Raw genomic sequence first — 115,343 nt, forward strand, 5'->3', positions numbered from 1 at the left:
GCTGTCATTGCTGCTACGTTTGTATTTACATTCACTGCCATGATGAATTCTCCAATTGATTTTCCGATATTACGGTTTCCGACGTCTCGGAAAACCAAGTAGTTCTCTCAAAGTTACTTCTTTTAACGGCTCGGTTTGGAAATCCTTTAGGAAAAAAATGCGATTTTTTTGAAAAAAGTTTGTTTGAAGGGGGTTTCGTGATTAAAGCAGTAAAAAGTGTAAAAACATCAAAAATAGGACTAAAGATTTGAATGGTACTGTCGATAAGAGCGGTTCACTTTTTTCCAGCCCATTCCTGCTCACTTGCTCTCTTTTGTATCGCAAGCTCTGTGCCAGTCACTCCGGCGCTTATCCAAGCAAGGTCAACGCGAGATTCGGCCCTTTTTTCGCCTGCGCCAAAATGGAGGTACTGACTTGCTGTAGGATCTGTTGTTTGACCATGCGCGTGGTTTCCTTTGCATAGTCTGTATCTTGAATGCGACTGTTTGATGTCGCCAAGTTTTCGTGGATGTTGTCGAGGTTATTAATCGCATGGCTGAAGCGGTTTTGATATGCCCCAAGCTCAGCACGATGACTATCGACGTATTTCATCGCGGTATCAAGGACCGCCACTGCTTGTTGTGCGCCACCGACAGAAGTAATGTCGATATTATCCACTGCATCGTAACCTTTTAGTTGCAAACCTAGTTCACTGGCTAAGTCTCCTGAAAAAGATAACGTTCCTGAGGTTTCTTCGCCTGCCATAAACAACTGTAGCTGACCTTCTTCATTTACCGATGCCGTGACTTTGTCAGTCTGACCATTAATGTAGGTCGCAAGCTCTTCGATATCATCGCCGGCTTTCGCATTAATTTGGATCGTTTCCGTTTCACCAAAACGATTCGTGAATGACATGCTAAGCGCATTCGCCCCCTCTTTTACTTGCCAATCAGAATGGGCACGTCCGTTTGCAATGTAACTGAAGCCACCCATATCAATACCATCACTGCGCATCGACTTCAGTTGCACTTGTACCGCTTCACCTGACGCTGCCCCTATCTGAAAGGCAGCCGAGCCAAAGGAACCATTGAGCAATTTACGCCCACCGAACGAGGTGGTTTCTGCGATACGGTTCAACTCGTCATTTAACGCGGTCATTTCTTCTTGTAAGGCAATTCTTTCAGCATGGCTATTGGAACCATTGGCGGATTGCAATGAAAGATCACGCATCCTTTGGAGGATATTAGTGGTTTCATTCATTGCCCCTTCCGCAGTCTGCATAATGGAGATGCCATCATTGGCATTTCGCACCGCGATATCTAAACCACGCATTTGCGACTGAAGACGATTCGAAATTTGCAGCCCTGCCGCATCGTCTTTTGCACTATTAATACGCTTCCCTGAAGACAAACGCTCCAAGGATTGATTCAGCATGTCGGTTGCATTCGCCAGGTGTCGCTGAGCGACCAATGCAGAAACGTTGGTATTAACGGTGATGGCCATCTTTCCTCTCGATAAAGACGTTGCTTTGCCTTCTTTATCGACTAAAGATTGGATTGCTTTAGTTATTTAATGGAACAACAGTGAGGAAGTAGCAGAATGAGTGGAGTCAATTAAAAAGTGAGTTTTCAAGTCACGCCATCAACAAGTGAAGTGTTTTGGCGAGAAACAAAAATCCGAGTCGCTCAATGAACTCGGATTTCTTATAGTGTTGGCTAGCTTAATTCAAATGGCATGAGTAGAGAGCATAAGTGCTATCCACTCACATCAAGCGATGCGGTCTTTGTCCCACTGAGCCAATTTTTCCGCGCGCGCGGCTTCACGTGCTTCGCGTTTTTTACGCGCATCACAGGGCTCAGGGCAGTTACACACTTTTTCAATGCCAACAGCACCCAGACCGCCACAGCTTCCCTTCACCACCTTTTTCTGGAAGATGTAGCCTACTGCCATGGCGGCAATCACGGCGACAAACACACCAAAGGTAATTAGAAATGTACTCATATCAACAAACCTATATCACTTACTGATTCTTCAAATATGGCTTATACGCTTCAGAAGCGATTTCTGTAAAGCCATCATCTGTTTTCACGATCATTAGCACTGGGATGCTATTTTGATTAGCGATCTCAATGCCTTTTTCTTCACCCAACACCATTAGACCGGTTGCAAGACCATCTGCTGTCATCGAGGATTTGTCTAACACGGTGACAGAAACCACTCTATGGTTAATTGGCATGCCTGTTTCTGGGTTAATGATGTGAGAATAACGAATACCATCACGCTCAAAGTAGTTACGGTAATCACCGGAAGTCGCGATCGCCATATCACCCGGTTCGATAATATCTTGGATAGCGCGCTCTTCTACCGACGGCTTTTCAATCGCGATACGCCAAGGCACCCCTTCACGGTTAACCCCTTTTAAGCGAATTTCACCGCCGATTTCGACCATGTAGTTTTGTACGCCCTGAGATTGAATATAGTCTGCAACCACATCAACGCCCCAACCTTTCGCAATCGTCGACAGATCCACATAGAGGTTAGGCAAGGTTTTGATCAACGTGTTATCAACAACCGACAAATGCTCAATGCCGGTTTGCGCTTTACGTTCCGCTAAATCGTCAGCACTCGGCACAACATCACGACGCGCTTCAGGACCAAATCCCCACAAGTTAACCAAAGGTCCAACGGTGACATCCAATGCCCCCAAGGTCAAATGATTGAGACGAATCGCTTCCTTAACAACGGTGGCCGTTTGTTGAGAAACCGCAAACGGCGCAGAATCGCGAGACTGATTAAAACGGCTCAATTCAGAGGTTTTTCGGTACGTCGACATCTGATCGTTAACTTCTTCTAGCAAACGGTCGATCTCTTGCTGAAGTACGTCCGGCTTTGGTAAACCTTCTTGAGTGATGTATTTGATATTGTAAGTCGTGCCCATCGTTGGGCCGCTAAGATGTACCTGCTCTGCGGGCTTTTCGCAACCAGCAAGTACCAATAGAGAAGCGAAAGCAACAAGCCACTTTTTCACTTGTTAAACTCCTATTGTTATTAAATGGATATGGAAAATAGGTTCACGGTTAACGCACCGATTTTCTATGGCCATTTGGCGCACTATTCAAAAAAAGAAAAAAGAATAGCGAGGAAAAAAGAATGGCTGGCTCCTACGAGCCAGCCATAGTTTCAATGGGTTAGATGAAATTAACCACCGAAGTCATCCAGTAGGATGTTTTCATCTTCAACACCGAGATTTTTCAGCATGCCGATAACAGCCGCGTTCATCATCGGTGGACCACACATGTAGTATTCACAATCTTCTGGTGCATCGTGATCACGCAGATAGTTTTCGTAAAGCACATTGTGGATGAAGCCTGTGTAACCATCCCAGTTATCTTCTGGAAGCGGATCAGACAGTGCACAGTGCCATACGAAGTTATCATTCTCAGCCGCTAGGCCATCGAAGTCTTCTACGTAGAACATTTCACGCTTAGAACGCGCACCGTACCAGTAAGACATCTTACGCTTAGACTTCAAACGCTTCAGTTGGTCAAAGATATGAGAACGCATAGGAGCCATACCTGCACCACCACCGATGAAGACCATTTCTGCATCTGTATCTTTCGCGAAGAACTCACCAAATGGACCAGAAATCGTACACTTATCACCTTCTTTTAGTGACCAGATGTAAGAAGACATCTGACCCGGTGCTACGTCTGGGTTATTTGGCGGCGGAGTCGCGATACGTACGTTTAGCATGATGATGCCGAACTCTTCAGGGTAGTTCGCCATTGAGTATGCACGGATGATGTCTTCTTTTACGATAGACTCGTAACGGAACAGGTTAAACTTGTCCCAGTCACCGCGGTACTCTTCTGGTACGTCGAAATCTGCGTATTTCACGTGGTGAGCTGGTGCTTCAATCTGGATGTAACCACCAGCACGGAAAGGTACTGATTCGCCATCTGGAATTTGTAGCTTAAGCTCTTTAATGAATGTTGCTTTGTTATCGTTAGAGATAACCGTACATTCCCACTTTTTCACGCCGAAGATTTCTTCTGGTAGCTCGATGTCCATGTCTGTTTTCACAGCCACCTGACACGCTAGACGCTCACCTTCACGCGCTTCACCCTTAGTGATGTGATCCAACTCAGTTGGAAGGATATCACCACCACCGCTCTTCACTTTTACGCGACACTGACCACAAGAGCCACCGCCACCACAAGCAGAAGAAACGAATACACCTGAACCAGCTAACGCGCTTAGTAGCTTGCCACCTGGAGAAGTTACGATCGCCTTATCGGCGTCGCCGTTGATAGATATTGTAATGTCACCTGTTGGTACAAGCTTAGACTTAGCGAAAAGAATCACTAGTACTAGAGCCAGTATAATCAAGGTAAACATCACTACACCAAAAATAATAGTAGACATTAACTATTCCTTATTTGCTGCGGTTTACCCGACTTACAGTTGAACACCAGAGAAAGACATAAAGCCTAACGCCATCAAACCTACAGTGATAAAGGTAATGCCTAAACCACGTAGACCAGGAGGGACATCTGAGTACTTCATCTTCTCACGGATACCTGCAAGGGCAACAATCGCGAGCATCCAACCCACACCTGCACCGAAACCATAAACAACAGATTCAGCAAAGTTGTAGTCACGTTGTACCATGAAAGATACACCACCGAAGATCGCACAGTTTACTGTGATAAGCGGTAGGAAGATGCCTAGCGCGTTGTACAGAGGCGGAAAGAAACGGTCAAGAATCATCTCTAGAATCTGTACAAGTGCCGCAATTACACCGATAAAGGTGATGAAGTTTAGGAAGCTCAGATCCACGCCGTCGACGAGCGCGTTTTCCTTAAGTACTAAGTTGTAAACCAAGTTGTTCACTGGTACAGCAATAGTCAAAACAACCACTACTGCAACACCTAGACCGAAAGAGGTCTTCACTTTCTTAGATACCGCCAAGAAGGTACACATACCCAAGAAGAAAGACAGAGCCATGTTCTCGATGAAAATCGATTTAATTAACAGACTGATGTAATGTTCCATGTTGCCCTTACTCCTTCGCTTCTACTTGCTCTGGTTTGAACGTACGAATCGCCCAAATCATGAAGCCGATTAGGAAGAATGCAGATGGCGCTAGAAGCATCAGACCATTTGGCTGATACCAACCACCATTGTTTACTAGTGGTAGTACTTCCATACCAAACAACTTACCGCTACCGAATAGTTCACGGAAGAAGCCCACAGTAATAAGAACAAAACCATAGCCAAGACCGTTACCAATACCGTCGATCAGCGATGGAACTGGTGCAGATTTCATCGCGAACGCTTCTGCACGACCCATTACGATACAGTTAGTAATGATAAGACCTACGAATACCGATAGCTGTTTAGAGATATCGTACAAGTAAGCTTTCAAGATCTGGTCTACCACGATTACTAGAGATGCGATGATCGCCATTTGAACGATGATACGCACACTGTTAGGGATGTGGTTACGGATTACAGAAACAAAGAAGTTAGACAATGCAGTTACAAACGTTACCGCTAGTGTCATAACAAACGCTGTTTCTAGTTTGGTAGTTACTGCAAGCGCAGAACATACACCAAGAACTTGGAGCGCAATTGGGTTGTTATCCAATACTGGCGCAAGAATGCTCTTTTTAATGTTTTGTGCACTAGACATTAGTTCAGACCTCCATCACGCACTTTTGCTAGGAATGGACCAAAGCCCATATCTCCCAACCAGAAGTCGAATGTACCTTGAACACCATTACCCGTCAGTGTCGCACCTGATAGGCCATCGACACCGTGCTCAGAACCTACTGGCGCACCACCTTTCACTACCTTGATGGCTGGCTTGTGGTTTTCGTCAAACAGTTTCTTGCCTACGAACTGTGCACGCCAAGATGGGTTTTCAACTTCGCCACCTAATCCCGGAGTCTCACCCTGTTCATAGTAAGTAATGCCATTCACAGTGTTACCATCCGTTTGTACTGCAACAAATGCGTACATCATTGACCATAAACCAGTGCCATGTACTGGCAAAATCAACTGTTCGGTTTTACCTTCGTTCTTAACAAGGTAAACCACGCCAACATTTGCACGACGGATGATCTTAGCTTTGTCTTGTTCAGCGGTCAGCTTGATTGACTGAGCAGGATCTTTTGCTGCTGAACGCTGATCATATTTAGCTGCATTACCGTCAACGAAGTTGCCAGTATTGAGATCCACTAAACGTGGCTCAATGTACTCGCCGTAAAACTCTCTCACTTGAGCTGGCGTTGATGCTTCAATGCCGGCCACTTGAAGAATTTTTGTTTGCTTGTCTAGCACAGCGTTGTCTTGCTGCTTGCTACGCAAACCCACGGCTGCTGTTGATACTACGATTGAACAAACAAGGCTCAACCCGACAACAACACCCAGCGTCTTTTTAATGCTGTCATTACTTGCCATAGCGTGCTTGTCTCCGCTTGATGTTCTTCTCAACCACTAGATGGTCAAACAGTGGTGCAAACAGGTTCGCGAATAGAATCGCCAGCATCATACCTTCTGGGTATGCTGGGTTAACAACACGAATCATGACACACATTGCACCGATAAGAATGCCGTACCACCACTTACCTTTGTTGGTAAATGAAGCCGATACTGGGTCGGTTGCCATAAAGAACATACCGAATGCAAAACCACCTAAAACTAGGTGCCAGTGCCATGGCATGCTGAACATTGCGTTAGTATCAGAACCGATCACGTTGAACAATGTCGATACGACGATCATACCGATCATTACGCCGGCAATGATGCGCCAAGATGCGATTCGCATGTAAACGATCATTGCTGCACCGATCATCAATGCAAGCGTAGAAACTTCGCCGATTGAACCTGGGATGTTACCGATAAACGCGTCTAGCCACGTGATTGGCGCACCAGTCACTGTGTTTACTAGTGCACTGTTGCCGCCTTGAGCCCACTGGCTTAGCGCAGTTGCACCAGAGAAGCCGTCCGCTGCTGTCCACACTACGTCACCCGAGATTTGTGCTGGGTAAGCGAAGAATAGGAAAGCACGACCTGCTAACGCTGGGTTCAGGAAGTTACGACCAGTACCACCAAAGATCTCTTTAGCAACCACAACACCAAAGGTAATACCTAGCGCTGCTTGCCATAGAGGTAGCGTTGGAGGAACGATCAATGCGAAAAGGATCGAGGTTACGAAGAAACCTTCGTTAACTTCGTGCTTACGCACCATACAGAATAGCACTTCCCAGAAACCACCAACGAGGAATACCGTTGCGTAGATTGGTAGGAAGTAGGTTGCACCAAGCAACATCTTACTACCCCAGCTTGCGTCAGCAGAAATCGTTCCGCCCAGCATCTCGGTTAGCCAGTAGTGCCAGTTACCTGCAATGATTTGCGCCAGTTGATCACCAGCGTACATGTGGTTTAGAGCCGCGATCGCTTGGCCACCAGCGTTGTACATACCCCAGAACATTGCTGGGAACACTGCAAACCAAACCATGATCATGATGCGTTTTAGGTCAACGCTATCACGAACGTGTGAGCTCTTTTTCGTCACCAAACCTGGCGTGTAGAATAGCGTTGCCGCAGCTTCGTACAGAGCAAACCATTTTTCGTGTTTGCCGCCTGGTTCAAAGTGGTGTTCGATGTCTTCAAGAAACTTCTTAAGGCCCATGAAACTTACCCTTCCTTCTCAATTGTATTCAGGCAGTCACGCAGCAGTTGACCGTACTCGTATTTACCTGGGCATACAAAGGTACACAATGCTAGATCTTCTTCATCCAGTTCTAGCGCACCCAGTGCTTGAGCACTGTCAGTATCGCCTGCACATAGATCGCGAAGCAGCAGAGTCGGTTCCATATCAAGAGGCACTACACGCTCGTAGTTACCGATTGGAACCATTGCACGATCACTACCGTTTGTGGTGGTTGTCATATTGAACAACTGACCTTTAAACAGGTGACCAAGGAAAGAGCGGGTCACAGAGAACTTGTTCTTACCAGGCATTGCCCAACCAAACAAATCTTTGTCACGACCTTCACGCAGAACAGAAACCTGCAGGTGGTAACGACCCAAGTAAGCGTGAGGTCCCGTGGCATGAGTACCTGTTAGTACTGAACCAGAAATCACACGAACTTCACCTGGCATCATTTCACTGTCAGTTAACTCATCCAAGCTTGCACCCATAATGGTGCGAACTAGGCGTGGGTTATTCACAACAGGACCTGCCAGAGAAACAACACGGTCAGTGAATAGTTCACCGGTTAGGAACAACTGACCAAACGCGATCACGTCTTGGTAGTTAATGCTCCATGCCACGTTGTTTGCATTCACTGGGTAGAGGAAATGCATGTGGGTACCCGCTAGACCAGCAGGGTGTGGGCCGTCAAATACGTGCTCTTCCACATTAGATTGAGAAGAACGAGGTAAGCTCGTACCAGATTTACAAACGTAAACCTTCTCTTCTGTTAGGGCTGAAAGCACATCCAAACCAGCAACAAACGCTTCCGCTTGTTCATTGATGATCAACTCAGGCTTCGCTGCCAATGGATTGGTATCCATTGCGGTAACGAAAATCGCTTTAGTTGTCGATTCAATTGCTGGAACCTTGCTGAACGGACGAGTACGCAGAGCGGTCCAAAGGCCAGATTCAACCAACTGAGTTTTGATCACTTCGCGATCAAGACCTGCTAGTTGAGAGGCTTCAAACTTATCAAAGGTCACCTGCTCGTCGCCTGCCACTTCAATCACAACAGATTGAAGTACACGCTTCGCGCCACGATTCACTTCGATAACTTTACCACTCACTGGAGAAGTAAATTTCACGCCAAGGTTCTTTTTGTCTTCAAAAAGAACTTGGGCTTTCTTCACTTCATCACCAACGCGAACATGCATCGTAGGACGCATGCTAACGTACTCTTCGCCAAGCAAGGCGACTTTTGTGATGGATTTACCATCATTAATCACCTGGGAAGGAGCTCCTGCGATAGGAAGGTCCAAACCCTTCTTTATTGTAATCATACGCACTTGCACTACTTTTATCGGGAAAAAGATTCTTTATGATTGCGTAACTTTTAGACACGACATCAGTGTCCGGTTTTGGCGATGTTTTAAACGCCAAAATCGCAACATCCTATTAAAAATCACTTCACAGTTTAGTGAAGAGATTTATCAGGTGCGATAGTTTAGCATCTTTTCCAAACGCGATGCCATGACCAATAAACGCATTAGCCGTATTATTTGGAAAGAATTGATAGATATAGGCTAACTATTGTTCATAACTTTGACATGTCGCACAAATGGCCCAAAACCATCGTGCCAGATGAATAGGTGAAATTCATAGTTTGAAACATCCTATTCATTCCGTTCATTTGTTGAAACAGTGTTAACGCATTTCTTAACCAAATTTGTCACGCAATTTGTCGATTTTGTACACATAGAAAAAAAGATGGCTTGACCATCTTTTTGAATAGAACAACTGAAAATTTAACACTTCAGGTTATAAATCGCTCAATGACTGGTACCACCCATACACATAGGGCTATCTGGCGCGCCATCTCGCTGTAGTTTCCATTCCTGAACAGTATAGGTATGAATCGCCAAAGCGTGGATGTTATTTTCCAGTTCATTCGCTAAAGCTTGATTCACTAAACGATGTCTAGCGATCAATCTTTTACCTTCAAAAAGATCGCTCACCACAATCACTTTAAAGTGACTTTCCGAACCCGGTGGTACATTGTGCATGTAGCTTTCATTCACCACACTCAAGTGACTAGGTTCAAATGTATGGTGTAATTTTGTCTCTATGATTTCTTGAATCATATTCAAACCCTCTCTCTCACCAACTTAAAAAGTATAAGTCGAACTAATGCGAAATTTCATACATACACAAAAAACGAGCCTTCATTCTAACAATGTCTTAGGTGTTAGACGAAGATCCCTAAGTGTTTTTTGTTAGCTGTGCCTATCTTGTTTGCTATCCTTCTGCGAGAATATCGTTAAAACTCAATGAAAAAAATACCATTGCATGAAAACCGAACTCAATCTCTTTGACCGACAGCTTACCCTATTCAGATACCCAAACAACGCCAATGAAACCCTGCAAGCATGGGACGCAGGCGATGAATACTTGATCAATTATGTAGAAGAGTTGGCTTTAGACTCCCCACAGAATATTCTTATCCTGAACGATCACTTCGGTGCTCTTTCGTGCTGGTTTTCAGCTCAACACCAAGTCTCTATGATGAGCGATTCTTTTATTTCTCAACAAGGGACAAAAGAAAATTTACTACGAAATCAATGCCGTGAAGTAAAGCTACTGACCACACTAGACGCAATTCCAACAGAGACCAGTTTGGTGTTAATTCAGCTTCCCAAAAACAACCGTCATTTGACTTGGCAGTTAACTCAATTGCGGAAAACACTCTCACCAGACGTTCCAGTAGTCGCTGTTAATAAAGCCAAAGAAATTCATACCTCAACCCTCAAACTGCTTGAAAAGTATCTAGGGACCACAAAAACCTCCCTTGCTTGGAAAAAGCATCGTCTCGTTTTTTGCCAAGCAGACTGTGCGCAAATGAATGACATCAGCCCAGTGACTCGTTGGAATGTTGAAGAACACAAGATGACACTCAACAACTTGCCAAACGTCTATTCTGGTGAGAGTCTCGATTTGGGCGCGCGTTTTATGCTCGAGCACATCCCGCAAGATGATAACCTCAAGCACATTATCGATTTAGGCTGTGGTAACGGGGTGTTATCCGTCAAAGCCGCTCAGCTCAACCCGAAGGCGACATTAACCTTGGTGGATGAGAGCTATATGGCGGTTGAGTCCGCTCGCCTCAATTTACAAGAAAATGTCACAGCGCCATTGAATGCTGAGTACATTGCCAATAACTGCCTTGATGGATTTGAGCCAGATTGTGCCGATCTTGTGCTTTGCAATCCTCCGTTCCATCAACAGCAAGCCATAACGGATCATATTGCATGGCAAATGTTCTGCGATGCCAAGAAAGTACTGAGGAAACGGGGCAAGCTGCAGGTGATTGGTAATCGCCATTTGGGTTATGACGCCAAACTCAAACGCCTTTTTGGTGACAAGAATGTGAAATTAGTCGCTTCGAATAGTAAGTTTGTGATTTTACAGGCAACTAAATAGCCTGCTAGTTTTAATTAAAGACAATCTTCACTTTAATATACGTTTACGGTCAGCTTCTGCTGCTAGAAAAGGAATACACGATGAAAAAATTGGTTTTAGCTGCGTCTATCGCACTACTTTCTGCTTGTTCAGCCCCTCAACCAGAACAACTTAATCTTGCGCCAACCGCAACATTAAGCGCCAATCCTATGGTGCAGAACAAAACGTACAGCATGACCAGTAAAGATGTACGCGCAGCTCAATACGTCGCACTTATTGACAGTGGCCGTTCAAACATCCTGCCTTTGCATGCGAAGCAGAATATGCGAATCACATTAGAAACACTGCTACAGCAACAATTTGCCTCACAGGGCTACAAAGCCGATTTGAATAGCAACAATCTGATTAGCCTTGAAGTTCAGGAAGTGCTCGTCAATGTAAAACATTCTGTGATGGAAAACGAGATGGACGCGAAAGTGATTCTTGAAGTCACCGCAGAAACCCCGAAAGGCAAGCTAGTCAAAACCTATAACGGTGCAGCAAGCCGCAGCGGCATGTTAAGCGCCTCTGATCAAGAAGTTGAAAAGGTACTCAATGATGTGATCACTTTGGTGCTTGCTGAAATCGCCAATGATCAAGAATTGCAAGGTTACATGAAGGAACGTTTCTAATGATGAGAGTCATCTGCACAACATTAGTATTAACCAGCAGCCTCGCTATCGCGGGGCCTAAAGTCGAGTTTGAAACATCACTAGGCAATTTCACAGTCGAACTCAACGATGAAAAAGCGCCAATTACCGTCGAAAACTTCGTAAAATACGTAAAAGACGGCAGTTACGTTGGTTCGCAATTTCACCGTGTCATTCCAGGCTTTATGGCGCAAGGTGGTGGCTTTGACGAGAAAATGAATCGTTTACCGAGCTACGCACCAATCAAGAATGAAGCGAGTAATGGCCTAAAAAACGTGACGGGCTCTATCGCGATGGCAAGAACGCAAGATCCTAACTCTGCTACGCGCCAGTTTTTCATAAACTTCGCTGACAATGACTTCCTAGACTACAATCGCCAACCTCCGGGTTACGCGGTGTTCGGTCAAGTGACCAAGGGCTTCGAAGTCATCCAACAAATGGCGACAAAACCCACCAAAAGCCAAGGACAAATGAGAGATATTCCCGTGGAACCTATCGTAATCACTAAGGCCACACTGCTCCCATAAATATCCCCGCCCTTTGCAATACAAGGGGCGTATTCTACTAACTACAAGGATAGGTTATGTCTTCACCACAAACGCTTTCTTGGCGTGAAACGGTTCAGAGTTATCTTGATCGACGCTTGCTTTGGGTCTTTATGCTGGGCTGCTCCAGTGGTTTCCCTTGGGTACTGATCGGCTCTAATATGTCTGGTTGGCTCAAAGATGCCGGATTGACTCGTGCCGCCATCGGCTACTTTGGCAGTGTCTTTGCTGTGTACGCCATTAACTTTCTTTGGGCACCTTTGGTCGACCGAGTAAAGCTTCCTTTACTTCATCGCTCTTTGGGTCAACGCCGTAGTTGGATATTTCTCTGCCAATCCTTTGTACTGATTTGTACTTTGTTGATCGCGGGAGTCAATCCGGCCAACAATCTCATGCTGACGTCAGCACTTGCACTTGGCATCGCCATCGCTTCAGCAACACAGGATATCGCTATCGACGCTTTCCGTATCGATACCTTCCCGAAATCCGATTCATCCAAACTGCCACAAGCATCGGCGATGGCCGTTATTGGTTGGTGGACGGGTTACTCTTTACCGGGTTACCTCGCCTTTATCAACGCCGATTCAATCGGCTGGAACGGCGTGTATTACGGCATGGCTGCCATTGTGGCTTTGTTGATGATCTTTACGCTTCTCGTCGGTGAACCAACAACTCGACGCGAAGCATTGCAACAGGAAGCAGAAGCTCGCCACAATCAGCTCGTCGGATCTAAAGTTGTAGCCTGGTTAAGCGTCACCGTTATTGAGCCTTTCCTAGATTTCTTCAAGCGTAATGGCGTGCGTGTCGCATTGACCTTGTTGTTGTTTGTATTCCTATTTAAGATTGGCGAAGCGTTCTTAGGCCGAATGTCGATCACTTTCTATAAAGAAGTGGGCTTTAGCAATGAGCAAATTGGCTATTACTCTAAGTTGCTGGGTTGGGGTATCACCATCTTCTTTACGCTGGTCGGCAGCATGATCAACGTGAAATTTGGTATTGTCCGTGGTTTGATGATTGGTGGCATCGCTATGGCAGCCAGTAACTTGATGTTCGCTTGGATGGCGCAAGTCGGTCCGAATGAAAATCTGTTCTTGGCGACGCTGATTGTCGACAACTTTACTTCTGCATTTTCAACGGTTGCCTTTGTCTCATTCTTAACCATGGTGACCGGACAAGCCTTCTCGGCGACTCAGTACGCACTGCTGGCATCACTGGGTAACTTTGGACGCACAACCCTTGCTTCGTTCAGTGGCGAGCTGGTTGACTATTTGAACAATTGGTCTGTGTTCTTCGTCATCACCGCACTGATGGTTATCCCAAGCTTGATCATGCTCTATTCGCTGCGTCACTACTTCCATGATTTGCTTGAAAAAGCCAAGAAAGAATCGAGTGAAGAGCCTCAAGCGGCCGATGAAAGTGCCGATGTTCGCCAGAGTTAACGTGCCCCTTTAAGTCACAGGTAAACACTGAGTACGAAGCATAAAAAAGGCTTGCATATCGCAAGCCTTTCTATATTTGGCGTCCTAAACAGGAGTTACTCCATATCAACCCACTTCGTTAAGGATAGAGCCCCTTACCAAACAGGTTAAATATGCGCGCGACGCCTTGGGTAAAAATCATCGGTTCGGTCAACACTGTTAAACAAAGACAATCTTGGTTTTGCTCAGTGCGTGGGCTGTGTTTCACGCTGGCGTCCCTTTGCAAAAAGTCCCCCACACGATATTCACCATCTTCATCGCTAAAACAGCCATGTAAGACTAGCGTTGTCTCTATGCCTTTGTGTGTATGCTGAGGAATTTGCACACCTTCACAAATGTACATCAGGTTCACTCTCGCCTCTTCTCCAAAATCGAGCTGCGAGCTGAACACTTTTCCACCATAGCTACGCCACTCACTCATCAAATCAGCATAACGACATAGCGTCTGAGGCAGCATAAATCGCTTCCCTTTCACTTCGATGTAGCGCGGTTCATAAACATCATGAACGTCAGCTTTGCTCTCGCTTTGGATAATGTCATCAAACATGGCGTCGAATAGCGACAGCTCAAAAGATGACGCGCTAATCTCATCCGCACTCTGTGTCTCTGCCACGAACACGTCTGCATGCTGAGTTTCAAATCCAGCAACAAGATCACGGCAATTGGGGCAAACTTCTAAATGAGTGGCAATCGCCAAACCAGAAACTGCGTCAATATCGCCGCTGGCATAGGCTTGTAGTAATGCGTTATTTGGATGTGTACTCATAATTTGTCCGCCTGCATCGTGTGTCTAAGCTTTTCAACTGCCAATCTCAGTCTCGATTTCACTGTCCCCAACGGAATATCAAACATCTCCGCGACTTGCTGGTGAGGTAGATCTTCAATATAGACCGCTTGAAGAACCTCTCGCTGGGCTTTGGGAAGACAATCAAGAAAGCGCATCACCTGCTCTTTCAACATGTCCTGCTCTGGGGAATAGCGATCAACCATATCCAGTGGGTAGTAGTCGGAAGGCCAGATGTCATCAGCGTGGATGTGCAAATCTTTGCCTTTCTGCTTTCTCAGCAAATCGAAACACAAATTACGAATGATGGTATACACCCACGTCGACAACGCACTCTTTTCCCCATCAAAAAGATGCGCTTTATGCCAAACGGTCGTCATTGTCTCCTGAACCATCTCGAGCGCAACTTGTTCGTTACCGACGTGCTTATAGGCAAATTGCTTCAACTTCGGTGCAAAGTGTTTAAACACTGTCGCAAACGCCAGCTTGTCTTTTTGTTTGACCCGTTCCATGCAGTCTGTCCAATCTTGCTTGGACATCGAACTCGGACCATCAGGCATATCACTCTGCATACCCTTTCCTTTTAAAAAACGACCCTTTCTCACATCTACGTAAACAGTATCTAATCAGATCACTATTAGAAGAGATTTGTTACCTCACTCCAATCATTTCTAGTGCCCTTTTAGTTCAGTTTAGCCTTTTCATCACGCGCAGCATTCTCTACAACCTCTGATAAAAAGTGCATCGCTGTGTGGCAATTCTCTGTCCCCGCCAAATGATCGAACTGCTCAACTGAGAGTGGTAATATTTCTAACCAACGCCTTGCCACCCAATTAGCATCTTGATAGAAGCACTCATTGTAGAGTTCGCCAAGCTGCGGGAAAGAGTGATGCACCTCTTGCAGTTGCTCACCAACAAAACGTTGTGGTGCGGATAAACGCTCTTGAGGCCAATTTTCAAGAAAGTTTACTGTAGCAATACGTAACCCATCTTGCTCAATACGAATCGACTCGCTCATGAAACGCCGTAATCCGAGTACCGTGATACCGAGTAGGCCATCTGGCAAAGCATCAAAATCGACAATCTTCACTTCTGTACCCAAAGACGATAATTGACTCTTTCTTTGGCTGTTGTCGACAAGGCACATGCCGAAGCTCACATTGTGTTCACAACACCATTTGACCATCCGTTGATATCTAGGCTCAAAAATGCGTAATTTCATTTTTCCGTCCGGGAGCACCGTTGAGCTTAGAGGAAAAAGCATTAGCTCACTCATAATTCCTCCGTTCAAAATTCACGCTAGTTTGTACGCGCAAACCTTTACCTAGATCACAATAAACTCAAAGATTAACAATTCCCATACAACTCCCACTTTCAACAAAATCACAAATGCATCTAGATTTATAGCAAAAGAAAAGTTCCCGACTTTCGACCAAAAAGGAGATCTACATCACTCAAATTGATGAAAAATTGCACTCAAGTCACTTTTATTTGAGATTTAAATCGCTATGATGCGCGCAAATCGGAAAACATGTAGCGCAAGGATTAGCGTCTCAACCCGTTACAAATATAGAGAGTTCCCCTTATGCGTAAATCACTATTAGCTCTTGGTCTGTTAGCAGCAACTTCAGCACCAGTTATGGCCGCTGACTACTCAAATGGCGTTCGTGAGAATGATTACTCCTGGATGCAGTTCAATGTAATGCATACCATTGATGAGAAACCCGGTGATGCAAATCACACATACTTAGAAATGGAATTTGGCGGTCGCTCTGGCATTTTTGATTTGTATGGTTATGTTGACCTTTTCAATCCATCAAACAGCTCTAGTAGTGACAAGGATGGCGCAGATCGTCTGTTCCTTAAGTTTAACCCTCGCATGTCTTTAGATGCTGCAACGGGCAAAGATCTTTCTTTTGGTCCTATCCAAGAGCTATACATTGCTAGTGAAAACGTTGTAGATGGTGGTGACAATGGCTACAAAACAAAATGGGGTCTAGGCTCTGATGTAATGGTTCCATGGTTTGGCAAGATGCAGTTCAATTTGTATGCGCGCTATGATTTCCAAACGAAAGACTGGAATGGTTACCAAGTATCAACTAACTGGTTTAAACCATTTATGAACTTCGAAAATGGTTCGTTTATTTCTTACCAAGGTTATTTAGATTATGAATTTGGTATGGATGACAACAACGGAGCAAACTCGAGTGACGGTCTGGCTATGTTTAATGGCATCTACTGGCACGTAGATAACTTCGCTCTGGGCTACGGTCTAAAACTATACAGCGATGTATACGGAATTAAAGACTCATCAGCATTCCCTTCATCTGGTGTTGGTCACTACTTCGCAGCTACTTACAAGTTCTAATTGAACCAACTAAGTTCTTCAAAAATGGCGCCGATTGGCGCCATTTTTACATCTGGTATTGCTCAAAGTCTTGGAGTAATTGAGCATCCCTAGATAACTTATTTCACCGCTAATGCACTCAGCATTTCTTTCGATGGCGCGAAGAAATACGCACCGGTAACTGCTTTGGTGAAACGCAACAATTGGTCTGTTTTACCATCAGTGACACCATACATGCTCTCAAGCATCGCTTTGAAATTGTGCAATGTGTGGCAGTAGGCGATAAACAGCAAGCCATGCGAACCAGTCACACTGCCATACGGTAAGCTGTGACGAACAATCTTAAGCCCTTTGCCTTCTTCTTTAATGTCCACTCGACCAACGTGTGAAGCAGCAGGGACGTCGTCCAGCTCAATAGAATCTGGTTTGGTGCGGCCAATCACTTTCTCCTGAGCAGACACATTCAAACGATTCCAAGCAGGTAGGTTGTGCTCAAATCGCTGAACCATGACATAGCTGCCACCAGCAAACTCTCCGTCTGGGATCAACGCCACTTCCGCGCGCTTTTCTGCTTTCGGATTTTCAGTACCATCAACAAACATGGTCATATCGCGCGAATCAAGATAACGATACCCGTAGGTTTCATCGACGACAGTAATATCTTCTGCAACCTCTGACAGCAGTTTACGCAGCAAGTAGAAATGCAGGTCATGGCGTTTGGAATGACAATGCAGTAACACATCCACATCCGTTGAAGGCGCAACAATCTCCCCTTCACCCAATACAGGGAAATCGATCAGCTCCGCTGGCATCGCCATATCCAATTGCTGCCAAAACGACTTGCTAAACGCAATAGAAAGCGTCAACTCTGCATCAGGCTGAGATTGGTTGAGCTCTTCAACCAGTGCTGGCAGCGATTGTAATTGAGCCAATACCTTTGCTGGATTGTGGTTGATTTTAAGCAAAGTGTATAACGCGAATGGGCCCGCTTCTGGCAGAATCGCCGTTTGAGCAAGTGACATAATAAACTCCTCTTTTTTGCCCCCAGTGTAGGGCGAAACTGACGGATAATTATTGATGATCGTCAGTTAAGGTTGTCGTCTGTGGGTAAATTAGGGACATGAAAACAATCTTTTACCCACTGACTATTGAATACGTAAATACCAAACCAAAGTAGTATTAATAGGGTTAACCCATTGGTCCAGCTAAACTCGCCATGTTCCAAATAAACATGGTAGGTCGTCTGCACAATTTGCCCTAACACCAAACATAAGGTGAAACCCCGTCCATAGTTGGTAAGTTTATCAATCCATTGGCGGCCGGGCTTTCTCAATCCCATAATCCACATCAGCAAAACACTTGGAATGCCAATCAGAAGACCTAAATAGAGGGTATGGTTATCAGGGTAAACAATTTGCAAGATCTTGCCGCCACTCTCGCGGCTTGCCCCTGCACCAGCAAAGACGACCCAAGCTCGGGCTAAAAAAAACCAACCAAACCAAAGCAACAAAGGCGCTTTGAGATAACCTTGGTTGTCATAATGATCTATCGAATATCGCAAAATCTAAATCTTAATCAATGGGACTCGCGACACTTTAACGCAAATGATTCAATTAGTAACCCGCAAAGGTTAGACTATTACCATCTCTTTTACAGCAGACTTATGATGATGAAACACAACACAATCACACCGTCACCAGAATCTCAGCAAGAAGCACTCAAAATCGCTAGAGCAACACAAAAGCCTGGGCAAACCAAAGAACAAACCAAACTGATCGCACAAGGCATTGAGAAAGGCATCGCGCTTTATAAAAAGCAGCAAAAAGAGAAGCATCGTCAAGCGGACAAAATGCGTAAGAAGCAATTACGCGATAAAAGCAAAGAGCAACAGAGCTCGATTGAAGACGAAATATTCGACACTCAAGCAACGACCCCAACACCAAGCCAATTTGTACATATACTTCCTTGGGGGCTGCTAATTGTTAGCTGGTTGGGATTTATTGTTTACACCATGATGAGGAACTAATATGAAAAACATCGGCTCACTGTTACTTGCTAGCCTGTTTTTAGCGGGGTGTACCACCCCAACCCATCAGCCACTTTCCGGCTCACAAGCAATCGAAATCCGCATTGATGACCAGTTTAATCCTAAACAGTGTCAGTATCTTGGCACGGTGACAGGAAATGAAGGTCATTGGTATAGCTATCTCTTCTTTGCCAATGACACCATGATGCAGGGAGCGGTGAATGATTTGAAAAACAATGCCAAAGAATTAGATGCAGACACCATCTTCGTCATTGCGCCGCAGGCGTTTGTTACCTCTTTTAGCTTGCTTGGCACCGCTTATCGCTGCCAATAAAAAAAGCCAGCGAATGCTGGCTTACGCACGAAATCCAAGGCTGCTGGCGATATCTTTCTCACGTTCCATAACCCATTGGCTATCAAATGGTCCCCAGTCTGACAGTTGGTAATAACCATCATTATGACGTCGGCCATCTTGAACAAACATAAGTTCGATTCCAATCCCCGGCAGCGCCTTCAGTACATCTTGAATAGTACGACGAGGCCACCCCGTTTTTTCGATTAACTTAGGCACATTTGGCCTTTCAAGGTTCTCCACCAATAAGGCCAAATACAGCCGCCTTGCGAAAACAGGACTCAATTCCATTGACACCTCCTAAACTTGTGCTAACTCATTATTTCTTTTTTTCTCAGTCTTTTGTTGAGGTTGATCAATAACTCTCCAATCCCCTTAGCGAAAGTGTGAGTTTTTTTGAACTTCAAAATATTCCTGACGATATTTTGTGTGTTCTGTCGCTTCTTGATAGGATGCAAAACACAACAAAAAGAATTAGCCCAAAAGGAAAAACACATGACCATTACCATGTATGGCATTCCTAACTGCGACACCATTAAGAAAGCCAAAAAATGGCTAGAAGACGCAGGTGTTGCTTACGAATTTCATGATTATCGTAAGCAAGGTATTAACGCGGAACTTGTGAGTCAGTTTTGTCAGCAATTGACATGGGAGCAAGTGCTTAATAAGCGCGGCACCACCTTCCGTCAGTTGACTGACGAGCAAAAAGAGTCGCTCAATGAGACAACCGCCGTTGATTTGCTAGTCGCACACCCTGCGATGATCAAACGCCCAATTTTGCGAGTCAATGACCAGCTACACGTTGGCTTTAAAGCAGAACAGTATTCAAAAATTTTCAATTAATGAAGGATTATCAAGGATGACAGACAGCCCAGTACTGGCTCTAACCAAAGATCTCATCAGTCGCCAGTCGGTAACCCCCGAAGACGCCGGTTGCCAAGATGTCATGATAGCGCGCCTAGAGGCTCTTGGTTTTACCATTGAGCGCATGGTGTTTGAAGATACCACCAACTTTTGGGCTCGCCGTGGCACACAAGCGCCACTCTTCGCCTTTGCAGGCCACACTGATGTGGTGCCCGCTGGAAAATTAGAGCATTGGCACACACCGCCTTTTGAACCGACCGAAAAAGAAGGCTATTTGTATGGCCGCGGAGCAGCGGATATGAAAGGCTCATTGGCAGCAATGATCGTCGCGACGGAGCGTTTTATCGCAGAACATCCCGATCATCAGGGTTCTATCGGTTTCCTGATCACCTCAGATGAGGAAGGCCCGTTTATCAATGGCACGGTTCGCGTTGTGGAAACGTTGATGGCGCGCGATGAAAACATCGACATGTGTATTGTCGGCGAGCCATCAAGCACCGAAGTCGTTGGTGATGTGGTAAAAAATGGTCGTCGTGGTTCGATCACTGGCGACTTAACCGTCATAGGGACTCAAGGCCATGTGGCTTACCCTCATCTTGCGGACAACCCAGTGCACAAATCGCTTTTGGCAATCCACGCCCTAGCGACCACTGAGTGGGACAAGGGTAATGAATACTTCCCGCCAACCAGCTTCCAGATCCCGAACGTACAAGCGGGTACGGGTGCGTCCAATGTTATCCCAGGTGAGTTCCACGTTCAGTTCAATTTGCGCTTTAGTACCGAGCTTTGCAACGAGCGAATTGTAGAACGAGTGACTCAAACACTCGACCAACATGACCTCAGTTACGATCTCAAATGGACGTACAACGGCGACCCATTCCTAACTGATACGGGAGCACTTCTGGACGCGGTGGTGGATGCTGTCGATAGCGTCAACCAAACCAAACCCGCATTACTGACCACTGGCGGTACTTCAGACGGACGCTTCATCGCACGAATGGGCGGACAAGTGGTTGAGCTCGGACCGGTGAATGCCACCATTCATAAAGTGAACGAGTGTGTGAAAATCGATGACTTAGAAAAACTCACCGATATGTACCAGAAAACATTGGAAAACTTATTGGCATGAACACCATTGAGCAGCTGACTGGCAGCGAAACGTCTCATTTAGAACACGTTTTAGTGGGGGAAAAATGGTTTTGGCTCCACCCGGAGGTGAAAAATGATCTTTTCGCTCTGCTAGAAGCGGCTCAAACCGCTGGTTTTAAAATGGAAATTGCCAGCGGTTTTCGTGATTTTCAACGCCAGCGGGCTATTTGGAACGCAAAATTTTCTGGCACGACAGCGATTCTCGATCGCAACTCTCAACCAATTGATAAACAGTCTCTAACCGATGAAGAGAAAATGTGGGCGATTTTGCGTTGGTCTGCACTGCCAGGTGCCAGTCGACATCATTGGGGGTGTGATTTTGATGTCTTTGCACGCAATCTCCTGCCCGAAAACGAATCGCTCAAATTGGAACCTTGGGAATACCACTCTGGTCATCAAGCGCCCTTTTATCTTTGGTTGCAACAACACCTATCACAGTTCGGTTTTTTCTTTCCCTATGCGGAAGACTTAGGCGGTGTTGCCGCTGAACCATGGCACATCAGCCATGTCGCAACCTCTTGCGATTTTTTGCAAGCACTAACACTTACACAATTGAGACATCAACTGGAACAGCATCCCATTGATGGACAAAAACATGTACTCGCCAATCTCTCTCTGATCTACAATCAGTTTATCGCCAATATTTGCCCTGCGGAGGCAGTATGAAAGAACTTTTAACCAACCCTTGGGTCATCAGTTTCGTTGTTCTAAGCGTGATTGTCGGCAATATTGCAGCACTAAAATACACCGCCAAAATGAAATTCGGCCAAGTGGATAAACTGCGAGAGAAAAGTGATCTCGACAAACTGAACGAGTTGGATAAGAAAAACCAACAACGTAAAACGGATGACGAATAAGAGTAAAAGCTCTGTGTATCCACCATCAGAAATCACTAAACACGAAAAAGGGGCTTAACGCCCCTTTTTCATATCCATCAACGAATTTAGTCTAGCTTAACGACCGCAGCCAACACTGGCGCCATCGATTTCAAGAACGCTTCTTCAACGGGCTTACCTGACGCATCCGTCACGTTAATCGACGTACGGTTACCTAAATCCCCAAACAAGAAGGTGTAAGTCCCAGACTTCATCTCCATCGGCTTCACGCCAATCTTATTCCAAAACTCATCGTCTGGCGACGCGTACTTCGCCTTGATAGTACCTTGAGATTGATTGCGTTCCTCAATGGTAAAGCCCATCTTAGGTAGAATCGTCGGAAGTCGTTGCCACAACACGTTGTAAGGTGTACGAGCAATAATGACGGGGAAGCCGCTTCTATCGGTACCCATAGTGATAGGAATTTGCTTCACCAGTTCCTGAGCTCGACGCTGCGCTTCTTCACGCTTCGTTTGATCATATCGGGACGTGACTAAGTTGGTCATAAAGACGTTGTAGCGTTCTTTATTCACCAAAGTGACAGGTTTTGACTCCGTTCCCTCACGCCAATCGATCAAATTGATTTTAAAACCGTGTCGATTACTGGCTTCAAATCTGTCTATCGAATATCGACTGCCAATTTCAACATCTTCATCTTCAGAACGCCAGATAACCCAGCCAGTTTCGATGTGTGAATCTGACTGTGCTTCAATGGGGATTTGACGCTCCGCGATCAGGTCTTTAACCGTTTGCCAAACTTCATCTGCCTCTTCTTGCTTAATCAGCCACAAGGTCACTTCACCTTGGTTACGCTCATAACGAGCGCCAGGAATGAGTTCAAGAATTTGCTGAGGTGGACGAATATCCACTTGCTGACCAATACCTCCAGCAAACTCGCCCTGAGGGATGTTGTAATTGGGGTAAAACTGGGGAGTGGCCCCTTCAGGTAACTGCCACTGCTCTAGCGGTGGGGTTTCGAGGTAAGCAAAATCATCCTTTGCCTGACGACGCTGAGTCGGACTGCCAGAACAGGCAGACAAAACGAAAACAGCCAGCGAGCTAAGCACCAACTGACGAGAAAACTTCATTGAAACTCCTAAAGCGCCGGATTACTCCGGCGTGACAACATTCTTTTAGTAAATTCCTGCATCGGTCATTGCTTGCGCAACGATCGGGCGACACTTCTCAGACAATTCTGTCATCGGTAAACGCAGGTGGCCACATTCAATTAAACCCAGTTGCTGAGCAACCCATTTAACAGGAATTGGGCTCGACTCAATAAACAGGTTCTTATGTAATGGCATCAAACGCTGGTTGATCACTTCTGCTTCTTCAAAACGCCCTTCAAGCGCCAAACGGAACATATCCGCCATGTCTTTCGCTGCGATATTGTTGGTTACAGAAATCACACCTTGACCGCCCAAACGAACAAAATCGAGGCCTGTCGCGTCATCACCACTTAGTAAGATAAAATCTTCGCCACAAAGTTCACGGTGAAGTGCAACACGCTTCAAATCACCCGTCGCATCTTTTAATGCAACGATGTTATCGATCTCGGCCAAACGAGCGACGGTTTCTGGCAAAAGGTCAACCGCAGTACGCCCAGGCACGTTATAGAGAATTTGGGGAACATTACTCACTTCAGCAATCGCTTTGTAGTGCTGGAACAAACCTTCTTGCGTTGGCTTATTGTAGTATGGAGTAACACTCAGGCATGCATCGATACCTGAATCATTCAGCAGACGGCTGAAAGTCACCGACTCATGGGTAGCATTTGCTCCCGTGCCAGCGATAACTGGGATTCGACCATTAACAAATTCAACCGTTTTGTTGACTACTTTAACGTGCTCTTCAACTGTCAACGTTGAAGACTCTCCTGTGGTACCCACAGCCACGATACCGTTCGTACCGGCAGCGATGTGATATTCAACTAATTTTTGTAGACAATCAAAGTCCACTTCACCATCGGCTTTAAACGGCGTAAGTAACGCAACGATACTTCCTGATAACATGTCTTTCTCCCTCATATAATCCTTCCTGCATGGTACTGTAAGGCGATTCAAAAAAACAAGAGCGCAAACTCGCTTCCTGAATACTAGTGGATGAATATTTGCGTTTATTGGTGGTTTATAAGGCGCTCCCACTCGGAAAAGCGAGATTCACTCAACTATAATCAGACAATATCGATAGCGTGTCAGCGTCTGGTGAACAAAGCACTTTTCGCAACACGCTATTCTCTAACGTAAAAAACGGAAGCGACTCGACATTTTCCTTAAACTTCTGTGTTACCATCCGGAAAAAACAAAATGCACAATAAGAGCGAATCTATGACTCAACATCTGGTAATCACCGCAATGGGCACGGACCGGCCAGGCATCTGTAACCAGGTCGTACAATTAGTGACACGCGCTGGTTGTAATATTATTGACAGTCGAATCGCGATTTTCGGCAACGAATTTACCCTCATCATGTTGCTTTCTGGAAACGCCAATGGCATCACCAGAGTAGAGACTACCCTTCCATTACTTGGGCAAGAGCATGATCTCATCACCATTATGAAAAGAACCTCTACTCATCATCCTTCGAGCAACAGCTACACAATGGAAGTGTTTGTCGAATCGGATGACCGAGTAGGTTTAACGGAAAAATTCACTCATTTTTTCGCTGACAAACAAATTGGCCTTAGCGCCCTTAGTGCGCAAACCATCAACAAAGCAGCCGTACACAAGGAACAAGACCAGTTCCATATTGCGATTACGGCTCATGTTCAAAGCGAATGCAATCTAATGCAAATCCAAGAAGACTTTAATGATCTTTGCCGCTCGCTGAACGTACAAGGCACTTTGAACTTTATAAAAAACACCCTTTAAAAGGAATAACGACATGAATATGCTGCAAGCAGGCTCCCCTGCTCCAGAATTTTCTTTGCCTGATCAAAATGGAAATCTTGTCTCGCTCAAAGACCTCAAAGGAAAAAAAGTTCTCTTTTACTTCTACCCAAAAGCAATGACTCCCGGTTGTACCGTTCAGGCCCAAGGCCTACGTGACGTCCATAGCGAGCTCGCAAAGCATAATGTGGTTGTGCTGGGCGTAAGTATCGATCCCGTCAAACGTTTGGGTAAGTTTATTGAACGAGATTCGCTCAACTTCACTTTACTGTCAGATGAAGATCACGCCGTTGCTGAACAATTTGGTGTTTGGGGCGAGAAAAAGTTCATGGGCAAAGTGTACGACGGCCTTCACCGTATTAGTTTCCTCATCAACGAGGAAGGCGTTATTGAACACGTCTTTGATAAGTTCAAAACCAAAGACCACCATGAAGTGGTTCTTAATTATCTTGAGCAGAGTAAATAGGACGAGTTAAAGCATCTTTACTTATCCAGCAGACAATAATAAGCCCAGCGTGTTCGCTGGGCTTTCTTTTATGAGCAATAAATGAATGAATTGAGGCAATACCATCTTAGGACGGTTGTGCTTCGTGATCATCTTGACTTGGCAGTGCTTTCCACACCGCTTTCACTAAGGTCGCCAACGGGATAGCGAAGAACACGCCCCAAAATCCCCATAGGCCACCAAACACCAAAACCGCGACAATAATCGCGACGGGATGCAGATTGACCGCTTCAGAAAAGAGGACTGGCACAAGCACGTTACCATCGAGCGCTTGGATGATGCCATAAGCGATGAGCAACGTATAAAACTCGGTTGAGATACCCCACTGGAACAGTGCAACGATCGCAACAGGAACCGTTACCGCTGCGGCACCAATATACGGAATGAGTACTGAAAGGCCAACGGCTACTGCCAGTAGTGCCGAATATCTTAAATCCAAGATGGCGAAGGTGATATAACTCACTCCACCGACAATTAAGATTTCCAACACTTTGCCACGGATGTAGTTTGAAATCTGCTCATTCATTTCGCGCCAAACTTTGTTGGCCAGATTTCGGTTTTTGGGTAGCAGGCCACTGGCCATTCGCATCATTTCTTCTTTGTCTTTGAGTAAGAAGAACACCAACAGCGGCACCAAGATCAGATATACCGCCAAAGTGGCAATGCTAATCAAGGAAGCCAATGATCCTTTAACAACACTTTCTCCCATTCCCAACACTTTGTTTTTCGCGTTAGTGGCGATCGCTTCCACGATTTGCAGGTTAGCTAACTCTGGATAACGTTCCGGAAGTGAAGCGATAAACTGTTGTAATCCATTATACATGTTCGGAATGTCGTTGATTAAGTTGCCAATCTGCGTCCAAATGGTTGGAATCAATCCAAACAATGCAATCAACATTAAACCGATAAACAGTAAGATAACCGTAATAACACCAACTGTTCTAGGAACACCAAAACGACGAAGTTGTGCGACTGGCCATTCGAGCAGATATGCCAACACAATGGCGACCAAAAGAGGGGCAAGAAGATGACCAAAGAAATAGATCGTAACAAAGCCAAACAGCAAGATAGCCACTAAGCTGACGGCATGGGGATCTGAAAAACGACGCTTATACCAGCGACTGACCATTTCAAACATCGTACGATGATTCCTTATTGAGTGTGATATGCAGGAGATAGCAATCCTGTTCCATTTTTGTTTCAACAATAAACGAGCGTGACTGAAGGTAGCGGACGATATCTCGCATGGAGCCCTGGTCAGAAACCTGAATAACTAATTGACTTCCTTCCGATAACTCTGCACTGTGACGCTTCGCCAAAAGCAATGACATTGGGCAGCGCTGTTGCCTAAGATCGAGTCGCTTACGTTCCATCTTCTCGCCTAAAACTAAACATAGGGAGATATTGTAAAGTGTTTTTTTATGGGTGCCAGCATTTATCAAAGTTTGATTTGCAGTTTGGACCTTGCACTGGCATTTTCTTTTGTAACACTTTACGAAACCAATTAGCCATCGATGGGTCTTATCATTGCTGCTATATGGAGAATCAATCATTACTATGTTAAAACGCGCACGCACTATTGTTAGCCTTTCTGTCGCTTTGACATTGGCACTGCCAGCTCCCGTTTGGTCAAACTCTGTGGACCTACCCGACATAGGTACTGCCGCAGGAGCAACGCTCTCTATCGATCAAGAACTGATCTACGGAGATGCCTACATGCGCATGTTGCGCAGTAGCAAACCTATCGTTAACGATCCTGTGCTTAATGAGTACATCGACACGCTCGGTCATCGCTTAGTGGCCAATGCGAATGACGTAAAAACCCCTTTCCACTTTTTTATGATTCGCGATCGCAACATCAATGCGTTCGCTTTTTTTGGTGGGTATGTAGCATTGCATTCTGGGCTATTTTTGCATGCGCGATCGGAAAGTGAACTCGCGTCCGTTGTGGCACATGAAATTGCCCACGTTACACAGCGACACCTAGCTCGTAGCATGGAAGAGCAAGCGAGACGCTCACCCGCTACACTTGCTGCACTAGCCGGTGCTTTGTTGCTGGCCATTGCCGCACCAGAAGCAGGCATAGCGGCCATTACCGCCACCACCGCGGGGAATATGCAGAGCCAAATTAACTACACTCGCAGCAATGAAAAAGAAGCGGACCGTTTTGGTATTAATACCCTCGCCAAGGCAGGCTTTGATGCACAAGCGATGCCGACATTTTTCTCTCGCCTAGCTGACGAATATCGCTATGCCAGCACACCACCACCGATGTTACTCACCCACCCATTGCCTGAAGACCGTATTACCGATAGCCGAGCTAGAGCGCAAGCCTATCCTCCGATGCGCATCCAACCCTCATTGGATTATCATCTGACTCGTGCGCGCATTGTGGCGCGGTATGCTGGTATCGATTCGGATGCTGCAATGGATTGGTTTGAGCGCACGCAGAAGAAAGCAACGCCGGATCTTATCCCTGCCTTTGAGTATGGAAGAGCATTAGTTCACCTTGATAATAAACAGCTTACTGAAGCTTCAGAAATTCTGACGAAACTTAATAAAGCCGACCCAAATAACATTTTCTACTTGGATGCTATGTCGGATCTCTATATCGAGCAAAAGCAGCCAGAGAAAGCAATCACAATGTTAAAAAATGCGTTAGAACGCATTCCCAATAACAAGGTTCTAACGATAAACTACGCCAACGCTTTGCTCGAAGCGCAAAAAACTGAAGAAGCGATTCGCATACTGCAACGTTATACCCACGATAGTCCTGAAGATACCAACGGCTGGCACTTGCTCTCACGCGCCAACATTGCCGTAGGAAACAGTGGTGAAGACCTCGCAGCCCGAGCTGAAATTCTCGCTTTGCAAGCGAATTGGAACAAAGCCATACAGTACTACACTCAGGCAAGCCAATTAGCCGAATTGGGCAGCCTACAACAAGCAAGATACGACGCTAGAATCGATCAGTTGATGGTTCAGCGTGATCGCTTCCTCGCATTACAATAATGATATGGAGATACTTATGTCAGTCGTGATTTATCACAATCCTCGTTGCTCAAAGAGCCGCCAAACACTAGAACTGTTAGAGCAAAATGGTGTGACACCTGACGTGGTCAAATACCTAGAAACGCCATTGAATGTGGCGCAGTTGAAAGCCCTATTCGCACAGCTTGGTTTTTCGTCTGTGCGTGACATGATGCGCACCAAAGAAGAGCTCTACAAATCGCTAGCGTTAGGTGATGCAAACGTCTCGGACGAACAGCTTTTCCAAGCGATGGCAGACAACCCTTCATTGTTTGAACGTCCAGTCGTGGTTGCCAATGGCCAAGCACGCATCGGTCGCCCACCAGAGCAAGTACTTGAGATCCTTTAATTGCCTATGACTACTCAGCTTTTAGTGCTGTATTACAGTCGCCACGGCAAAACCAAATCGCTTGCTCGTCAAATCGCCCGGGGAATAGAGACCGTTCCCCACAGCGAAGCCATTTTACGTACCGTAGCAGAATTGAACACTGGCTCACAGCATGCGGCTGATCCGATTGTTACTCTGGACGAGTTGCGTCATTGCGATGGTTTGGCAATGGGCAGTCCCGTTTGGTTTGGTGCGATGGCAACGCCACTAAAGCACTTTTGGGATCAAACCTCACCGCTGTGGTTGAATGGATCTTTGATTGATAAACCAGCCTGTGTTTTTACTTCATCAAGTAGTATGCACGGGGGGCAAGAAACGACGCTACAGAATATGATGGTCCCACTGCTGCATCACGGCATGTTAATTCTGGGCATCCCCTATTCTGAGCCTGATTTACATCAAACCCAATCAGGAGGCACACCCTATGGTGCCAGCAGTGTTGGTCATGATGCTTCGTTGACAGCGGAAGAAATTCGCTTAGCGCAACAATTAGGAAAGCGCTTGGCACAAGTTGCCAAAAAGCAAAAGGAGTCGTAAATGTCTGATGTCGAAATGAGTCCAAAAACTCAGCAGTACCGTTATCTGGCCTTATTTGGCAACCTATCACTGTTGCTGTGGGTCATATTGTGGCAAATGGCACTCTCACCGCACCCACATTTGAGTTCCACTACACTGGCTGTTGCATGGTGTATTCCGCTGTTATTGCCTTTGCCGGGCATTTTAGCGGGAAAACCATATACCCATGCTTGGGCCAACTTTGTGTTGATGCTCTATTTCTTACACGCACTGACCATTTTGTACGTCGATGGTGGTGAAAGATGGCTTGCCCTTGTAGAGCTACTGCTAACAACGCTTGGTTTTGCTGGCAATATTCTCTTTGCCAGAGCACGCGGACAAGAGTTGGGGATGAAACTTAAGAAGCTATCGCAGGTAGAAAAAGACGAGAAAGCAAAGTTTGATCACTCCTAACATGGTCGAGTAAACAAGTTCCCCTCATAATCACTGAACGCACAGGAGCAACATTGTTCTTGTGCGTTTTTTATTCTCGTTGTTTGCAATCGTTGACAGATTCAAGAACTGAACTTCACTGCACAGAAACCAAATCCACTGGCGAATTTTTGCTTTTACTACTTTAATTATCACTAATATTTTCTTACTCTACCCCATATTAATAAAAATATTATTAAAGATTATGACTAAGAGCAATTTGATAACTAGCACTGGGCATCGCTTTATTTCAAAAGGCAAAACTGCCTTCAAAATTCATATCCATACGCCTGAAGACAAAGTGCTTCATCGTTCAATTGGATTTGTAAAAATCGGGGAAAAAAAAGCGCTTCAGAAAGCAATTAAGATGCGCAACGAGATTGGAAAAGAGATGTGGGGTAAGTTTTGGCGTCGATTACTAAAAGATCCATACTTGATGACTCGATTACCCCACAGCGTAGAACCTAAAATTGTTCACAAACCGAGCCCAACCATTGCAGATCCCAACAACCGTGATACTTGCTATATCGCAAAGTGGCGAGTGATGGACGAAAAGGGCGAATACAAGTACAAAACCGTGGTTCGTTCAATCAGCAAGTATGGCAAGCTCGCAGCCTACTCACAAACCAAAAAAGCGCTATTGGAAGCGCACAAAGAGAATTTAGAGATCCTCACCTTTATGGGCCGATTGAACAGCATCGGTCTCAAATAACGCGTACTCTTTTTCGCCCTCAAACAAAGCAAAAAAAACCGCAGCACTGAGCTGCGGTTTTTTTATTCTTACTGGCCAATTATGCGTTTGCTTCACGCTCTGCAATAAACGCCAACGCCATCTTAATACGCGCAACAACACGCTCTTTGCCGATAAGCTGCATTACCGCATCCACAGAAGGTGATTGACCACCACCGGTTACCGCCACACGTAGAGGCATACCAATTTTGCCCATGCCGATTTCAAGTTCAGTACACACATCGGCAATCACTTGGTGTAGGTTTTCTGTTGTCCACTCAGTAAGGGCTTCCACTTTAGCCAGTGCGACTTCTAGCGGCTGCTTCGCCACACCACGCAGGTGTTTTTTCGCTGCATCAGCATCAAATGCGTCAAAATCTTGGTAGAAGTAACCAATTTGCTCAACCAACTCAACCAACGTATTGCAACGCTCACCAACCAGTTTGATCACGTCAGTAATGGCTGGACCATTTTCTGTCTTGATGCCCTTTTGATCCAAGTGCCATTGTAGGTGTTCTGCCACATACTCTGGATCCGATGTTTTGATGTAATGGTTATTCAACCAAAGCAGCTTGTCGGTATTAAACGCAGACGCTGACTTTGAGATAGCATTCAAGCTAAATAGGTTGATCATCTCTTCTTGAGAGAAAATTTCTTGGTCGCCGTGAGACCAACCAAGGCGCACGAGGTAGTTGTTCAATGCGACTGGCAAGTAACCCATATCACGGTATTGCATCACTGACACCGCACCATGGCGCTTAGACAGTTTCGCACCATCGTCACCTAGGATCATGGCACAATGCGCAAACGTAGGTACGGTTACACCTAGTGCTTTATAGATGTTGATTTGACGAGGCGTGTTGTTGATATGGTCTTCACCACGAATAACGTGCGTAATGCCCATATCCCAATCGTCGACTACTACACAGAAGTTGTAGGTTGGTGAGCCATCGGTACGACGGATGATCAGGTCATCCATTTGGCTGTTGCTGATTTCGATACGGCCACGGATTTGATCTTCGAATACTACGCTACCCTCTTTCGGGTTACGGAAACGAATCACGCATGGATCACCCTCTTTTGCTGCTTCATTAGCCGCTTTAATCTTTGGATGATCGGCATCGTAGCGAGGCATTTCTTTGTTAGCTTCTTGCTCAGCACGAACTTCGTCAAGTAGCTCTTTTGATGCGTAACATTTGTACGCTTTGTCTTCCGCAAGCAGCTTGTCAACCATCTCGTTGTAACGGTCAAAACGTTGCGTTTGGAAATAAGGACCTTCGTTCCATTCCAAACCTAACCATTGCATACCTTCAATGATGGCATCTACCGCTTCCTGAGAGTTGCGCTCTAGGTCAGTATCTTCGATACGTAGAACGAATTCACCACCTTGGCTTTTCGCGTATAACCAAGAGTAAAGTGCTGTACGAGCACCACCAACGTGTAGGTAGCCAGTTGGGCTAGGAGCAAAACGAGTTTTAACCGTCATTAATTTTTACCTTTTGGAAGAAGCGTGCTGATAAGACTAGCACCACTAAGAAATGTGCGACATTTTAGCACTATGAGGTAAATCTACAATGACCATACAAAAGACATTTTGCCAAGCCCAACAGTTCAGGTCGATTACCCGCTCAAATTGGTTACTTGTTTAGTAACCAAGTTAAGATTTGCGTTTTTTCTTCGGCTGTTGCCTTTTCATACCAATAACTCAGCATATCGAGAGATTTAGATGTCGCTGGTAGCTGAGTTGAGATGGATTTTCTGTTCTCAAAAGCCCATTGAGCAAAACGTTGTTTATCTTCTGCACTGGCTTCGCTATACCAATATTGGGCCATTTCTACAGGCTTAGAAACCATTACAGCTGGCTGTTTTGAAACATTGTTCTCATTCTCAACGATGACAACGTTCTGTTTTTGCTCCGCGAGGATTGCTTCAAAATACCCTGCTGGAATTAAAAAATTAAGTTGAGAGCTGTTGTTTCTTGCATTCACAGAATAGTGAAGCCCATTTTCTGCCGCAGACAACAACTCGTTTTCATAAATAGGAAATGAAAAATGCTGTGTAACAGTACAGTGCTCTGAGCATGTTTCATCGGTTGGTGCTGTCATTGTAATGGAACGTTGCTTATTCTTAATAGAGACCGAAGTATACTCATTGTTTGATTTGAAATAGCTCAGTTCAATCGCAATGTAGGAGTCGGGAGCAGTTGAGCTTTCATTTGTTGGAAAGTTCGCGATAACTTTCGAGACATTTTTTATGGCAAAGCCACCTCTAGAATCATTTTCTATTGGGGTAACTCCTTTCGCTTCTACAGTAATATAACTCGCTTTCTGACTAACAGAGCTAATCGCATCACTAAAATCGTCATCGCTCGATAAGGTAGTACATCCATTTAGCAAAATTAATCCTATAACCAACATCTTTTTGTACATTTCATACACCTTATTTCTTAGATTTTTAGAACGATAAAACGCTAGCAGTGTACTGCTAGCGTTTTTTATTCAGAAGACGGTCACTTAGAAGCCGTATTCTAAACCAATGCGAGTTACGATATCGGTATCCGCGTCACCAACGGTACGACCTGCAATACGTAGGTAAGGTACGAAACCATTATGCACCGCCATCAACTGAGCAGAAATGGTGTTGCTATCAGCCAAAGCATCCGCTTTCAACGCCGAATTTGATGCCGTAGTGCCACTCAAATCAGCTTCGAGATTCGCCGCATAACCCACCTTAAAGCCAATTGGACCATTCCAGTATTGACCAACAATAGAGTAGGAATCTTGAGTATACTTACGAGATCCATTATCTAACTCTTCCCCTTTATAGGCTGCTGCGATACCAAAGCCACCGGGAAGACTTGCTTCAAAGCCAACAATGTAAGCGAACGTATCATCTTCATAACCTGCAACTACTGGCGCTTGTGTAGGCTTACCATCTTTGTCAAAGCTCCAATCACCGCCAGATTTCGCCACTACGCGAGTTCCCGATTCAATTGCCCCCATGAAGGTCACTTTATCCAAGCTGTACTTCGCACTAGCACCAAAGAAGTTGGCATCACGAGTTGCTGCACCACCACCATTGTCATTGTCATCACGACCAACAGACGCTGCGAACGAGAAACCACCAAACTTAGGAGAATCGTAGCGAACTTGGTTAGATTGACGATCGTAGTGGCCATTGATGCCGCCCCAATCGAATACAGAACCTAGACCTGGGTTAGAGAATGGCCAGTCAACAATTTCGTATAGTGGAGTTAGAACGCGACCAACACGAACGTTACCCCAATCACCTGATGCACCAATGAAAGTGTCACGGAAACCAAGCACACCCCCTGAAACGCCGCCATGACCCCAGTCAGTGCTGTCAACGTAACCTGATTCAATTTGCATTGTAATCAATACATTATCAAACATTTCTTTGTGCGCACGGAAACCAATACGAGATTCGTTTTCTACAACAAAGCCACTGCTGGTATCATTGTTATCAGTGACGTTGTAGTTCACCAATGAGATAGCTGCAACACCGTAAACTTCGACATTAAAGTCAGAGTTCACACCAACTTCTTTAGCGGTTGCACCAGTTGCGGCCACTGCAATTGCTGCACCTAAAAGCGTTTTTTTAAAGTGAGACATAAGATTAACCCCTATTTAGAATTATGTTTTTCCTTGTTCTTCGTTAAACTCGATGAGTTGCTATTCCTAGTAACCATCTGATTTTTTTGGAGAACTAAATTTTGGACGGGGCAAATATCTCAGACTTTTTTTTCTTTAAAAAATGGCAGTTCCAACAACCTGAGCCAGTTCAAAATAAATCAATGAAAAACAATGTAAACAATTAAAAATCAACACCTTAAAAAGAAAAGATAAATGTAAAAAACGTCAAATTTAGTTTTTTATTGCGACGTGGCGGCAAATATGTTGCCGTATCGTGAAGCGACTCACACAACTTTTAGCTCAATTAATGGAACTTTATATTTCCAAAGAAAAAAGATTGAAGTGCCTCGCAAGGAAATGAGGCGAAATATCGGTACGGCAAAGCCATTTTGACGTAATTGATTGCACGAACCAATGCTTGACCTTCCCCCGGCGGTAAGGTTTATCTTTATTGCCACATTATTTCGTGGGAGATAAAAAGATGAACCAATTTACCCTTGCGCTCTCTGGCCTCAACTGCATGGGTTGCGCTCGTAAGGTAGAGAAAGCACTGCATGCCGAGCACAGTGTCACGATTCAAGCGCTGTCTCCCAACGAAATCAGCTTAGAGACCCCGTCCACTCTGGTCGAGATTGCTGAGACGATAGAAAAGCTTGGTTATCATGCTGGTCATGATTATCACTTCCAACTTCAAGGGCTTAACTGTGGTCGCTGCGTCAATAAAGTGAACGCCTTACTCAGTGAGCACAGCGAGGTGATTCGCTTCACCGTGAGCAAAACAGAACTTGCTATCACCACCAGCTTGAGTGAACAAGCGGTCATTGAGCTTATTGCTTCTATTGGTTACCAAGCCCTACCTGGGGATGCCGCAACAACAGAGGTAGCGCAAGCGCCCGCAGTGACTTCTTTACTATTGCCGCAAAGTGAACCCACGCGCGAGGTTGACTCCTCTCTCTTATCCACAGAGGCGATCACCTCACCGGAACTTCAGGAAAGCATACCGTTACTGATTCAAGGCATGACCTGCGCAAGTTGCGTTTCGTCCGTCGAAAAAGCGCTGCTTTCTGTCGATGGAATTGACAAGGCGCAAGTCAATCTTGCAGAGCAAAGTGCACTTGTGTTTACACGCTCAAGCAGAGCGGACTTAACGGACGCATTGCTTGCCGCCGTCAAACAATCGGGTTATCAGGCGGAAGTAGTGCTCGACGCTGAACTGACACAACAAAAGCAAAGTGAACAAATGATGCAAGCGCAGCGAAAACACAAAGTCAGCGCTTTCACAGGAATTGCCCTTGGTGCGCCACTGATGTTGTGGGGTGTATTAGGTGGCAGCATGAGTATCGCAAACACTCAAGATCAGATCGCATGGGGAATTGTCGGCTTAGTCTGCCTATTGTTGCTTGCTACCGCGGGAAAAAGTTTCTTTACTAATGCGTGGTTAGCACTCACTCACAAACGCGCCACCATGGATACGCTGGTTGCATTGGGGACTGGAGCAGCTTGGCTCTACTCGATGTTGGTGGTTTTATTTCCGAGTTGGTTTCCGCAAGCCTCACGTCACGTTTATTTTGAAGCCAGTGCGATGATTGTCGGCTTGATTTCACTAGGACACTATATCGAAGCGAAAGCCAAAGCGCGTACAACTCAATCGCTGCAATCGCTGATCAACCTCCAGCCTCAAACCGCAAGTTTGATCACCGACCAAGGCGAGCAAACCATCGCTGTTAAACAGATTCAATTAGGGATGAAACTGCGCATCAAGCCGGGAGAAAAAATTCCCGTTGATGGTTTGGTGATTTCTGGCGAGTCATATCTCGACGAATCCATGCTCACAGGTGAACCCGTTCCGGTTTTCAAACAAGCGCAAGACAACGTTTCTGCTGGCACTCTAAATAATGACGGCAGCTTAATTATTCAAGCAACTGGGATCGGTGCTGATACCATGCTGGCTCGTATTATCCGTATGGTGCGTCAGGCGCAAAGCAGTAAGCCCGCTATCGCCAAACTGGCGGATCAGATTTCATCGGTCTTCGTGCCTGTTGTCGTGGCCATTGCCCTTTTCTCTGCGGCAATTTGGTTTTTCGTTGGCCCAGAGCCAAAAGCCAGTTACATGTTGGTGGTCACCACCACCGTACTGATCATCGCGTGCCCCTGCGCACTCGGCCTTGCAACCCCATTGTCGGTGACGGTGGGGGTTGGTAAAGCGGCTGAAATGGGCATTTTGATCCGAGATGCGGATGTACTGCAATCGGCCAGCAAAATTGACACTGTGGTATTCGACAAAACCGGCACCTTGACCCAAGGAGCCCCCAAAGTCCAAGCGCTTTATACCTTTGACTACGATCAGCAGCATTTACGTTCACTGCTGTTGAGTGCCGAACAGCAATCAGAGCATCCACTCGCCAAAGCGATTGTGGCAGACGCCCTACACCACAAAGCACCTGCGCTTGAAGTGAGCCAGTTTGAAAATATGCGAGGCAAAGGGGTTCGCGCCGTCATTGCGGGGGATGAGCTATTGGTGGTGTCATTAAATCACTTACAAGCACAGCAATTTGACTTGAGCGTCGCCACTGAGGCGATTGACGAATGTGCGCAAAACGCTTGGACGCCAGTCGCTGCCGTGCTTAACCAGCGTTTAATCGGTTTGATCGCCATTTCAGACCCAATCAAAAGCGATTCTAAACAAGCTATCCAAGCCTTGAAGAGAGAAGGCATCCACACCGTAATGCTGACAGGTGACAACCAAAGCGTGGCCAACGCCATTGCTCAAGAGTTGGGTATCGATGAAGTCATCGCGCAAGTGCTGCCCGATGAGAAAGCGAGCCATATTGAACGCCTTCAATCGCAAGGTCGCAAAGTCGCCATGGTCGGTGACGGCATTAATGACGCGCCAGCTCTAGCCTTGGCCGATATTGGCATTGCGATGGGCAGTGGCAGTGATGTGGCGATTGAAAGCGCACAGATGACGCTGCTCAACTCGTCACCACTTGCCGTTCTCAACGCCATTGAACTGTCCAAAGCGACGGTGAAAAACATGAAGCAAAATCTCTTTGGTGCCTTTATTTACAACTCTTTGGGTATTCCAGTGGCAGCTGGCGTACTGTATCCTGTATCCGGTTTTCTTTTGAGTCCTGTGGTGGCTGGTGCAGCCATGGCACTCTCTTCCATTACCGTGGTCAGCAACGCCAATCGACTACGCTTATTTAAAACGACAACACGCTCTTAGGGGTCACTATGAAACTAAAAACACTTACTCTTATGCTGCTGACAGGTCTGTCAGCAAACGTTTTGGCAGCGGACGTCATCAACCATAAATCACCTTACTGTGGATGCTGCGGTGATTGGACCAAACACATGGAAGAGAATGGTTTCACCGTAAAAGAAGAGCTTCACGATGATATGAACAGCGTTAAGCAGAAGCTAGGATTGAAGAACGAGCAACTCTATTCATGCCATACTGCGGAAATTGAAGGCTACGTATTTGAGGGGCATATTCCGGCTGACGATATCAAAGCCTTTTTAGAAAACCCACCTCGCAACGCGAAAGGCCTTGCGGTTCCGGGCATGCCAATGGGATCTCCGGGCATGGAATATGGCGACAAAAAAGACAGCTACTCTGTGTATGCCTTTAACGAACAAGGTCAAGTGTTTGAATATCGCCGCCATGAAGGCAATCAAAAATAGCGATTGAACAATAAAGAGAAAAACCCAGCTGAGCTGGGTTTTTCTTTCTGTACGCGCTAAGCATTACTTCACGCTTGTTACTCGGCTTGCTTTCTCGCCTGTCGCAGACACAGAACGGATAAAGACTTCACCTTCTACGGTTGGACGAGCATCATCCGCGTACGTCAGCCAGTTTTTGCCGTCTAGCGAGTATTGAAGCGTGACGCCAGGGAACTGAACGTTCATAGCTAGCTTACCCTCTTCGACTTTCGCACCCGGTACAGGTAGGCGGTAGTCGATGCCTGATTTTTCCAGTTTCGCCAGTTCACGTTGACCAAGTACGTTGGCAAAGCGGTTGTAGTCTTGGTTTAGCGCCGCTTTGTCCACTAGGTTTGAGTTTTGCGAGTATTCCACACCCACTTTGTAGTCGTTTTCCCAATCCGCGCGGTGCCATGCACGCTCAGCGGCGGCGAGTACGCGAGGGAATACCATGTACTCATATTGCTCATCGTTACGCACGGTTTCAGACCAAAGCTGCGCTGATAGGCCGTAGAAAGGTTCCGCTTCAATTTCACCTTTGCCCGTAAAGCCGTTGCCATCACGGTCTAAAGAGGTTTCAGCGTTTTGCGGCATGTTCTCTGGCGCAAAGCCGAACATCTTACGCGTGTCTGTTGCACGTGTTGCCCAGTAGTAACCGCGCTCTTTCGGGTCCACTTCGTATGGCATGTCCATGTACACGTAGTCTGGGTTAGACACGATCACGTCGTAACCTTTCTTCGACCACTCGTACACTGAAGATGTACCGCCCCAGTACAGAACGTCCCAGAAGTTTACGCGCGTATTTTCTGTTGCGAACGCGTTCTCACCTTCGCTGTACTTCAAGCCATCTTGCCACGCTTGGAAGTTTGGAATGCCCTTCTCGGCCACAATCTTCGATACTTGCTCTGCAAAGTGACTTGGCAGATGACCGAAGTCACTGACTGTGCCATCGGTAATGAGCGTCTGACATTGTGGCGACTGGGCAAATGGCTTGTCTTGCTTAGACAGGTCAATCGTGCCTTTCCAGCTTACTTTGTCTTGCGCGTTAACATCTTGGAAGCCAGCGCCTAGCTTGATGTTCTTCGCTTCGTCACCACCGAAGTGCCATGTTGTTAGCGGTGCGCCTGCTTCTGCGTGCATGGCTGCCACTTCTGAAATCACCTTATCAACAAAGCGCGTTGACGATTCCATACATGGGTTGATAAAGCTTTGCTTATCGTAGAACTGAACCGTCGTCACGTTCGATGTATCTTGAGGATCCATCAGGCGGAATTCGTTCGCTTGTGCTTCTTTTCCTTCGGCCATGAGACGATCGTAACGTGCCTCCATCGATACCACTGCGGCACGAGCGTGGGCTGGCATGTCGATTTCTGGAATCACTTCGATGTTACGTGCTTTGGCGTACTTCAGGATTTCTACGTAGTCTGCTTTGCTGAAGTAGCCAGAACCAAAGTTGTCTGACGTTGGACCCGAGCCAAGCTGAGGCAGTAAACAGCTTTTCTCTTCAACGTCGAAACAACGATTAGCACCCACTTCTGTCAGCTCAGGCAGACCCGGGATTTCCAAACGCCAACCTTCATCATCCGTTAGATGAAGATGAAGTTTGTTCATCTTATACGCCGCCATTTGGTCTAGCGTCGCAAGAATGGCGTCTTTAGAGTGGAAGTTACGAGCCACATCCACCATTACGCCACGGTAATCAAAACGAGGCGCATCTTTGATCGACAGTTGTGGTAGAGAATTAGCATGTTGGCTGTCTATCAGGCCAAAGATAGATTGCACTGCGTAGAAAGCGCCTGCTTGGTCAAACGCTTTAATCGCAATACCGTCGCCTTGGATGCTCATCTCGTAAGCACCCGATTTTGCTAACTCACCAGTGAAGTCCGCTGGAACAACCGTGATGCTAACCGGAACATCACCGCGAACATTCACACCAACCACTTCTGCACGTTCTTGAATTGCTGCAAATTGAGCTGCATCGAATGCGTCTTTAGGCAGCGCAATACCCGCCGCGATATCAACTGTGCCCTTGCCTGCTTCCACAAACAGTGGCGTCGGTAGCAGCGTAGTTGATACATCTTGTTTTGCTAGGTCTTGGTTCTTCTCAAAGCGAGACACAGCACTCGCGAATACATTGTTGTCATCTGGCGTACGTTTTAGGTTGTTACCTTCAAGACCGGCGACGAAAGATGCCACATCTTCCGTGTTTAGAGAGGCAATCATCTTTGGCTCTGCGTTTGGCGCCGTGACGAAAGCACCTGGCATAAAATCGGTTTCAAACAACGTCCAGTATTCACCAATCAGAGGCAGTACGACTTCTTCACCTGCGGCAAAACCATCAAATTTGTCCGTCGGTTCTAATTTGTGTAGATCACCTGTTACACGAGAGATTTTAAATTGGTCATTTTCCACATCTAAAATCAGACGGATGCTGTGAAAGTAAATGGCCCAATCTTTCGAGCTGACCGCTTCGCCTTGATTCACCAGCGTCATATTCACTCGGTTACAAGAAGCCCATTCAGCCCCCATATCACCACAGGCCAGCCCCTCGTTCGCGCCATGATTTGTCATAACTTGGTATTGAATATCCAAATTATCCGCTAATGAATTGACGACACGTTGCTCATCACTTTGTAATGTAGAACAACCCGCTAAAGAAGCGATAACCGACGCAGCAATTAAAGTTTGTTTCAACATCTTACTTACCCTAAAACTCAGAAAATCAATCCAGCCAAAACGGCTGTTACTTACCAATGCATTCAACATACAGCGAGTTTTTTCTAAGCGTGAAATTAATAAGTAGGAGAAGTGATCTAGTTCAAACTGAGAACGAATACGAAAATATAAAAACTTTAATTTCAACAAGTTAAAACGTACGTTAAATTCGTAATTTCATTTTTGACGAGTTTTTATCGTATACAGATCACAAAAACATCAACACAATGGACACTATTGAAAGAAATTTCCCACAATGGTGACGTGCTTTAAAATTCAAATCATCAGAATTTGACATTGAAATTGAGTATTTGATCTCACTTTTAGCTCCGTTAACCCTCGTCATTTTTACCAAATCAACAAATTTGCCGGAACATTTTTCAGGAAGCAAAACATGCTCAAGCTCGTTACCCTTATTATTGCGATTGTAACTCTCGTTCCCACGGTAATTGCCGAACCATTAGTGTGGAAAGCCACCAAAGGTAAAACGGAGTTCAGAATATTAGGCTCGATTCATGTGGGAAGCGATGCACTGTACCCGCTACCCAATGAGATAGAAAACGCCATCGCTAACAGCCAAGCTCTCATTGTGGAGGCCGATTTATCGCAATTGAATCAAGTGACTTATCCACCTCAACGCTATGTCAGTCAGCAAGTCCTCACCGATGAACAGAAACAGCAGCTGCAACAAATCGCCAATGAGCTCGGCTTGCCCTATCAACAATTGATGCTTGCTCCGCCGTGGGCAAGTGCCTTAACCATCCAAATGGCTCAAGTACAAAAACTGGGCTACCACTCAGAACTTGGCGTGGATACTTATCTTATTCAAAAAGCACGTCAACATGGTGTCCCTCTTCATCCGTTGGAAAGTGCGCAATTTCAAATCGATCTACTCACCAAAACACCTCAAGATGGCAAAGAATTGCTGATTAGTGCGCTGTCAGAGTTTAGTGAAAGTGAGCAGTTACTCTCTTGTTTGGTTGAGAGCTGGCAAAAAGGCGACAAACAAAAACTGGTGGAGTTCGCTAACCTGTCGGAGATCTCCCCTGAGTTGGAAAAAGCGATGCTGACGGATAGAAATCACGATTGGGTCCAAAAGCTCTCTCAACTTGCTCAAGAGGAGCCTGGTCATTATGCAGTGGTGGTCGGAGCGTTGCATCTGGTGGGTAAAGAGAATCTCATTGCACTGCTCGAGCAATTCGGTTTTAAAACCGAGCAACTGACCCAAAGCCAGCCTGCGCAATGCCATTTCTAATTTTGGCCACCTCATAAAAGGTTCGGCATCAGCGAACAAACTTTGCCTCACCCCAAACGACGAAAGCCTGCTATAAAAGCAGGCTTTCTAAAAGTAGTCGGTGAAGAGGAAATCGACGCGGATGGGCTTCCATCGGACTGGCGTTCCAGCCCCCGTTCTCTACAACCAAAACATTGCAAAAAGGCCCTACATTTCTGCAGGGCCTTTTCTTAATATGGTCGGTGAAGATCTATATTCTAACGTCAGGCGAACCCCACAAGGTTCAACATCAGTAAGCAAACTTTGTCTAAAACCAAAACGACGAAAGCCTGCTAAAAAGCAGGCTTTCTTAAAGTGGTCGGTGAAGAGGGATTCGAACCCCCGACCCTCTGGTCCCAAACCAGATGCGCTACCAAGCTGCGCTATTCACCGAGATGTTTCACAGAAGCTTTGTTCCGTCAACGGATGCGTATATTACGGATTCTGGCTGACGACGCAAGAGCTAAGCGCAGTTTTTTTGTAATAATTTATCCGTTTGCTTATTCCGCCACCAGTAGCACATAAAATGTGAGCAGAAACACACCAACAAAAACATACCGTTAACTTATGCAACACAATTGATCCAGATCAGTGTGCAAAATAGCACCAGCTTTTAACTTTACCCTGTCTTCACACTTTGGGGGAAACCATGGACTTTTGGCTCGATTTGCTATTCGGTAATGCGGTAGGACTTTCTTCAATGATTGTCATATTTGGTGCACTAGGTCTAATGCTGTTTTACGGCGGTTTCATCGTTTACAAGGTCATGAATGACAAATCTCCTCACTAGATATCGCCAAGCTCTATAATCTTTTATAGAAACGCTTTGCACCGGAATGGGTTTTCTGCCTGTTCCGGTTTTTTATTCTCTGGATTGATCGTTTTCCCCCAACCGTTGGTATACTCCTGCAACCATTAATCAAGCTTTGAGATGCCGTTATGTCTCACGACGATGATTTCGAACTTTTCCAACAAATGATGGGGGATGTAAAGCCCATCACTCATGACACTGCTGAGCACAAGAAAAAACACCAAGTCAGTGAATCGCAATTGGCGCGGCGCGAAGCGGCGATTTGGCTCACCGAGGATAATCCAGAGCACCTCAGCCTTGATCACGCAGAAATGCTCAAACCTGATGACATGGTGGAGTTTAAAAGAGACGGCGTACAAGAGGGTGTCTATCGTAAGTTGCGTTTAGGCAAGTACCCCATCCAAGCCCGACTAGACCTGCATAAGAAATCACTCAAAGAAGCACGAGATGAACTTGTTCACTTTCTCAAACAATGCATGAAAATGGACATTCGCACCGTCGTGATCGCTCATGGTCGAGGCGAGCTATCCGATCCCCCCGCCAAGATGAAAAGTTTTGTCACGACGTGGTTAATGCAGATTAAAGAAGTGCAATGTTGCCACAGTGCGCAGCGTTTTCATGGTGGAACTGGCGCTCTCTACGTTTTGTTGCAGAAAAGTGCCGATAAAAAACTCGAGAATCGAGAACGCCATCAAAAACGCTTAGGCTAACATTTATTCAGTGCTAGAATGCACGCCCCAATTTCCCTTACAGCCAGTAAGGGAGTGATCGATACAACGCCGTTGTGAAACGTTAAGAGAGAACAACATGTCCCAAGATAACGCTAAACGCCTTAATAAATACATCAGTGAAACTGGTTTTTGCTCACGCCGAGAAGCCGATAAACTCATCGAGCAAGGTCGCGTCACCATCAATGGCAAACAGCCAGAAATGGGCACCAAAGTCCTACCTGGTGATGATGTTTGTGTCGATGGAAAACCCGTTGCCACGAAAGAAAAACCGGTCTACATCGCGCTCAATAAACCCACCGGCATAACCTGTACCACTGAACGCAACATTCCGGGCAATATCGTTGATTTTATTGGTCATAAGAAGCGTATTTTCCCAATTGGTCGATTGGATAAACCGTCTGACGGTCTGATTTTCCTAACCAATGATGGGGATATTGTTAATAAGATTCTCCGTGCGGGTAACCACCACGAAAAAGAGTATGTGGTGCGAGTGGATAAAGCCATTACACCTGAGTTTATTAAAGCAATGTCGAGCGGCGTCAATATTCTCGATACCGTAACCTTGCCTTGCAAAGTCACACAGGAAACCAAGTTCTCCTTCCGTATTGTTTTAACTCAAGGTTTGAACCGCCAGATCCGCCGTATGTGTGAAGCACTCGGCTATGAAGTGTTTAAACTGCGTCGTGTGCGCATTATGAACATTTCTCTCGACGGCATTCCGAACGGTAAGTGGCGTTACCTTACCGACGATGAGGTGACGGAGATCCTTGCGATGTGTGAAGGCTCTGTTGGCACCGAAGAAGCCTCTCGCGTTGATGCCAAAGGCCGCCGTATTCGCAAAGCCACCGACGCTAAGCTGTTTGACAGCCGTGAGGAAAACCAAACCTCTACTGCACGTCGCAACCAAAAACAGCGCACTTTCAAAGGCAACAATGCTGATGAGTTTCGCCATGCGCCAAATTCAAAAAAAGCGCAGCAAAGAAAGCAGCAGGATGGCGATAAACCGCGTTTTGAAAAACCAAAGCGCCAAGAGCAAGCTGGAAAAGCAAAACGCTATGACAATCCCAACGCAGCAAAACCCGTCAAACGCACGGGCGGCACTTTGACTCTTAAGAAATAATATTCCTCGCAACCATTAAAAAGGACGCTCGAACGAGCGTCCTTTGTTGTTCACCAAACGTATTCTATTTTACCCCTCAAAGAGCTTAGGCCTCTAAACAGAGCTCAGCAAAATGCCCTCGAGTGAGCATAAGTAAATCTTTGGGTGCTAACTCAATCTCTAAGCCACGCTTGCCTGCACTGACACAAATGGTCTCTTGTTGCTCTGCACTGATATGGAGAAAGGTGGGCAGAGCTTTCTTTTGCCCGAGCGGACTAATGCCGCCCACGACATAGCCTGTGGTTTTTTGCGCGATTTCAGGATCGGCCATATCGGCTTTTTTGCCATTAGCGGCTTTCGCTGCCAATTTTAGATTGAGTTTTTGGTCAACGGGAATGATCGCTACCGCCAAATTTTTTGCTTCGCCATTTAAGCAAAATAGCAACGTTTTAAAGACTTTCTTTGGATCTTGCCCAAGCACTTCTGCCGCTTCCAAGCCATAGCTTGCCGCTCGTGGATCGTGCTGATATTCATGGATGGTATGAGGAACTTTCTTTTTCTTGGCAAGATTGATAGCCGGAGTCATCGTCTCTCTCCTGTATAAACAAAAAGCGCTATTCCAGATCGAAATAGCGCTTTAGTTAAAGATATCAGCGAGATTGAGTCAAACTCTTTCTCTTATCGATTATTTGTAAACAATTTCACCATTTGGCGCGAACTTGTTCACATCGATTGGGCTGTTCTTCTCTAGGAACTCTTTCAGTACTTCAGCATCCACAAAACCAGTGTTCACGTAACCAGGGTGGCCAGTCAGTTTAGGGTAACCATCACCACCCGCGGCGTTGTAGCTTGGTACGGTGAAGCGGTAAGTTTCATCTAGACGAAGCTGTTTGCCACCGATGAATACGTTAGAAACTTTACCGTCTGCCACTGTCATTGAGATACCTGCGAATTGCGCATAAGCACCTGAATCAACAGGTTTCGTTGCAACAACGTTTAGGTAATCCAGCACTTCTTTACCCGTCATATCGGTGTAAGTCAGGATGTTTGCAAAAGGCTGAACGGTGAGTACATCTTTGTAAGTCACTTCACCCGCTTCAATCGAGTCACGTACACCACCCGAGTTCATTACTGCGAAGTCAGCTTTTGCACGCTCCATATGCGAAGCTGCGATTAGACGACCAAGGTTAGTTTGCTGGAAGCGAACTACATTACGGTCACCTTCAAGCTTGCCGTTTGTGTCTGCAATCTTGACGTTAAGTTGCTCTTGCCCTTTCTCTTGGTAAGGACGTAGGAATTCTAGCAATGCCGCATCTTCTTTAATTTCGCTTTCAATGAAGACGCGCTGGCTCTTACCATCGACTTCCACTTTCTTCTTCAGGTTAACCGGAATCAGATCGTAGCTCACCATGCGTAGCTCACCATTGCGGAACTCGTAATCAGCACGGCCAACGTATTTACCCCACTCGTGCGCTTGCACGATGTAAGTACCGTTTTGTTGGTCTGGCTTACACTCGTCTGCTGGTTTGAAGTTTTTCTTCACCACATTTGGTGCTTCCATACAAACCGGCTCTTGCGAGTGACCACCGACGATCATGTCTAGATCACCTTCGTTTAGGTAACGAGCCAGTGCCACATCGCCAGGAGCGTTGATGCCACGCTTACCATCTTCGTAGTGACCCATGTGCGTCACGGCGAAGATCAAATCTGGTTTTTCTGTTTCTTTTAGCTCAGCAATCAGCTTCTTCGCTTCTTCCTTCGGATCACGGAAGTCAATTGCGCTAATGAATTCTGGGTTGCCTAGCTTAGCTGTGTCTTCGGTTGTTAGACCAATAACCGCAATTTTAATGCCTTGCTTATCGAACATCTCGTAAGCTTGGAACATGCGCTCGCCAGTTTTCTTGTCGTAAATGTTGGCAGACAGCATTGGGAAGTTAGCCCACTCTTTCTGCTTCATCAGTACGTCTAGAGGATTGTCAAACTCGTGGTTACCCAGCGCCATTGCGTCGTAACCGATTTTGCTCATGCCTTTGAAATCTGGCTCAGCATCTTGAAGGTCTGACTCAGGAACACCTGTGTTGATATCACCACCTGAAAGTAGCAGTACGCTGCCGCCTTCCGCTTGGATGTCAGCACGCAGCTCGTCGATCAGAGTTTTGCGAGCTGCCATACCGTACTCACCGTATTTGTTTTGCCAGAAACGGCCGTGGTGGTCGTTCGTGTGCAATACTGTCAGTTTGTAAGTTGTATCTGCTGCCCATTCTTGAGTTGGCTGAGTTGCACAACCCGCCAGAGTTGCCAGAATAGCTGCGCTAAGCGCGGTTTTTATAATCAGGCGTTGCTTCATTGTCATACCTTTTGAACTTTTTGGGGATTCCACTGCAAATATCTACAGGCCTTTTTAAACATAAGCTCAATTTATTAAACCGAGTTAGGTTGGCTGTAAAACTTGATACAGTTTAAAGTAACTGGCCAAACCATTTCAGTCCGTTTTCATATTTCTGATGCATTGATCACTATAAAAACCACGAAAAACTGTAACAAAGCCTGAGAGTTACAGTGACAAAACTCACGCGATCACAAGCAAACGTTTGTCTGAGATTGCATGCCGTTCGAGATAAATGTGAATCAGCTCACCAATTAAACAGTATTAGAAGAATAGGCATTAAACAGAGGTTCAGCGGGACAAATTACAAGCAAAAAAAAGGACCGTTTTCTCGGTCCTTTTTGATCTCGATAACACGCAAATATTATCGGATGTCGATACTCGCGAAGCTTTTCACCAGATCGTCCAGTGCTTTCATTTGCGCAAGGAACGGCTCTAGTTTGTCAAGTGGCAATGCCGATGGGCCATCACAACGTGCTTGGTCTGGATTTGGGTGCGCCTCAATAAACAGACCAGCAATACCCGTTGCCAAACCGGCTTTCGCCAGTTCAACGGTCTGTTCACGGCGACCGCCTGATGCCGCACCTGATGGGTCGCGCATTTGCAGTGAGTGGGTCACATCAAAAATGATTGGGCTGCCTTTTGATGCTTTTTTCATGACGCCAAAACCCAGCATATCTACGACTAGGTTATCGTAACCATGACAAGAACCACGCTCACAAAGAATGATCTTATCGTTGCCACACTCCGCAAATTTCTCAACGATGTTGCCCACTTGACCTGGGCTCATGAACTGAGGTTTTTTCACGTTGATTACCGCGCCCGTTTTGGCCATCGCTTCCACAAGGTCAGTCTGGCGAGCCAAGAACGCAGGTAGCTGGATAACATCCACCACATCCGCTACAGGCTGCGCTTGTGCTTCCGTGTGAACATCGGTGATGATCTTTACGCCAAACGTGTCTTTCAGCTCTTGGAAGATTTTCATCCCTTCTTCAAGACCTGGGCCACGGTATGAGTGAACAGAACTGCGGTTGGCTTTATCGAAAGACGCTTTAAATACGTAAGGAATGCCCAACTTATCGGTCACTTTCACATAGTGCTCACAGATCTGCATCGCCAAATCACGTGACTCTAGTACGTTCATGCCAGCAAACAAAGTAAATGGCTTATCGTTGGCAACTGGGATATCACCAATCTGAACAATTTTCTGTTCCATCATTATGTCTCTTATTTGATCAATGTAGAGTGACCGCTTTGCCACTCATAACGTTAACTTGTTTTTTTAGCAGCTCTGCCGCAGGGTCATCGGGACACTGATCAATAAAATATTGAAAATCAGACACCGCAATTTGATGACACTCTAGTTGTTGATAGATAAAGCCGCGATCACGAATTTCATAAGGGTCATCTGGCACAAACGTTAACGCCAGATTGGTACAACGTAAAGCCAGAGTATAGCGCTCTTCTCGAAGTAGTGCGCCTTTTAACAAGGCAAGCCAGCGGCCAATCACCGTAGGGTTATCCGCCACCTCAAGATGCTCAGGTTTCAACGTTGCTAACGGCCCTTCGTGACCAATCAACCAAGCTTGTAAAAGGCGCTCGCCAACAAACTCACCATTAAATGGGTTGATGTATTGAACGCCCCCTTCACACCAATCCACTCGCAAAAGAAACTGGGTTGGGAAGGTGACACCATGTAAATCGAAGCCAAGCTGGCGACCTAGATAAAGCAGTATCGCTCCTAAACTGACAGGGATACCTTTCCGACGCTGCAATACTTTGTCAATAAAGCTGTTGTCTGAATCAAAATAGGCTTCACGATCACCTTGGAACTGCCATTGGATGAAAAATAGGCGTAGAAAGGCATCAAAGCGCTGCTTTTCATCTCGCTCGACAAACAGTTCGTTTTCCGCTTCTTTTAACAAACGAGCCAACTCATGCTTTACCCAAAGATCTTCTGTTTCTGGATTAATGGCTTTATTGAGCTCTAACGCCCCTTCCACCAGTTCCATGTTGTCAAAATCTTCGTCAAACAATTCCAGCATTACTTGTTATCCGTTTACTTAATTCACACTAAATATTCTTAACCGAAAAACATCGGTGTCTTTGAAACCGCTAATTTGCCTGCCATCGCCAGCCAACCGAGTGCGCCGAAGAAAGAAAAAGTACGTAGCAGCTTGTTTTTACCCAGTTTAAGTGCGAAGAAACCTAAAGCAATGTAGGCCATTACACAGGTGATTTTCTCGGTGAGCCAAGGCGCCGACGGGGTAAATGGAATGAAACCAGTGATCACAATCAGCGCAATACCTGACAACAACAATAACGAGTCGTTGATATGAGGAAAACGCTGTAAAAATGGGTGCTTCAACTTATTTGAATTCATCATCATCAATGCATAGCGAACGGAAAGTAGCAACGCGCTGATGACGATGGTGAGTAAATGAAAGTATTTCAAAGCTTCGTACATAGTGTTCTCTTTGATATCTGGATCTAGTGATCCGTGTTTTCTGGTAAAGCAACGAAGTAACCCAAAGTCACTCGATCGTTGCCACCGTAATCCTTCTCGGTTGCTACCTCTTGATATCCCAACGTTTCTAGGATTTCTCGAACAGCGATACCTTGATCGTAGCCATGTTCAAACATCAGCCAGCCATGAGGCTCAAGATAGTCACGTGCCTGTTGCGCGATATAACGGATATCAGCCAGGCCAGACTCTTCGGCAACCAGAGCACTTTTTGGCTCAAATCGCACATCTCCTTGATTAAGATGGGGATCATTCTCATCAATATAAGGAGGATTGGAAACGATTAAAGCAAACTTTGTGCCTTGAGCCACAGGTTCAAACCAGCTGCCCTGTTTAAAGGTCACATTTTTGATATTCAATGCCAGCGCATTCGACTCAGCAAGCAGCTTCGCTTCCTGCTGCAAATCCACGCCCATCACAGTGCGATGTGGCAGTTCAGACGCCAGTGCAATGGCAATCGCTCCCGTGCCTGTGCCTAAGTCGAGGATAGAGCCCGTTTGCGTAGCCGTTTTTTCTAACGCCAACTCCACTAAACGCTCGGTATCGGGGCGAGGAATTAACGTCGATGGCGCGACTTTAAAAGGCAAAGACCAAAACTCTCGTTCACCGATAATGTACGCCACCGGTTCGCCAGACAATCGACGCGCCACTAAGGCTTCAAACTGCTGTTGCTCTTGTTCGGTGAGTATTTTATCTGGCCAGGTAAACAGATAGCTACGCGGCTTATCCAGTACATGGCAAAGCAATACCGCGGCGTCTAAAGACGGCGAATCATTGCCTAACTCAGAAAAGCGAGATGCCGCCTGTTTAACAGCGGCATCTAGTGTCATCAACTCAGACATGGGATCAGTTGTTGTCCGCCAAAGCAGCCAATTGGTCCGCTTGGTGTTCCTGAATCACAGGGTCGATCAAAGACTGAAGATCGCCTTCCATCACTTCAGAAAGACGGTAAATCGTCAAGTTGATGCGGTGATCTGACACACGGCCTTGTGGGTAGTTGTAGGTACGAATACGGTCACTACGATCGCCTGAACCAAGCAGGTTACGACGCGTGTCAGACACTTCAGCTGCACGCTTAGCCTCTTCAGCTTGAACAATACGAGCCGCTAGAACAGCCATCGCCTTGGCTTTGTTTTTGTGCTGTGAACGCTCGTCCTGACACTCCACGACAGTACCAGTTGGTAAGTGGGTAATACGGATTGCCGAGTCGGTGGTGTTGACGTGCTGACCGCCCGCACCAGAAGAGCGGAAGGTATCAATTTTTAGATCGCTTGCTTTGATCTCTGGAATTTCCGCTTCAGGAATTTCAGGCATGATTGCCACGGTACACGCAGAGGTGTGTACGCGACCTTGCGATTCGGTTGCAGGCACACGTTGAACACGGTGACCGCCCGACTCAAACTTCAAGAAACCGTAAGCGCCATCGCCATTCACTTTCGCGATCATCTCTTTGTAGCCGCCATGTTCTGCTTCATTCGCGGACATGACTTCAATACGCCAACCACGTTTTTCTGCAAACTTGCTGTACATACGGAACAGATCGCCAGCAAAGATACCGGCTTCATCACCGCCCGCACCCGCACGAATTTCGAGGAAACAGTTACGACTGTCATTCGGATCTTTCGGTAACAGCAGGATTTGCAGTTCCGAGGCCAAGTTTTCAATCGCCGCTTTCGCTGCTTTGATCTCTTCTTGTGCCATTTCACGCATCTCTGCGTCGTCTTCTTTGGCCATCTCTTCCGCAGCAACTAAATCTTCTTGCGCTTGTTGATAGGCAGTAAAGCACTTAGTGACTTCTTCAAGTTGAGAATACTCTTTTGACAGTGCACGGAATTTGTCTTGGTCACCGATCACTCCCGGATCACCAAGAAGGTGCTGCACTTCTTCATAACGCTCAACCAGCATTTCTAGCTTGGTTAGAATCGAGGCTTTCATCATTTATATATCTTACTGATTGATAGAATTATTTGAGTTCATCCAGCCCTAAGCTTTGGCGAATGACGGTTAATTTTGCGGGCTCACCCTGCTCTGCGGCCAATTGTAGCGCACGTGTGGGTGCATGGATGAGTTTATTTGTCAGGCGATTACTCAGTTCGCGCAGTACTTTTTCTGGATCACCACCGCTTTCCAGTGCTAACAACGCTTTGCTGAGCAATTCCTCACGAATGTCATTGGCCGACTGGCGATACTCACGAATACTGTCCACCGCTTGGAGCGAGCGAAGCCAACTCATAAACGCAGCACTTTCTTCCGCCACGATCGCTTCTGCTTGAATCGCTTCGACTTTGCGCTGCTCGATATTGCTGTCAATAATTGATTGCAAATCGTCAACAGTATACAAGTAAGCATCATTCAAATCGCCCACTTGCGCTTCCACATCACGCGGTACCGCAATATCCACGAGCAAAATGGGCTGATGACGGCGCTGCTTGAGCGCAGTTTCCACCATGCCTTTGCCAATGATCGGCAGTGGGCTCGCCGTTGAGCTAATGACGATGTCTGCGCGGGCCAAATGGTCCGGAATATCTTGTAAGCTGATCACTTCCGCATCGAACTGTTCAGCCAGAGCCAATGCACGCTCACGCGTTCTGTTGGCCACTATCATCTTATGACATCCATTGGCATTTAAATGTTTTGCCACCAGTTCAATGGTTTCACCAGCCCCCACTAATAGTACCGTGGATTGAGCTAATGATTCAAAAATGTGTTTGGCTAACGTACAAGCGGCATAGGCGACCGAAACGGCGTTACCGCCAATATCGGTTTCCGTGCGGACGCGCTTAGCAACGGAAAAGGTTTTCTGAAACAATTTTTCCAAAGACGCATCTACCGCCTGCTGCTCGCGCGAATCGGAATACGCCTGTTTCACCTGCCCTAATATTTGAGGTTCACCCAGCACCAAAGAATCCAAGCCGCAAGAAACGCGCATCAGATGGCGAATTGCCGCTTGTTCTTCATACACATACAAACTCGGTTTGAGCTCTTCTAAACCGATTTGATGAAACTGGCTCAACCAATCAATCACCTTGCTGCGTGCACCCGATTTGACATCGCAATACACCTCGGTGCGGTTACAGGTAGAGAGGATCACGCTGCCATTGACTGCTTCATGCTGGCTGAGCTGCTGCAGTGCATTGGCCAGTTTGTCTGGACCAAACGCCACTTTCTCTCGCAAGTCAACCGACGCGGTGTGGTGATTTATGCCAATAGCAAGCAAAGACATCGATAGTGCTTTCTCTGTACAGAATGGAAAATTAGGAGGCGAATTTTACTTTATGCACGACTTTATTAAAAGGGTGTAGCGGATTTGTTTTCCTTACTTCGTGAGTTCGATGCTATAGTTGAGCGCTCAAAGACTTAAATCAGACAGAAAGTATCCGCCATGTTTCGACGAACTTATTTTTGGTTAATGCTCTTGCCGCTGTTTATGCTTGGCTGTACTGGCCTTCCGGACCATCCCACCAGCGTTGAGTGGCAAAGTCATCAAGCCAAACTGTCACAAATTCAATCATTTCAAGCCGTCGGCAAACTGGGTTACATCTCGCCAGATCAACGACAAAACCTCAACTTCTACTGGAAACACTCATCAGCGCAAAGCCACCTGCGTTTTACGACATTTCTTGGCCAAACCGCATTAAATCTCACTATGACGCCGCAAGGTGCTCGCGTTGAAACCTACGACGATCAAATCTTAACCGCTGAGAATGCGACCGCTTTGGTCCAACAGTTAACCGGGTTGGTTATACCTGTCGAACAACTGAGTGATTGGATCATCGGCTTGCCTAATGGCGCTGACGACTTTCAACTCAATGAGCAAAATACACTCAGCTCATTAGAGAAAGATCTCAATTTTCAGCGTTGGCATATCGCCTACACGCAGTATCGCGATGTGGAATTTCATCAGCAAGTTGTACCGCTGCCGGCCAAGCTTAGCCTGACCCAGCAAGACATCAAACTAAATATCGTTGTGAGTAAGTGGACGCTAAAATAATGATTACCAGCCCAACAACTTGGCCCTCACCAGCCAAACTCAATCTTTTCTTGTACATCAATGGCCGTACTGAAAATGGCTATCACGAACTGCAAACGTTATTTCAGTTTCTTGACCATGGCGATCAACTCACGATTACAGCCAATGACAGCGGTCATATCACACTAACGCCAGACATTGTCGATCTCCCCGTAGAACAAAATCTCATTTGGAAAGCGGCCAATGCACTCCAGAAAAAGACGGGATGCACCTTGGGCGCCAACATTCATCTGAACAAAATATTGCCGATGGGCGGCGGTATCGGTGGTGGTTCTTCCAATGCAGCAACGGCATTGGTTGCTCTGAATTTTCTTTGGCAACTTGGTCTTTCTGATGATGAACTAGCCGACATTGGCTTAAAACTGGGCGCGGATGTGCCCGTTTTTGTGCGCGGCTATGCGGCATTTGCTGAAGGTGTTGGTGAAAAACTGACTCCAGCACAACCAGAAGAGAAGTGGTATTTGGTGGTAAGACCCGATGTGCACATCGCCACCGTCGATATTTTCACGCATCCAGATTTGACGAGAAATACGCCAAAGCGTTCTCTGGAAACGCTTCTTGATAGCGAATACGGAAACGATTGCGAAAAAATTGTCCGAATGATCCACCCAAAGGTTGATAAGCAACTTTCATGGCTGCTACAATACGCGCCGTCAAGATTGACGGGGACCGGATCTTGCGTTTTCGCTGAATTTAGCAGCAGATCTGAAGCGGAATCAATCCTTGCCCAACTCTCTGACAATGTCTCGGCATTTGTCGCTCAAGGGCGCAATGTTTCGCCGCTAAAAGAGACGTTGGCTGATTATCTTTCAGCCCAAAACCGACCTATTTAAAAACTGGACGCAACCCTGAGGTTTCCACCGTGCCTGATATGAAGCTATTTGCTGGTAACGCAACACCTGAACTAGCCCAACGTATTGCTGATCGTCTCTACATTTCTCTTGGTGACGCCACTGTTTCTCGTTTCTCTGACGGTGAAGTAGCGGTACAAATCAACGAAAATGTACGTGGTAGTGACGTTTTCATTATTCAATCTACCTGTGCTCCGACCAACGACAACCTAATGGAGCTGGTCGTAATGATTGATGCAATGCGCCGCGCTTCAGCGGGCCGTATTACAGCAGTTATTCCTTACTTTGGTTACGCTCGTCAAGACCGCCGTGTGCGTTCAGCGCGTGTGCCAATCACTGCAAAAGTAGTCGCAGACTTCCTTTCAAACGTGGGTGTTGACCGCGTTCTGACGATTGATCTACACGCAGAGCAAATTCAAGGCTTCTTCGATGTGCCAGTAGACAACATCTTCGGTACGCCAGTACTACTTGAAGATATGCACGCGCGTGGTCTAGAAGATCCTGTGGTTGTATCTCCAGACCTCGGTGGTGTTGTTCGTGCTCGTGCAACGGCAAAAGCGCTTGGTGATATCGATATTGCTATCGTCGATAAGCGTCGTCCACGTGCCAACGTTTCTGAAGTGATGAACCTTATCGGTGATGTTGAAGGTCGTGACTGTGTGATCGTTGATGACATGATCGACACTGGCGGCACGCTATGTAAAGCAGCTGAAGCATTGAAAGAACGTGGTGCGAAGCGAGTATTTGCTTACGCAACTCACGCCGTGTTCTCAGGCAACGCAGCGAAAAACATCAAAAACTCTGTGCTTGACCAAGTGATCGTGACTGACTCAATCACTCTGAGCAAAGAGATGGCCGCAACCGGTAAAGTGACTCAACTAACTCTCTCTGGCATGTTGGCTGAAGCGATCCGCCGTATCAGCAACGAAGAGTCTATCTCTGCGATGTTTAACTAATCGCCATTTCGATTAGTCCAATTTTAGAACACCCCTTGATTGGGGTGTTTTTATTTGCAATAGGCTTGGCCTCGCCCATCGTTACTTTTCTGTGCTATCATACCGCGCTTTTGAAGATTCCAAAGAGATCCTAACCTTGAGTCAACAGATCAAACTTCTTGTCGGCCTTGCTAATCCCGGGCCTGAATATGCCAAAACTCGCCACAATGCGGGCGCTTGGGTAGTAGAAGAACTGGCACGCGTTCACAACGTTACGCTAAAGAATGAAGCAAAGTTCTATGGCTTAACAGGACGTATTGTGATGAATGGTCAGGAACTGCGTTTACTGATTCCAACTACCTTTATGAACCTTTCTGGTAAAGCCATTGCCGCATTGGCAAAGTTTTATCAGATTCAACCAGAAGAGATCATGGTCGCGCATGACGAGCTGGATCTTCCTCCTGGTATCGCAAAGTTCAAAAAGGGTGGTGGCCATGGTGGCCACAATGGTTTGCGAGATACCATTAGTAAACTGGGCAACAATAAAGAATTCTACCGTCTACGGATCGGCATTGGCCATCCTGGACACAAAGATAAAGTAGCGGGTTTTGTACTGGGTAAAGCACCTGCCAGTGAACAATCCTTACTCGACGCTACCGTCGACGAATCTGTTCGCTGCTTGGATATTTTGATCAAAGATGGTCTATCCAAAGCACAAAACCGCCTCCACACGTTCAAAGCTGAATAAGGTTACAATCATGGGTTTTAAATGTGGCATCGTTGGCTTGCCAAACGTTGGTAAATCAACTCTGTTTAACGCACTGACTAAAGCGGGTATTGAAGCCGCTAACTTCCCGTTCTGTACAATCGAACCAAACACTGGCGTGGTACCAGTGCCAGACTTGCGTTTAGACGAATTGGCAAAAATCGTAAACCCACAACGTATTCTGCCAACCACAATGGAATTCGTTGACATTGCAGGTCTAGTAGCTGGCGCATCTCGCGGCGAAGGTCTGGGTAACAAATTCCTAGCCAACATCCGTGAAACGGACGCAATTGGTCACGTAGTTCGTTGTTTTGAAAACGAAAATATTGTTCACGTTGCAGGCAAAGTCTCTCCAATCGAAGATATCGAAGTGATCAACCTTGAACTGGCCATGGCTGACCTTGATTCTTGCGAACGCGCCATTCAACGCCAAGCGAAGAAAGCGAAAGGCGGCGATAAAGACGCGAAATTCGAACTGACTGTTCTAGAAAAGCTGCTTCCTGTCCTCACTGAAGGTGGCTCTGCACGTACTGTAGAACTGTCTAAAGAAGAACTTGCCGCCGTTGGTTACCTAAACTTCCTAACGCTAAAGCCAACCATGTACATCGCTAACGTGAATGAAGATGGCTTCGAAAACAACCCATACCTAGACGCAGTTCGTGAATTTGCAGCAAAAGAGAATAACATTGTTGTTCCAGTTTGTGCCGCGATCGAATCGGAAATGGCAGAACTGGAAGATGACGAGCGTGCAGAATTCCTAGCGGATATGGGCATTGAAGAACCAGGTCTAAACCGCGTAATCCGTGCAGGTTACGAGTTGCTGAGCCTACACACTTACTTTACGGCTGGTGTGAAAGAAGTTCGTGCATGGACCATTCCTGTTGGTGCGACTGCACCAAAAGCGGCAGGCAAGATCCACACCGATTTTGAGAAAGGCTTCATCCGTGCAGAAGTTATTGCCTATGATGACTTCATCCAATTTAAAGGTGAAAACGGAGCAAAAGACGCAGGTAAGTGGCGTCTAGAAGGTAAAGAGTACATCGTAAAAGATGGCGATGTGGTTCATTTCCGTTTCAACGTTTAATTGTTTGTTTAAACTTTAAACAACTCAATCGAATACAAAGCCAGCCAATTTGCTGGCTTTTTTATTGGCTGAGAAAAAAGTTCACATTAAGTTATTCAAACCAAGTCAATTTGTTAGCAGTTTTCGATCACAAACACGCCTCTTTGCTTAAAAAGAAAGCGAACGATTTATTTCCCCCGATTTATTAAAAAAAACTGTTGACGGTTGTGACGCAACTCCTCATAATGCGCCCCGTTCCCGACGAGACAGCGATGAAACGAAAGGAACGGAAAACATGGTTTTGGCTACGTAGCTCAGCTGGTTAGAGCACATCACTCATAATGATGGGGTCACAGGTTCGAATCCCGTCGTAGCCACCATCCCTAAGAACTTTTTTAAAGAGTTATTAGGAATAGATGCGGAAGTGGCGAAATTGGTAGACGCACCAGATTTAGGTTCTGGCGCCGCGAGGTGTGAGAGTTCGAGTCTCTCCTTCCGCACCATCATTGAACAAACCCAGCTTAGGCTGGGTTTTGTTTTATCTGACGTTCTTATCTTCATTGCATTGTTCATTGTTTGTGAAAACAAAAAAAAGCGAACTCGATGAGTCCGCTTTCCTTCCCTGATACTAGCGCTCGTTTATGAGCCCTTGCCCAAGGCCATCACATTCCTAGCGCATATTTCAATACTTGATGCTTGATAGGCCCAGAGTGCTCAGCCAACTTGAGGGCAGCGTTACGAACCAACTTTAATGGGGTGATATCGTTGCTAAAGCCTTTGTAGAACAGATCCATCCCCGTTTGCATTAGCAAGTTGTCCGCATAACGTGCTTTCTGATAGGCCGCTTGTTGAGTCATTGTCAGAGGTTGGTTTTCCGTTACCTTAAGTAACGCTTCAACGTCTTTAAAACCAAGATTGACGCCTTGGCCGGCTAATGGATTGATCGTGTGGGCCGCATCACCAACCAACAAACAATTTTGTTGATAATACGCTTGTGCATGTCGTCGGGTTAATGGGAAAGAATCCCAGTACAGCACGTCAAACTCTCCCAATTCATCAGGGAAATGACGAATAATTTCCTGTTTCAGCTTTTCTGCGCTCATGGCTGACAACTCACGAATACGCTTGGGTGAATCGTACCAAACCAAAGAACCTTGCTGGCCTTTCAATGGCAAAAAAGATCGTGGGCCAGTTGGGGTAAATTGCTGCCAAGTGATCGCCTGTTGCGCAGATTCCGTCGCAATATTGATCAACATACAATGTTGGCGATAATCCCATGCGGTAATGCCAATGCCAGCCAACTCACGCACCTGAGAGTTGGCACCATCTGCGCCAATGACCCAAGAGGCTTCAATTTCTAAACCACTCTCAAGCGTCAACGTGTTGATCTCATCGAACTCAAGACGCTTCAGTTTATCTGGGCATTGCAGAGTCAAATTCGGGTACTGAGCAAACTCTTGCCACAACCCCAATTGAATTAGACGGTTCTCCACAATGTAACCTAGCTGTTCCAAATTGAGTTCATCGCTGTGAAAACGTGTACGACATTCTGGGTGCTCCCAGGTTTCTAAGCGTTTGTAGGGACAAACTCGAGTTGCTTGAATATGTTGCCAGGCCCCTAGCGATTCCAGCAAACGCACGGAGTTATGGGAAATGGCGGACACTCGGATGTCCATCGGTTGGCTTGCTTCAAACGCTTTCGGCTCAAACCCTTCAACCACGATGACTTTTCTGCCTTGTTTGGCAAATCCGATGGCCACAGCCGCACCTACCATGCCGCCACCGACGACGGCAATGTCGTATTTATTCATCTTGTACTCTTGATCAACTTGATTCAAAGACGGTTTTGCATTGTACGTTTTACTGGCAAGTTTGCGAAACACTTTGTCCCTATCAAGCGGCTTAGGTCACTCAGTTTCCATCGACAAAAACCTTAAAAAACCAAGGCGAAATACCTGACAAGACCCTAGATAAAATCAGGCTTTGCGAAGAATTCACCAGATCACTAGTCAGTAGGTTTTTAAAGCAGTACAATACGCCGCTTACCGCCGTGATGGCGGCTATACTTTGAACAATTTGTTCAACGAATTTTTAGTATTAACACGAGCGAAAGTGAGATGAGTAAGAAACTGCTAATTAAAACCTGGGGTTGCCAGATGAACGAATACGATTCATCGAAAATGGCGGATCTGCTGAACGCAGCAAATGGCTACGAATTGACAGAAGAACCAGAAGAAGCAGATGTTCTATTACTTAACACCTGTTCGATCCGTGAAAAGGCGCAAGAAAAAGTGTTCCACCAGCTTGGCCGTTGGAAAACGCTCAAAGATAAAAAGCCAGGCGTCGTGATCGGTGTTGGTGGTTGTGTAGCAACACAGGAAGGCGATCACATTCGTGAACGTGCACCTTTTGTTGACGTTATCTTTGGTCCTCAAACCTTGCACCGTCTTCCTGAAATGATCAAACAATCACAAAGTGAAGATGCACCAGTGATGGACATTTCATTCCCAGAAATCGAGAAGTTCGACAGTCTGCCAGAACCGCGTGCAGAAGGCGCAACCGCATTCGTTTCTATCATGGAAGGCTGTTCTAAGTACTGTACTTACTGCGTAGTGCCTTACACTCGTGGTGAAGAAGTCAGCCGCCCAATGGACGATGTGCTATACGAAATCGCGCAACTTGCCGAGCAAGGCGTTCGTGAAGTGAATCTGCTAGGCCAAAACGTAAACGCATACCGTGGCCCGATGCACGATGGTGAAATCTGTTCTTTTGCAGAACTGCTTCGCCTTGTTGCGTCTATCGATGGTATCGACCGTATTCGCTTTACCACCAGCCACCCACTTGAGTTCACCGATGATATCATCGCTGTCTACGAAGATACGCCAGAGCTGGTGAGCTTCCTTCATCTACCAGTACAAAGTGGTAGCGATCGCATTCTGACGATGATGAAACGTCCTCACACTGGCATCGAATACAAGTCGATCATCCGTAAACTGCGCAAAGCGCGTCCTGATATCCAAATCAGTTCTGACTTTATTGTTGGCTTCCCAGGTGAAAGCGACAAAGATTTCCAAGACACCATGAAGCTGATCAAAGATGTCGACTTTGACATGAGCTTCAGCTTCATCTTCTCTCCTCGCCCTGGTACTCCTGCGGCAGATTACCCATGTGATCTTTCAGAAGAGACGAAGAAAGAGCGCTTATACGAACTGCAACAACAAATTAACGCACAAGCCATGCGTTACTCTCGCCTAATGCTAGGCACAGAGCAGCGTGTACTGGTTGAAGGTCCTTCTAAGAAGAACTTGATGGAGCTACGTGCTCGTACAGAAAACAACCGTGTAGTAAACTTTGAAGGTAGCGCAGATCTGATTGGTCAGTTCGTTGATGTGAAAATTACCGATGTATTTGCAAACTCACTGCGTGGTGAGATTGTACGTACTGAAAAAGACATGGACCTACGTAGCATGATTTCGCCAACACAAATGATGGCCAAAACACGCCGCGAAGATGAGCTAGGTGTAGCGACATTTACGCCATAAGCTCGTATTAATCGCCATTGAGAGCCTGGTTGTTATCAGGCTCTCGTTAAGTGGCAGACAATGAGAGGCAACATTGAGCAATAAAATCGTCACTCTAGAGATTAACCTAGAACCCTCCGATAACCGCCGTCTTGCAAGCTTGTGCGGTCCTTTTGATGACAATATCAAACACTTAGAACGTCGACTCGGCGTTGAAATCAGTTACCGTGGCAACTTCTTTACCATCGTTGGTAAACCTCATACTTCCGCTGCCGCGCTCGATATCATTAAAACACTTTACGTTGAAACCGCGACGGTTCGTGGTCAAATTAAAGATGTTGAACCTGAAGATATCCACCTTGCGATCAAAGAATCTGGTGTGCTTGAACAGAACCAAGAGTCAGCCATCGCACATGGTAAAGAAGTGTTTGTCAAAACCAAGAAAGGGGTGATCAAACCTCGCACGCCGAATCAGGCGCAATACTTGGTCAATATGGTCACGCACGACATCACTTTCGGCATTGGTCCTGCTGGTACGGGTAAAACCTACCTTGCGGTTGCTGCAGCTGTCGATGCGCTAGAGCGTCAAGAGATCCGCCGCATTCTGCTCACTCGTCCTGCGGTTGAAGCAGGTGAAAAACTCGGTTTCCTACCGGGTGATTTGAGTCAGAAAGTCGATCCTTATTTACGCCCGCTTTACGATGCATTGTTTGAAATGCTCGGTTTTGAACGGGTTGAAAAGTTGATTGAACGTAACGTCATCGAAGTGGCACCACTGGCATACATGCGTGGTCGCACACTCAACGATGCGTTCATCATTCTCGATGAGAGCCAAAACACCACCGTAGAACAGATGAAAATGTTCCTGACCCGTATCGGCTTTAACTCTCGCGCCGTGATCACGGGGGATGTCACGCAGATTGACTTACCTCGCGGTGCAAAATCGGGCCTTCGTCATGCCATCGAAGTGCTCAATGAAGTGGAAGAGATCAGCTTTAACTTTTTCCAATCCGATGACGTCGTTCGCCACCCAGTCGTCGCGCGCATCGTCAATGCCTACGAGAAGTGGGAAGCACAAGACCAAAAAGAGCGTAAAGAGTTTGAACAACGTCGCCGAGAAGAGCGCGATGCCAAACTGCTTGAAGCCGCCAAAGCCGAGCTTTCTGCACAAATCAGCGCGGATAAGGAAACCACACATGGCAATTGAACTGGATCTGCAACTTGCGGTCGAAGATCAAAGCGGCCTACCCAGTGTGCAAGATTTCCAAACCTGGCTGGACAAGACCATCACCTCTTTCCAGCCACAAGCTGAAGTGACCATTCGTATCGTGGATGCTAAAGAAAGCCACCAGCTAAATAATGAGTACCGTGGCAAAGATAAGCCCACTAACGTGCTTTCTTTTCCGTTTGAAGCGCCCCCTGGAATGGAAATGGATTTGTTGGGTGATTTGGTTATTTGTCGCCAAGTGGTTGAACAAGAAGCCATAGAGCAAGACAAACCCCTAATGGCACATTGGGCGCATATGGTTGTACATGGTAGCTTGCATCTGTTAGGTTATGACCATATTGAGGACGACGAAGCTGAAGAGATGGAGTCCCTCGAAACAGAAATCATGCAAGAGATGGGTTTCTCTGATCCATATCTTGCAGAAAAAGAGTGAGTATTCAAACCGTTAGTATTAGGTTCGAGTGCCAAATGTGAGCTATCACACTTCTGATAGCGTTACTTATTAGAGAAACAATGAACGACGACAATTCTCAAAATTCCGACGGTCCGAGTAGAAAGTCCTTCTTCGGACGCCTAGGTCAATTATTTCAGGGTGAGCCTAAAGATCGCCAAGAGTTAGTGGATGTTATCCGAGATTCTGAAGTAAATGACCTGATTGACCATGACACTCGCGACATGCTCGAAGGTGTGATGGAAATTGCTGAAATGCGCGTTAGGGACATCATGATCCCTCGCTCGCAAATGGTCACCATTGAGAGAAAAGACAATCTCGATTCACTTATCGCACTGATCACCGATGCGCAGCACTCGCGCTACCCAGTTATCAGTGAAGATAAAGACCATGTAGAAGGCATCCTACTTGCGAAGGACTTACTCAAATACTTAGGCTCAGACAGTGCTCCATTTGATATCGAAGAAGTTATCCGCCCAGCGGTCGTGGTTCCTGAAAGTAAGCGAGTCGATCGCCTACTGAAAGAATTCCGCCAAGAACGTTATCACATGGCCATTGTTGTTGATGAATTTGGTGGCGTCTCCGGCCTTGTCACCATCGAAGATATTCTTGAAGAAATTGTTGGGGATATCGAAGATGAGTTCGACGAAGAGGAAGATGCCGATATTCGTAAACTCAGCAAGCATACTTATGCGGTCAAAGCATTGACCACCATTGAAGAGTTTAACGAAACCTTTGGCAGTCGTTTTAGCGATGAAGAAGTGGATACAGTGGGTGGTTTGGTGATGACAGCCTTTGGTCACTTACCAACTCGTGGCGAGATCGTAGAAATTGATGGTTTCAATTTCAAAGTGACCGCCGCCGATAACCGTCGTGTTATCCAGTTACAAGTCACCGTGCCTGACTCGGTTTCTGTTGCAGAAACCACTCCAGAGTAACGATAACCGCCTCTGCAAAGAGGAATATCAGACGAACGATAGATGAAAAATACCCTATTTCATCGCCTCAAGCGGCCCATTGCGGCCGCTTTTGTTGGCGCTCTCACTACGCTTGCCTTTGCACCTTACCAAATTTGGTTAGTTGCGCTTATTACACCAGCCCTGTTACTTATCCTTATCCATGATCAATCACGTCGCCAAGCCATTTGGACGGGTTACGCATGGGGATTAGGGCAGTTTGCCTCCGGCATTAGCTGGGTCTACGTCAGTATCGCAGGCTTTGGTGGCATGCCTCTGGCGGCTAACCTCTTTTTGATGGGTGCACTCATCGCCTATCTCGCCATCTACCCTGCACTCTTCACTTGGAGCTATCAACGCTTTTTTGCCAAAGCTACCTTGCTCAACTTGTTGCTTGCGGCGCCAGCCCTTTGGTTGATAGCCGACTGGTTGCGTGGTTGGGTGATGACGGGCTTCCCTTGGCTGTGGCTCGGTTACAGTCAAATCGATTCACCTCTGGCGAGTTTCGCTCCGATAGGTGGTGTTGAGCTGCTTACGCTACTGCTTTTGGTCGGTGCCGGAGCGATCGCCTATGCGGTAATTCATAAACGTTGGTCGATGCTACTCATCCCGACGGTGTTACTCAGCACGGGTTATGGCTTATCACATTGGGACTGGGTCACACCGCAGCCGGACAAAACCACTAAAGTGGCGCTTATCCAAGGCAATGTCGACCAAAACTTAAAATGGTTACCAAGCCAACGCTGGCCAACCATTATGAAGTACACCGATTTAAGCCGTGAAAACTGGGACGCCGATATTATTATTTGGCCAGAAGCCGCTATTCCAGCGTTTGAAGTCGAGTTGCCCTCCTATCTGAGTAATTTGGACAGTGCGGCAAAAATGAATCAAAGCGCGATCATCAGTGGCATTGTCAATCAAGCCGAAGATGGTCAGTTTTACAACAGCATTCTTTCCGTCGGCCTGACGCCTTATGGGGATTACTCTTTTGATCTCACTGAGCGTTATCATAAGCATCACCTGCTGCCGTTCGGTGAGTTTGTCCCGTTTGAGCAAATTTTGCGTCCATTAGCACCGTTTTTTAATTTGCCCATGTCATCATTTAGCCGTGGTGATTTTGTGCAGCCTAATATCGTGGCAAATGGCCATCCAATGGCGCCAGCGCTGTGTTACGAAATTATCTTTAACGAGCAAGTAAGGCAAAACGTTACCGACGACACCGATTTCCTTTTGACTCTATCAAACGACGCTTGGTTTGGTCGTTCAATTGGCCCCTTGCAACACATGGAAATCGCACGAATGCGTGCTCTCGAGCTGGGCAAACCGCTGATTCGTTCCACCAATAATGGTTTAACGGCCGTTACTGACCATAGAGGTAAAATTATCGCCTCTATTCCACAGTTTGAAACGGCGGTACTGCGGGCAGAGCTTACGCCAACCCAAGGACAAACGCCCTATCATCAACTAGGCAGTTGGCCACTCTACATTTGGGTTGCCTTGTCACTTGCTCTCGCATGGTGGCGAAAACGCCGAACGAATGCTTAGCGGCAAAAGCAATGGAGAAAACCCGTTGCGAAAAGCGCAAGCACAGATGGGCAAAAAACAAAAGGTACGCAATGCGTACCTTTTCTGTTTCTCACGTGAGCAAAAAGAGCGTGATTACGGTTTCAACGCTTGGCGGCTAAAGCCCTTGTGACCACATTTGATGCAAGGAATGATCACGGTTGGATGATTGTAGGAGGTTTTATGGCCACATTCATCACACACCAACACACCAAGCCCTATCACCTCTCCCGCTTCGTAAAGACCTTGATGTTCAAGATCTTCAAACAGTTCAACCCATTCCACTTTGGTTCTGTCAGTAATTTCGAGCAAACCTTGCCAAATAGAATCGGCAATGGTGAGGTAAAAAGGTCCACTTTTGCTCTCTTCATAGTTGTCGGCAAACTCTTTTAAGTCCGCTTTTACGTACGCAGAGATCAACGCCAACTCATCTTTGGTCATATCATTCGCCGCTGATATCACCTTGCCAGATGTTTCTAGGACGTTGTTCACTTCATCTGGGCTATGTTTGAGTGTCTCGATGACATCTTCCAACATTTCTTCATAACCGGATTTACGTTTCGGCATGGCAGTCCTCCATCTGTAAAGATTGGCTATTGTTGTGCACGGTACCTTTAGGTATTCTATGACGATCTATTTCAATCTGTTCTAACCGAACTCACAAATTCCAAGATAACCGGATACCATCGATGCAAGAACAATATAATCCACAAGATATTGAACAGAAAGTTCAACAGCACTGGGACAACAACAAAACATTTGTTGTGACTGAAGATCCAACCAAAGAGAAGTTCTACTGCCTCTCTATGTTCCCATACCCAAGTGGTCGACTGCACATGGGTCACGTGCGTAACTACACCATCGGTGACGTAGTATCTCGTTTCCAACGCCTACAAGGCAAAAACGTCATGCAGCCAATCGGCTGGGACGCATTCGGTCTACCTGCAGAAAACGCAGCGGTGAAAAACAACACCGCGCCTGCGCCTTGGACTTACGAAAACATCGAATACATGAAGAACCAACTTAAGCTTCTTGGCTTTGGTTATGACTGGAACCGCGAATTCGCCACTTGTACGCCTGAGTACTACCGTTGGGAACAAGAGTTCTTCACTAAGCTTTACCAGAAAGGTCTGGTTTACAAGAAGACGTCTTCTGTTAACTGGTGTCCAAACGACCAAACGGTTCTTGCGAACGAGCAGGTTGAAGACGGCTGCTGCTGGCGTTGTGATACGCCTGTAGAGCAAAAAGAAATTCCTCAGTGGTTTATCAAGATCACCGAGTACGCTCAAGAACTGCTTGATGATCTAGACAAACTTGAAGGCTGGCCAGAAATGGTGAAAACCATGCAACGCAACTGGATTGGTCGTTCTGAAGGTGTAGAGCTCAAGTTTGAAGTGAAAGGTCAACAAGACCTAGAAGTGTACACCACTCGTCCAGACACACTAATGGGTGTAACTTATGTCGGTATCGCAGCAGGTCACCCTCTAGCGAAAATTGCCGCTGAGAATAACCCAGAGCTTGCTGCGTTCATCGAAGAATGTAAGAACACCAAAGTTGCTGAAGCTGAATTGGCCACCATGGAGAAGAAAGGTATGGCGACGGGCCTTACTGCTATTCATCCATTAAACGGCCGTGAAGTGCCAGTGTACGTCGCTAACTTCGTATTGATGGACTACGGTACAGGCGCTGTTATGGCAGTACCGGCACACGACCAACGTGACTTCGAGTTCGCCACTAAGTACGGTCTAGACATCATTCCGGTAATCAAGCCAATTGATGGCAGCGAGCTAGACATCTCAGAAGCGGCCTACACAGAGAAAGGCGTGCTGTTCGATTCAGGTGAGTTCGATGGCCTAGAATTCCAAGCAGCGTTCGATGCCATCGCAGCGAAGCTAGAAGCAGAAGGCAAAGGCACTAAGACGGTTAACTTCCGTCTACGTGACTGGGGTGTATCTCGTCAACGTTACTGGGGTGCACCAATCCCAATGGTCACCACTGAAGATGGCCAAGTTCACCCAGTACCCGCAGACCAACTACCCGTGATTCTTCCTGAAGACGTAGTAATGGACGGCGTAACGAGCCCAATCAAAGCCGACAAAGAGTGGGCGAAGACAACCTTCAACGGTGAGCCAGCTCTACGTGAGACAGATACGTTCGATACCTTTATGGAATCTTCTTGGTACTACGCACGTTACTGTTCACCACAAGCTGACGACATCCTAGATCCAGAAAAAGCCAACTACTGGCTGCCTGTAGACCAATACATCGGTGGTATCGAGCACGCGTGTATGCACCTACTGTACTCTCGCTTCTTCCACAAACTGCTGCGTGATGCGGGCTACGTGACGTCTGACGAGCCGTTCAAGCAACTACTGTGTCAAGGCATGGTACTGGCAGATGCTTTCTACTACACCAACGATAAAGGTGGCAAAGAGTGGGTATCACCAACAGAAGTGAAAGTTGAACGCGATGGCAAAGGTCGCATCACTTCGGCTGTCGACAACGAAGGTCGTAGCGTAGAACACTCAGGCATGATCAAAATGTCTAAGTCGAAAAACAACGGTATCGACCCACAAGAGATGGTCGACAAATACGGCGCAGACACAGTACGTCTATTCATGATGTTTGCTTCTCCAGCAGACATGACACTTGAGTGGCAAGAGTCTGGCGTAGAAGGGGCTAACCGCTTCCTGAAACGTGTTTGGAAACTCGTAAACGAGCACACATCAAAAGGCGCAGCAGAAGCAGTAGATGCAGCCGCACTGTCTGGTGATCAAAAAGCACTGCGTCGTGACGTTCACAAAACCATCGCCAAAGTAACCGATGACGTTGCGCGTCGTCAGACGTTCAACACCGCGATCGCTGCGGTCATGGAGTTGATGAACAAGCTGGCGAAAGCGCCACAAGAATCTGCACAAGATCGTGCGATCCTTGACGAAGCGCTAAAAGCGGTCGTTGCGATGCTGTACCCCATCACTCCGCATATCTGTTTCGAAATGTGGACGGCACTTGGCCAGCAAGACATCGACAACGCATCTTGGCCAACTTACGATGAGCAGGCTCTGGTTGAAGACGAAAAACTGATTGTTGTTCAGGTCAACGGCAAAGTCCGCGGTAAAATCACCGTTGCTGCAGACGCCACGAAAGAGCAAGTTGAACAAATCGGTCTTAACGAAGAAAACGTCTCTAAACACCTAGACGGCGTGACTATCCGTAAAGTGATTTACGTACCAGGCAAACTATTGAGCATCGTGGCGAACTGATCACGATATCAAGAGTGAAAAACCACCAAATGAGGCGAACCAACTCGCCTCATTTGGGTCCAAGTAGGGGTAAGCATTTTACCCTACTTATCTAAAATCATGGCTTGTCCGTGGTTTTAGATAAGTCTAATCATCGGGCCATTACTAACCGACTTTTGTAAATAAAGAAGAGCATCTCCATGCGTTTTACGTCTGTGTTTAAAATCTCGTTCATTCTCGCCTTCTCCACCATACTATCGGCATGTGGTTTCCATCTCCGAGGTGAATACTCTGTTCCAGAAGAGCTGAGTACGCTCTCTTTTACCAGTTATGATGAATACAGCCCGTTAGCACGCGCAGTCCGCTCACAACTGCTTTTAAATAAAGTCAATCTCGTCGCTCCAGCCGAAACGGTTCCAAACCTATATTTGATTGGCGAGAGCATTGAAGAGCGTACGTTATCGCTCTATCAAAACAGCCGCGCAGCGGAAAAAGAGCTGACGTATGTGGTGAACTACCGCGTTACCGTGCCAGACTTGGGCAGCAAAGACTTTAAAACTCGCGTCAATCGCAACTACCTTGATAACCCACTTACCGCACTGGCTAAGTCGGTGGAACGTGAAGTGATCGAAGATGAAATGCGCAAACAAGCGGCCAGTCAAATGATGCGCCAGATGGGGCGTCTGCGCGCAGAATACGAGAATGAAGACCAACCATCGGCTAATCAGTAATTATGCGAATTTTTGCCGATAACCTTGCTCAGCAACTGACGAAAGACCTAAAACCCGTTTACTTAATCTTTGGCAACGAGCCCTTGTTAATACAAGAAAGCCGAACCGCGATCCAAAAAGCGGCCTTTCAACAAGGTTTCGAAGAGCGTCATCGCTTTGCCGTTGATACAAGCTTGAACTGGAATGAGGTTTACGACTGTTGCCAAGCTCTGAGTCTGTTTTCCAGCCGACAACTGATTGAACTTGAACTGCCAGAAAGCGGCGTCAATGCATCTATCGCCAATGAGCTGCTTTCTGTCGCTCAGATGCTGCATACCGATATTATGTTAGTTATCATTGGTAGCAAACTCACCAAAGCGCAAGAAAACGCCAAATGGTTCAAAACATTGAGCCAGCAAGGCCACTGGATCAGTTGTCTAACACCCGATAATCAACGCCTGCCACAGTTTGTATTAAATCGCTGCCGTCAACTGAATTTAAAACCAGACCAACAAGCGGTACAAATGCTCGCGCAATGGCATGAAGGCAATCTGTTTGCCCTTTCTCAAAGTCTTGAGAAACTGGCACTGCTCTATCCAGACGGCGAGCTCAACTTGATTCGCTTGGAGGAATCCCTCAGCCGACATAATCACTTTACTGTTTTTCACTGGATTGACGCACTATTGGAAGGGAAAGCCAACCGCTGCCAAAAAATCTTGCGTCAACTTGAAGCAGAAGATATTGAAGCGATTATTTTGTTGCGTTCATTGCAAAAAGAACTGCTATTGCTTTTACAAATGCAGCAACAACTGCAGCAAAGCTCTATGATGCAAGTGTTCGAAAAGCACCGAATTTGGCAAAACAAGAAACCGCTCTACACTGCGGCTTTAACTCGACTCAAGAGCACTAAGCTGAGACAACTGCTCACATTGCTTGCCAAGGCAGAAATTCTGGCGAAAACCCAGTATGAGCAACCAGTATGGCCAATTCTGCAGCAATTAAGCGTCGAGATGTCTCTCCCTGACGTAGAGTTAGCTTTTAAAAGTTAAAAGCGTGCTATATTGCGCGCGCATGTAAAACAGAGAACAACACCGAGGAAATATTCGTGCTTCGCGAAGAACTAAAAGACTTTTTGGCTGATAAAGCCGACGATATGAAAGCAGAAAACATCGTAATTCTGAACGTGGAAGACAAATCCAGCGTGACGGATTATATGATCATCTGCACTGGCACATCGAAACGTCATGTTGCATCGATTGCTGATCACGTCGCTGATGAAGTAAAAAAAGTAGGCCTTCAGCCATTAGGCATGGAAGGTGAAAACGAAGGCGAATGGGTCGTGCTGGATATGGGTGATGCGATGCTACACGTAATGCAAGAAGAACACCGCCAGCTATACCAACTCGAAAAACTTTGGGGTTAATGGTTTGAAAATTCAGTTGATCGCCGTTGGTACAAAAATGCCAAAGTGGGTTGAAGAAGGTTTTCAAGAATATCGCCGTCGTTTCCCACACGATATGCCACTAGAGCTCATTGAGATCACGGCGGGTAAACGAGGCAAAAACGCAGATATCGCCCGCATTTTACAAAAAGAAGGCGAAGCGATGTTAGCCGCCATTCCCAAAGGCAATCGCATTGTCACACTCGATATCCCTGGAAAGAAGTGGGATACCCCAGAGTTGGCACAACAGCTTGAAGCGTGGAAACTGGATGGTCGAGATGTCTCGATCTTGATTGGTGGCCCAGAAGGATTAGCACCCGCATGCAAAGCCGCTGCTGAGCAAAGTTGGTCTCTTTCAGCGCTCACCTTACCTCACCCGTTAGTGCGTATTGTGATGGCCGAGAGTTTATATCGTGCGTGGAGTATCACCACGAATCACCCTTATCATCGAGAATAAGTTCAGCCCAATGAGTGAGACGCTGCGTTAATGATGAGAAAACGCCGAACCACGATACGAGATTACCAAGCCGAAGCACGGTTGTTTGCCAATCGTGCTCTGGTGGCGTTTTTCGGTATCGTCGCCTTAATGGGCGTACTGGTGACCAACCTATACAACATTCAGGTCAACCAGTATCAAGATTACAAAACCCGCTCGAATGACAACCGCATTAAAGTGGTGCCCATCGCACCCAATCGTGGCTTGATTTATGATCGCAACGGCGTTTTATTAGCGGAAAACAGACCGGTTTTTGACTTGGAAATCACACCGGAAAAAGTCAAAAACATGGATGCCACGATTACTCAGTTGCAAACCCTGTTTGAAATCACGCCAGAACAAATCGAACGTTTCCATCGCGAGCGAAAACGCACGCGTCGCTTCAAATCGGTCCCGATTCTCAGTCAACTTACAGAAAAACAAGTCGCGGTATTCTCCGTGAATCAATACCGTTTTCCTGGCGTTGAAGTGTCTGGCACATTGAAGCGCTACTACCCTTATGGCGAAATTCTCACTCATGTGATTGGCTACGTATCACGCATCAACGACCGAGACATGCAACGGCTGAGTGATGAAGGTAAAGAAGCCAACTATCAAGCAACACGCGACATCGGCAAGCTTGGCATTGAGAAGTTTTACGAAGACATGCTCCACGGAACGGCTGGCTACCAAGAAGTCGAGGTCAACAGCCGTGGGCGAGTCATCCGCACCCTCAAATTTGTTCCGCCACTGCCTGGCAAAGATATTGTGTTGAACATTGATATCAAACTGCAAACCTATGTTCATCAGTTGCTCGACGGTAGACGAGGCAGTGCGATCGTTCTGGATCCGAAAGACAATGGCATTTTGGCCATGGTATCGAGCCCAAGTTATGACCCCAATGCGTTCGTCCACGGCATTTCAGGCAAAGGTTACAGCGATCTTCTTAACGACAAAAACCGCCCGTTGGTAAACCGTTCGACGCTGGGGATTTACCCCCCCGCTTCGACCGTCAAACCCTTTATCGCCGTCTCTGCATTGCAAGAAGGTGTGGTAACACCCAACACAACCAGAAACGATCCTGGTTATTGGCGCATCCCCAACTCCGATACACGTCCCTTCCGTGACTGGCTGCGTTGGGGACATGGTCGAGTGAACTTGGTGCAATCCATTGAAGAATCGGTTGATACCTTTTTCTACCAAATCGCTTACGACTTAGGCATTGATCGTCTTTCCAATTGGATGAGTATGTTTGGTTTTGGTGACTACACCGGCATCGATATATTTGAAGAAAGCAAAGCCAACATGCCAACACGCGATTGGAAAATGTCTCGTCATAAAACACCTTGGTACAAAGGCGACACCATTCCCGTTGGTATTGGCCAAGGTTACTGGACAGCAACACCAATGCAACTTGCGAAAGCCACTTCTGTATTAGTTAACGAAGGAAACGTGACCGCACCGCACTTATTGCGTGCCACGATTGAAAACGGTGAAGCGTTTGACAGCCGAAAGCTCTCTGATTACGTCACTTATCCCCCCATTCAAAACGTACCAGACAAATACTGGAACCTCGCCAAAGAAGGGATGCGCTTGGTTAACCATGGCAAGAAAGGCACCGCGCGACGCTCATTTACCGGTATGCCTTACATGACCGCAGGTAAATCAGGCACAGCGCAGGTTTTTGGCTTGGCAGAAGACCAAGAATATAACGCCGATGAGCTGGCCGAGCACTTACGCGACCACGCTCTCTTTACTGGCTTTGCGCCATTTGACGATCCTAAAATCATCGTCACTATAGTGTTAGAAAACGCGGGCGGCGGCTCCTCCAATGGTGCTCCTGTCGCAAGACGTATTTTTGATAAAGTGTTACTCGATAAAGACAGTGACGAGGTCAAACACTGATGAAACTCGATCCAGCAACCGGAAAGAATCGCGCTCTGTTTGAGCGATTTCATATCGACCTGCCACTTCTTCTAGGCATTTTGGCCCTGATGGGGTTTGGCTTAGTTGTGATGTACAGTGCCAGCGGGCAAAGCTTGGCGATGATGGATCGCCAAGCAATGCGCATGGCACTCTCTATCGTGGTGATGCTCGTGTTAGCGCAAATTTCACCACGCACTTACGAATCGTTAGCCCCTTTAATGTTTGTTGGCGGCGTAATCCTTCTTCTTGGCGTACTCTTTTTCGGTGAAGCGTCAAAAGGAGCTCAACGCTGGTTGAATCTTGGTTTCGTCCGCTTTCAGCCCTCAGAGCTGCTTAAACTGGCGGTACCATTAATGGTGGCGCGCTTCATTGGTAAACGGCCGCTGCCTCCCACCTTCCAAACCTTGTGTATCGCATTGGTGATGGTGTTCATTCCGACCATTTTGATCGCTAAACAACCTGACCTCGGCACTTCGATTCTGATTGCGGCCTCGGGTATTTTCGTTATCTTCTTAGCGGGGATCAGCTGGCGCATTATTGGTGCGGCAGCGGTGGCGTTAGCCGCATTTATCCCAATTTTGTGGTTCTTCTTGATGCGCGAGTATCAGAAAGTGCGTGTCAGAACCCTTTTTAATCCTGAGTCAGATCCTCTTGGTGCGGGCTATCATATTATTCAGAGTAAAATCGCCATCGGTTCTGGCGGCATATCTGGTAAGGGCTGGCTGCAAGGGACACAGTCTCAACTCGAATTTCTTCCTGAACGACATACCGACTTCATCTTTGCAGTGATCGCCGAAGAATGGGGCATGATTGGCTTCTTACTGCTGCTTTCGCTGTACCTATTCATCATCGGTCGTGGGCTTTACTTAGCATCTCAAGCACAAACGGCGTTTGGCCGTATGATGGCAGGCAGTGTTGTGTTGAGCTTTTTCGTTTACATCTTTGTTAACATTGGCATGGTCAGCGGTATCTTGCCCGTTGTGGGGGTACCACTGCCACTCATCAGTTATGGCGGTACTTCCATGGTGACCTTGATGGCGGGCTTCGGTATTCTGATGTCTATCCATACTCACCGTAAAGCATTCTCAAAGGCAAATTAATGAATAAATCCATTGTTATCTTCAGTTTACTTTGCGGCGCGTCGCTTTTAGCGGGCTGTAGCTCTAAACCTGAGGGGCGCTATAGCCTAGAGTCAGATGTTGCTCCTGACCAACCGATTTCCGTCGAGCATATCGAAGATGCCCACCCACGTTATGAGCCATACAGCTTAGGTGGAAACAAAGATTACACTTTGCGCGGCCAAGACTACAAAATTGTGCGCGATGTAAAAGGGTTTAAAGAGTCTGGCATTGCCTCTTGGTACGGTAAAAAATTCCAAGGCCATCTCACCTCGAATGGTGAAATCTACGATATGTACTCGATGACCGCAGCACATAAAACCTTGCCATTGCCAAGTTACGTGAAGGTGACCAACAAAGACAATGGCAAAAGCACCATTGTGCGGGTGAACGATCGGGGTCCTTTCCACGAAGGACGTATCATTGACCTGAGCTACGCCGCCGCTTACAAATTGGATGTACTAAAAACGGGCACCGCCAATGTGGAAATTGAAGTATTGAACTTTGAACCGCCAACCGATGCCAAAGCGCTGGAAAATCATCCCAAATATCTCATTCAAGTATTAAGTTCAAAATCTGCTGAACGAGCGAGAACTTTAGGACAAGATCTTGGTCAAAACCTGAATGTAGACTCTTTCTTAGAAAGCACCGACGATACGCATCGTCTCATGTTGGGGCCATTTACTGACTTTACGCTGACGCAACAGATCTTAGATCAAGTTAAGTTGGCAGGTCATGAAAGCGCCTTCATCAGAAAGCGAGCCATCACTCGTTGACAACTGACATGACACTTTCTAGTGTTAGACGCTCTGACTTACAGTGCGAATCTGTTAAGATATGGACAATTAACCAAAAAAATTGAATTACCATGAACAAAACAACAAAAATTGTGAAATCCACTCTCGTTTCTTCCCTTGCACTTTCTGCAACGCTGGCTTACTCAGTTTCTGCTGCTCCAGTTGTGGTGCCTGACGCGCCACAAATCGCAGCTAAAGGTTTTGTTCTAATGGACTACCATTCAGGCAAAGTATTGGCAGAGAAAGAGATGAACACTAAGCTCTCTCCAGCCAGCTTGACCAAAATGATGACCAGCTACGTGATCGGCCAAGAGTTAGAGCGCGGTAACATCAGCCTAGAAGATGACGTTGTAATTAGTAAGAATGCGTGGGCAAAAAATTTTCCAGACTCTTCAAAGATGTTTATCGAAGTGGGCACCACGGTAAAAGTGAAAGATCTTAACCGCGGTATTATCGTTCAGTCAGGTAACGACGCCTGTGTGGCCATGGCTGAACATATTGCGGGGTCAGAAGATGCGTTTGTTGATCTCATGAACGCATGGGCCAGTTCTATCGGCATGACCAACACGCATTTTGCCAACGTACATGGTTTGGATAACGCCAACCTATACTCAACGCCGTACGACATGGCGCTCCTTGGCCAAGCATTGATCCGTGATGTGCCGGATGAATACCGTATCTACTCAGAGCAAAAATTTACTTACAACGGCATTACTCAGTACAACCGTAACGGTCTACTGTGGGATAAAAGCATGAATGTGGATGGCATCAAAACGGGCCACACCAGTAATGCAGGTTACAGCCTAGTAAGTTCTGCCACTGAAGGTAAGATGCGCCTTATCGCTGTCGTCATGGGCACCAAAGACATGAACGCACGCAAATCAGAAAGTAAGAAACTTCTGAGTTACGGCTTCCGCTTCTTCGAAACCGTTGCGCCACACAAAGCCGGAGAAACCTTCGTCGAAGAAAAAATCTGGATGGGTAACAAAGACACCCTAGCACTGGGTGTTAACGAAGACACTTACGTCACACTACCTCGTGGTCAAGCGAAAAACCTCACCGCCAGCTTTGTACTTGAAAAAGAGCTTCAAGCACCAATTAAGAAAGGCGATGTGGTAGGCAAACTTTACTACCAAGTCGATGGTGAAGATGTAGCGCAGTACCCACTACTGGCTCTTGAATCTGTTGATGAAGGCAGCCTATTCAGCCGTCTTTGGGATTACCTCGTACTGCTATTTAAGAGCCTGTTCTAATTTCAAAACAGACTGTTAGCCCAAAGCCGCCGATTCGGCGGCTTTGTTGTACTTGAGTTCGCATAAAACAGACGTTACTATTGCGCCCCGCATAACCGAATATCTAACTGGAGTTATCCTCAATGCTCAACATCAACTCTGATGCCAAACTGAAAGATCTTCTTGAGTTCCCTTGTTCATTTACATACAAGGTGATGGGTTACGCAAAACCTGAACTACCAGAGAAAGTGCTGGCAGTCATTCAGCGCCATGCTCCTGGAGACTACAGCCCAGCGGTCAAACCAAGTGCCAAAGGAAACTACCACTCGGTTTCTATCAACATCACTGCCACCTCTATCGAGCAGGTTGAAACGCTGTATAAAGAGCTCGGCGAAATTGACATTGTACGCATGGTTCTATAATTTTTTGATAAATTAAATTTTTTTTGAAAGCAGCTTATGGCTGCTTTCTTTATATTTATCAGATAGATAAAAACCTAAGCACGACCCAACGCGTTAAATAGTTGTGAAACAAATATAGTTCCCAACCGTGAACAGGTTTATAATGCAAAAACTTTACTAAGCGATAACAGGAAATATCATGCAAAACCAATTAGTTGTAAAACGACTTGGCCGTCGAGATTACCTGCCAGTATGGCAAGCAATGCATGAATTTACTGATACACGCAACGAGGAAACACCGGATGAAGTGTGGTTGGTTGAACACAACCCCGTTTTTACCCAAGGCCAAGCGGGTAAAGCAGAACACCTACTCAATACCGGTGATATTCCTGTTGTGCAAAGCGATCGTGGAGGGCAAGTGACTTATCATGGACCCGGTCAACTGGTAGCTTACTTCCTCATCAACCTACGTCGCAAAAAATTGGGTGTGCGAGATCTCGTCACGACGATAGAGAACCTCGTAATCAATACGCTTAAAGCATACAATATCGACTCCGCAGCCAGACCGGACGCACCCGGCGTTTACGTCGAGGGTAGCAAGATATGTTCGTTAGGTCTGCGCATCCGTAAAGGATGCTCTTTCCACGGGCTCGCACTCAACGTAAATATGGACCTTTCCCCTTTCTTGAGAATTAACCCATGTGGTTATCAAGGCATGGAGATGGTTCAGGTGAGTGAGCTTGGTGGCCCCACGGACATCGCTCTCGTAGAGCAACAATTAGTCAAAGAACTGGTAAATTTGCTTGGTTATGAGCAAGTTGAATTCAGCACAGAAGCAGAAGTAAGAGAAGCATGAGTAAACCAATCCAGATGGAAAAAGGCGTTAAATACCGTGACGCCGACAAAATGGCTCTGATTCCCGTCAAGAACATGCCGACAGAGCAAAAAGAGGTCCTACGCAAGCCTGATTGGATGAAGATCAAGTTGCCTGCAGATAGCCAACGCATTCAAGATATTAAATCCGCTATGCGTAAAAATAATCTGCACTCGGTTTGCGAAGAGGCTTCTTGTCCAAACTTGGCGGAGTGCTTTAACCACGGTACGGCAACCTTTATGATTCTAGGTGCTATCTGTACTCGCCGTTGCCCATTCTGTGATGTTGCCCATGGCCGACCACTTCCACCGGAAGCGGAAGAACCGACTAAGCTAGCAAAAACCATTGCCGACATGAAGCTCAAGTACGTGGTGATTACTTCTGTGGACCGTGACGATCTGCGTGATGGAGGGGCAAAACATTTTGCCGATTGTAACCGCGAAATTCGCGCTCAAAGCCCACATATTCGTATCGAAACATTGGTTCCTGACTTCCGTGGTCGTATGGATGTGGCGCTAGAAGCACTAAAAGATAACCCGCCAGACGTGTTCAACCACAACTTGGAAACGGCACCACGCCTGTACCGTAAGGTACGTCCAGGGGCAAACTACCAATGGTCATTGGATCTTCTGAAGAAATTCAAAGAGCAACATCCTGACGTCCCAACCAAATCGGGTCTTATGATGGGCTTAGGTGAAACCAAAGAAGAGATCGTTGAAGTGCTCAAAGATCTTCGTGCGCATGGTGTAACCATGCTGACACTCGGCCAATACCTTGCGCCAAGTCGCCACCATCTTCCAGTAGAGCGTTACGTTCCACCAGCAGAATTTGATGAGCTCAAAGAGATTGCGCTGGAACTTGGTTTCACTCATGCCGCATGTGGCCCATTTGTACGTTCGTCTTATCATGCCGATATGCAGGCGCAAGGCTTAGAAGTCAAATAAGCCAAAATCACAGTTCGCCTCGAAAAACAAAAGCTGGTGTTGATAACCAGCTTTTTATTTGTCTTAAATCTTTGTCGACCCTGCCTTCAGGACATGAATTGCTTGTCATCCATAGGTCAATTCTATAGGCTTGATGCAAACGTATATCCATCGCATTGCGTATGGCATTCTTAATTTTCAAAAAGTAGGATTGATTAGATGAACAAATTAGGTTTTATCGCCCTATTCGCATCGGCTCTTTTGGCAGGTTGTGCCCAACAAAACACTGCACAAGATAACTACCGCGAAGCATCCTTTGAACTCTGCAATACCGAAGTAAAACTTTACTCAGTTAGTAAAGATGGGCGTGTCCGCATCGTATGCGCTGATGGTGCGAAGTTTGCGCTAAACAGTGAAGAGACATTGAATGTGATGCGTGATATCAATATCGATTACTGTGATGGCGAAGGCTTAGGCAAGTTTAGCGAAACCAGCAGCTATTACTCATTTCAATGTAAATCAGGTTCGCTATTAAGCATTTCTAAAGACAAGTAATAGCTACCGCCACTCAAACACTCTTGGTTGAATGGTGACTTTTCTTATTCCATTTGCTGTTTCGACTAAGAAATATAAGAAATGAAAAGGCTTCCATCCGGAAGCCTTTTTGATGATCAAATAGCAAAAATCTTATGCGTAAACAGGTAGACGCTTACAAATTTCTAGGACTTTCTGTTTCGTCGCTTCGATAACCGCTTCATTGCCGATGTTGTCTAGTACGTCACACATCCAGTTTGCTAGCTCTTTCGCGTCCGCTTCAGTAAAGCCACGGCGAGTGATCGCAGGCGTACCAACACGAATACCCGAAGTGACAAATGGGCTACGAGGGTCGTTTGGTACTGAGTTCTTGTTTACCGTGATGTTTGCTGCGCCTAGTGCCGCATCCGCATCTTTACCCGTAATGTCTTTGTCGATAAGGTCAACAAGGAACAGGTGGTTTTCTGTACCGTTAGATACGATTTTGTAACCGCGCTCTTGGAACTGAGCCACCATCGCTTTTGCATTTTTCACTACGCGCGCTTGGTAAGCTTTAAACTCAGGTTCCATCGCTTCTTTGAACGCTACTGCTTTACCCGCGATAACGTGCATCAGAGGACCACCTTGACCGCCAGGGAAAACGGCTGAGTTCAGTTTCTTGTACATGTCTTCGCCAGCGTTTGACAGGATAAGACCACCACGTGGACCTGCTAGCGTTTTGTGCGTCGTTGTCGTTACTACGTGTGCGTGTGGCACAGGTGTTGGGTATTCACCTGCTGCGATAAGACCCGCAACGTGCGCCATATCGACAAATAGGTAAGCGTCAACTTTGTCCGCGATTTCACGCATGCGCTTCCAATCAACGATTTGAGAGTAAGCTGAGAAACCACCGATGATCATCTTAGGTTTGTGCTCTAGCGCAAGTGCTTCCATCTCGTCGTAGTTAATTTGGCCAGCTTCATCGATACCGTAAGGGATAACGTTGTAGTGCTTACCAGAGAAGTTTACAGGAGAACCGTGAGTCAGGTGACCACCGTGCGCTAGGCTCATACCTAGAACTGTATCGCCTGGGTTAAGCAGTGCCATGTAAACCGCGCTGTTAGCTTGAGAGCCAGAGTGTGGCTGAACGTTCGCGTACTCACAACCAAACAGTTTACATGCACGATCAATCGCGAGCGATTCCGCTTTATCAACGTACTCACAACCACCGTAGTAACGCTTGCCTGGGTAGCCTTCAGCATACTTATTGGTTAGCTGAGAGCCTTGAGCTTCCATTACACGTGGACTTGTGTAGTTTTCTGAAGCGATCAGCTCGATGTGTTCTTCCTGGCGAAGAGTTTCTTCCTGGATAGCTGCGAATAGCTCCGCATCGTAATCAGCGATATTCATATCACGCTTAAGCATCTGTATCTCCTGACTCAGATTTGACTGAAAGTTGCAAAAAAACTGGTTAATGACCCAACGCAAACGTTTTCGTCACCGTAATGGCGCGCATTCTACATAATTTGATCCAGGTCATAAAGAGAAAATTCACTTTTCTCTATGCAGTTTCTTCATGATGACATGTGAAAGATTTCATCTTGGCTTTATCCTTAAGCGAAAATGCAATCTAAAGTGTCAATTTTGCGTTTCACACCTGTAAAACAACAATTACATAGGTTTACCCTAATTTTAACCCGCTAGCTACCAAAAAGATCAGCTTTTTACTACTATGCACGCCCTTAATCGCAAATGAAATTTAACCACTGATGGAAAAACACTCACGTAGAGAAGACTGGATCGCCATATTGACCGGCACCTTCCTCGTCGCCCAAGGCGTCTTTTTTCTGCAATCAGCCAATCTACTGACGGGCGGGACAACTGGGCTTGCTCTATTAGTGACTCAGTTTACTCCATTCACTTTTGGAATGTTGTATTTTTTGGCAAATTGCCCTTTCTATTTATTGGCTTGGAAACGCTATGGCCGTCGCTTTGCTTTTAATAGTGCCATTTCTGGTGGTTTAGTCTCGATTTTTGCCGATAACCTATATTTAGTAATCTCTGTTGAGCATATCAATGAAGTTTACTGCGCGATTGCGGGTGGGCTGTTAATGGGTCTCGGAATGCTTATCCTATTTCGTCATCGTTCCAGCTTGGGGGGCTTTAACGTGCTTTGCCTCTACATCCAAGATAAGTTTGGTGTTTCAGTGGGCAAATCGCAGATGGCAATTGATGCAACCATCCTATTTGCTTCCTTTTTCTTTGTCAGCCCGACCACGATCGTACTGTCAATTCTCGGCGCTTTTGCATTGAATTTAGTACTCGCGATGAATCATAAGCCGCATCGATACTCGGTTCGTTATCAGTAATCTGTTTTACCCTGCAACAAAAAAAGGCTTTGGAACTTCCAAAGCCTTTGAACGTATTAGGGGCGTGCCGTTAGCGTTCTTTATAACCAACAACAAACTTAACGTTCAATCAAGAGAATACGAGTCTCGTAAGGTTTGAGCACTTGGTGATGCGAAGCCATGGCACTCGGTTGATTTTGGTAATTAGACAGCAAACATTTCGCTTTACGCATGTCGAGACCCAATGGCAATACACACTCCACCTCTTCCCCGTAGTAGTTATTGATGCACACCAGTTGCTGAGCCGCACTGGTCCGTGCATAAGCAAACACACTCTGATGCTCTGGTAATAAGTCTTGATAATCACCTTGGGTGATCACTGGCACTTCTTTACGCAGTTCAATCAATCGCTTATAGAAATAGAACACCGAATTGAGATCCGCCACCGCCGCTTCCGCGTTGATCTTCGGGTAGTTACTCGCCACCGCTAACCAAGGTTCTCCTTGCGTAAATCCTGCGTGTTTTTCTTCTGACCACTGCATTGGGGTGCGTGAATTATCACGAGACTTTTGTGCCAAAATCGCCATCATTTCGTCATGGTCAATTCCTTGCTGCTCAACCATGATCTGATACATGTTGGTGCTTTCAACATCACGATACTGTTCAATCGCTGTATACCCTGGGTTGGTCATGCCAATTTCTTCGCCTTGATAAACATAAGGCGTGCCTTGCATCATATGAACCGAGGCAGCCAACATTTTTGCCGATTCAACACGATACACCTGATCGTTGCCCAAACGGCTCACGATACGTGGCTGATCATGGTTACACCAAAAGAGCGCTCCCCACCCTTTCCCATTCAGGCCGGTTTGCCAATGATTAAAAATCTGTTTGAGCTGGTGAAAGTCAAATGGTGCCTTGGTCCATTTTTCACCATTTGGGTAATCCACTTTCAGGTGATGGAAATTGAACACCATGGAAAGCTCTTTGCCATCAAGTGAGGAGTACTGCTGACAATGCTCTAAGGTTGTCGATGACATCTCACCCACTGTCACACTGCCATACTTTTGGAAAACAGCTTGACTGATCTCTTGGAGATAGTCGTGCACACGCGGTCCATCAGTATAAAAACGACGCCCATCGCCAATCTCATCGTCGCAAAAATCTTGTTGCTTCGAAATCAGATTGATGACGTCCAGACGAAATCCGTCAACGCCTTTTTCCGCCCAAAAACGAATAACATTTTTCACTTCCTCACGAACCGTGGGATTTTCCCAATTGAGATCGGCCTGCTCTTTGGCGAAAAGGTGCAGATAATATTGGCCCGTTTGTTCATCCAGCGCCCAAGCGCTGCCACCAAACTTAGACTGCCAATTATTGGGCACCTTTCCTTCGACCGGGTCTTTCCAGATGTAGTAATCCCGATATGGACTGTTTTTGTTACCCAGTGCCGATTGAAACCAAGCGTGTTCGGTCGAGGTGTGGTTCACCACAATGTCCATGATAAGACGGATTCCGAGCTGATGCGCTTTCTCGAGCAATTCATCAAAATCCGCCATCGTGCCAAACTGAGGGTTAATTCGGTAGTAATCCGAAATGTCGTATCCATTATCGACCATCGGCGATTGGTAAACCGGCGTCAGCCAGATTGCATCAATACCGAGATGCTTCAAATATTCCAACTTAGAGATGATGCCTTGAATATCACCCGTCCCCTTTGCCCCGCTGTCGCAAAAACTTTTTGGGTAGATTTGATAGATAGTGGCGGTTTTCCACCAATAAGCATCTGTGTTACGTGTTGTCATGGAAAAGACTCACTTACCGAAGAGAAACAAAGCGGAGTGGCCATTCGCCACTCCAAATCGATGAAATTATGCGTTTACCGGTTCGAGTTCGCCTTTGGCTTCTGCTCGCTTGTAAAACACTAAAGTGAGGGCTGCTGGCAGCACAATGGCGGTTAACATCGCCAGTGCGTAAATTCCCCAAAATTGTGGTTGAATTGAGAGAATGCCAGGTAGGCCACCCACCCCGATGCCATTTGCCATCACACCAGCACCACCACAAATTGCGGCCGCGACAGCACTACCAATCATCGCGCTCAGCATAGGGAACTTGTACTTGAGGTTGATGCCGTACATGGCAGGCTCAGTCACACCTAAATAGGCTGAAATCGCAGCGGGTACAGAGATGTCACGCTCGCCATGTTTTTTACTGATAATGATGATGCCAACAACGGCAGACGCCTGCGCGATATTTGACAACGCAATCAGCGGCCAAATTGGCGTACCACCCATCTCTTGCATCAACTGCAAATCCACAGCGTTGGTTGTATGGTGAATACCGGTGATCACAAGTGGTGCGTACAAGAAGCCAAAGATCATTGACCCTAACACTGCAAAGTCGCCCGTCATGGCCGCTTTTGCCGCAAATGCCACGCCATCACCCAGCACACGGCCAAACGGGCCAATCAAAGAATGAGCAAGAATAACGGATAGGATGATCGAGACAAACGGCACCACTACGAGGTAGAGGTAAGAAGGGACGATACGTTTTAGGTTGGTTTCAATGAAAGCCAACGCGACACCAGCCAACATGGCTGGGATCACCTGCGCTTGATAGCCAACCTTTTCAATCACAAACAGACCAAAGTCCCACACTTCTGGGGCTTGTTTACCTATTAAGTAGGCGTTCATGAGCTGCGGTGAAACCAGTGTTACACCGAGTGTAATGCCCAAAATCGGTGTCCCGCCGAGTTTCTTCACGGTAGACCAGCACACCCCTACCGGTAGGAAGAAGAAAATCGCTTCGCCAATCAACCATAAAAAGGAGTGAACCGTTGCCCAAAACTGGCTAATCTCCGTCAATGTCTGGCCATCAAACATCTTGATGTCACCAATCACATTACGGAAACCAAGGATTAAACCACCAGTGATGATCGCAGGGAGCAGAGGGACAAAAATTTCAGCAAGATGGGAGATTCCGCGCTCAATGATGTTCATGTTTTGACGAGCCGCCAATTTCGCATCGTCTTTGCTCGCTTCCGATTTACCTGAAATCTCGAGCAACACTTTATAGACAGCATCAACTTCCGTGCCAATCACCACTTGAAATTGACCCGCGTTGGTAAAGCATCCTTTGACCATCGACAATGTTTCGATTTGCTTAACATCGGCGGCCGACGTGTCGTTCAACACAAAGCGAAGGCGTGTCAAACAGTGGCTGACACTGGCGATGTTGTCGCTTCCTCCGACTAGCTCGATGAGACGTTCAACGTCCTTGCGCGCTATCTTACTCATAACTCTGTCCACCCTATTCTGATCTACTCAATTATAGTTTTTAGATAATGGGAACATTCCCATTTCTTGATTTAATATTGCCAGTTTTTATAAATAAACAAAATGGGAACAGTCCCATTAATTGAAAGTGATCACAGTCTAGATCGGAAAAACAAGAAAAATGAAAGGGTTAGTTTTGGATCGGTGCCTGAGTGATATGCGAGATAGCTTCCTCACCATTCATCTGAGAAATCAGCATCTTAGCGGCCTTTTCTCCCGCTTGCTTGTAACCGGGATCGACACTGAACACCTTTGGAAAAAGAAAAGAGAGCAACTCATTGCCACCCACACCGGTGACACAAACCTCTTCGCGCCCCAGTTCTTGAAGTCGCTTGATGACACCCAAAGCCAAGGTATCGCTCGCACAGACAATCGCTTGAGTGTTTTCCGCTAACACCTCATCAACTAAGTGATAAGCACTCTCATGGTTGAGTTTGCCAGTTTGATAGCGAGCTTCAACACCGTGTTTTTGACACCACGACAAGTAGGCATTTAAACGCGACCAGCCCGTGGTTTTATCTTCTTTATTCACACCGATATAAGCGATATGGCTCAGCGATAAAGATTGCAAGTGTTCTAACGCCAGCTCAATCACACGCTGATTATCGTAGTTAATCGAAGACACCTCTTCTGCAGGCGTGGCAATCACCACGGCTCGATCTTGCCAACTGGCTAAGGTTTGTAGATCGATATCGGTAAAGCCAAACACAATGACGCCATCGACATTGCGACGACGCAGCACTTCTAAGTGCTCGTTGGTTTTCTCGCGATCGAACTGACTCTCCATGATCACCGCATCGTATCCCGCTTGATACAGCACATTAAGCATACTACCGACAGCACGATTTTCTGAGGGAGAGTCGAGACGCGAGATAATTACCCCAACCACCTTCTGGCTACCGCCACGCATCGATTGAGCGGATTTAGAAGGCACATAACCGGAATCTTGTATCACCTGTTCTACCTTCGCTCGGGTTTCAGGTTTTACCTTGGGATCATTGGTCAGCACGCGCGAAACGGTCGATTTACCGACCCCAGACAAACGGGCAATATCGAGAATAGTCAGCTTTTTGCTCATAATAGGCCAGGAAAGACGTTCAATAATAAAAAGGCCGCTTAGCGACCTTTTACTTGTTCTTTTACATAAAGTGGCACATCACGGATGCTATCGAGCACCACGGTTGCCAGTTGCTCACCCTGCTGTGTAACAGGTTTGCCAGTGCGTACCAAAATCTTCGTTGCAACCCCTGCCGCTTCGGCAGCCATCATATCTTCGGCTTTGTCACCCACCATCACTGAGCGAGCCATATCGATTTTGAGGAAATCACGCGCTGAGATAAACATCCCAGGTTTTGGTTTGCGACAATCACAATCTTGTTTGTAATCCCCCACACCGTGTTCTGCATGGTGCGGACAGTAATAAATGCCGTCAAACTCAACGCCGTTGTCCGCAAAATTCCAATCCATCCATTGGGTCAGAGAAAGGAAGCGATCTTCGCTAAATTTGCCGCGGGCAATCCCCGACTGATTGGTGACCAACACCAAAAGATACCCCATATCCTTGAGGGCCTTCGTCGCCTCAAACACACCTTCAATGTATTCAAAGTCGTGCTCGTCATGAACGTAACCATGATCAACGTTAATCACGCCATCACGATCCAAAAAAACAGCTGGTTTTGCCAAAGTATCTGTCTCTGTCACAAAGGAATATAAGCCGAGATTATACCTTAAAAGCGCTACATTGCGAGTTTCCAAGCCGTGAGGTACATCGTCAAAACACCCTCTATATACGAATATCAACTAACTCATAGCAAATCCGTTAGCCTCAAATGAACGTTTAGACGTCTAGACGTAAAAATATCTATTGACTTAAAAACACGAAAGCCATAGCATCATCTGAAAAGTGAGCTAGAGCTCAAAATATTATTCTGTTGTCCCTGCACAGGTTGAGAAATGATTGAAATTAACCAAGTAAATAAAGTGTTCTATCAAGGCAGTAAGGAAATCCATGCCTTGAAAGACATTAACTTACACATCGCAGAAGGCACCATTTTTGGTGTGATCGGATCATCGGGTGCAGGGAAAAGCACGCTGATCCGCTGCGTGAATATGTTAGAAGCACCAACCAGTGGTTCCATTGTGGTGGATGGCGTTGATTTAACAAAACTGAGTAAAAAGCAACTCAGCGAAACTCGCCGCAATATCGGCATGATTTTCCAGCACTTCAACTTGCTCTCTTCTCGCACTGTGTTTGACAACGTTGCACTGCCATTAGAGTTGGCTGGAAAAGACAAAGAGCAAATCCAAAGCAAAGTGACGGAACTTCTGAAGCTGGTTGGTTTGGCCGACAAGCACGAAAGCTATCCAGCCAACTTAAGTGGTGGTCAAAAGCAACGTGTGGCGATTGCACGAGCATTGGCCAGCGATCCCAAAGTACTGCTGTGTGATGAAGCCACCAGCGCGCTGGATCCTGCGACCACTCAATCCATTTTGGAGTTGCTCAAAGAGATCAACCGCAAGCTGAAAATCACCATTTTGCTCATCACTCATGAAATGGATGTCGTGAAAAGCATCTGTCACGAAGTGGCCATCATTGGTGACGGCGAATTGGTTGAGAAAGGCACCGTCGGTGAAATTTTTGCCCATCCTAAAACGGAATTGGCGCATGATTTTATCCGCTCAACACTGGATCTTTCTATTCCTGAAGATTACCAAGCGCGTTTGCAAGCAACGCGTGTTGAAGGCAGCTATCCTCTAGTGCGTTTGGAATTTACCGGCGCGACGGTTGATGCGCCTTTGGTGTCGCAGATTTCTCGTAAATACAACATCGACATCAGCATTCTCAGTTCCGATCTCGACTACGCCGGCGGAGTGAAGTTTGGCATGATGGTCGCTGAACTGTTTGGTAACGAAGAAGACGATAACGCAGCGATTGAATACCTGCGCGAGCACAACGTAAAAGTGGAGGTTCTGGGTTATGTCCTTTAATGACCTATCTCAATGGCTCAGTTTGAACACTGACCTGCTGCTGGGCGCGACTTGGCAAACGCTTTACATGGTTGCGGTTGCCGGCGTCGTTGGTTTTGCGATTGGTATTCCTTTGGGCGTGATTCTGCACACCACCAAAAAAGGTGGCTTGCTTGAAAACACCAAACTGAACAGCGTACTTGGCGCCATTGTCAATATTGGCCGCTCGGTGCCATTTTTGGTTTTGATGGTGGCGATCATTCCCGTCACCAAACTGTTAGTGGGTACTTTCATCGGCACTACAGCAGCGATTGTTCCACTCACCATTGGGGCGATTCCATTTGTTGCGCGCCTGATTGAAGGAGCGTTACTTGAAGTTCCAACTGGCCTGATTGAAGCGGCACAGTCGATGGGTGCAACACCACTACAAATCATCACTAAGGTACTGCTTCCTGAAGCATTGCCGACCATTGTTAACTCCGTCACTATTACGTTGGTAACCTTGGTGAGCTACTCTGCCATGGCGGGCACCGTTGGTGGCGGCGGTCTCGGTGACGTAGCGATTCGCTACGGTTTTCATCGCTACGATGTCACTATCATGGCGGTCACTGTCGTGATGTTGATTGTGTTGGTACAAATTATTCAGTCTATCGGTGACACCATCGTGCGCCGTGTAGACCACAGATAAGCATTGAAAGATTCAAATTATAAGGAGATTTACTATGAAATTTAGCCTCAAAGGTTTACTGACCATTATCGCTGCTGCCTCAACATTGGTATTGGCAGGTTGTGGCGAAAAAGCGGCAGACGCGAGCAAAGTAAAAGTTGGCGTTATGGCGGGTGCCGAAGCACAAGTTGCCGAAGTAGCAGCAAAAATTGCAAAAGAAAAATACGGCCTTGACGTGGAATTGGTCACCTTCACTGACTACGTGACACCAAACGCGGCATTGGATGACGGTTCTATCGATATCAACGCGTTCCAACACAAACCATACCTAGATCGTCAAGTTGCTGACCGTGGCTATAAACTGACCATCGCTGGTAACACTTTTGTTTACCCAATCGCGGGTTACTCAAAACAAGTGAAATCGGTTGAAGAGTTGGCTGACGGCGTACGTATTGCGGTACCAAACGATCCAACCAACCTTGGCCGTTCTCTGCTGCTTCTTGAGCAACAAGGTTTGATCAAACTACGTCCAGAAGTGGGCCTACTTGCGACCGTTCGTGACATCGTTGAGAATCCAAAGAACATCACTATCGTCGAGCTCGATGCTGCTCAGCTTCCACGCTCACTTGACGACGTGGCTCTGTCTATCATCAACACCACTTACGCGAGCTCTATCAACCTAACTCCGGAAAAAGACGGCGTATTTGTTGAAGACAAAGAGTCTCCATACGTGAACCTGATTGTGGCTCGCCAAGACAACGTTCAAAACGAAAACGTACAGAACTTTGTTAAAGCTTACCAAACTGAAGAAGTCTACACTGCTGCAAAAGAAATCTTCAAAGGCGGCGTTGTAAAAGGCTGGTAATTTCGATAGCAAAAGTCGAAGTTCATCAAAACAAAAAAGGGTTGGCGTGAGAGCGCCAACCCTTTTTGCATGTTGAGATGCCACTTGTTACTTCAAATGATCCCAAGAGATGTTTGAGACGATACGGCAGTCGTCGCATTTGAAATGGAAGATATCGTGCAGTGGATCATCGAGTAGCCATTCACCACCACATTTCGGGCACTTGCGCGCTTGCTCTTCGGCTAGAGAATGGCCGCCAACACGGTATTGGTAATAGTAGGTCGGTACTTTCGTGATGTATTCAATACGACCACGAATATCCCAACCTCGCTTGAACAAGACACTGTCTACGTCGCACATCTCATGCAGTGCGGCATGCTCGGCGCGACACGCCCCGGCCATCTGCAGTTCATCACACGCTTGCCATTCGGTTTGCCACTTAATCACCGCTTTGTGATCGCCATTTAACGTCGGGCCATTGCGATACAAGGGGATTGGCAGCAAAGTTTCACCACTTCTCAACGGCGAGCAGGTGTGCACATAAGTGGTGTATAACACTTGCCAACTTGGTGTCTCTTCTTCGGCCGCTTCTTCAGAGTTGATGTCTCGTCCCAGCAAGCGCATTTTGGGTGCCAGCAACGCCGCATCAGAAAGACGATTGAGACATACGCGCACATAATCCGAATGATGGCGTGGATGCAAACTCTCTTTTTCCGGGCAAACCGCACGAACAAAAAACTCCCCATCGCCCATCACAATCGGAAACTCACGCCCCAGCACTTGGCCGTTATAACGCAACGCATCCATTAGGCCATTAACCGCTTTATCGACCGCACTGATGGTGGTGTTGTCGAAACACTCAAACTGCAATTCAACGACGTACATCGGCTACACCATAGGTTGGAGTTTAGTAAGAAACTCGGTGACGTTTTCCGCCAAGACATCTCGCTGAGAAGTGCCCAATCGCTCCAGCACAACATTCCCGGTGATATTGCAAATCGACAGCACATCTAACTCAGCATCGGTTGCGGCAATAAACACCGTTGGTTTGAGTTTTAGACGTCGTTGCGTCACTAAATGACCCAAAATGTTCTCCTGCAGGCGAGTAAAATCATCGTCATTCCACACTTGCAACAGCGTGAGCTCATTACCCTCCCACGTGGCTGTCATATCGGCACTCAATTGGCTGCCATAAAAGGCTTTGATGTCGTCATGCAGTGTCAACTCAATCGCCTGTTCAACATTGGCGAAGTCCGCAGGCGCAGACAGGCTCACTGAGCGCCAGAGCACTTCATCTCCTTTTGACTCCACCACGCAAGGAGAAGGCAAATCCGCCAACTCTTCACTGCTAGGCAATGCGTTGTGCTGTGCTTGCCACGCTGCTTGAAAACGTTGACTAAAGTCAGCAAGTGCCAGTGAAACTGGAGATGACATGAATAACTCCTTCTATACCTTGTGAGCCAACAAGATGGCTTTTAAACGATGGATTCAGTAAAATTCCCGCCATTCTAATCGAAAATGACCGCAAAGTATGAGCAAATATTCTGACGCGAAAGAGCTTGCTGGCCTAACGCTGGGTAAGAAAACCGACTACGCCAACCAATACGATCCTAGCTTGCTACAGCCTGTACCACGTAGCCTCAACCGTGACGATCTTCAGTTGGGTGACGAGCTGCCATTTATGGGCCACGACATCTGGACGTTATATGAGCTCTCTTGGCTCAACAGCAAAGGGTTGCCTCAGGTCGCGGTCGGTGAAGTCTACATCCCTGCCACCAGCGCCAACCTGATTGAATCGAAGTCATTCAAACTCTACCTCAACAGCTACAACCAAACCCGTTTTGATAGCTGGGAAGAGGTTCGTCAACGTTTGATTACCGATCTTTCTCATTGCGCAGGCGAAGCGGTGGAAGTGGAGGTGAATTCGGTCACTCACTACACCCAGCAACCTATCGTGACGATGGAAGGGGAATGCATCGACGAACAAGACATCGACATATCCAGTTACGATTTTGATGACCGCTTGCTCGAAGGCGCTGCGGGCGAAGAGTGGGTGACAGAAACCTTGCACAGCCATCTGCTTAAATCGAACTGCTTGATCACCAATCAACCGGACTGGGGCAGCGTCGAAATTCGCTACCAAGGCCACAAGATTGATCGCGAAAAACTGTTGCGCTACCTTGTGTCATTCCGCGAACACAATGAGTTCCATGAACAGTGCGTAGAACGCATTTTCACCGACCTCATGAAATATTGTCAGCCAGAAAAACTGACGGTGTTTGCTCGTTATACTCGTCGCGGTGGATTAGACATCAATCCATACCGTTCAACCGAGCAAGCGAAGCCAGATCATAATCATCGAATGGCTCGTCAGTAACACGTCTGTCAAAAAGGAACTCACTATGCGTTGGCAACGGTTTTTCGCTGTTTTATTTTTGCTGGTTTGTTGGCAAGTGTCTGCCAGCCCACTCTCTTCCGTTTTGCTCACAGAAGCAGAACAACTGATCGAGATTGAGCCAGAGCAAGCGAAAAGAATTGTCCAAAACTACCTAACCCAACGCGAGTTGACCGACAATCAAGAAAAAAGTCCGTCGGCGATTTCTCGTGAAGACGCCGATCGCACTTTGCGCACCCCAAGTGGCAGCGTTGAAGCCTACAAAATCTTAGCTCAAGCGGAATTTGCTTTAGGCAATCAACGCTCCGCTTTAATACAATTGGAAACCGCATTTCAGCTCAGCCAGACTTTTCATCTCCCCTATTTAGAGATGGAAATCAAGCTGATGCAAACTAAGTTGCAATGGCAATACAGCAAAGATTACGCAAAAGCCGAAGCCGAACTGGCTCAGATTAGTGAGCAACTCAAACAATCGAGTAATTCGCTGCACATGAGCGATAGCGTACAATATCGTCTACTGATGCAACAGGCCTTACTTGCATCACAACAAAATCAGCTCACGGAAGCTGAGCAGTATTACGCACAAGCTAAAGAGCTGATCAAAAACACCCGCTCTGAAAACACCATTATTGACTATCACATTGCCGTAGGGGAATTTTACCTTAACCACCAAAAGTACAATTTGGCGCTGTCTGAATTGCTGTTTGGTTATTGGCAAGCAGTGGAAGGCAACAAGAGCGCTCGGTTGGCCAAAGTGAACCGCCTTTTGGCGCAACTGTTTGAAGAACGACGTGTACTTGATAAAGCCCTTGAATACTTATCGCAAGCTGCGGATTTTTACGACAGCTACCCCAACTCCCCTATCCTTGCGCAAGTAATGGAGCAAATGGGCGATATCTACTTCCGCCAAGGTAAGTACAACTTAGCGTTAGTGCACTATTTCAATGTACTTGATCATGACAGCTCGGCACGCAACATCAAACAGGTGATAGGCATTCGTCTCAACCTCGCGGCCACCTATCTTCAGCTCTATAACTACCCACTGGCAGAGCAATACTTGGAACGCGCCCAAGATGTATTGGAATTTGCTGACATCCCTAAACTCAAAGCAGAAGCGGCACTGATGAAAGCAGGGTTGGCTTTTTATCAAAACGACAGTCAAGCGGTGATCGACAATGCCAACAAAGCACTTGAGATCGTCACTGGACTTGCCGAAGAACACTTAAATATTAAGCAACACGCTTATCAACTCCTTTCGCTTGGGTATGAACAGTCGGCACAATACGCGTTATCGTTACAAAATCTGCGCCGCTACAATAATTTGGTCAGTATTGAGCAAAAAGAACTGAATCAAATCAGTGAAGATGCCTTCCGCCAACAAAAAGAGTTTGCCGAACAAACCATTCACTACATTGGCCAAGCACAACAACTGGAAAAAATTACCCTAGAGCACACCAAGTTCCAAAAAATCGCCTTTGCACTGTTCTTGCTTTCCTTGGCGCTCTTTTTGTTGCTGATGCGACGCGGAGTTCTGCTGCAAAGGCAGTCAGCTCAGTTGGAGCGACTCACCAGCGATCTCTATACGCATTCGCGCTCGAAACTACGAAACCTACGTATGCTCAACGTCAAGCTTTCCAACTCACTGCGCAAAGCGAATGAAACATTTGAACAGTGGCAGTTAGGGGAGTTAATTAATGAACCACTCAATGATCGCTTGCGTTTTGTCATGCTCGACCTCCCCTTTTTACGCAGCATGTACGTGCAACATGGTTACAAAGCGGGTTTGGAACTAGAGCGTGCCTTTGGAGCCTTTATGAGTGAGAAAGTCCAAAAGCCCGCGCGTCTCTACCATTTTTCGGATGCCAATTTGCTCTACATCGAGCCCAATGCCGATCGTAATTACTCCGCTGAAGAAGTCTTTAGCAAAATGCAAGCTTGGGTTGACGAGTTTGCTGCAGAACATGCGATCAACCCAACCGTTAGAATGGGCATGGCCGATTACCCATTTTTGCCTCGAGCTTACACCGCGATTAATGACCAAGAACTACTGGACTTGTTGCTATTGGCGACTCACTTAGCACGCGAAGTCAGCCTAACCGACAAGTGCAGCCATTATGTCTACTTGAAGGCCATAGATAATGCACCGGCTGCCAGCCTTGCAACCGGTAACATAAGGGTCGCATGCCAACAAGCGATACATCAGGGGCTAATTAAAATACACTCTTCGCATCATAATGAGGACAACCTCAAAAAATTATTAAAAAGTGAATAATTCTCAAGCATTCAAACCCGAAGAGAGGTGACGCTATAATGTTTTTTGTTATTATCAGCTAATTCGTTAGTCGTACATGGACAGTGTTGTAGTTCTTAATGGGCATTCTGGAATCCGATATTCAATCGCAGCTGCATCAGTTAAGTTGTCAGTTAGACCAACTTCGATTGACACATCGCGACTCGTCACTCAAATTCAAGCGTGAGCAGCAAGTTCTCAAACGCATCGTTACTTCTTTGAGCGCCGCTTGTCAGGGTGGAGATCCGACATTGACGCAAAGCCTCAAGGCGATTCAACAAGAACTTGAACAACCGAAAGACGTAAGTAATCTCATCCCGCGCCTCGCTGTGTTGGAGAGACGGCTAAGGCAGCAAACAGTGACTATGGATAAAAAGAACGGATTTCTTGATCAACAGGTCAAACACAGTGGCGAAACGCTACAGCGATTAGCAGGCTTACCTCCGCAACTCAAACGAGAGTTGCGTTGTTTAATGACCTCTAGTGAAGTTAACCAATCGGATAATGTCGATAAAGCTGTTCGTTTATTGAACATCTACGAGCGTTCTCTCAAGATCATCACCTCCAATTCTCGTTTGAACTTCAGTGACCTGAAAGATTCGACAGACCGATCGCTACTAGACACTCTGTCTATAGAATTACAGCATGTGATTACTGAACTGGATTTTGAAGGAGAGTCAGGTGACTTACTGCTCGATATCCGTACCAAGTTGCTGCTAGGTGTTTCCACCGAATCTCTACTCGAACTGACACTCCAAGTACTCAAACTGGTCATTGACGGAACCAAGTTCGAACGTAAATCTTCAGAGCAATTTCTCGACCAGCTTAATCGTTCTCTAGCCACGAACCTGAAAACTTCACATATCAATGTCGATCAAAGCCAAACTTACTTTGAACACCGACAAGAATTGAACAAAGAGTTTGGGGAACTCATCTCAAAGAGCCAAACGACTTTGACCAACGCTAATGAGCTAGAACAACTGAAAAGCGCCATCTCCCCGCTCTTAGCGCAAATGGCATCGCTGTCTCAACGTCTTGTTTTGGCAGAAGAGAAAGAGCAGACACTGCAAGAAAGGTTGCAGTACAACAAAAACCAGTTGGAAGCGGTGTTTGAAATTACCCAAGACTATCGTAAACGCTTGGAAGATCAGGCACAGCGCATGCTGCTAGACCCACTGACAAAAGTGTACAACCGCACCGCCTTTAATGATCGTCTGGAGCTTGAATATCGTCGCTGGATCCGCGCACAACACAATCTTCGTGTCGTGTTGCTCGACATTGATGGTTTTAAAGCCATCAACGACAGCTATGGCTACACTGCCGGTGACAAAGCACTAAAGATCATCGCACGAACCATTCGCAAAGCAGCAGCCGATACCGATACCGTGGCGCGCTTTAGCGGTGAAGAGTTTATCTTGCTCATTCCAGAGCAAAGTGAAGAGTACACGCTAGAGCTGATTAAGCACATTCAAGCAGAAGTCAGCAAGCTGCCATTTAAATTCCGCGAGCAGCAAATCACCATAACGTTAAGCGCGGCTTCAGCGGCGTTTAAAGAGTCCGACAACCCTGAATACGTGATTGATCGTTTGGGCATGATGCTCGCAGAGTGCAAACGACGCGGGAAAAGACAGCTAGAGTGGCGCTAATTTCAGGTCACTTAACGAACGATTGAGTAAAAAAACATCACTCCATATAGCATTTTCAATTAGTTATCACATTTCTTTTGGTTCATACTTTGCTAAGCTAACAACACTTATAACGTGTTTAGCCTAGATTCACGCTAGGCAACAAACAGAATCTGCTTCTCCTAATCTGGTTCTATAACAATAATCATTTTTCCCAGCAGATTTCTGACCTTTAATAACAATGCTAAGCAAGGAGGCCATATGATTACTCATATCAGCCCAGCAGGAAGTATGGATCTGCTCTCTCAACTTGAAGTTGAGCGTCTGAAAAAAACCGCCTCTAGTGAGCTTTACCAACTCTACCGCAACTGTACGTTAGCGGTGTTAAACTCAGGTAGCCACACGGATAACTCCAAAGAGCTGCTCGACAAATATCAATCTTTTGATGTCAACGTAGTGCGCCGTGAGCGTGGCATTAAGTTAGAGCTCACCAATCCACCGGAGCACGCTTTTGTCGATGGCGAGATCATCAAAGGTATCCAAGAACATTTGTTTTCTGTGCTGCGTGATATTGTTTACGTCAACATGCATCTTGCGGATAACCAACGCCTTAACCTCACGAATGCCACCCACATTACTAACCTTGTTTTTGGTATTTTGCGTAATGCTGGCGCTTTGATTCCCGGTATTGAGCCAAATCTTGTGGTGTGTTGGGGCGGTCACTCCATCAACCCTGTTGAGTACCAATACACACGTGAAGTGGGGAACGAACTCGGTCTGCGTGAATTGAACATTTGTACTGGCTGTGGACCGGGCGCAATGGAAGGGCCAATGAAAGGCGCCGCAATTGGTCATGCCAAACAGCGCTACAGTACGCAACGTTACTTGGGCTTAACCGAGCCTTCAATTATAGCCGCTGAGCCGCCAAACCCGATCGTCAATGAATTGGTGATCATGCCTGATATCGAGAAACGCTTAGAAGCATTTGTCCGCATGGGGCATGGCATCATCATTTTCCCTGGCGGTGCAGGTACTGCTGAAGAGCTGCTTTACATACTGGGCATTATGATGCATCCAGAAAACGCCGATCAGCCGATGCCCATCGTCTTGACCGGCCCTAAAGAGAGCGAGGCTTACTTCCGCTCACTGGACGCGTTTATTGGCGCCACTTTGGGGGAAGAAGGTCAGAAGCACTACCAAATCATCATTGATGACCCAGCTCAGGTTGCCCGTGTGATGAAACAAGCGATGCCACTAGTACGTCAGCACCGTAAAGACAAAGGCGATGCTTACAGCTACAACTGGTCTTTAAAGATTGAACCAGAGTTCCAGTTGCCGTTTGAACCCACACACGACTCGATGGCAAGTTTGGATCTGCATCTCAATCAGAAACCTCAAGTACTGGCCGCTAACTTACGCCGTGCCTTCTCAGGTATTGTGGCGGGTAACGTAAAAGCCGAAGGCATTCGCGAGATCGAACGCAAAGGGCCATTCATTATTGATGGAGACCCTGCACTGATGAAGAAAATGGACAAACTGCTGCGCGATTTCGTCGCCCAGCACCGTATGAAACTGCCCGGCGGCAGTGCATATGAGCCTTGCTATAAGATCGCGTCAGCGGAAAATGGCGGTCGATAGTCCATACGATTTACGTTACACTCAGGGGCCTTAGGCCCCTTTTCAATACTGTAATTTTCTATGGCTATTCATCTTGTTATCATTGATGCACTCAATCTGATCCGCCGTGTCCACTCGGTTCAACCGGATCCGACGGACATAGCCAACACCATCCAAAACACCTGTCGTACCTTGCAGCGAATCATTAATGAAAGTCATCCTACGCATATCGTCGCGGTGTTTGATCATCTTGGTAGCGACCGAGGATGGCGCGCAGAGATCCTTCCAGAATACAAACAAGGGCGAAAGCCGATGCCAGAACCTTTGCTAAATGGTTTGGAGAAGATCCAAGAGGCATGGTGGCAGTTGGGTATTGATTCGCTGCTTTCTGAAGGTGATGAAGCCGATGACTTAGTGGCCACCCTAGCGTGCAAAGTCGCGCAACACGGTGAGAAGGTCACCATCATTTCAACCGACAAAGGCTACTGCCAACTCCTTTCTCCCACTTTGCAGATTCGCGATTACTTCCAACACCGCTGGTTAGATCAGCCGTTTATTGAACAAGAGTTTGGCGTAAAACCTCAGCAGCTTTCTGACTATTGGGGCCTGACGGGCATCAGTTCCAGTCAAGTGACCGGCATTCCCGGCATTGGCCCAAAAGCAGCCAAAGAGATCCTCGGCCAATTTGACGATATCGAACAGGCTTTTCTCTCGCCAGATCTACCAAAGAAATATCGCACTAAGTTCGATCAACATATCGAGTTAGCTCGCCGTTGCAAACGAGTCTCGGCACTCAAAACCGATATTGAACTCGGTTTTAACCTGCAAGATCTTCGCTTTGGTCACTAAGCAACAAGTCCATTAGAACAAAAACGCTCCTCATGTCGAGGAGCGTTTTTAGCGAACCGTTTCTTCGGCTCATCTTAGTGCGGAGAAATGTTCGACAGCACCTGAATGTGTACGGTGATCTCTTCGCGATCGTGATAAAGGTGTTTCGCTTGCAGCTTAAACTTCACCTTGTTCTCAATCAGGAAAGTCTTGAGATTTTCAATGTCTTGCAAAACCTCGTCATAACGACCTTTCATCGGCAACTTGAGGTTAAAGATGGTTTCTTTCGCCCACCCTTTAATGAGCCATTCGCCCATCAGATACGCCACGCGAGCTGGCTTTTCCACCATGTCACACACTAACCAAGTCACGTTCTTACGGTCTGGCTCAAATTTAAAGCCATCCACCATGTGATGCTTGATCTGGCCTGTTTCCATCAAGCTGTCTGCCATCATGCCGTTGTCCACACAGTGAACGAACATAGAGCGCTGCACTAGCTGATAGGTCCATCCACCAGGACACGCGCCTAAATCCACCGCCCACATGCCCGAAGACAAACGCGTATCCCACTCTTCACGCGGAATAAACACATGAAAAGCCTCTTCCAACTTCAACGTTGAGCGGCTTGGTGCATCGGCCGGGAATTTTAAACGTGGAATGCCCATAAAGAAGCGCGAATTATTGTGCGAATAAGAGTAACCAGCAAAGCAGTGGCCTGACGCAACAAAGCAAAGGTGGAACACAGGCTTCTTGGCATTTTCTTTCGCCAGCAATAAACCTTTACCACGTAATGCTTGGCGCATTGGGACGGTAAACTTGCGACAGAACTTCAACAGCTCTTTTGCTTCGTTGGTGTCTGGTGTTTCAATACGCAAATCACCACAAACAGGGAACGCGTCGATCTCACCCAGCTCCGCAAGGATTGGGCTAATGCGATCTTCACTCGGCAGTTCGGTGAACTCTGCTGCAACCGCAAACATTTGACGCGCAAAAATCAGCGCGTTGAAGTCCAGTTCACGTGCCAGTTTATCGGCATCCCCATCTTGGTAACATTCGAACAGAACATACCCTGCGTTTTTGAACACACGTGGAAAACCATAAACCTCTAACTGAGTCGCTTTGTCCTGAATTTCACCAGCACACTCTTTTTCAAAGCCCTGACGACAATAGAGCATTAATTGTTTCACTGAGATACCTCGTTCGTTTTTAAAGCTGCCAACATCAACATTATCCAACCAATAAGAAACAGCAAGCCTCCCATAGGAGTTATGGGGCCAAACCATTTTATGCCAGTTAATGCGAGGGCGTATAAGCTGCCGCTAAAGCAAAAGATGCCGATGATAAAACAAATTGCCGCGCGGAAAAAATATTTTTGCGCTTTCTCTCCAGTCGGCAAAGACAGCAGAACGGCGCACAGGGCAATGGCGAGAGTATGCCAGAACTGGTACATCACGCCCGTTTCAAACACACCTAACAAATATGGCGACAATTGGCTTTTGAGTCCGTGAGCGGCAAACGCGCCAAGTGCGACCGCCGATGCGCCTGAGAAACCAACAAAAGTGAGCAGCCACTTACTTTTCATCGTCCCCCCCTTTTATAAAAGCGCACAGTTGCTCAATCGCCAACTGCACATTGCCGGCTTCTGTATGGCCAGAACTTTTTCTCGGTTTAAAACTATGATCGCCGTCAGGCAAAAACGCCAAGCGCACCTTTGAGGAAAACTCAAATTGCTGACACTCAGTTTGAGTGCCAAACGTGTCTCGCTCACCTTGCAAAATCAACGTCGGTTTACTCAATGTTTGTAAGTGCTCACCTTTGAACTTTTCAGGCTTACCGGGGGGATGAAACGGAAAACCTAAACAGGCAATCCCTTTCACGAGGGGATGCTCCGACAACAAACTCGCCATGCGTCCGCCCATCGACTTCCCCCCAATGATCACGGGGTCATCGGTCACGGATGCTATCACTTCGGAAAAGGCTTCCAGCAATTTCGGCGCGCGATCTGGTGGGCGTTTTTTGCCATCTTCAGCTCGTTTGGCCATATAAGGGAAATTGAAACGCACCACTCGAATCCCTTCTTTTGCCAATCCTTGAGCCACCGCGGTCATAAAGGCATGTTCCATCGGAGCCCCAGCGCCGTGAGCAAAAATAAACAGTGGTCCGTTGTCTGGCCCATCAATAATGCATGGCAGAGTCATCGAGCACCTCTTCTTGTTCTTTACGCGCCGTAACCAGCATCCAATCTCTGAAGCGTGCAATACGCCCCATATCGGCTTGTTGTTCATGGCAGACGACGTAAAACGAATTCTTCGACAACAATATTTCATCAAAGGGTGCTATCAGACGGCCCGCTTCCATTTCTGGTTTAGCCAACACATTGTTGCCCAAGGCCACCCCTTGCCCGTGGGCCGCCGCTTGCAGAACCATGGTCGAGTGGCTAAAAATCGGGCCTTGGTTGACATTGACCTCATCCAGACCGTTTTCCTTAGCAAATTGTTTCCAATCTTTTCTGGATGTGTCATGAAGTAACGTATGTCGTTTTAAATCCTGCAAAGATTCTAATGGTTTGTTACCTAAAAGTAATGAAGGTGAACAAAGTGGGATCAAATATTCTTGGTACAATTTATCGGCACGTAACCCCGGCCAATTGCCACGACCGTAATAAATCGCCACATCTACATCGTCCGTCAAAGAACCTTCGTCCATGTCCACCGCTTTGATTCGCACATCAATATCCGGCTCTTTAGCATTGAAATCCGCCAATCTTGGTACCAACCATTGAATCGCAAAACTCGGCGGCAAGCTGATGGTCAATGCCCCTTTTTCACTACGTTCCAATACCTTATCGGTCGCTTCGGCAAGTGCTGAGAAGATATCTTTGATGTCTAAAAAGTAACTTTGCCCCTCTTCAGTGAGGAGTAAAGAGCGGTTACGACGGCGGAACAATTTCAATGAAAGAAACTCTTCCAGCGCTTTGATCTGATGACTCACTGCCGCTTGAGTAACAAAGAGCTCTTCTGCGGCTCGGGTGAAGCTAAGGTGTCGGGCGGCGGCTTCGAATACACGAAGGGAATTCAATGGGGGCAATCTTCGGGACATACGGCTCTCTAACCATTAGTTTTTTTTATCTGAAACATTATAATTTGTCCGTTGTAGAACAGCCAGATAAATTCTATATTTCACCCCGCAACGCTAGCCTGAACGGCTTGATTTCTTTGTAAATCAATTGGCTTAGTTGTTGCGATGTTGTGTTTGCAAACTCGTATTTCGAGTTAGGTAGATTTCTACCGTAGTGTTTTGTCCAACTCCCTGTGACAAAACCTATACTTCCTGTATTTATTTTTGACCTGTCTGTCAAATTTGTTACACCGCCTATATAGGCGGTGTTTTTTTATCTTTGAACACTGCCTTTCTGACCGTTATCGCCTCCGATCGTCTCTTTTCCCTTGCACAATCTCATTCCTTTTTTGAGCGAAAATGAAACAAAAAACGCAACCCCATTGCTGAGATTGCGCTTGTCATTTTCCTCATGCGGCACTGTTATTCAGAGAGCAACACGAGTTTGTGATTACGGGCGGTAAACCTTAACGTTCTTAAACCCTTGCTCTTGTAGGTAGAGAGCTTGCAAACGGCTCATCACACCGCGAGCACAGTAAAGCAGATACGTTTTCGACTGGTCTAAGTCACCAAACTGAGTACTGAGCTTGTAAAACGGAATGTGTTTTACCTCAACACCATCGATCTCTAGCGGACTGTCGTCTTCTTCATCTGGGCTACGAATATCCAGCACCACAGCGTGCTCTTCAATCGCTTGAACTTGCTCCACTTCTGGCGCGGCTTGCGCCGACTCTTTCGCGATATCACGAATGTCCATTTGACGGGCATTGCGTACCACTTGTTCCAAGATATCGAAATTGAAGTTGGCTTCTTCCGCTTCGAGCTTCTCTTTGACTGCTTTCACGGTTGGCTTCTTCGAAATCACGCCACAGTATTCTGGCATGGTTTTGGCGAAATCTTCGGTGCCGATGTCACGTGCAACTTTAATGATCTCGTCTTTATCCCAGTTGATTAGGGGACGGAGAATCAAACGATCGGTCACCACATCGATGTGGCGTAAGTTAGTCAAGGTTTGGCTTGATACTTGGCCGAGGGCTTCACCGGTGACCAAAGCTTGAATATCAAACTTCTCCGCAACCATGCCGGCAGCGCGCATAAACATGCGTTTTAGCACAACGCCCATTTGACCGTCTTCAACCTTCTCTAAGATCTCCGCCACTACAGGCTCAAAATCAACAGAGATGAAGCGAACTTTGGCCGATGAGCCATATTTGTTCCACAAGAAGTGAGCCACTTGTTTTACGCCGATTTCATGCGCAGGGCCACCCAGATTGAAGAAACAGTAATGCACTTTAGAGCCACGCTTGATGTGCAGATAGCTCGAAACACCCGAATCAAAACCACCAGAGATCAGGCTCAGCAGATCTTCTTGCGTACCCAGTGGGAAACCGCCAAGACCTTTGTGATGGGCCAAAATCTGGTTCAGTTTGTCATCCACCACTTCAATTTTGATGGTAATGTCTGGGTTGTGCAGTTTAACTGAGGCGCTCTCAACAGCTTGATTTAAGCCACCACCGACGTAACGCTCTAGCTCAATCGAGGTAAAGTCATGCTTACCACGGCGCTTAGCACGCACCACAAAGGTTTTGTTTTCGATGCGCTCGCGGCTGAGCTCCAACACTTGCTCATAGATGTCGTGCAGATCTTTAAAGCCAGATTGCTTCACTTCCAACACTTGCTGAATGCCTGGTGTCGTCGTCAAGATTTCGAGCACTTGTTGGTAATATTGATGGCTGTTCGCCGACACTTCGATGTGATCGCGACGGTTAAAGACAGCCACAGACTCAGTGCGATTCTGAATAATGATGCGGATGTTGCTCTCAAGAATCTTGGTAAAGCGCTTACGTACCGACTCACTCTTTACAAAAATTTCTGGATGGGGCTTTACAATAAATTTCATAGTTCAATTCGCAGTCTGTTGGCTTTCGATAAACACCGTAGCTCACGCCAAGGTGTGGGACTTAGGGCGCAAGATTATACACGAATTATAACCATAAAAAAGACGAGCATTTCTGCTCGTCTTCTATGCGACTCACTCACCCATTACTGGTTTTGAGGAATGGCTGGAATTTCATCACTATAGAGCGGTTCACCTTGCATAATGCTGATTTCCACCCTACGGTTTCTCGCACGATTTTCATCAGTATCATTCTCTGCCAACGGATCCGTATCGGCCATACCTCGCACCCGTAAGCGTTGATGAGAAAATCCGCGCACTTTCTCCATCTCTTGCGCCACCGAAACGGCACGCTGCGCAGAGAGATCCCAGTTAGAACGATAAAGCTCCGAATCAAGACGCTGATTGTCCGTATGACCAGAAATTCGCACAATACCGGGGACATCTTTCACCAACTCGGCAATTTGTCGTACTAGCGGGCGGAATTTAGGCTGCAAGAACGCAGAACCTTCTGGGAAGGCGCCCTTTTCTCGCATGCGAATCACAATTTGCTGGCCTAGGTTTTCCACTTCAATTGCCCCTTGCTCTATTTCACGCTCAAGGGCCTTCTTGATGCTTTCCATCAGCGTTTCCATCTCTTTCGACATGGCTTCCGATTGCTGCTGTTGCTGTTGTTGCTCGGTATTTTGGTTGGTCTGGGTCGAGGTTTCAGGCGACTGCCCGCCCGTCATTTTGCCTTGGTCACGCTGAGTACCACCAGCACGATCCGACTCTCCCTCATGAAACTCTAAGGTTTGCTGGGTGATATCAATGGTTTGTTGCATGATCACGTCAATCGGCGTTGGCTCTGGACGCCCCGGACGAAATTCTTGAGCGATGATGCTGGTGCCTTTGGGAATGTCTTTCACCTCAAGGCGGTTTTGCACACCAAAGGCAAATTTCATTGAGCCTGCGATCTGTTTGAACTTCAGTACATCCATTTCCGAAAACGAAAGCAGCAGTACGAAGAAACACATCAACAGTGACATCAAGTCAGCGAAGGTACCCATCCACAGAGGTAATCCGGGAGGGGGACAATCACATTTGCTATCGTCATCCATCACATACTCCCGTGATTAATCGTTGATATCGAGGGCACGCTTGCTCTCGTTGAGGTAGTTTTTCAAGTAGCTGTCGATAACACGTGGGTTCTGGCCATCTTGGATCGCCAACACGCCGTCCATGATCAGACGACGATTGAGGGTCTCTTGGTCGCGACGAAGCGCCAATTTATCCGCTATCGGGAAGAACACCATGTTCGACAAAATCGCGCCGTAGAGCGTAGTCAAAAGCGCGACCGCCATCGCAGGGCCGATGGATTTCGGGTCATCCATGTTGGACAACATCGCCACCAGACCGACAAGGGTACCGATCATCCCCATCGCAGGCGCAACGTCACCAAAGGCGCGAAACACGCCCGTTCCTTGCGTGTGACGTTCATCGGTCAAAGCAATGTCTTTCTGTAGTGCTGCGCGCACCACATCGGCATCGTGGCCATCGACCAACAAATCAATGCCTTTTTGCATGAAGCTGTTGGAGATCTCCATCTCTTCCAAGGCCAAGAAACCGCCTTTACGTGCCGCGTCCGCCATTTCGACGATCTTTGCGATCAAATCTTCTGGTTCATCGGCTTTAAACATGAAGGCTTTGCCCGCGATTTTCGCTGCGCCAAAAAACTGCCCCATGGTAAATTTCATCAATACAACAAAGATAGAGCCACCGACCACGATAAGCACAGAGGTGACATCGACGAACATCATGATGCTACCACCAAGAATCATCGCCATCACTACGAAAGCCAGGCCACCTATCAAACCTAAAAGGGTTGCTAAATCCACAAAGCACTCCTCATGCTATTTTCCGATTTACCACTATACAAAGAGATTAATTTCTTTATCGACAAAGAGTAGCGATCTTTTAGCAAAAACTTGGCCAACAAGTCACAAAATTGCCGCAAAGTGCCAAAATTAAAGCGCCATTGCCCCGTCACACTGAATATCGCGGCAAAAAATGAAGTCACTTTTTAAGGGTATGAACACGTTATAGCAAGTTTACTGCCATTTTAGCGCTTGTGGGCAACCTTTTTATTACTAGGTCGTCTATCTCTTCTTGGTTAACCTCATTTTCAGACAAATTTGCCTGCTTAAATTTGACCAAGCCAGCGTGCTAAGGTAACTTGCGAGCATTCTTTTAGAGGCAGAATAGATATGGCAACCAAGAAACCAGAAAACATGTCCTTCGAAGCAACCATCGAAGAATTGGACAATTTGGTGGATCAACTGGAAAACGGTGATTTGGCTTTAGATGACGCACTGAAAAAATTTGAGCGTGGGATCGCACTAGCCAGAGCCAGCCAAGCTAAACTAACAGAAGCAGAACAAAGAGTTAGCATTCTTCTTAGTAACAGTGATGATGCACCTCTCAGCGATTTCTCCACAGTGGCAGAGTAAAGTGATAAATGGGTAACTCTATGATTGGCGTACTTACGTCTTTTCAGCAGCGCAATAATCAGCAACTCAATCTATGGTTAGACAGACTACCGCATCAAAGTCATTCCTTGGTTCAAGCGATGCGATACGGTTTGGTATTGGGTGGAAAACGTGCTCGTCCATTTCTTGTCTATGCAACAGGTGAGATGCTTGGTTGCCCCTTAGAGCAACTTGATACACCCGCTTCTGCCATTGAATGCATCCACGCTTATTCGTTGATTCATGATGATCTTCCTGCGATGGATGACGATGAACTGCGTCGTGGTCAGCCAACTTGCCATATCCAGTTTGATGAAGCCACTGCGATTCTCACTGGTGATGCCCTGCAAACCTTAGCATTTACGATACTTGCAGAAGGCCCCCTTTCTGCTGAAGGAGAAACACAACGCGTTGCCATGATCCAAGCATTGGCGCAAGCCTCTGGAGCACAAGGCATGTGTATTGGTCAGGCATTGGATTTGGCGGCCGAAAATCGCGCAGTCACGCTGGAAGAGTTAGAAGAGATTCACCGTAACAAAACCGGCGCTTTGATCCGTTGTGCGGTACGCTTAGGTGCCTTAGCAGCAGGCGAAAAAGGTTTGGCTATTTTGCCTCAGTTGGAGAAGTACTCCACTGCGATTGGGTTAGCATTTCAGGTGCAAGATGACATTTTGGATATCATTAGCGATACCGAAACGCTCGGGAAGCCACAAGGTTCTGACCAAGAACTCAACAAGAGTACTTACCCATCGCTGCTGGGTTTAGAAGGCGCAATGGAGAAAGCTCACACTCTGTTACATGAAGCACTTCAAGCTTTGGAAGCAATCCCATACAATACCCAACACTTAGAAGAGTTCGCCCGATACGTTGTCGAGCGCAAGAACTAACACAATAAGCGCGCATACCTATGACTCTTGATATTTCAAAGTACCCGACACTGGCACTAGCAGATACACCCGATGAGCTGCGTCTCCTACCAAAAGAGACGTTGCCAGCACTGTGCGATGAATTACGCACTTACTTACTGAACTCCGTCAGTCAATCAAGCGGTCACCTGGCCTCTGGTCTTGGCACCGTTGAGCTTACGGTTGCCCTTCACTACGTTTACAACACGCCTTTTGATCAACTAATTTGGGATGTCGGCCACCAAGCCTACCCACACAAAATCTTGACTGGCCGTCGTGAACAAATGCCGACTATCCGTCAAAAAGGCGGTTTACACCCTTTTCCATGGCGTGAAGAAAGTGAGTACGACACCCTGTCTGTTGGCCACTCTTCGACCTCGATCAGTGCAGCACTTGGTATGGCCATTTGCGCAGAAAAAGAAGGCCAAAACCGCAAAGTCGTCAGTGTGATTGGTGATGGCGCGATCACGGCAGGCATGGCGTTTGAAGCGATGAACCATGCTGGCGATGTACACAGCGATATGCTCGTGATCCTCAATGACAACGAAATGTCGATCTCTGAAAACGTGGGGGCGCTTAACAATCATCTCGCTCGTGTACTTTCTGGCAATCTTTATACTTCGATTCGCGAAGGTGGCAAGAAAGTGCTCTCTGGCGTGCCGCCGATTAAAGAGTTAGTTCGTCGCACCGAAGAGCATCTTAAAGGCATGGTGGTTCCGGGTACCCTTTTCGAAGAACTGGGTTTTAACTACATTGGCCCAGTTGATGGCCATGATGTGGTAGAGCTGGTCAAAACACTGAAGAACATGCGTGAGCTAAAAGGTCCGCAGTTCCTGCACATCATGACCAAAAAAGGCAAAGGTTATGAGCCTGCCGAAAAAGATCCGATCGGTTATCACGGCGTACCTAAGTTCGATCCAGCGCACAATAGCCTGCCGAAAAGCAGTGGTGGCAAGCCAAGTTTTTCCAATATTTTTGGCGATTTCCTTTGTGACATGGCGGCGCAAGATCCGAAACTGATGGCGATCACCCCAGCCATGCGTGAGGGTTCCGGCATGGTGCGTTTCTCTAAAGAATACCCAGCGCAATATTTCGATGTAGCGATTGCAGAGCAGCATGCAGTGACACTGGCGACCGGGATGGCCATTGGCGGATACAACCCGATTGTGGCGATTTACTCGACTTTCTTGCAACGCGGCTATGACCAACTGATCCACGATGTGGCAATCATGAACCTGCCTGTGATGTTCGCGATTGACCGCGCTGGTTTGGTGGGCGCAGATGGTCAAACTCACCAAGGCGCGTTCGATTTAAGCTACATGCGCTGTATTCCAAACATGGTGATCATGGCGCCAAGCGATGAGAACGAATGCCGCCAAATGCTCTATACTGGCCACAAACATCAAGGACCGAGCGCGGTGCGTTATCCTCGTGGCAATGGCATGGGCACGCCTATCGAATCTGAATTTACCGCGCTTGAGATTGGTAAAGGCCGCTTGGTTCGCCAAGGCGAAAAGGTGGCCATTCTGAGTTTCGGCACCTTCTTAGCCAACGCGCTTGAAGCGGCAGAGGCATTGAATGCGACCGTTGCAGACATGCGTTTTGTTAAACCTCTTGATGAAGCACTTATTCGTCAATTGACCAACGAGCATGATGTGCTTATCACGATTGAAGAAAACGCCATTGCCGGTGGTGCTGGTGCGGGGGTGATCGAGTTTATGATGCAAGAAAAGATCATGAAACCAGTCTTGAACCTTGGCCTACCGGATAAGTTCATCCATCAAGGTACTCAAGAAGAGTTGCATGAAGAACTCGGCTTAGATGCCAAAGGCATTGAACAAGCAATTCGTCACTATTTATCGAAGTAACATTTATCAAAGTGACAGAACGAACAAAGGGCGCGAAAATCGCGCCCTTTGTGTATACATGATAGCTAAGATTAAGCGCGATTTTGCGCGTAAGCCGCTAGCTCATCCATCGACGTTTGTGCAACCACTTCACCATCAATGTAGTAAGTCACGAACTCACCTTCACGAATACCTGTCAGCGTCGCTTTTTCACCGTTGTTGTAAGTGATATCCATCTGTACCGTATTTTCATCGATTTGCTGCATCGTGCCTTGCTCAATCGTACGGTTATTTGTTAATGGAGCGATTGGCGCTGTTTTTAGCGATTCATCCAATTGGCTGTTGACATCGATGTAGGTGTCCATCTTTGTATCAAAGATATGTGGTTTGCCATTTAGAGGGTTTTTGCCCGTCCAAAATTCCAGTGAGTTAAACACAATGTAGTCTGCTGCAATCGCCACACCGTATACTGGCGCCAACAACATGTTCAGACCACCACGAGCGTAACGGTTGTCAACGGCTTTCAAGTTGAAGCCCATAACGTAGCCCGTTACTGCATTGCTACCTACACAACCAGACAATGCCATTGCTGCGACTGATAACGCTACGACTTTAGTGATCGTCTTTTTCATATTTACCTCGAATGTAATTTGGAGAACAGGAATTGGGGGCGCATATTAGCGCAGATAAAAACCTTCTTCAAAGTAAGAACATTCCATCTTGCCAGCGCAGTCTCAAAAACAAGAATCTTTACATAACAATGAGATATAACATTAATCAAAACATTCATTGATTAAATTTAAACCAACACAAGTTAACCTTAACTCAACAAAAGTCAGGAGAAAGTAAATGAACGATTAGCGATTTTTATCGTAATATTAATAAGGTTGAATGGCTTGATATCCGTTGCATTGCTAGAGTGGGCGGAACAGCAAATACAGGAAGTAGTATGGTTCGCATTAAAAAAAACAAAGTGTTCGAGATCTTGGGACACAAAATCCAGCCAGCGCAACGACTAGAGATCGAGCTTGACGCCGCACAGCTTTATACCCACTCGCCTCTTTCCATTCCCATAGAAATTATTAATGGTCGCAATGCAGGGCCAGTTTTAATGGTCAATGCAGCAATACACGGTGATGAACTCAACGGCGTTGAAATTGTCAGGCAGCTAATTAACGGCCTCGATCCCAACCAAGTCAAAGGTACGGTCATTGCCGTTCCAATTGTCAATGTCTTCGGTTTCATCCACAAATCTCGCTATCTGCCTGATCGTCGTGACCTCAACCGTTGTTTTCCAGGCAGTGAAAAAGGGGCGTTAGCCTCTCGCATGGCACACACCTTTTTCAACAATGTCGCATTGAAAGCAGATTATATCCTCGATCTTCATACTGGCGCGATTCATCGTACTAACTTACCGCAAATCCGCGCTAATCTGAGTAATCCAGAAACGCTGCGTATCGCCAAAGCCTTTGGTGCCCCCGTCATTATCGATTCAGCACTAAGGGACGGCTCTATCCGCTCCGAGGCAGAAAAATGCGATATACCCGTGCTCACTTATGAAGCGGGTGAAGCACTTCGTTTTGATCCTCTCTCGATCAGCGCTGGGGTATTGGGGATTAAACGCGTGATGCAATCCATCGGCATGCTGCGCGCCAGTCGAAAAAAATTGCCTCAGCCAGTCATTGCAAAATCGACCAGTTGGGTAAGAGCATCGGGAAATGGCATTCTCCGCACCGTTGTCAACCTTGGTGCCAAAGTGGAAAAAGGAGAAACCTTAGCCTATATCAGCTCACCTTTGGGGCATGATGAAGTAGAGCTCAAAGCTCCGAAAGGGGGGATTGTGATTGGTCAACAAACCTTGCCGTTAGTCAATGAAGGCGATGCCATTTTCAATGTCGCCTACTTCCGCCAAGACGATGAAGTTGTCGAACAAGTCGTAGAAAGCTACATCGAAGAACTGGTTGAAAGTGATATTGATTTGATCACCACAGGACAAATTCCACTGTAACCGAACATGGGCAGGCTGTGCTGAAATGAAAACTAAAAAGCCCCGAAGACTCACTCATCGGGGCTTTTCTAAATGGAACTGAGTAGTGAATTACTCGTCTTCGTCCACTTCATCGTCTGCTTGTGCATCGCGAGCGCGACGTTGTTCCGCTTTACGTAGTTTTGCGCTCAACGCTTCAGCATCGCGCTCTTTGCGTTGCTGAGCTTTACGCTCGTTGCGCTCGGCTTGGTTTTTAACAAAACCAGCGAGTTCAGCTTCTGCCCACGCTTGAGCAGCCGCTTCAGAGTCAAAACCCATTTGACGCTTTGAAACAACAGTTTTACGAGAGGTTACTTGACGAGTAATCTCAGCCGCCCAACCTTCACGTTTCTCAGTCACGCGGATGGCAAATTTTTGGTTTTTAGACATGTCAGATGTTCCTAAGGGATTGTAAAGGGATTCAAGCCATCCCTTGGCAAGCGGCGTATTAGACCACAATTATTTGCGATTGGCTATTGGCTCACTGATAAAAAAACCGCCAGAGAAACTCTCTAGCGGTTTATTCAGTATCACATTATTTCAATCGGATTAGCCTAGATTTTTGCGTGCGTTTTGGAACATACGCATCCACGCGCCATTTTCACCCCAACCTTCTGGTGCCCATGAGTTCGCTACGGTGCGGAATACACGCTCTGGGTGCGGCATCATGATGGTTACGCGACCATCTTTTGTCGTCAAACCGGTAATCGCATTTGGTGAACCATTCGGGTTGTTCGGGTATTGCTGTGTTGGATTACCTAGGTTATCAACAAAGCGGACCGCAACGGTACCCGATGCTTCAATCGCAGCAAGATGTTGAGCATCGCGTACTTCCACACGACCTTCGCCGTGCGAAACAGCGATAGGCATACGAGAGCCAGCCATGCCATCAAAGAAAACGGAATCCGATTTCTGTACTTCGACTAGGCTAAAGCGTGCTTCAAAACGCTCTGATTCGTTGCGAACGAAACGTGGCCACAAGTCGGCACCTGGGATCAATTCTTTCAAGTTTGAAAGCATCTGACAGCCGTTACATACACCCAGTGAGAAGGTATTTTCACGATTAAAGAAGGCTTGGAACTGCTCACGTGCTTGCGCATTAAAGAGCACAGATTTCGCCCAACCTTCACCCGCACCTAATACATCACCGTACGAGAAACCACCACAAGCCACTAGACCATGGTACTCATCCAGCACCGCTTGACCCGTTAGAATGTCACTCATGTGGATGTCAGTCGCTTCAAAGCCAGCACGGTCAAACGCTGCTGCCATTTCAACGTGAGAGTTAACCCCCTGCTCACGCAGGATCGCCATCTTAGGTTTCGCGCCTTTCGCGATATAAGGAGCTGCGATATCTTCGTTAACATCATAGCTGAGCGATACATTCAGGCCTGGGTCTGAATTGTTTTTCTTCGCTTCAAACTCTTGGTCTGCACACGCTGGGTTATCACGCAGTGCCTGCATCTTATGCGTCGTTTCCGCCCAGATAACACGCAAATCAGTGCGTGAACGTTCCAGTATCAAAGCATCACCAGAGCGAATCACAAAGTTGTCTGAAGCGTCAACCGCACCAATCACGTGTGAACACGCTTCTAGACCATTGGCCGCCAACGTCGACAGCACGGAATCCAGTTCATCGTTCTTAACTTGAACAACCGCGCCGAGCTCTTCGTTAAATAACGCCGCCAGAACATCGTCACCCAACGCAGCGATATTCGCGTTGACACCACAATGACCAGCAAATGCCATCTCTGCAAGCGTCACCAATAGGCCGCCATCCCCTTTATCGTGGTACGCAAGCAATTTGTCTTGACGAACCAGAGCTTGCATCGCATCGAAGAAGCCTTTCAACTGTTCTGCGTTGTCGACGTCAGCCGGTTTATCACCCAATTGCTTGTAAACCTGAGCCAGCGCCGTAGCACCTAGGCGGTTCTTACCGTTGCCAAGGTCAACAAGAACAAGTGAAGTCTCGCCTTTGTCGGTACGCAGCTGAGGAGTAATGGTTTTACGTACATCTTCAACACGAGCAAACGCGGTGATGATCAGAGACAGTGGAGAAGTCACTTCTTTCTCTTCACCGTTCTCATTCCACTTGGTCTTCATTGACATTGAGTCTTTACCAACAGGGATAGTAAGACCTAATGCAGGGCACAGTTCTTCACCCACCGCTTTCACCGCTTCGTAAAGACCCGCGTCTTCACCTGGGTGACCTGCTGGTGACATCCAGTTTGCCGACAGCTTAATGCGCTTGATATCGCCGATGTCAGTCGCTGCGATGTTAGTCAGAGACTCACCAACGGCTAGACGAGCTGACGCGCCAAAGTCAAGCAGCGCAACAGGCGTACGTTCACCCATAGACATCGCTTCACCGTGGTACGTATCGTAGCTGGCAGCGGTTACCGCACAGTTTGCAACTGGCACCTGCCACGGACCGACCATTTGGTCGCGTGCCACTAAGCCTGTAACGGTACGGTCACCAATGGTGATCAAGAAGGTTTTTTCAGCCACGGTTGGAAGACGAAGTACGCGATCCACCGCTTCGTTAAGTTCGATGCCATCACGCGTCATCGCTGGGCTGTCTACTTTGAGTGTGGTTGCTTCACGATGCATCTTTGGTGGCTTGCCAAGCAGAATGTCCATTGGCATATCAATCGGTGTATTGTCGAAGTGCGCATCTTCCAGCGTTAGGTGACGCTCTTCCGTTGCCACACCGACCACGGCATATGGCGCACGCTCACGTTTACAGATTGCATCAAATGCCGCCATGTTTTCTGGTGCGACCGCGAGCACATAACGCTCTTGAGATTCGTTACACCAGATTTCCAATGGGCTCATTCCCGGTTCATCGTTTGGTACATCACGCAGTTGGAACTTACCACCACGCTCACCATCATTGACCAATTCGGGTAACGCATTTGAAATACCACCTGCGCCAACGTCGTGAATAAACGCGATTGGGTTGTTGTCGCCAAGCTGCCAACAGCGATCAATCACTTCCTGACAACGGCGTTCCATCTCTGGGTTTTCACGCTGTACCGAAGCGAAATCCAGATCTTCTGCCGACTGACCTGATGCCATAGACGAAGCGGCACCACCACCCAGACCAATGTTCATCGCTGGGCCACCCAGCACGATTAAGCTCGCACCGACAGGGATCTCTTTCTTCTGTACGTGCTCGTCACGAATGTTACCCATACCACCAGCAATCATGATTGGCTTGTGGTAGCCACGCACTTCTTCACCTGCGTGTGACGTCACTTTCTCTTCGTAAGTACGGAAGTAACCAAGGAGGTTTGGACGACCAAATTCGTTGTTGAATGCCGCGCCGCCAAGCGGGCCTTCTAGCATGATGTCAAGGGCGTTGACGATACGACCTGGCTTACCAAAATCGGTTTCCCATGGCTGTTCAAAGCCAGGAATACGCAAGTTCGAGGTGGTAAAACCAACCAGACCCGCTTTTGGCTTACCGCCAATGCCGGTTGCGCCTTCGTCACGAATTTCACCACCAGAACCGGTGGAAGCACCTGGCCATGGTGAGATTGCGGTTGGGTGGTTGTGCGTCTCTACCTTCATCAAGATGTGTGCATCTTCGTGATGGTAGTTGTATTGACGCGTTTCTGGATCGGGGAAGAAACGACCCACTTTTGAACCCGTCATTACCGCTGCGTTATCTTTGTAAGCAGACAGCACGTGATCTGGCGTTGTTTCAAAGGTATTTTTGATCATCTTAAACAGCGATTTTGGCTGTTCCACACCGTCGATCGTCCAATCGGCGTTAAAGATCTTGTGACGACAGTGCTCAGAGTTGGCCTGAGCAAACATCATCAGTTCGATGTCATTTGGATTACGGCCAAGCTTAGTAAAGTTCTCCACCAAGTAATCAATTTCATCTTCTGCCAATGCTAGGCCAAGTGAAACGTTTGCTTCTTCAAGCGCAAGACGACCTCCAGAAAGGATATCCACCTGAGTCATTGGTGCAGGCTGCGCAACGCTGAACAATGCCGCTGCCGCTTCTAAATCACCAAATACCGCTTCCATCATACGGTCATGAATAATGCTTTTTACGATGTCGATTTGTACGCTAGAAAGCTCTGAAGACGACTCAACATAGTACGCCGTGCCGCGCTCTAAACGCTTCACTGCGTTAAGGCCACAGTTTTGTGCAATGTCTGTCGCTTTTGATGACCAAGGAGAGATGGTGCCAGGACGAGGCGTGACCAGCAATAAGAGACCTTGAGGCTCATGCTCTTCGATAGTTGGGCCGTAAGTTAGAAGTTTCTCAAGCTTTTCCAACGCTTCTGCGTCTAACTCAGAGGTCAGATCCGCAAAGTGCATGAACTCGGCATAAATGCCAGTGACAGGCAGATCTTGTTCACGACAAAGTTCCAAAAGTTTATTAACTCGAAACTCAGAAAGAGCTGGGGAGCCACGCAAAATTCTCATGTGCTTAGGTCTCTTATGCAATTGATTAAGGTGATATTGGAATAAATTCAGTGGGTTATACTGTTTTACTTCGAACTTATGCCGATTGCACCTCTCTGTTGCGGGCGCATTATATAGCAATTGTTTTTGTGATGTAACACCAAAAGCAACCGTTTGCGTCACTTTTTTTGTCAAATTTGAAATACAACCAAAATGTGGAAGCAATAAAAACATGTACAATTCTGCTGTTCGCTTTTTCTTTGCCTACCCTGCGCGCTTTGATATAAAGAGACCAACAGATTTTTGAGAGCAGACTGAATGCCAATACTTAATCTTCACCAACTACGTAACGCTCTGTTTATTCTTGCGACTTCTCTCTTTCTCGCAGGATGCCAAATTGAATCTAAACCCGCCAGCGAGTTGGATCAGATCAAACAACGAGGCGTTCTGCGTGTTGGCACTCTCAATAATCAACTCTCTTACTACATTGGCCCAGATGGTCAAGCCGGTTTGGATTATGAGCTGGCAAGACAATTTGCCGACGAGCTTGGCGTAAGGCTAGAGATCAAAACGGCATTTCGCCAATCAGAACTCTTTCCGATGCTAAAACGTGGTGATATTGACCTCGTCGCGACGGGATTAAGCCAAACCCCACGCGTGATTAAGCAATTTCGTCCAGGCCCCAGTTATTACTATGTAAGCCAAGTGGTGGTGTACAAGAATGGTGCTCTGAGGCCAAGAAACCTAAAGCAGCTGATTGAATATCAAAACGCTAAAACCACACCGGATGGCGAGGAGTCGAATGAGCTTGCCGCTGCGCAAACTCTACAGGTCGTTAAACAATCGCAAAATGTCACTTTGCTCAAGTCGTTGCAAAATGAGTACCCTGAGCTAAAGTACACCACTGTATCGGATGCCGACAACTACGATTTGTTGCGCCGAGTTTCAGCAGGCGAACTGCGCTTTGCGATTAGCGATTCCATTGAGCTCTCACTTGCGCAGCGTTTGTATCCCGATCT

Annotated in this window: 112 protein-coding genes and 3 tRNA genes (1 of these 115 running past the window's edge); 63 read left to right on the forward strand and 52 right to left on the reverse strand. The window is 46.7% G+C overall.

Annotated features, from left to right (window positions below):
* Positions 1-348: 348 nt before the first annotated feature.
* The 10 genes from FC652_RS06285 to FC652_RS06330 form a co-directional block, all read right to left on the reverse strand.
* The gene (locus FC652_RS06285; protein ID WP_176297927.1) at positions 349-1,482 is read right to left on the reverse strand and encodes a flagellin; all 1,134 of its coding nucleotides are present in this window, start codon (positions 1,480-1,482) and stop codon (positions 349-351) included.
* A gap of 264 nt (positions 1,483-1,746) precedes the next feature.
* Entirely contained in the window at positions 1,747-1,980 is a 234-nt protein-coding gene (gene nqrM, locus FC652_RS06290) for a (Na+)-NQR maturation NqrM (RefSeq protein WP_011079734.1), read from the reverse strand.
* A gap of 19 nt (positions 1,981-1,999) precedes the next feature.
* Entirely contained in the window at positions 2,000-3,007 is a 1,008-nt protein-coding gene (locus tag FC652_RS06295) for an FAD:protein FMN transferase (protein ID WP_176297928.1), read from the reverse strand.
* Between the two features lie 170 nt (positions 3,008-3,177).
* Positions 3,178-4,404, reverse strand: a complete 1,227-nt coding sequence (nqrF, locus tag FC652_RS06300; RefSeq protein WP_080536559.1) for an NADH:ubiquinone reductase (Na(+)-transporting) subunit F — start codon at positions 4,402-4,404, stop codon at positions 3,178-3,180.
* A 33-nt stretch (positions 4,405-4,437) separates the two neighbouring features.
* A complete protein-coding gene (gene nqrE, locus FC652_RS06305; RefSeq protein ID WP_039469569.1) occupies positions 4,438-5,034 on the reverse strand; it encodes an NADH:ubiquinone reductase (Na(+)-transporting) subunit E in 597 nt (198 codons plus the stop codon).
* A gap of 7 nt (positions 5,035-5,041) precedes the next feature.
* On the reverse strand, positions 5,042-5,674 hold the full coding sequence (locus FC652_RS06310; protein ID WP_011150983.1) for an NADH:ubiquinone reductase (Na(+)-transporting) subunit D: 633 nt from the start codon (positions 5,672-5,674) through the stop codon (positions 5,042-5,044).
* The gene (locus tag FC652_RS06315; protein ID WP_039469568.1) at positions 5,674-6,444 is read right to left on the reverse strand and encodes a Na(+)-translocating NADH-quinone reductase subunit C; all 771 of its coding nucleotides are present in this window, start codon (positions 6,442-6,444) and stop codon (positions 5,674-5,676) included. Before FC652_RS06315 ends, FC652_RS06310 begins: the two co-directional genes overlap by 1 nt.
* Entirely contained in the window at positions 6,434-7,678 is a 1,245-nt protein-coding gene (locus FC652_RS06320) for an NADH:ubiquinone reductase (Na(+)-transporting) subunit B (RefSeq protein ID WP_080609201.1), read from the reverse strand. Before FC652_RS06320 ends, FC652_RS06315 begins: the two co-directional genes overlap by 11 nt.
* Positions 7,679-7,683: 5 nt before the next feature.
* Complete coding sequence (locus FC652_RS06325; protein ID WP_176297929.1) at positions 7,684-9,024, reverse strand: Na(+)-translocating NADH-quinone reductase subunit A; 1,341 nt, start codon at positions 9,022-9,024, stop codon at positions 7,684-7,686.
* A gap of 489 nt (positions 9,025-9,513) precedes the next feature.
* Positions 9,514-9,825, reverse strand: coding sequence for a BolA/IbaG family iron-sulfur metabolism protein (locus FC652_RS06330; protein WP_176297930.1), 312 nt, complete (start codon positions 9,823-9,825; stop codon positions 9,514-9,516).
* Positions 9,826-10,030: 205 nt separating this feature from the next.
* Here FC652_RS06330 and FC652_RS06335 point away from each other — a divergent pair, with 205 nt between their 5' ends.
* From FC652_RS06335 to FC652_RS06350, 4 genes are all read left to right on the forward strand, one after another.
* A complete protein-coding gene (locus FC652_RS06335; protein WP_176297931.1) occupies positions 10,031-11,161 on the forward strand; it encodes a methyltransferase in 1,131 nt (376 codons plus the stop codon).
* A gap of 80 nt (positions 11,162-11,241) precedes the next feature.
* The gene (locus FC652_RS06340; protein ID WP_176297932.1) at positions 11,242-11,811 is read left to right on the forward strand and encodes a YajG family lipoprotein; all 570 of its coding nucleotides are present in this window, start codon (positions 11,242-11,244) and stop codon (positions 11,809-11,811) included.
* Positions 11,811-12,356, forward strand: coding sequence for a peptidylprolyl isomerase (locus FC652_RS06345; RefSeq protein WP_176297933.1), 546 nt, complete (start codon positions 11,811-11,813; stop codon positions 12,354-12,356). The genes FC652_RS06340 and FC652_RS06345 overlap by 1 nt, the downstream gene beginning before the upstream one ends.
* 56 nt (positions 12,357-12,412) lie before the next feature.
* Positions 12,413-13,813 (forward strand): MFS transporter, encoded by a 1,401-nt coding sequence (locus tag FC652_RS06350; protein ID WP_176297934.1) that lies wholly within the window; start codon positions 12,413-12,415, stop codon positions 13,811-13,813.
* 118 nt (positions 13,814-13,931) lie between these two features.
* Here FC652_RS06350 and FC652_RS06355 read toward each other — a convergent pair whose 3' ends face one another.
* From FC652_RS06355 to FC652_RS06365, 3 genes are all read right to left on the reverse strand, one after another.
* Positions 13,932-14,618, reverse strand: a complete 687-nt coding sequence (locus FC652_RS06355) for a ChrR family anti-sigma-E factor (protein ID WP_176297935.1) — start codon at positions 14,616-14,618, stop codon at positions 13,932-13,934.
* Entirely contained in the window at positions 14,615-15,208 is a 594-nt protein-coding gene (locus FC652_RS06360; protein WP_176297936.1) for an RNA polymerase sigma factor, read from the reverse strand. The genes FC652_RS06355 and FC652_RS06360 overlap by 4 nt, the downstream gene beginning before the upstream one ends.
* Before the next feature lie 110 nt (positions 15,209-15,318).
* Positions 15,319-15,912, reverse strand: coding sequence for an LON peptidase substrate-binding domain-containing protein (locus FC652_RS06365; RefSeq protein WP_176297937.1), 594 nt, complete (start codon positions 15,910-15,912; stop codon positions 15,319-15,321).
* Between the two features lie 309 nt (positions 15,913-16,221).
* Here FC652_RS06365 and FC652_RS06370 point away from each other — a divergent pair, with 309 nt between their 5' ends.
* On the forward strand, positions 16,222-17,004 hold the full coding sequence (locus FC652_RS06370; protein WP_176297938.1) for an outer membrane protein OmpK: 783 nt from the start codon (positions 16,222-16,224) through the stop codon (positions 17,002-17,004).
* Positions 17,005-17,102: 98 nt separating this feature from the next.
* On the opposite strand, the gene FC652_RS06375 is transcribed toward FC652_RS06370, so the two are convergent.
* Entirely contained in the window at positions 17,103-18,005 is a 903-nt protein-coding gene (locus FC652_RS06375) for a Dyp-type peroxidase (RefSeq protein WP_011079822.1), read from the reverse strand.
* A gap of 62 nt (positions 18,006-18,067) precedes the next feature.
* The gene (locus FC652_RS06380; protein WP_011079821.1) at positions 18,068-18,544 is read right to left on the reverse strand and encodes a DUF2919 domain-containing protein; all 477 of its coding nucleotides are present in this window, start codon (positions 18,542-18,544) and stop codon (positions 18,068-18,070) included.
* 102 nt (positions 18,545-18,646) lie between these two features.
* Here FC652_RS06380 and FC652_RS06385 point away from each other — a divergent pair, with 102 nt between their 5' ends.
* Both FC652_RS06385 and FC652_RS06390 read left to right on the forward strand, forming a co-directional pair.
* Positions 18,647-19,009 (forward strand): DUF2956 domain-containing protein, encoded by a 363-nt coding sequence (locus tag FC652_RS06385; RefSeq protein WP_176297939.1) that lies wholly within the window; start codon positions 18,647-18,649, stop codon positions 19,007-19,009.
* 1 nt (position 19,010) lies between these two features.
* Complete coding sequence (locus FC652_RS06390) at positions 19,011-19,343, forward strand: DUF4156 domain-containing protein (protein ID WP_176297940.1); 333 nt, start codon at positions 19,011-19,013, stop codon at positions 19,341-19,343.
* Positions 19,344-19,364: 21 nt separating this feature from the next.
* Here FC652_RS06390 and FC652_RS06395 read toward each other — a convergent pair whose 3' ends face one another.
* Positions 19,365-19,652, reverse strand: coding sequence for a helix-turn-helix domain-containing protein (locus tag FC652_RS06395; RefSeq protein ID WP_011079818.1), 288 nt, complete (start codon positions 19,650-19,652; stop codon positions 19,365-19,367).
* 204 nt (positions 19,653-19,856) lie between these two features.
* Between FC652_RS06395 and FC652_RS06400 the strand changes: the two genes are divergently transcribed.
* From FC652_RS06400 to FC652_RS06415, 4 genes are read left to right on the forward strand one after another with little or no spacing between them, the layout of a single operon-like run.
* On the forward strand, positions 19,857-20,204 hold the full coding sequence (locus FC652_RS06400; RefSeq protein WP_176297941.1) for an ArsC family reductase: 348 nt from the start codon (positions 19,857-19,859) through the stop codon (positions 20,202-20,204).
* Between the two features lie 16 nt (positions 20,205-20,220).
* Positions 20,221-21,354 (forward strand): succinyl-diaminopimelate desuccinylase, encoded by a 1,134-nt coding sequence (gene dapE / locus FC652_RS06405; protein ID WP_176297942.1) that lies wholly within the window; start codon positions 20,221-20,223, stop codon positions 21,352-21,354.
* Complete coding sequence (locus tag FC652_RS06410; protein ID WP_176297943.1) at positions 21,351-22,040, forward strand: M15 family metallopeptidase; 690 nt, start codon at positions 21,351-21,353, stop codon at positions 22,038-22,040. The genes dapE and FC652_RS06410 overlap by 4 nt, the downstream gene beginning before the upstream one ends.
* A complete protein-coding gene (locus tag FC652_RS06415; RefSeq protein WP_176297944.1) occupies positions 22,037-22,231 on the forward strand; it encodes a DUF2897 family protein in 195 nt (64 codons plus the stop codon). Before FC652_RS06410 ends, FC652_RS06415 begins: the two co-directional genes overlap by 4 nt.
* Before the next feature lie 86 nt (positions 22,232-22,317).
* Here FC652_RS06415 and bamC read toward each other — a convergent pair whose 3' ends face one another.
* The gene (gene bamC / locus FC652_RS06420) at positions 22,318-23,337 is read right to left on the reverse strand and encodes an outer membrane protein assembly factor BamC (protein WP_176297945.1); all 1,020 of its coding nucleotides are present in this window, start codon (positions 23,335-23,337) and stop codon (positions 22,318-22,320) included.
* A gap of 45 nt (positions 23,338-23,382) precedes the next feature.
* Entirely contained in the window at positions 23,383-24,261 is an 879-nt protein-coding gene (gene dapA / locus FC652_RS06425; RefSeq protein WP_176297946.1) for a 4-hydroxy-tetrahydrodipicolinate synthase, read from the reverse strand.
* Between the two features lie 315 nt (positions 24,262-24,576).
* On the opposite strand from dapA, the gene FC652_RS06430 reads away from it, so the two are divergent.
* On the forward strand, positions 24,577-25,119 hold the full coding sequence (locus FC652_RS06430; protein WP_176297947.1) for a glycine cleavage system protein R: 543 nt from the start codon (positions 24,577-24,579) through the stop codon (positions 25,117-25,119).
* Positions 25,120-25,132: 13 nt separating this feature from the next.
* Positions 25,133-25,603 carry a thioredoxin-dependent thiol peroxidase gene (bcp, locus tag FC652_RS06435; RefSeq protein WP_011079810.1) on the forward strand — a complete coding sequence of 157 codons (471 nt, stop codon included), beginning with the start codon at positions 25,133-25,135 and terminating at the stop codon, positions 25,601-25,603.
* 106 nt (positions 25,604-25,709) lie between these two features.
* Here the strand turns inward: bcp and FC652_RS06440 are convergent, their stop codons facing one another.
* The gene (locus FC652_RS06440) at positions 25,710-26,780 is read right to left on the reverse strand and encodes an AI-2E family transporter (protein WP_176297948.1); all 1,071 of its coding nucleotides are present in this window, start codon (positions 26,778-26,780) and stop codon (positions 25,710-25,712) included.
* On the reverse strand, positions 26,773-27,015 hold the full coding sequence (locus tag FC652_RS06445) for a sulfurtransferase TusA family protein (protein WP_176297949.1): 243 nt from the start codon (positions 27,013-27,015) through the stop codon (positions 26,773-26,775). Before FC652_RS06445 ends, FC652_RS06440 begins: the two co-directional genes overlap by 8 nt.
* 184 nt (positions 27,016-27,199) lie before the next feature.
* Here FC652_RS06445 and FC652_RS06450 point away from each other — a divergent pair, with 184 nt between their 5' ends.
* The 5 genes from FC652_RS06450 to FC652_RS06470 all read left to right on the forward strand — a co-directional run bounded on the left by FC652_RS06450 (position 27,200) and on the right by FC652_RS06470 (position 30,759).
* Complete coding sequence (locus FC652_RS06450; protein WP_176297950.1) at positions 27,200-28,654, forward strand: M48 family metallopeptidase; 1,455 nt, start codon at positions 27,200-27,202, stop codon at positions 28,652-28,654.
* A 16-nt stretch (positions 28,655-28,670) separates the two neighbouring features.
* Positions 28,671-29,021: an arsenate reductase (glutaredoxin) gene (gene arsC / locus FC652_RS06455; RefSeq protein ID WP_176297951.1), complete on the forward strand. Its 351-nt coding sequence runs from the start codon at positions 28,671-28,673 to the stop codon at positions 29,019-29,021.
* Between the two features lie 6 nt (positions 29,022-29,027).
* Positions 29,028-29,597, forward strand: coding sequence for an NAD(P)H:quinone oxidoreductase (gene wrbA / locus FC652_RS06460; RefSeq protein WP_176297952.1), 570 nt, complete (start codon positions 29,028-29,030; stop codon positions 29,595-29,597).
* Positions 29,598-30,029 carry a DUF2069 domain-containing protein gene (locus FC652_RS06465; protein ID WP_176297953.1) on the forward strand — a complete coding sequence of 144 codons (432 nt, stop codon included), beginning with the start codon at positions 29,598-29,600 and terminating at the stop codon, positions 30,027-30,029.
* A 223-nt stretch (positions 30,030-30,252) separates the two neighbouring features.
* Positions 30,253-30,759, forward strand: a complete 507-nt coding sequence (locus FC652_RS06470; protein WP_176297954.1) for a Fe3+-citrate ABC transporter substrate-binding protein — start codon at positions 30,253-30,255, stop codon at positions 30,757-30,759.
* A gap of 79 nt (positions 30,760-30,838) precedes the next feature.
* Here the strand turns inward: FC652_RS06470 and gltX are convergent, their stop codons facing one another.
* The 3 genes from gltX to FC652_RS06485 form a co-directional block, all read right to left on the reverse strand.
* Positions 30,839-32,263: a glutamate--tRNA ligase gene (gene gltX / locus FC652_RS06475; protein ID WP_176297955.1), complete on the reverse strand. Its 1,425-nt coding sequence runs from the start codon at positions 32,261-32,263 to the stop codon at positions 30,839-30,841.
* A gap of 151 nt (positions 32,264-32,414) precedes the next feature.
* Entirely contained in the window at positions 32,415-33,206 is a 792-nt protein-coding gene (locus FC652_RS06480; protein ID WP_176297956.1) for a hypothetical protein, read from the reverse strand.
* 84 nt (positions 33,207-33,290) lie between these two features.
* On the reverse strand, positions 33,291-34,409 hold the full coding sequence (locus FC652_RS06485; RefSeq protein WP_176297957.1) for a porin: 1,119 nt from the start codon (positions 34,407-34,409) through the stop codon (positions 33,291-33,293).
* Between the two features lie 502 nt (positions 34,410-34,911).
* Here FC652_RS06485 and FC652_RS06490 point away from each other — a divergent pair.
* Both FC652_RS06490 and FC652_RS06495 read left to right on the forward strand, forming a co-directional pair.
* A complete protein-coding gene (locus FC652_RS06490) occupies positions 34,912-37,656 on the forward strand; it encodes a cation transporter (protein ID WP_176297958.1) in 2,745 nt (914 codons plus the stop codon).
* Between the two features lie 8 nt (positions 37,657-37,664).
* Entirely contained in the window at positions 37,665-38,114 is a 450-nt protein-coding gene (locus tag FC652_RS06495; RefSeq protein ID WP_176297959.1) for a DUF411 domain-containing protein, read from the forward strand.
* Between the two features lie 63 nt (positions 38,115-38,177).
* Here the strand turns inward: FC652_RS06495 and FC652_RS06500 are convergent, their stop codons facing one another.
* A complete protein-coding gene (locus FC652_RS06500) occupies positions 38,178-40,829 on the reverse strand; it encodes a beta-N-acetylhexosaminidase (RefSeq protein ID WP_176297960.1) in 2,652 nt (883 codons plus the stop codon).
* A 412-nt stretch (positions 40,830-41,241) separates the two neighbouring features.
* Here FC652_RS06500 and FC652_RS06505 point away from each other — a divergent pair, with 412 nt between their 5' ends.
* Positions 41,242-42,102 carry a TraB/GumN family protein gene (locus tag FC652_RS06505; protein WP_176297961.1) on the forward strand — a complete coding sequence of 287 codons (861 nt, stop codon included), beginning with the start codon at positions 41,242-41,244 and terminating at the stop codon, positions 42,100-42,102.
* 334 nt (positions 42,103-42,436) lie between these two features.
* Here the strand turns inward: FC652_RS06505 and FC652_RS06510 are convergent.
* Positions 42,437-42,513 (reverse strand) — tRNA-Pro (locus FC652_RS06510).
* A gap of 256 nt (positions 42,514-42,769) precedes the next feature.
* Between FC652_RS06510 and FC652_RS06515 the strand changes: the two genes are divergently transcribed.
* The 3 genes from FC652_RS06515 (at position 42,770) to rluF (ending at position 44,782) form a co-directional block, all read left to right on the forward strand.
* Positions 42,770-42,910, forward strand: a complete 141-nt coding sequence (locus FC652_RS06515) for a DUF3149 domain-containing protein (RefSeq protein WP_011078358.1) — start codon at positions 42,770-42,772, stop codon at positions 42,908-42,910.
* A gap of 149 nt (positions 42,911-43,059) precedes the next feature.
* Positions 43,060-43,641, forward strand: coding sequence for a DNA endonuclease SmrA (gene smrA, locus FC652_RS06520; protein WP_080538037.1), 582 nt, complete (start codon positions 43,060-43,062; stop codon positions 43,639-43,641).
* 97 nt (positions 43,642-43,738) lie between these two features.
* On the forward strand, positions 43,739-44,782 hold the full coding sequence (gene rluF / locus FC652_RS06525; protein ID WP_176297962.1) for a 23S rRNA pseudouridine(2604) synthase RluF: 1,044 nt from the start codon (positions 43,739-43,741) through the stop codon (positions 44,780-44,782).
* 85 nt (positions 44,783-44,867) lie between these two features.
* Here the strand turns inward: rluF and ybaK are convergent, their stop codons facing one another.
* The 8 genes from ybaK to hemA form a co-directional block, all read right to left on the reverse strand.
* The gene (gene ybaK, locus FC652_RS06530; protein WP_053542084.1) at positions 44,868-45,347 is read right to left on the reverse strand and encodes a Cys-tRNA(Pro) deacylase; all 480 of its coding nucleotides are present in this window, start codon (positions 45,345-45,347) and stop codon (positions 44,868-44,870) included.
* Between the two features lie 99 nt (positions 45,348-45,446).
* Positions 45,447-47,108, reverse strand: a complete 1,662-nt coding sequence (gene ushA, locus FC652_RS06535; RefSeq protein WP_176297963.1) for a bifunctional UDP-sugar hydrolase/5'-nucleotidase UshA — start codon at positions 47,106-47,108, stop codon at positions 45,447-45,449.
* 403 nt (positions 47,109-47,511) lie between these two features.
* Positions 47,512-48,363 (reverse strand): 3-deoxy-8-phosphooctulonate synthase, encoded by an 852-nt coding sequence (kdsA, locus tag FC652_RS06540; protein ID WP_026130489.1) that lies wholly within the window; start codon positions 48,361-48,363, stop codon positions 47,512-47,514.
* A gap of 19 nt (positions 48,364-48,382) precedes the next feature.
* Positions 48,383-49,192 carry a SirB1 family protein gene (locus FC652_RS06545; protein ID WP_011078364.1) on the reverse strand — a complete coding sequence of 270 codons (810 nt, stop codon included), beginning with the start codon at positions 49,190-49,192 and terminating at the stop codon, positions 48,383-48,385.
* Positions 49,193-49,230: 38 nt separating this feature from the next.
* Positions 49,231-49,614 carry a SirB2 family protein gene (locus FC652_RS06550; RefSeq protein WP_045597639.1) on the reverse strand — a complete coding sequence of 128 codons (384 nt, stop codon included), beginning with the start codon at positions 49,612-49,614 and terminating at the stop codon, positions 49,231-49,233.
* Between the two features lie 23 nt (positions 49,615-49,637).
* Positions 49,638-50,513, reverse strand: coding sequence for a peptide chain release factor N(5)-glutamine methyltransferase (gene prmC / locus FC652_RS06555; RefSeq protein ID WP_080535763.1), 876 nt, complete (start codon positions 50,511-50,513; stop codon positions 49,638-49,640).
* Between the two features lie 4 nt (positions 50,514-50,517).
* A complete protein-coding gene (gene prfA, locus FC652_RS06560) occupies positions 50,518-51,606 on the reverse strand; it encodes a peptide chain release factor 1 (RefSeq protein ID WP_176298100.1) in 1,089 nt (362 codons plus the stop codon).
* A 28-nt stretch (positions 51,607-51,634) separates the two neighbouring features.
* Positions 51,635-52,894 carry a glutamyl-tRNA reductase gene (gene hemA / locus FC652_RS06565; RefSeq protein ID WP_176297964.1) on the reverse strand — a complete coding sequence of 420 codons (1,260 nt, stop codon included), beginning with the start codon at positions 52,892-52,894 and terminating at the stop codon, positions 51,635-51,637.
* A gap of 159 nt (positions 52,895-53,053) precedes the next feature.
* Between hemA and lolB the strand changes: the two genes are divergently transcribed.
* The 7 genes from lolB (at position 53,054) to FC652_RS06600 (ending at position 57,819) form a co-directional block, all read left to right on the forward strand.
* Positions 53,054-53,662, forward strand: coding sequence for a lipoprotein insertase outer membrane protein LolB (gene lolB / locus FC652_RS06570; protein ID WP_176297965.1), 609 nt, complete (start codon positions 53,054-53,056; stop codon positions 53,660-53,662).
* A complete protein-coding gene (ispE, locus tag FC652_RS06575) occupies positions 53,647-54,534 on the forward strand; it encodes a 4-(cytidine 5'-diphospho)-2-C-methyl-D-erythritol kinase (RefSeq protein WP_176297966.1) in 888 nt (295 codons plus the stop codon). The genes lolB and ispE overlap by 16 nt, the downstream gene beginning before the upstream one ends.
* 29 nt (positions 54,535-54,563) lie before the next feature.
* A complete protein-coding gene (locus FC652_RS06580; RefSeq protein ID WP_011078371.1) occupies positions 54,564-55,508 on the forward strand; it encodes a ribose-phosphate pyrophosphokinase in 945 nt (314 codons plus the stop codon).
* A 136-nt stretch (positions 55,509-55,644) separates the two neighbouring features.
* Entirely contained in the window at positions 55,645-56,235 is a 591-nt protein-coding gene (gene pth / locus FC652_RS06585; protein ID WP_176297967.1) for an aminoacyl-tRNA hydrolase, read from the forward strand.
* A gap of 10 nt (positions 56,236-56,245) precedes the next feature.
* The gene (ychF, locus tag FC652_RS06590; protein ID WP_176297968.1) at positions 56,246-57,337 is read left to right on the forward strand and encodes a redox-regulated ATPase YchF; all 1,092 of its coding nucleotides are present in this window, start codon (positions 56,246-56,248) and stop codon (positions 57,335-57,337) included.
* Positions 57,338-57,619: 282 nt separating this feature from the next.
* Positions 57,620-57,696 (forward strand) — tRNA-Met (locus tag FC652_RS06595).
* Positions 57,697-57,734: 38 nt separating this feature from the next.
* A tRNA-Leu gene (locus tag FC652_RS06600) sits at positions 57,735-57,819 on the forward strand.
* Positions 57,820-57,978: 159 nt separating this feature from the next.
* Here FC652_RS06600 and FC652_RS06605 read toward each other — a convergent pair.
* Positions 57,979-59,127 (reverse strand): 2-octaprenyl-3-methyl-6-methoxy-1,4-benzoquinol hydroxylase, encoded by a 1,149-nt coding sequence (locus tag FC652_RS06605; RefSeq protein WP_176297969.1) that lies wholly within the window; start codon positions 59,125-59,127, stop codon positions 57,979-57,981.
* A gap of 306 nt (positions 59,128-59,433) precedes the next feature.
* Between FC652_RS06605 and miaB the strand changes: the two genes are divergently transcribed.
* The 5 genes from miaB to lnt all read left to right on the forward strand — a co-directional run bounded on the left by miaB (position 59,434) and on the right by lnt (position 65,017).
* The gene (miaB, locus tag FC652_RS06610) at positions 59,434-60,858 is read left to right on the forward strand and encodes a tRNA (N6-isopentenyl adenosine(37)-C2)-methylthiotransferase MiaB (protein ID WP_176297970.1); all 1,425 of its coding nucleotides are present in this window, start codon (positions 59,434-59,436) and stop codon (positions 60,856-60,858) included.
* Between the two features lie 73 nt (positions 60,859-60,931).
* Complete coding sequence (locus FC652_RS06615; protein ID WP_011149715.1) at positions 60,932-62,044, forward strand: PhoH family protein; 1,113 nt, start codon at positions 60,932-60,934, stop codon at positions 62,042-62,044.
* On the forward strand, positions 62,034-62,498 hold the full coding sequence (ybeY, locus tag FC652_RS06620) for an rRNA maturation RNase YbeY (RefSeq protein WP_176297971.1): 465 nt from the start codon (positions 62,034-62,036) through the stop codon (positions 62,496-62,498). Before FC652_RS06615 ends, ybeY begins: the two co-directional genes overlap by 11 nt.
* Before the next feature lie 80 nt (positions 62,499-62,578).
* A complete protein-coding gene (gene corC, locus FC652_RS06625; protein WP_017420893.1) occupies positions 62,579-63,454 on the forward strand; it encodes a CNNM family magnesium/cobalt transport protein CorC in 876 nt (291 codons plus the stop codon).
* 42 nt (positions 63,455-63,496) lie between these two features.
* A complete protein-coding gene (gene lnt, locus FC652_RS06630) occupies positions 63,497-65,017 on the forward strand; it encodes an apolipoprotein N-acyltransferase (protein ID WP_176297972.1) in 1,521 nt (506 codons plus the stop codon).
* A gap of 114 nt (positions 65,018-65,131) precedes the next feature.
* Here the strand turns inward: lnt and FC652_RS06635 are convergent, their stop codons facing one another.
* The gene (locus FC652_RS06635) at positions 65,132-65,602 is read right to left on the reverse strand and encodes a zinc ribbon-containing protein (protein WP_011078380.1); all 471 of its coding nucleotides are present in this window, start codon (positions 65,600-65,602) and stop codon (positions 65,132-65,134) included.
* 122 nt (positions 65,603-65,724) lie between these two features.
* Between FC652_RS06635 and leuS the strand changes: the two genes are divergently transcribed.
* The 13 genes from leuS to FC652_RS06700 all read left to right on the forward strand — a co-directional run bounded on the left by leuS (position 65,725) and on the right by FC652_RS06700 (position 78,729).
* A complete protein-coding gene (gene leuS / locus FC652_RS06640; protein ID WP_176297973.1) occupies positions 65,725-68,298 on the forward strand; it encodes a leucine--tRNA ligase in 2,574 nt (857 codons plus the stop codon).
* A gap of 179 nt (positions 68,299-68,477) precedes the next feature.
* Positions 68,478-69,008 carry an LPS assembly lipoprotein LptE gene (gene lptE, locus FC652_RS06645; protein ID WP_176297974.1) on the forward strand — a complete coding sequence of 177 codons (531 nt, stop codon included), beginning with the start codon at positions 68,478-68,480 and terminating at the stop codon, positions 69,006-69,008.
* A gap of 2 nt (positions 69,009-69,010) precedes the next feature.
* Entirely contained in the window at positions 69,011-70,036 is a 1,026-nt protein-coding gene (gene holA, locus FC652_RS06650) for a DNA polymerase III subunit delta (RefSeq protein WP_176297975.1), read from the forward strand.
* A 56-nt stretch (positions 70,037-70,092) separates the two neighbouring features.
* A complete protein-coding gene (rsfS, locus tag FC652_RS06655) occupies positions 70,093-70,410 on the forward strand; it encodes a ribosome silencing factor (RefSeq protein WP_017420887.1) in 318 nt (105 codons plus the stop codon).
* A gap of 4 nt (positions 70,411-70,414) precedes the next feature.
* Positions 70,415-70,885: a 23S rRNA (pseudouridine(1915)-N(3))-methyltransferase RlmH gene (rlmH, locus tag FC652_RS06660; RefSeq protein WP_011078385.1), complete on the forward strand. Its 471-nt coding sequence runs from the start codon at positions 70,415-70,417 to the stop codon at positions 70,883-70,885.
* Between the two features lie 30 nt (positions 70,886-70,915).
* On the forward strand, positions 70,916-72,808 hold the full coding sequence (gene mrdA / locus FC652_RS06665) for a penicillin-binding protein 2 (protein ID WP_176297976.1): 1,893 nt from the start codon (positions 70,916-70,918) through the stop codon (positions 72,806-72,808).
* Entirely contained in the window at positions 72,808-73,929 is a 1,122-nt protein-coding gene (rodA, locus tag FC652_RS06670; RefSeq protein ID WP_011078387.1) for a rod shape-determining protein RodA, read from the forward strand. Before mrdA ends, rodA begins: the two co-directional genes overlap by 1 nt.
* Positions 73,929-74,723 (forward strand): septal ring lytic transglycosylase RlpA family protein, encoded by a 795-nt coding sequence (locus tag FC652_RS06675; protein ID WP_176297977.1) that lies wholly within the window; start codon positions 73,929-73,931, stop codon positions 74,721-74,723. The genes rodA and FC652_RS06675 overlap by 1 nt, the downstream gene beginning before the upstream one ends.
* 92 nt (positions 74,724-74,815) lie before the next feature.
* On the forward strand, positions 74,816-75,997 hold the full coding sequence (locus tag FC652_RS06680; protein WP_176297978.1) for a serine hydrolase: 1,182 nt from the start codon (positions 74,816-74,818) through the stop codon (positions 75,995-75,997).
* A 122-nt stretch (positions 75,998-76,119) separates the two neighbouring features.
* Positions 76,120-76,398: a DUF493 family protein YbeD gene (ybeD, locus tag FC652_RS06685; protein WP_176297979.1), complete on the forward strand. Its 279-nt coding sequence runs from the start codon at positions 76,120-76,122 to the stop codon at positions 76,396-76,398.
* A gap of 178 nt (positions 76,399-76,576) precedes the next feature.
* Positions 76,577-77,233, forward strand: a complete 657-nt coding sequence (lipB, locus tag FC652_RS06690) for a lipoyl(octanoyl) transferase LipB (RefSeq protein ID WP_176297980.1) — start codon at positions 76,577-76,579, stop codon at positions 77,231-77,233.
* Positions 77,230-78,195: a lipoyl synthase gene (gene lipA, locus FC652_RS06695; protein ID WP_011078392.1), complete on the forward strand. Its 966-nt coding sequence runs from the start codon at positions 77,230-77,232 to the stop codon at positions 78,193-78,195. The genes lipB and lipA overlap by 4 nt, the downstream gene beginning before the upstream one ends.
* A gap of 198 nt (positions 78,196-78,393) precedes the next feature.
* Complete coding sequence (locus tag FC652_RS06700; RefSeq protein WP_176297981.1) at positions 78,394-78,729, forward strand: hypothetical protein; 336 nt, start codon at positions 78,394-78,396, stop codon at positions 78,727-78,729.
* A gap of 132 nt (positions 78,730-78,861) precedes the next feature.
* Here the strand turns inward: FC652_RS06700 and glyA are convergent, their stop codons facing one another.
* Positions 78,862-80,112: a serine hydroxymethyltransferase gene (gene glyA / locus FC652_RS06705; protein WP_176297982.1), complete on the reverse strand. Its 1,251-nt coding sequence runs from the start codon at positions 80,110-80,112 to the stop codon at positions 78,862-78,864.
* 344 nt (positions 80,113-80,456) lie between these two features.
* Between glyA and FC652_RS06710 the strand changes: the two genes are divergently transcribed.
* The gene (locus FC652_RS06710; protein ID WP_047108922.1) at positions 80,457-81,056 is read left to right on the forward strand and encodes a YitT family protein; all 600 of its coding nucleotides are present in this window, start codon (positions 80,457-80,459) and stop codon (positions 81,054-81,056) included.
* A gap of 98 nt (positions 81,057-81,154) precedes the next feature.
* On the opposite strand, the gene treC is transcribed toward FC652_RS06710, so the two are convergent.
* The 4 genes from treC to gmhB all read right to left on the reverse strand — a co-directional run bounded on the left by treC (position 81,155) and on the right by gmhB (position 86,125).
* Positions 81,155-82,840: an alpha,alpha-phosphotrehalase gene (gene treC / locus FC652_RS06715; RefSeq protein WP_176297983.1), complete on the reverse strand. Its 1,686-nt coding sequence runs from the start codon at positions 82,838-82,840 to the stop codon at positions 81,155-81,157.
* A 66-nt stretch (positions 82,841-82,906) separates the two neighbouring features.
* The gene (gene treB, locus FC652_RS06720) at positions 82,907-84,331 is read right to left on the reverse strand and encodes a PTS trehalose transporter subunit IIBC (RefSeq protein WP_043920904.1); all 1,425 of its coding nucleotides are present in this window, start codon (positions 84,329-84,331) and stop codon (positions 82,907-82,909) included.
* Positions 84,332-84,500: 169 nt separating this feature from the next.
* The gene (gene treR, locus FC652_RS06725) at positions 84,501-85,448 is read right to left on the reverse strand and encodes a trehalose operon repressor TreR (RefSeq protein WP_045597610.1); all 948 of its coding nucleotides are present in this window, start codon (positions 85,446-85,448) and stop codon (positions 84,501-84,503) included.
* A gap of 38 nt (positions 85,449-85,486) precedes the next feature.
* Complete coding sequence (gene gmhB, locus FC652_RS06730; RefSeq protein ID WP_324167031.1) at positions 85,487-86,125, reverse strand: D-glycero-beta-D-manno-heptose 1,7-bisphosphate 7-phosphatase; 639 nt, start codon at positions 86,123-86,125, stop codon at positions 85,487-85,489.
* Positions 86,126-86,323: 198 nt separating this feature from the next.
* On the opposite strand from gmhB, the gene metN reads away from it, so the two are divergent.
* From metN to ilpA, 3 genes are read left to right on the forward strand one after another with little or no spacing between them, the layout of a single operon-like run.
* Positions 86,324-87,358, forward strand: coding sequence for a methionine ABC transporter ATP-binding protein MetN (gene metN, locus FC652_RS06735; protein WP_176297984.1), 1,035 nt, complete (start codon positions 86,324-86,326; stop codon positions 87,356-87,358).
* Positions 87,348-88,025: a methionine ABC transporter permease gene (locus FC652_RS06740; protein WP_176297985.1), complete on the forward strand. Its 678-nt coding sequence runs from the start codon at positions 87,348-87,350 to the stop codon at positions 88,023-88,025. Before metN ends, FC652_RS06740 begins: the two co-directional genes overlap by 11 nt.
* A 34-nt stretch (positions 88,026-88,059) precedes the next feature.
* Complete coding sequence (ilpA, locus tag FC652_RS06745) at positions 88,060-88,869, forward strand: MetQ/NlpA family lipoprotein adhesin IlpA (RefSeq protein ID WP_176297986.1); 810 nt, start codon at positions 88,060-88,062, stop codon at positions 88,867-88,869.
* Positions 88,870-88,956: 87 nt separating this feature from the next.
* On the opposite strand, the gene FC652_RS06750 is transcribed toward ilpA, so the two are convergent.
* A complete protein-coding gene (locus FC652_RS06750) occupies positions 88,957-89,733 on the reverse strand; it encodes a Zn-ribbon-containing protein (protein WP_176297987.1) in 777 nt (258 codons plus the stop codon).
* 3 nt (positions 89,734-89,736) lie between these two features.
* The gene (gene syd, locus FC652_RS06755; RefSeq protein WP_045597618.1) at positions 89,737-90,282 is read right to left on the reverse strand and encodes a SecY-interacting protein; all 546 of its coding nucleotides are present in this window, start codon (positions 90,280-90,282) and stop codon (positions 89,737-89,739) included.
* 97 nt (positions 90,283-90,379) lie between these two features.
* Between syd and queF the strand changes: the two genes are divergently transcribed.
* The 5 genes from queF to xni all read left to right on the forward strand — a co-directional run bounded on the left by queF (position 90,380) and on the right by xni (position 97,624).
* On the forward strand, positions 90,380-91,225 hold the full coding sequence (queF, locus tag FC652_RS06760) for an NADPH-dependent 7-cyano-7-deazaguanine reductase QueF (RefSeq protein ID WP_158123056.1): 846 nt from the start codon (positions 90,380-90,382) through the stop codon (positions 91,223-91,225).
* 25 nt (positions 91,226-91,250) lie between these two features.
* The gene (locus FC652_RS06765; RefSeq protein ID WP_176297988.1) at positions 91,251-93,515 is read left to right on the forward strand and encodes a lipopolysaccharide assembly protein LapB; all 2,265 of its coding nucleotides are present in this window, start codon (positions 91,251-91,253) and stop codon (positions 93,513-93,515) included.
* A gap of 98 nt (positions 93,516-93,613) precedes the next feature.
* On the forward strand, positions 93,614-95,179 hold the full coding sequence (locus FC652_RS06770) for a GGDEF domain-containing protein (protein ID WP_176297989.1): 1,566 nt from the start codon (positions 93,614-93,616) through the stop codon (positions 95,177-95,179).
* A 240-nt stretch (positions 95,180-95,419) separates the two neighbouring features.
* Positions 95,420-96,796 carry a nucleotide 5'-monophosphate nucleosidase PpnN gene (gene ppnN / locus FC652_RS06775; RefSeq protein WP_045621437.1) on the forward strand — a complete coding sequence of 459 codons (1,377 nt, stop codon included), beginning with the start codon at positions 95,420-95,422 and terminating at the stop codon, positions 96,794-96,796.
* Between the two features lie 60 nt (positions 96,797-96,856).
* Entirely contained in the window at positions 96,857-97,624 is a 768-nt protein-coding gene (gene xni / locus FC652_RS06780; RefSeq protein WP_176297990.1) for a flap endonuclease Xni, read from the forward strand.
* Between the two features lie 74 nt (positions 97,625-97,698).
* Here xni and rlmM read toward each other — a convergent pair whose 3' ends face one another.
* From rlmM to pomA, 7 genes are all read right to left on the reverse strand, one after another.
* Positions 97,699-98,790, reverse strand: a complete 1,092-nt coding sequence (gene rlmM, locus FC652_RS06785) for a 23S rRNA (cytidine(2498)-2'-O)-methyltransferase RlmM (protein WP_176297991.1) — start codon at positions 98,788-98,790, stop codon at positions 97,699-97,701.
* On the reverse strand, positions 98,787-99,185 hold the full coding sequence (locus FC652_RS06790) for a DUF423 domain-containing protein (protein WP_176297992.1): 399 nt from the start codon (positions 99,183-99,185) through the stop codon (positions 98,787-98,789). The genes rlmM and FC652_RS06790 overlap by 4 nt, the downstream gene beginning before the upstream one ends.
* Positions 99,175-99,801, reverse strand: coding sequence for an alpha/beta fold hydrolase (locus tag FC652_RS06795; protein ID WP_176297993.1), 627 nt, complete (start codon positions 99,799-99,801; stop codon positions 99,175-99,177). The genes FC652_RS06790 and FC652_RS06795 overlap by 11 nt, the downstream gene beginning before the upstream one ends.
* Positions 99,779-100,702 (reverse strand): transcriptional regulator GcvA, encoded by a 924-nt coding sequence (locus tag FC652_RS06800; protein ID WP_176297994.1) that lies wholly within the window; start codon positions 100,700-100,702, stop codon positions 99,779-99,781. Before FC652_RS06800 ends, FC652_RS06795 begins: the two co-directional genes overlap by 23 nt.
* A 469-nt stretch (positions 100,703-101,171) precedes the next feature.
* The gene (gene thiI, locus FC652_RS06805; RefSeq protein ID WP_130190987.1) at positions 101,172-102,620 is read right to left on the reverse strand and encodes a tRNA uracil 4-sulfurtransferase ThiI; all 1,449 of its coding nucleotides are present in this window, start codon (positions 102,618-102,620) and stop codon (positions 101,172-101,174) included.
* Positions 102,621-102,763: 143 nt separating this feature from the next.
* Positions 102,764-103,717: a flagellar motor protein MotB gene (locus FC652_RS06810; protein WP_176297995.1), complete on the reverse strand. Its 954-nt coding sequence runs from the start codon at positions 103,715-103,717 to the stop codon at positions 102,764-102,766.
* 15 nt (positions 103,718-103,732) lie between these two features.
* Entirely contained in the window at positions 103,733-104,494 is a 762-nt protein-coding gene (gene pomA / locus FC652_RS06815; RefSeq protein WP_103156611.1) for a flagellar motor protein PomA, read from the reverse strand.
* Between the two features lie 369 nt (positions 104,495-104,863).
* Here pomA and xseB point away from each other — a divergent pair, with 369 nt between their 5' ends.
* Genes xseB through dxs form a run of 3 tightly spaced genes read left to right on the forward strand, consistent with a single transcriptional unit; the run spans position 104,864 to position 107,897 of the window.
* Positions 104,864-105,106, forward strand: coding sequence for an exodeoxyribonuclease VII small subunit (gene xseB / locus FC652_RS06820; protein ID WP_176297996.1), 243 nt, complete (start codon positions 104,864-104,866; stop codon positions 105,104-105,106).
* Between the two features lie 20 nt (positions 105,107-105,126).
* Positions 105,127-106,011, forward strand: a complete 885-nt coding sequence (gene ispA, locus FC652_RS06825; RefSeq protein ID WP_176297997.1) for a (2E,6E)-farnesyl diphosphate synthase — start codon at positions 105,127-105,129, stop codon at positions 106,009-106,011.
* A gap of 20 nt (positions 106,012-106,031) precedes the next feature.
* The gene (gene dxs, locus FC652_RS06830) at positions 106,032-107,897 is read left to right on the forward strand and encodes a 1-deoxy-D-xylulose-5-phosphate synthase (RefSeq protein ID WP_176297998.1); all 1,866 of its coding nucleotides are present in this window, start codon (positions 106,032-106,034) and stop codon (positions 107,895-107,897) included.
* Between the two features lie 71 nt (positions 107,898-107,968).
* Here dxs and FC652_RS06835 read toward each other — a convergent pair whose 3' ends face one another.
* A complete protein-coding gene (locus FC652_RS06835) occupies positions 107,969-108,508 on the reverse strand; it encodes a DUF3332 domain-containing protein (RefSeq protein WP_176297999.1) in 540 nt (179 codons plus the stop codon).
* Between the two features lie 317 nt (positions 108,509-108,825).
* On the opposite strand from FC652_RS06835, the gene FC652_RS06840 reads away from it, so the two are divergent.
* Positions 108,826-109,884, forward strand: coding sequence for a succinylglutamate desuccinylase/aspartoacylase family protein (locus FC652_RS06840; RefSeq protein WP_176298000.1), 1,059 nt, complete (start codon positions 108,826-108,828; stop codon positions 109,882-109,884).
* A 90-nt stretch (positions 109,885-109,974) separates the two neighbouring features.
* Here FC652_RS06840 and FC652_RS06845 read toward each other — a convergent pair whose 3' ends face one another.
* Together FC652_RS06845 and purL are read right to left on the reverse strand one after the other, a co-directional pair.
* Positions 109,975-110,292 (reverse strand): DUF3622 domain-containing protein, encoded by a 318-nt coding sequence (locus tag FC652_RS06845; protein ID WP_176298001.1) that lies wholly within the window; start codon positions 110,290-110,292, stop codon positions 109,975-109,977.
* A 159-nt stretch (positions 110,293-110,451) separates the two neighbouring features.
* A complete protein-coding gene (gene purL / locus FC652_RS06850; RefSeq protein ID WP_176298002.1) occupies positions 110,452-114,345 on the reverse strand; it encodes a phosphoribosylformylglycinamidine synthase in 3,894 nt (1,297 codons plus the stop codon).
* 297 nt (positions 114,346-114,642) lie between these two features.
* Between purL and mltF the strand changes: the two genes are divergently transcribed.
* On the forward strand, positions 114,643-115,343 hold the start of the coding sequence (gene mltF, locus FC652_RS06855; RefSeq protein WP_176298003.1) for a membrane-bound lytic murein transglycosylase MltF. 886 nt of this gene lie beyond the right edge of the window; 701 of the gene's 1,587 nt are visible here — the first part of the coding sequence; its start codon is at positions 114,643-114,645; its stop codon lies beyond the right edge, outside the window.

The organism is Vibrio sp. 05-20-BW147, from assembly GCF_013369385.1.
Taxonomy (GTDB): domain Bacteria; phylum Pseudomonadota; class Gammaproteobacteria; order Enterobacterales; family Vibrionaceae; genus Vibrio; species Vibrio floridensis.

Bases quoted from the DNA above. Each gene is read 5' to 3' on its own strand.
- FC652_RS06285 (WP_176297927.1), bottom strand. From the start codon at position 1,482: ATGGCCATCACCGTTAATACCAACGTTTCTGCATTGGTCGCTCAGCGA.
- nqrM (WP_011079734.1), bottom strand. From the start codon at position 1,980: ATGAGTACATTTCTAATTACCTTTGGTGTGTTTGTCGCCGTGATTGCC.
- nqrF (WP_080536559.1), bottom strand. From the start codon at position 4,404: ATGTCTACTATTATTTTTGGTGTAGTGATGTTTACCTTGATTATACTG.
- nqrE (WP_039469569.1), bottom strand. From the start codon at position 5,034: ATGGAACATTACATCAGTCTGTTAATTAAATCGATTTTCATCGAGAAC.
- FC652_RS06310 (WP_011150983.1), bottom strand. From the start codon at position 5,674: ATGTCTAGTGCACAAAACATTAAAAAGAGCATTCTTGCGCCAGTATTG.
- FC652_RS06315 (WP_039469568.1), bottom strand. From the start codon at position 6,444: ATGGCAAGTAATGACAGCATTAAAAAGACGCTGGGTGTTGTTGTCGGG.
- FC652_RS06320 (WP_080609201.1), bottom strand. From the start codon at position 7,678: ATGGGCCTTAAGAAGTTTCTTGAAGACATCGAACACCACTTTGAACCA.
- FC652_RS06325 (WP_176297929.1), bottom strand. From the start codon at position 9,024: ATGATTACAATAAAGAAGGGTTTGGACCTTCCTATCGCAGGAGCTCCT.
- FC652_RS06330 (WP_176297930.1), bottom strand. From the start codon at position 9,825: ATGATTCAAGAAATCATAGAGACAAAATTACACCATACATTTGAACCT.
- FC652_RS06335 (WP_176297931.1), top strand. From the start codon at position 10,031: ATGAAAACCGAACTCAATCTCTTTGACCGACAGCTTACCCTATTCAGA.
- FC652_RS06340 (WP_176297932.1), top strand. From the start codon at position 11,242: ATGAAAAAATTGGTTTTAGCTGCGTCTATCGCACTACTTTCTGCTTGT.
- FC652_RS06345 (WP_176297933.1), top strand. From the start codon at position 11,811: ATGATGAGAGTCATCTGCACAACATTAGTATTAACCAGCAGCCTCGCT.
- FC652_RS06350 (WP_176297934.1), top strand. From the start codon at position 12,413: ATGTCTTCACCACAAACGCTTTCTTGGCGTGAAACGGTTCAGAGTTAT.
- FC652_RS06355 (WP_176297935.1), bottom strand. From the start codon at position 14,618: ATGAGTACACATCCAAATAACGCATTACTACAAGCCTATGCCAGCGGC.
- FC652_RS06360 (WP_176297936.1), bottom strand. From the start codon at position 15,208: ATGCAGAGTGATATGCCTGATGGTCCGAGTTCGATGTCCAAGCAAGAT.
- FC652_RS06365 (WP_176297937.1), bottom strand. From the start codon at position 15,912: ATGAGTGAGCTAATGCTTTTTCCTCTAAGCTCAACGGTGCTCCCGGAC.
- FC652_RS06370 (WP_176297938.1), top strand. From the start codon at position 16,222: ATGCGTAAATCACTATTAGCTCTTGGTCTGTTAGCAGCAACTTCAGCA.
- FC652_RS06375 (WP_011079822.1), bottom strand. From the start codon at position 18,005: ATGTCACTTGCTCAAACGGCGATTCTGCCAGAAGCGGGCCCATTCGCG.
- FC652_RS06385 (WP_176297939.1), top strand. From the start codon at position 18,647: ATGATGATGAAACACAACACAATCACACCGTCACCAGAATCTCAGCAA.
- FC652_RS06390 (WP_176297940.1), top strand. From the start codon at position 19,011: ATGAAAAACATCGGCTCACTGTTACTTGCTAGCCTGTTTTTAGCGGGG.
- FC652_RS06395 (WP_011079818.1), bottom strand. From the start codon at position 19,652: ATGGAATTGAGTCCTGTTTTCGCAAGGCGGCTGTATTTGGCCTTATTG.
- FC652_RS06400 (WP_176297941.1), top strand. From the start codon at position 19,857: ATGACCATTACCATGTATGGCATTCCTAACTGCGACACCATTAAGAAA.
- dapE (WP_176297942.1), top strand. From the start codon at position 20,221: ATGACAGACAGCCCAGTACTGGCTCTAACCAAAGATCTCATCAGTCGC.
- FC652_RS06410 (WP_176297943.1), top strand. From the start codon at position 21,351: ATGAACACCATTGAGCAGCTGACTGGCAGCGAAACGTCTCATTTAGAA.
- FC652_RS06415 (WP_176297944.1), top strand. From the start codon at position 22,037: ATGAAAGAACTTTTAACCAACCCTTGGGTCATCAGTTTCGTTGTTCTA.
- bamC (WP_176297945.1), bottom strand. From the start codon at position 23,337: ATGAAGTTTTCTCGTCAGTTGGTGCTTAGCTCGCTGGCTGTTTTCGTT.
- dapA (WP_176297946.1), bottom strand. From the start codon at position 24,261: ATGTTATCAGGAAGTATCGTTGCGTTACTTACGCCGTTTAAAGCCGAT.
- FC652_RS06430 (WP_176297947.1), top strand. From the start codon at position 24,577: ATGACTCAACATCTGGTAATCACCGCAATGGGCACGGACCGGCCAGGC.
- bcp (WP_011079810.1), top strand. From the start codon at position 25,133: ATGAATATGCTGCAAGCAGGCTCCCCTGCTCCAGAATTTTCTTTGCCT.
- FC652_RS06440 (WP_176297948.1), bottom strand. From the start codon at position 26,780: ATGTTTGAAATGGTCAGTCGCTGGTATAAGCGTCGTTTTTCAGATCCC.
- FC652_RS06445 (WP_176297949.1), bottom strand. From the start codon at position 27,015: ATGGAACGTAAGCGACTCGATCTTAGGCAACAGCGCTGCCCAATGTCA.
- FC652_RS06450 (WP_176297950.1), top strand. From the start codon at position 27,200: ATGTTAAAACGCGCACGCACTATTGTTAGCCTTTCTGTCGCTTTGACA.
- arsC (WP_176297951.1), top strand. From the start codon at position 28,671: ATGTCAGTCGTGATTTATCACAATCCTCGTTGCTCAAAGAGCCGCCAA.
- wrbA (WP_176297952.1), top strand. From the start codon at position 29,028: ATGACTACTCAGCTTTTAGTGCTGTATTACAGTCGCCACGGCAAAACC.
- FC652_RS06465 (WP_176297953.1), top strand. From the start codon at position 29,598: ATGTCTGATGTCGAAATGAGTCCAAAAACTCAGCAGTACCGTTATCTG.
- FC652_RS06470 (WP_176297954.1), top strand. From the start codon at position 30,253: ATGACTAAGAGCAATTTGATAACTAGCACTGGGCATCGCTTTATTTCA.
- gltX (WP_176297955.1), bottom strand. From the start codon at position 32,263: ATGACGGTTAAAACTCGTTTTGCTCCTAGCCCAACTGGCTACCTACAC.
- FC652_RS06480 (WP_176297956.1), bottom strand. From the start codon at position 33,206: ATGTACAAAAAGATGTTGGTTATAGGATTAATTTTGCTAAATGGATGT.
- FC652_RS06485 (WP_176297957.1), bottom strand. From the start codon at position 34,409: ATGTCTCACTTTAAAAAAACGCTTTTAGGTGCAGCAATTGCAGTGGCC.
- FC652_RS06490 (WP_176297958.1), top strand. From the start codon at position 34,912: ATGAACCAATTTACCCTTGCGCTCTCTGGCCTCAACTGCATGGGTTGC.
- FC652_RS06495 (WP_176297959.1), top strand. From the start codon at position 37,665: ATGAAACTAAAAACACTTACTCTTATGCTGCTGACAGGTCTGTCAGCA.
- FC652_RS06500 (WP_176297960.1), bottom strand. From the start codon at position 40,829: ATGTTGAAACAAACTTTAATTGCTGCGTCGGTTATCGCTTCTTTAGCG.
- FC652_RS06505 (WP_176297961.1), top strand. From the start codon at position 41,242: ATGCTCAAGCTCGTTACCCTTATTATTGCGATTGTAACTCTCGTTCCC.
- FC652_RS06515 (WP_011078358.1), top strand. From the start codon at position 42,770: ATGGACTTTTGGCTCGATTTGCTATTCGGTAATGCGGTAGGACTTTCT.
- smrA (WP_080538037.1), top strand. From the start codon at position 43,060: ATGTCTCACGACGATGATTTCGAACTTTTCCAACAAATGATGGGGGAT.
- rluF (WP_176297962.1), top strand. From the start codon at position 43,739: ATGTCCCAAGATAACGCTAAACGCCTTAATAAATACATCAGTGAAACT.
- ybaK (WP_053542084.1), bottom strand. From the start codon at position 45,347: ATGACTCCGGCTATCAATCTTGCCAAGAAAAAGAAAGTTCCTCATACC.
- ushA (WP_176297963.1), bottom strand. From the start codon at position 47,108: ATGAAGCAACGCCTGATTATAAAAACCGCGCTTAGCGCAGCTATTCTG.
- kdsA (WP_026130489.1), bottom strand. From the start codon at position 48,363: ATGGAACAGAAAATTGTTCAGATTGGTGATATCCCAGTTGCCAACGAT.
- FC652_RS06545 (WP_011078364.1), bottom strand. From the start codon at position 49,192: ATGCTGGAATTGTTTGACGAAGATTTTGACAACATGGAACTGGTGGAA.
- FC652_RS06550 (WP_045597639.1), bottom strand. From the start codon at position 49,614: ATGTACGAAGCTTTGAAATACTTTCATTTACTCACCATCGTCATCAGC.
- prmC (WP_080535763.1), bottom strand. From the start codon at position 50,513: ATGTCTGAGTTGATGACACTAGATGCCGCTGTTAAACAGGCGGCATCT.
- prfA (WP_176298100.1), bottom strand. From the start codon at position 51,606: ATGAAAGCCTCGATTCTAACCAAGCTAGAAATGCTGGTTGAGCGTTAT.
- hemA (WP_176297964.1), bottom strand. From the start codon at position 52,894: ATGTCTTTGCTTGCTATTGGCATAAATCACCACACCGCGTCGGTTGAC.
- lolB (WP_176297965.1), top strand. From the start codon at position 53,054: ATGTTTCGACGAACTTATTTTTGGTTAATGCTCTTGCCGCTGTTTATG.
- ychF (WP_176297968.1), top strand. From the start codon at position 56,246: ATGGGTTTTAAATGTGGCATCGTTGGCTTGCCAAACGTTGGTAAATCA.
- FC652_RS06605 (WP_176297969.1), bottom strand. From the start codon at position 59,127: ATGAATAAATACGACATTGCCGTCGTCGGTGGCGGCATGGTAGGTGCG.
- miaB (WP_176297970.1), top strand. From the start codon at position 59,434: ATGAGTAAGAAACTGCTAATTAAAACCTGGGGTTGCCAGATGAACGAA.
- ybeY (WP_176297971.1), top strand. From the start codon at position 62,034: ATGGCAATTGAACTGGATCTGCAACTTGCGGTCGAAGATCAAAGCGGC.
- corC (WP_017420893.1), top strand. From the start codon at position 62,579: ATGAACGACGACAATTCTCAAAATTCCGACGGTCCGAGTAGAAAGTCC.
- lnt (WP_176297972.1), top strand. From the start codon at position 63,497: ATGAAAAATACCCTATTTCATCGCCTCAAGCGGCCCATTGCGGCCGCT.
- FC652_RS06635 (WP_011078380.1), bottom strand. From the start codon at position 65,602: ATGCCGAAACGTAAATCCGGTTATGAAGAAATGTTGGAAGATGTCATC.
- leuS (WP_176297973.1), top strand. From the start codon at position 65,725: ATGCAAGAACAATATAATCCACAAGATATTGAACAGAAAGTTCAACAG.
- lptE (WP_176297974.1), top strand. From the start codon at position 68,478: ATGCGTTTTACGTCTGTGTTTAAAATCTCGTTCATTCTCGCCTTCTCC.
- holA (WP_176297975.1), top strand. From the start codon at position 69,011: ATGCGAATTTTTGCCGATAACCTTGCTCAGCAACTGACGAAAGACCTA.
- mrdA (WP_176297976.1), top strand. From the start codon at position 70,916: ATGATGAGAAAACGCCGAACCACGATACGAGATTACCAAGCCGAAGCA.
- rodA (WP_011078387.1), top strand. From the start codon at position 72,808: ATGAAACTCGATCCAGCAACCGGAAAGAATCGCGCTCTGTTTGAGCGA.
- FC652_RS06675 (WP_176297977.1), top strand. From the start codon at position 73,929: ATGAATAAATCCATTGTTATCTTCAGTTTACTTTGCGGCGCGTCGCTT.
- FC652_RS06680 (WP_176297978.1), top strand. From the start codon at position 74,816: ATGAACAAAACAACAAAAATTGTGAAATCCACTCTCGTTTCTTCCCTT.
- ybeD (WP_176297979.1), top strand. From the start codon at position 76,120: ATGCTCAACATCAACTCTGATGCCAAACTGAAAGATCTTCTTGAGTTC.
- lipB (WP_176297980.1), top strand. From the start codon at position 76,577: ATGCAAAACCAATTAGTTGTAAAACGACTTGGCCGTCGAGATTACCTG.
- lipA (WP_011078392.1), top strand. From the start codon at position 77,230: ATGAGTAAACCAATCCAGATGGAAAAAGGCGTTAAATACCGTGACGCC.
- FC652_RS06700 (WP_176297981.1), top strand. From the start codon at position 78,394: ATGAACAAATTAGGTTTTATCGCCCTATTCGCATCGGCTCTTTTGGCA.
- glyA (WP_176297982.1), bottom strand. From the start codon at position 80,112: ATGCTTAAGCGTGATATGAATATCGCTGATTACGATGCGGAGCTATTC.
- FC652_RS06710 (WP_047108922.1), top strand. From the start codon at position 80,457: ATGGAAAAACACTCACGTAGAGAAGACTGGATCGCCATATTGACCGGC.
- treC (WP_176297983.1), bottom strand. From the start codon at position 82,840: ATGACAACACGTAACACAGATGCTTATTGGTGGAAAACCGCCACTATC.
- treB (WP_043920904.1), bottom strand. From the start codon at position 84,331: ATGAGTAAGATAGCGCGCAAGGACGTTGAACGTCTCATCGAGCTAGTC.
- treR (WP_045597610.1), bottom strand. From the start codon at position 85,448: ATGAGCAAAAAGCTGACTATTCTCGATATTGCCCGTTTGTCTGGGGTC.
- metN (WP_176297984.1), top strand. From the start codon at position 86,324: ATGATTGAAATTAACCAAGTAAATAAAGTGTTCTATCAAGGCAGTAAG.
- FC652_RS06740 (WP_176297985.1), top strand. From the start codon at position 87,348: ATGTCCTTTAATGACCTATCTCAATGGCTCAGTTTGAACACTGACCTG.
- ilpA (WP_176297986.1), top strand. From the start codon at position 88,060: ATGAAATTTAGCCTCAAAGGTTTACTGACCATTATCGCTGCTGCCTCA.
- FC652_RS06750 (WP_176297987.1), bottom strand. From the start codon at position 89,733: ATGTACGTCGTTGAATTGCAGTTTGAGTGTTTCGACAACACCACCATC.
- syd (WP_045597618.1), bottom strand. From the start codon at position 90,282: ATGTCATCTCCAGTTTCACTGGCACTTGCTGACTTTAGTCAACGTTTT.
- queF (WP_158123056.1), top strand. From the start codon at position 90,380: ATGAGCAAATATTCTGACGCGAAAGAGCTTGCTGGCCTAACGCTGGGT.
- FC652_RS06765 (WP_176297988.1), top strand. From the start codon at position 91,251: ATGCGTTGGCAACGGTTTTTCGCTGTTTTATTTTTGCTGGTTTGTTGG.
- FC652_RS06770 (WP_176297989.1), top strand. From the start codon at position 93,614: ATGGGCATTCTGGAATCCGATATTCAATCGCAGCTGCATCAGTTAAGT.
- ppnN (WP_045621437.1), top strand. From the start codon at position 95,420: ATGATTACTCATATCAGCCCAGCAGGAAGTATGGATCTGCTCTCTCAA.
- xni (WP_176297990.1), top strand. From the start codon at position 96,857: ATGGCTATTCATCTTGTTATCATTGATGCACTCAATCTGATCCGCCGT.
- FC652_RS06790 (WP_176297992.1), bottom strand. From the start codon at position 99,185: ATGAAAAGTAAGTGGCTGCTCACTTTTGTTGGTTTCTCAGGCGCATCG.
- FC652_RS06795 (WP_176297993.1), bottom strand. From the start codon at position 99,801: ATGACTCTGCCATGCATTATTGATGGGCCAGACAACGGACCACTGTTT.
- FC652_RS06800 (WP_176297994.1), bottom strand. From the start codon at position 100,702: ATGTCCCGAAGATTGCCCCCATTGAATTCCCTTCGTGTATTCGAAGCC.
- thiI (WP_130190987.1), bottom strand. From the start codon at position 102,620: ATGAAATTTATTGTAAAGCCCCATCCAGAAATTTTTGTAAAGAGTGAG.
- FC652_RS06810 (WP_176297995.1), bottom strand. From the start codon at position 103,717: ATGGATGACGATAGCAAATGTGATTGTCCCCCTCCCGGATTACCTCTG.
- xseB (WP_176297996.1), top strand. From the start codon at position 104,864: ATGGCAACCAAGAAACCAGAAAACATGTCCTTCGAAGCAACCATCGAA.
- ispA (WP_176297997.1), top strand. From the start codon at position 105,127: ATGATTGGCGTACTTACGTCTTTTCAGCAGCGCAATAATCAGCAACTC.
- dxs (WP_176297998.1), top strand. From the start codon at position 106,032: ATGACTCTTGATATTTCAAAGTACCCGACACTGGCACTAGCAGATACA.
- FC652_RS06835 (WP_176297999.1), bottom strand. From the start codon at position 108,508: ATGAAAAAGACGATCACTAAAGTCGTAGCGTTATCAGTCGCAGCAATG.
- FC652_RS06840 (WP_176298000.1), top strand. From the start codon at position 108,826: ATGGTTCGCATTAAAAAAAACAAAGTGTTCGAGATCTTGGGACACAAA.
- FC652_RS06845 (WP_176298001.1), bottom strand. From the start codon at position 110,292: ATGTCTAAAAACCAAAAATTTGCCATCCGCGTGACTGAGAAACGTGAA.
- purL (WP_176298002.1), bottom strand. From the start codon at position 114,345: ATGAGAATTTTGCGTGGCTCCCCAGCTCTTTCTGAGTTTCGAGTTAAT.